This window comes from Thalassolituus sp. ST750PaO-4 (assembly GCF_020320405.1).
Lineage (GTDB): Bacteria > Pseudomonadota > Gammaproteobacteria > Pseudomonadales > Oceanobacteraceae > Venatoribacter > Venatoribacter alkanivorans.
Window position 1 is genome coordinate 307,672 of record NZ_JABVCB010000013.1, and the last position, 115,343, is coordinate 423,014.

At 52.9% G+C, this 115,343-nt stretch carries 99 protein-coding genes and 1 tRNA gene (2 of these 100 only partly in view); 53 read left to right on the forward strand and 47 right to left on the reverse strand.

The features are described 5' to 3' along the window. From HUF18_RS16895 to HUF18_RS16910, 4 genes are all read left to right on the forward strand, one after another. Nucleotides 1-105, forward strand: the 3' portion of a protein-coding gene (locus HUF18_RS16895; protein ID WP_225693027.1) for a FecR family protein. Its footprint begins 789 nt before the window's first position; the window shows 105 of its 894 coding nt (coding positions 790-894); the start codon falls outside the window, past its left edge; it ends in the stop codon at nucleotides 103-105. A gap of 57 nt (nucleotides 106-162) precedes the next feature. Then, a complete protein-coding gene (locus HUF18_RS16900; RefSeq protein WP_225693028.1) occupies nucleotides 163-2,976 on the forward strand; it encodes a TonB-dependent receptor in 2,814 nt (937 codons plus the stop codon). Nucleotides 2,977-3,088: 112 nt separating this feature from the next. Then, nucleotides 3,089-5,671: a TonB-dependent receptor gene (locus HUF18_RS16905; protein WP_225693029.1), complete on the forward strand. Its 2,583-nt coding sequence runs from the start codon at nucleotides 3,089-3,091 to the stop codon at nucleotides 5,669-5,671. An 82-nt stretch (nucleotides 5,672-5,753) separates the two neighbouring features. Continuing rightward, the gene (locus HUF18_RS16910) at nucleotides 5,754-7,643 is read left to right on the forward strand and encodes a PhoX family protein (protein ID WP_225693030.1); all 1,890 of its coding nucleotides are present in this window, start codon (nucleotides 5,754-5,756) and stop codon (nucleotides 7,641-7,643) included. Nucleotides 7,644-7,824: 181 nt separating this feature from the next. Here the strand turns inward: HUF18_RS16910 and HUF18_RS16915 are convergent, their stop codons facing one another. From HUF18_RS16915 to HUF18_RS16930, 4 genes are all read right to left on the reverse strand, one after another. Next, nucleotides 7,825-8,424, reverse strand: coding sequence for a nucleotidyltransferase family protein (locus HUF18_RS16915; protein ID WP_225693031.1), 600 nt, complete (start codon nucleotides 8,422-8,424; stop codon nucleotides 7,825-7,827). Between the two features lie 71 nt (nucleotides 8,425-8,495). Further along, complete coding sequence (locus HUF18_RS16920; protein WP_225693032.1) at nucleotides 8,496-9,467, reverse strand: XdhC family protein; 972 nt, start codon at nucleotides 9,465-9,467, stop codon at nucleotides 8,496-8,498. Between the two features lie 15 nt (nucleotides 9,468-9,482). Next, complete coding sequence (locus HUF18_RS16925) at nucleotides 9,483-11,735, reverse strand: xanthine dehydrogenase family protein molybdopterin-binding subunit (protein ID WP_225693033.1); 2,253 nt, start codon at nucleotides 11,733-11,735, stop codon at nucleotides 9,483-9,485. Next, on the reverse strand, nucleotides 11,728-12,294 hold the full coding sequence (locus HUF18_RS16930; RefSeq protein ID WP_225693034.1) for a (2Fe-2S)-binding protein: 567 nt from the start codon (nucleotides 12,292-12,294) through the stop codon (nucleotides 11,728-11,730). Before HUF18_RS16930 ends, HUF18_RS16925 begins: the two co-directional genes overlap by 8 nt. Nucleotides 12,295-12,493: 199 nt before the next feature. Between HUF18_RS16930 and HUF18_RS16935 the strand changes: the two genes are divergently transcribed. Next, nucleotides 12,494-13,195, forward strand: coding sequence for a glutathione S-transferase family protein (locus HUF18_RS16935; protein ID WP_225693035.1), 702 nt, complete (start codon nucleotides 12,494-12,496; stop codon nucleotides 13,193-13,195). Nucleotides 13,196-13,405: 210 nt separating this feature from the next. Beyond that, complete coding sequence (locus HUF18_RS16940) at nucleotides 13,406-14,620, forward strand: phosphatidylinositol-specific phospholipase C domain-containing protein (RefSeq protein ID WP_225693036.1); 1,215 nt, start codon at nucleotides 13,406-13,408, stop codon at nucleotides 14,618-14,620. Between the two features lie 177 nt (nucleotides 14,621-14,797). Here HUF18_RS16940 and HUF18_RS16945 read toward each other — a convergent pair whose 3' ends face one another. Beyond that, nucleotides 14,798-15,895: a fatty acid desaturase gene (locus HUF18_RS16945; protein ID WP_225693037.1), complete on the reverse strand. Its 1,098-nt coding sequence runs from the start codon at nucleotides 15,893-15,895 to the stop codon at nucleotides 14,798-14,800. 194 nt (nucleotides 15,896-16,089) lie between these two features. Between HUF18_RS16945 and HUF18_RS16950 the strand changes: the two genes are divergently transcribed. Further along, a complete protein-coding gene (locus HUF18_RS16950; RefSeq protein WP_225693038.1) occupies nucleotides 16,090-17,109 on the forward strand; it encodes an AraC family transcriptional regulator in 1,020 nt (339 codons plus the stop codon). Nucleotides 17,110-17,134: 25 nt separating this feature from the next. Here HUF18_RS16950 and HUF18_RS16955 read toward each other — a convergent pair whose 3' ends face one another. From HUF18_RS16955 to HUF18_RS16975, 5 genes are all read right to left on the reverse strand, one after another. Then, on the reverse strand, nucleotides 17,135-17,827 hold the full coding sequence (locus tag HUF18_RS16955; RefSeq protein WP_225693039.1) for a response regulator: 693 nt from the start codon (nucleotides 17,825-17,827) through the stop codon (nucleotides 17,135-17,137). Next, nucleotides 17,824-19,317 (reverse strand): sensor histidine kinase, encoded by a 1,494-nt coding sequence (locus HUF18_RS16960; RefSeq protein ID WP_225693040.1) that lies wholly within the window; start codon nucleotides 19,315-19,317, stop codon nucleotides 17,824-17,826. The genes HUF18_RS16955 and HUF18_RS16960 overlap by 4 nt, the downstream gene beginning before the upstream one ends. A 4-nt stretch (nucleotides 19,318-19,321) precedes the next feature. After that, nucleotides 19,322-20,779 (reverse strand): TrkH family potassium uptake protein, encoded by a 1,458-nt coding sequence (locus tag HUF18_RS16965; RefSeq protein ID WP_446751466.1) that lies wholly within the window; start codon nucleotides 20,777-20,779, stop codon nucleotides 19,322-19,324. Between the two features lie 239 nt (nucleotides 20,780-21,018). Further along, nucleotides 21,019-22,098, reverse strand: coding sequence for an ATP-binding protein (locus HUF18_RS16970; RefSeq protein WP_225693042.1), 1,080 nt, complete (start codon nucleotides 22,096-22,098; stop codon nucleotides 21,019-21,021). Beyond that, on the reverse strand, nucleotides 22,095-22,823 hold the full coding sequence (locus tag HUF18_RS16975) for a response regulator (RefSeq protein ID WP_145466438.1): 729 nt from the start codon (nucleotides 22,821-22,823) through the stop codon (nucleotides 22,095-22,097). Before HUF18_RS16975 ends, HUF18_RS16970 begins: the two co-directional genes overlap by 4 nt. 170 nt (nucleotides 22,824-22,993) lie before the next feature. On the opposite strand from HUF18_RS16975, the gene HUF18_RS16980 reads away from it, so the two are divergent. Continuing rightward, entirely contained in the window at nucleotides 22,994-24,151 is a 1,158-nt protein-coding gene (locus tag HUF18_RS16980) for an efflux RND transporter periplasmic adaptor subunit (RefSeq protein ID WP_225693043.1), read from the forward strand. Nucleotides 24,152-24,167: 16 nt separating this feature from the next. Continuing rightward, a complete protein-coding gene (locus HUF18_RS16985) occupies nucleotides 24,168-27,305 on the forward strand; it encodes a multidrug efflux RND transporter permease subunit (RefSeq protein WP_225693044.1) in 3,138 nt (1,045 codons plus the stop codon). 152 nt (nucleotides 27,306-27,457) lie between these two features. Here HUF18_RS16985 and HUF18_RS16990 read toward each other — a convergent pair. From HUF18_RS16990 to HUF18_RS17000, 3 genes are all read right to left on the reverse strand, one after another. Beyond that, nucleotides 27,458-27,534: transfer RNA gene (locus tag HUF18_RS16990), tRNA-Ile, on the reverse strand. Nucleotides 27,535-27,791: 257 nt separating this feature from the next. Continuing rightward, nucleotides 27,792-28,715, reverse strand: coding sequence for an AEC family transporter (locus HUF18_RS16995; protein WP_225693045.1), 924 nt, complete (start codon nucleotides 28,713-28,715; stop codon nucleotides 27,792-27,794). Between the two features lie 127 nt (nucleotides 28,716-28,842). Continuing rightward, on the reverse strand, nucleotides 28,843-29,730 hold the full coding sequence (locus tag HUF18_RS17000) for a LysR family transcriptional regulator (RefSeq protein WP_225693046.1): 888 nt from the start codon (nucleotides 29,728-29,730) through the stop codon (nucleotides 28,843-28,845). A 94-nt stretch (nucleotides 29,731-29,824) separates the two neighbouring features. Here HUF18_RS17000 and HUF18_RS17005 point away from each other — a divergent pair, with 94 nt between their 5' ends. Continuing rightward, on the forward strand, nucleotides 29,825-30,268 hold the full coding sequence (locus HUF18_RS17005) for a multidrug/biocide efflux PACE transporter (protein WP_225693047.1): 444 nt from the start codon (nucleotides 29,825-29,827) through the stop codon (nucleotides 30,266-30,268). A gap of 84 nt (nucleotides 30,269-30,352) precedes the next feature. Here the strand turns inward: HUF18_RS17005 and rpoD are convergent, their stop codons facing one another. The 4 genes from rpoD to rpsU all read right to left on the reverse strand — a co-directional run bounded on the left by rpoD (nucleotide 30,353) and on the right by rpsU (nucleotide 35,246). Continuing rightward, nucleotides 30,353-32,185, reverse strand: coding sequence for an RNA polymerase sigma factor RpoD (rpoD, locus tag HUF18_RS17010; protein ID WP_145466432.1), 1,833 nt, complete (start codon nucleotides 32,183-32,185; stop codon nucleotides 30,353-30,355). 411 nt (nucleotides 32,186-32,596) lie between these two features. Then, complete coding sequence (gene dnaG, locus HUF18_RS17015; RefSeq protein WP_145466431.1) at nucleotides 32,597-34,450, reverse strand: DNA primase; 1,854 nt, start codon at nucleotides 34,448-34,450, stop codon at nucleotides 32,597-32,599. 103 nt (nucleotides 34,451-34,553) lie between these two features. Further along, nucleotides 34,554-35,000, reverse strand: a complete 447-nt coding sequence (locus HUF18_RS17020; protein ID WP_145466430.1) for a GatB/YqeY domain-containing protein — start codon at nucleotides 34,998-35,000, stop codon at nucleotides 34,554-34,556. Between the two features lie 30 nt (nucleotides 35,001-35,030). Continuing rightward, nucleotides 35,031-35,246, reverse strand: a complete 216-nt coding sequence (gene rpsU / locus HUF18_RS17025) for a 30S ribosomal protein S21 (RefSeq protein ID WP_145466429.1) — start codon at nucleotides 35,244-35,246, stop codon at nucleotides 35,031-35,033. 295 nt (nucleotides 35,247-35,541) lie between these two features. Here rpsU and tsaD point away from each other — a divergent pair, with 295 nt between their 5' ends. From tsaD to folK, 3 genes are read left to right on the forward strand one after another with little or no spacing between them, the layout of a single operon-like run. Then, nucleotides 35,542-36,615 (forward strand): tRNA (adenosine(37)-N6)-threonylcarbamoyltransferase complex transferase subunit TsaD, encoded by a 1,074-nt coding sequence (gene tsaD / locus HUF18_RS17030; RefSeq protein WP_145466428.1) that lies wholly within the window; start codon nucleotides 35,542-35,544, stop codon nucleotides 36,613-36,615. Continuing rightward, nucleotides 36,608-36,979, forward strand: a complete 372-nt coding sequence (gene folB / locus HUF18_RS17035; RefSeq protein ID WP_145466427.1) for a dihydroneopterin aldolase — start codon at nucleotides 36,608-36,610, stop codon at nucleotides 36,977-36,979. The genes tsaD and folB overlap by 8 nt, the downstream gene beginning before the upstream one ends. Further along, the gene (gene folK / locus HUF18_RS17040) at nucleotides 36,979-37,479 is read left to right on the forward strand and encodes a 2-amino-4-hydroxy-6-hydroxymethyldihydropteridine diphosphokinase (RefSeq protein ID WP_225693048.1); all 501 of its coding nucleotides are present in this window, start codon (nucleotides 36,979-36,981) and stop codon (nucleotides 37,477-37,479) included. The genes folB and folK overlap by 1 nt, the downstream gene beginning before the upstream one ends. 20 nt (nucleotides 37,480-37,499) lie before the next feature. On the opposite strand, the gene HUF18_RS17045 is transcribed toward folK, so the two are convergent. Both HUF18_RS17045 and traF read right to left on the reverse strand, forming a co-directional pair. Beyond that, nucleotides 37,500-38,738 (reverse strand): multifunctional CCA addition/repair protein, encoded by a 1,239-nt coding sequence (locus HUF18_RS17045; protein ID WP_225693049.1) that lies wholly within the window; start codon nucleotides 38,736-38,738, stop codon nucleotides 37,500-37,502. Between the two features lie 107 nt (nucleotides 38,739-38,845). Further along, nucleotides 38,846-40,504, reverse strand: a complete 1,659-nt coding sequence (gene traF / locus HUF18_RS17050) for a conjugal transfer protein TraF (protein WP_225693050.1) — start codon at nucleotides 40,502-40,504, stop codon at nucleotides 38,846-38,848. A 449-nt stretch (nucleotides 40,505-40,953) separates the two neighbouring features. On the opposite strand from traF, the gene HUF18_RS17055 reads away from it, so the two are divergent. The 4 genes from HUF18_RS17055 (at nucleotide 40,954) to HUF18_RS17070 (ending at nucleotide 44,780) form a co-directional block, all read left to right on the forward strand. After that, nucleotides 40,954-41,868, forward strand: a complete 915-nt coding sequence (locus HUF18_RS17055) for a DMT family transporter (protein ID WP_225693051.1) — start codon at nucleotides 40,954-40,956, stop codon at nucleotides 41,866-41,868. A 118-nt stretch (nucleotides 41,869-41,986) separates the two neighbouring features. Beyond that, entirely contained in the window at nucleotides 41,987-42,592 is a 606-nt protein-coding gene (locus HUF18_RS17060) for an LPP20 family lipoprotein (RefSeq protein WP_145466422.1), read from the forward strand. A gap of 24 nt (nucleotides 42,593-42,616) precedes the next feature. Next, nucleotides 42,617-43,816, forward strand: coding sequence for a flagellar assembly protein FlgT (locus tag HUF18_RS17065; RefSeq protein WP_225693052.1), 1,200 nt, complete (start codon nucleotides 42,617-42,619; stop codon nucleotides 43,814-43,816). Nucleotides 43,817-43,916: 100 nt separating this feature from the next. Beyond that, nucleotides 43,917-44,780 carry a DMT family transporter gene (locus tag HUF18_RS17070; RefSeq protein WP_225693053.1) on the forward strand — a complete coding sequence of 288 codons (864 nt, stop codon included), beginning with the start codon at nucleotides 43,917-43,919 and terminating at the stop codon, nucleotides 44,778-44,780. Nucleotides 44,781-44,822: 42 nt separating this feature from the next. Here the strand turns inward: HUF18_RS17070 and HUF18_RS17075 are convergent, their stop codons facing one another. From HUF18_RS17075 to HUF18_RS17120, 10 genes are all read right to left on the reverse strand, one after another. Further along, nucleotides 44,823-46,337, reverse strand: a complete 1,515-nt coding sequence (locus tag HUF18_RS17075; protein ID WP_145466419.1) for a SpoVR family protein — start codon at nucleotides 46,335-46,337, stop codon at nucleotides 44,823-44,825. Then, entirely contained in the window at nucleotides 46,334-47,614 is a 1,281-nt protein-coding gene (locus HUF18_RS17080) for a YeaH/YhbH family protein (RefSeq protein WP_225693054.1), read from the reverse strand. Before HUF18_RS17080 ends, HUF18_RS17075 begins: the two co-directional genes overlap by 4 nt. A gap of 42 nt (nucleotides 47,615-47,656) precedes the next feature. Next, nucleotides 47,657-49,579, reverse strand: a complete 1,923-nt coding sequence (locus HUF18_RS17085; RefSeq protein WP_225693055.1) for a PrkA family serine protein kinase — start codon at nucleotides 49,577-49,579, stop codon at nucleotides 47,657-47,659. A 337-nt stretch (nucleotides 49,580-49,916) separates the two neighbouring features. Next, nucleotides 49,917-50,240, reverse strand: a complete 324-nt coding sequence (glpE, locus tag HUF18_RS17090; protein WP_225693056.1) for a thiosulfate sulfurtransferase GlpE — start codon at nucleotides 50,238-50,240, stop codon at nucleotides 49,917-49,919. Nucleotides 50,241-50,279: 39 nt separating this feature from the next. Next, nucleotides 50,280-51,095, reverse strand: coding sequence for a symmetrical bis(5'-nucleosyl)-tetraphosphatase (locus HUF18_RS17095; protein WP_225693057.1), 816 nt, complete (start codon nucleotides 51,093-51,095; stop codon nucleotides 50,280-50,282). A gap of 35 nt (nucleotides 51,096-51,130) precedes the next feature. Beyond that, nucleotides 51,131-51,508: a Co2+/Mg2+ efflux protein ApaG gene (gene apaG, locus HUF18_RS17100; protein WP_145466414.1), complete on the reverse strand. Its 378-nt coding sequence runs from the start codon at nucleotides 51,506-51,508 to the stop codon at nucleotides 51,131-51,133. Beyond that, the gene (gene rsmA / locus HUF18_RS17105) at nucleotides 51,505-52,422 is read right to left on the reverse strand and encodes a 16S rRNA (adenine(1518)-N(6)/adenine(1519)-N(6))-dimethyltransferase RsmA (RefSeq protein ID WP_225693058.1); all 918 of its coding nucleotides are present in this window, start codon (nucleotides 52,420-52,422) and stop codon (nucleotides 51,505-51,507) included. The genes apaG and rsmA overlap by 4 nt, the downstream gene beginning before the upstream one ends. A gap of 1 nt (nucleotide 52,423) precedes the next feature. Further along, entirely contained in the window at nucleotides 52,424-53,398 is a 975-nt protein-coding gene (pdxA, locus tag HUF18_RS17110) for a 4-hydroxythreonine-4-phosphate dehydrogenase PdxA (protein ID WP_225693059.1), read from the reverse strand. Then, nucleotides 53,395-54,675 (reverse strand): peptidylprolyl isomerase, encoded by a 1,281-nt coding sequence (locus HUF18_RS17115; protein WP_225693060.1) that lies wholly within the window; start codon nucleotides 54,673-54,675, stop codon nucleotides 53,395-53,397. The genes pdxA and HUF18_RS17115 overlap by 4 nt, the downstream gene beginning before the upstream one ends. Next, nucleotides 54,665-57,178: an LPS-assembly protein LptD gene (locus tag HUF18_RS17120; protein ID WP_225693061.1), complete on the reverse strand. Its 2,514-nt coding sequence runs from the start codon at nucleotides 57,176-57,178 to the stop codon at nucleotides 54,665-54,667. The genes HUF18_RS17115 and HUF18_RS17120 overlap by 11 nt, the downstream gene beginning before the upstream one ends. 117 nt (nucleotides 57,179-57,295) lie before the next feature. On the opposite strand from HUF18_RS17120, the gene HUF18_RS17125 reads away from it, so the two are divergent. From HUF18_RS17125 to djlA, 3 genes are read left to right on the forward strand one after another with little or no spacing between them, the layout of a single operon-like run. Beyond that, nucleotides 57,296-58,351: an aminoglycoside phosphotransferase family protein gene (locus tag HUF18_RS17125; protein WP_225693062.1), complete on the forward strand. Its 1,056-nt coding sequence runs from the start codon at nucleotides 57,296-57,298 to the stop codon at nucleotides 58,349-58,351. Then, entirely contained in the window at nucleotides 58,348-59,040 is a 693-nt protein-coding gene (murU, locus tag HUF18_RS17130) for an N-acetylmuramate alpha-1-phosphate uridylyltransferase MurU (protein WP_225693063.1), read from the forward strand. The genes HUF18_RS17125 and murU overlap by 4 nt, the downstream gene beginning before the upstream one ends. Beyond that, on the forward strand, nucleotides 59,037-59,861 hold the full coding sequence (djlA, locus tag HUF18_RS17135) for a co-chaperone DjlA (RefSeq protein WP_225693064.1): 825 nt from the start codon (nucleotides 59,037-59,039) through the stop codon (nucleotides 59,859-59,861). The genes murU and djlA overlap by 4 nt, the downstream gene beginning before the upstream one ends. Nucleotides 59,862-59,873: 12 nt before the next feature. On the opposite strand, the gene HUF18_RS17140 is transcribed toward djlA, so the two are convergent. The 3 genes from HUF18_RS17140 to trhA form a co-directional block, all read right to left on the reverse strand. Next, complete coding sequence (locus HUF18_RS17140; RefSeq protein ID WP_225693065.1) at nucleotides 59,874-60,119, reverse strand: hypothetical protein; 246 nt, start codon at nucleotides 60,117-60,119, stop codon at nucleotides 59,874-59,876. 9 nt (nucleotides 60,120-60,128) lie between these two features. Next, nucleotides 60,129-60,563 (reverse strand): alternative ribosome rescue aminoacyl-tRNA hydrolase ArfB, encoded by a 435-nt coding sequence (arfB, locus tag HUF18_RS17145; protein ID WP_225693066.1) that lies wholly within the window; start codon nucleotides 60,561-60,563, stop codon nucleotides 60,129-60,131. Nucleotides 60,564-60,626: 63 nt separating this feature from the next. Beyond that, a complete protein-coding gene (trhA, locus tag HUF18_RS17150; protein ID WP_145466404.1) occupies nucleotides 60,627-61,280 on the reverse strand; it encodes a PAQR family membrane homeostasis protein TrhA in 654 nt (217 codons plus the stop codon). Nucleotides 61,281-61,386: 106 nt separating this feature from the next. On the opposite strand from trhA, the gene HUF18_RS17155 reads away from it, so the two are divergent. After that, nucleotides 61,387-61,668, forward strand: coding sequence for a GIY-YIG nuclease family protein (locus HUF18_RS17155; protein WP_225693067.1), 282 nt, complete (start codon nucleotides 61,387-61,389; stop codon nucleotides 61,666-61,668). Nucleotides 61,669-61,707: 39 nt separating this feature from the next. Here the strand turns inward: HUF18_RS17155 and HUF18_RS17160 are convergent, their stop codons facing one another. Then, nucleotides 61,708-63,489 carry a hypothetical protein gene (locus HUF18_RS17160; protein ID WP_225693068.1) on the reverse strand — a complete coding sequence of 594 codons (1,782 nt, stop codon included), beginning with the start codon at nucleotides 63,487-63,489 and terminating at the stop codon, nucleotides 61,708-61,710. A 229-nt stretch (nucleotides 63,490-63,718) separates the two neighbouring features. Between HUF18_RS17160 and HUF18_RS17165 the strand changes: the two genes are divergently transcribed. From HUF18_RS17165 to gspD, 4 genes are all read left to right on the forward strand, one after another. Beyond that, on the forward strand, nucleotides 63,719-65,794 hold the full coding sequence (locus HUF18_RS17165) for a neutral/alkaline non-lysosomal ceramidase N-terminal domain-containing protein (protein ID WP_225693069.1): 2,076 nt from the start codon (nucleotides 63,719-63,721) through the stop codon (nucleotides 65,792-65,794). 183 nt (nucleotides 65,795-65,977) lie between these two features. Continuing rightward, entirely contained in the window at nucleotides 65,978-66,748 is a 771-nt protein-coding gene (gspN, locus tag HUF18_RS17170) for a type II secretion system protein N (protein ID WP_225693070.1), read from the forward strand. A 57-nt stretch (nucleotides 66,749-66,805) separates the two neighbouring features. Beyond that, nucleotides 66,806-67,651, forward strand: coding sequence for a type II secretion system protein N (locus HUF18_RS17175; RefSeq protein ID WP_145466399.1), 846 nt, complete (start codon nucleotides 66,806-66,808; stop codon nucleotides 67,649-67,651). A gap of 12 nt (nucleotides 67,652-67,663) precedes the next feature. Continuing rightward, nucleotides 67,664-69,571 carry a type II secretion system secretin GspD gene (gspD, locus tag HUF18_RS17180; protein ID WP_145466398.1) on the forward strand — a complete coding sequence of 636 codons (1,908 nt, stop codon included), beginning with the start codon at nucleotides 67,664-67,666 and terminating at the stop codon, nucleotides 69,569-69,571. Nucleotides 69,572-69,639: 68 nt separating this feature from the next. Here the strand turns inward: gspD and HUF18_RS17185 are convergent, their stop codons facing one another. Together HUF18_RS17185 and sodB are read right to left on the reverse strand one after the other, a co-directional pair. Continuing rightward, nucleotides 69,640-70,227: a Maf family protein gene (locus HUF18_RS17185; protein ID WP_225693071.1), complete on the reverse strand. Its 588-nt coding sequence runs from the start codon at nucleotides 70,225-70,227 to the stop codon at nucleotides 69,640-69,642. A 78-nt stretch (nucleotides 70,228-70,305) separates the two neighbouring features. Then, entirely contained in the window at nucleotides 70,306-70,887 is a 582-nt protein-coding gene (gene sodB / locus HUF18_RS17190; RefSeq protein WP_145466396.1) for a superoxide dismutase [Fe], read from the reverse strand. Between the two features lie 311 nt (nucleotides 70,888-71,198). Between sodB and HUF18_RS17195 the strand changes: the two genes are divergently transcribed. Both HUF18_RS17195 and HUF18_RS17200 read left to right on the forward strand, forming a co-directional pair. Beyond that, nucleotides 71,199-72,017 carry a hypothetical protein gene (locus HUF18_RS17195; protein WP_145466395.1) on the forward strand — a complete coding sequence of 273 codons (819 nt, stop codon included), beginning with the start codon at nucleotides 71,199-71,201 and terminating at the stop codon, nucleotides 72,015-72,017. Beyond that, nucleotides 72,017-72,889 (forward strand): hypothetical protein, encoded by an 873-nt coding sequence (locus tag HUF18_RS17200; protein ID WP_225693072.1) that lies wholly within the window; start codon nucleotides 72,017-72,019, stop codon nucleotides 72,887-72,889. Before HUF18_RS17195 ends, HUF18_RS17200 begins: the two co-directional genes overlap by 1 nt. Here HUF18_RS17200 and HUF18_RS17205 read toward each other — a convergent pair. After that, nucleotides 72,886-73,296 (reverse strand): hypothetical protein, encoded by a 411-nt coding sequence (locus tag HUF18_RS17205; RefSeq protein WP_225693073.1) that lies wholly within the window; start codon nucleotides 73,294-73,296, stop codon nucleotides 72,886-72,888. The two genes, HUF18_RS17200 and HUF18_RS17205, sit on opposite strands and share 4 nt — an antisense overlap. 17 nt (nucleotides 73,297-73,313) lie before the next feature. Next, entirely contained in the window at nucleotides 73,314-73,805 is a 492-nt protein-coding gene (locus HUF18_RS17210) for a hypothetical protein (protein WP_145466393.1), read from the reverse strand. Between the two features lie 193 nt (nucleotides 73,806-73,998). Between HUF18_RS17210 and HUF18_RS17215 the strand changes: the two genes are divergently transcribed. The 8 genes from HUF18_RS17215 (at nucleotide 73,999) to HUF18_RS17250 (ending at nucleotide 82,368) form a co-directional block, all read left to right on the forward strand. Then, complete coding sequence (locus tag HUF18_RS17215) at nucleotides 73,999-74,700, forward strand: DUF2846 domain-containing protein (RefSeq protein ID WP_186435766.1); 702 nt, start codon at nucleotides 73,999-74,001, stop codon at nucleotides 74,698-74,700. A 90-nt stretch (nucleotides 74,701-74,790) separates the two neighbouring features. Next, nucleotides 74,791-76,299, forward strand: coding sequence for a fumarate hydratase (locus HUF18_RS17220; protein WP_145466391.1), 1,509 nt, complete (start codon nucleotides 74,791-74,793; stop codon nucleotides 76,297-76,299). A 151-nt stretch (nucleotides 76,300-76,450) separates the two neighbouring features. Next, nucleotides 76,451-76,774, forward strand: a complete 324-nt coding sequence (locus tag HUF18_RS17225; RefSeq protein ID WP_225693074.1) for a 4a-hydroxytetrahydrobiopterin dehydratase — start codon at nucleotides 76,451-76,453, stop codon at nucleotides 76,772-76,774. A 406-nt stretch (nucleotides 76,775-77,180) separates the two neighbouring features. Then, a complete protein-coding gene (locus HUF18_RS17230) occupies nucleotides 77,181-78,251 on the forward strand; it encodes a hypothetical protein (RefSeq protein WP_225693075.1) in 1,071 nt (356 codons plus the stop codon). After that, nucleotides 78,251-78,952, forward strand: coding sequence for a tetratricopeptide repeat protein (locus HUF18_RS17235; RefSeq protein WP_225693076.1), 702 nt, complete (start codon nucleotides 78,251-78,253; stop codon nucleotides 78,950-78,952). Before HUF18_RS17230 ends, HUF18_RS17235 begins: the two co-directional genes overlap by 1 nt. Before the next feature lie 9 nt (nucleotides 78,953-78,961). Next, nucleotides 78,962-80,869 (forward strand): FliG C-terminal domain-containing protein, encoded by a 1,908-nt coding sequence (locus HUF18_RS17240; protein ID WP_225693077.1) that lies wholly within the window; start codon nucleotides 78,962-78,964, stop codon nucleotides 80,867-80,869. Continuing rightward, nucleotides 80,870-81,670 (forward strand): motility protein A, encoded by an 801-nt coding sequence (locus HUF18_RS17245; RefSeq protein WP_225693078.1) that lies wholly within the window; start codon nucleotides 80,870-80,872, stop codon nucleotides 81,668-81,670. A gap of 23 nt (nucleotides 81,671-81,693) precedes the next feature. Continuing rightward, entirely contained in the window at nucleotides 81,694-82,368 is a 675-nt protein-coding gene (locus HUF18_RS17250) for an OmpA/MotB family protein (protein ID WP_225693079.1), read from the forward strand. A gap of 90 nt (nucleotides 82,369-82,458) precedes the next feature. Here HUF18_RS17250 and HUF18_RS17255 read toward each other — a convergent pair whose 3' ends face one another. From HUF18_RS17255 to HUF18_RS17270, 4 genes are all read right to left on the reverse strand, one after another. Continuing rightward, nucleotides 82,459-84,195, reverse strand: a complete 1,737-nt coding sequence (locus HUF18_RS17255) for a PhoX family protein (RefSeq protein WP_225693080.1) — start codon at nucleotides 84,193-84,195, stop codon at nucleotides 82,459-82,461. Between the two features lie 120 nt (nucleotides 84,196-84,315). Beyond that, the gene (locus HUF18_RS17260) at nucleotides 84,316-85,980 is read right to left on the reverse strand and encodes a hypothetical protein (RefSeq protein ID WP_225693081.1); all 1,665 of its coding nucleotides are present in this window, start codon (nucleotides 85,978-85,980) and stop codon (nucleotides 84,316-84,318) included. A 105-nt stretch (nucleotides 85,981-86,085) separates the two neighbouring features. Then, the gene (gene ppnN, locus HUF18_RS17265) at nucleotides 86,086-87,450 is read right to left on the reverse strand and encodes a nucleotide 5'-monophosphate nucleosidase PpnN (protein WP_225693082.1); all 1,365 of its coding nucleotides are present in this window, start codon (nucleotides 87,448-87,450) and stop codon (nucleotides 86,086-86,088) included. Nucleotides 87,451-87,476: 26 nt separating this feature from the next. After that, complete coding sequence (locus tag HUF18_RS17270; RefSeq protein ID WP_145466385.1) at nucleotides 87,477-88,091, reverse strand: CBS domain-containing protein; 615 nt, start codon at nucleotides 88,089-88,091, stop codon at nucleotides 87,477-87,479. A 264-nt stretch (nucleotides 88,092-88,355) separates the two neighbouring features. On the opposite strand from HUF18_RS17270, the gene HUF18_RS17275 reads away from it, so the two are divergent. Beyond that, a complete protein-coding gene (locus HUF18_RS17275) occupies nucleotides 88,356-89,657 on the forward strand; it encodes an ammonium transporter (protein ID WP_225693083.1) in 1,302 nt (433 codons plus the stop codon). A gap of 16 nt (nucleotides 89,658-89,673) precedes the next feature. After that, complete coding sequence (locus tag HUF18_RS17280) at nucleotides 89,674-90,339, forward strand: hypothetical protein (RefSeq protein WP_225693084.1); 666 nt, start codon at nucleotides 89,674-89,676, stop codon at nucleotides 90,337-90,339. Between the two features lie 7 nt (nucleotides 90,340-90,346). On the opposite strand, the gene HUF18_RS17285 is transcribed toward HUF18_RS17280, so the two are convergent. After that, nucleotides 90,347-91,123, reverse strand: a complete 777-nt coding sequence (locus HUF18_RS17285; RefSeq protein WP_225693085.1) for a hypothetical protein — start codon at nucleotides 91,121-91,123, stop codon at nucleotides 90,347-90,349. 120 nt (nucleotides 91,124-91,243) lie between these two features. Between HUF18_RS17285 and purU the strand changes: the two genes are divergently transcribed. Beyond that, on the forward strand, nucleotides 91,244-92,095 hold the full coding sequence (gene purU / locus HUF18_RS17290; protein WP_145466381.1) for a formyltetrahydrofolate deformylase: 852 nt from the start codon (nucleotides 91,244-91,246) through the stop codon (nucleotides 92,093-92,095). A 230-nt stretch (nucleotides 92,096-92,325) separates the two neighbouring features. Here purU and HUF18_RS17295 read toward each other — a convergent pair whose 3' ends face one another. Next, the gene (locus HUF18_RS17295) at nucleotides 92,326-93,513 is read right to left on the reverse strand and encodes a thiolase family protein (RefSeq protein ID WP_225693086.1); all 1,188 of its coding nucleotides are present in this window, start codon (nucleotides 93,511-93,513) and stop codon (nucleotides 92,326-92,328) included. Between the two features lie 302 nt (nucleotides 93,514-93,815). On the opposite strand from HUF18_RS17295, the gene HUF18_RS17300 reads away from it, so the two are divergent. From HUF18_RS17300 to HUF18_RS17310, 3 genes are read left to right on the forward strand one after another with little or no spacing between them, the layout of a single operon-like run. Beyond that, a complete protein-coding gene (locus HUF18_RS17300) occupies nucleotides 93,816-96,872 on the forward strand; it encodes a hypothetical protein (protein WP_225693087.1) in 3,057 nt (1,018 codons plus the stop codon). A 19-nt stretch (nucleotides 96,873-96,891) separates the two neighbouring features. Further along, the gene (locus HUF18_RS17305; RefSeq protein WP_225693088.1) at nucleotides 96,892-98,808 is read left to right on the forward strand and encodes a DUF1302 domain-containing protein; all 1,917 of its coding nucleotides are present in this window, start codon (nucleotides 96,892-96,894) and stop codon (nucleotides 98,806-98,808) included. Between the two features lie 39 nt (nucleotides 98,809-98,847). Beyond that, nucleotides 98,848-100,209 carry a DUF1329 domain-containing protein gene (locus HUF18_RS17310; protein WP_145466378.1) on the forward strand — a complete coding sequence of 454 codons (1,362 nt, stop codon included), beginning with the start codon at nucleotides 98,848-98,850 and terminating at the stop codon, nucleotides 100,207-100,209. A gap of 104 nt (nucleotides 100,210-100,313) precedes the next feature. Here the strand turns inward: HUF18_RS17310 and HUF18_RS17315 are convergent, their stop codons facing one another. The 3 genes from HUF18_RS17315 to HUF18_RS17325 all read right to left on the reverse strand — a co-directional run bounded on the left by HUF18_RS17315 (nucleotide 100,314) and on the right by HUF18_RS17325 (nucleotide 102,730). Further along, the gene (locus tag HUF18_RS17315) at nucleotides 100,314-100,817 is read right to left on the reverse strand and encodes an outer membrane beta-barrel protein (protein WP_225693089.1); all 504 of its coding nucleotides are present in this window, start codon (nucleotides 100,815-100,817) and stop codon (nucleotides 100,314-100,316) included. A gap of 39 nt (nucleotides 100,818-100,856) precedes the next feature. Then, entirely contained in the window at nucleotides 100,857-101,843 is a 987-nt protein-coding gene (locus tag HUF18_RS17320; protein ID WP_225693090.1) for a serine/threonine protein kinase, read from the reverse strand. Between the two features lie 89 nt (nucleotides 101,844-101,932). Next, entirely contained in the window at nucleotides 101,933-102,730 is a 798-nt protein-coding gene (locus HUF18_RS17325; RefSeq protein ID WP_225693091.1) for a ComF family protein, read from the reverse strand. A 1-nt stretch (nucleotide 102,731) separates the two neighbouring features. Here HUF18_RS17325 and bioB point away from each other — a divergent pair, with 1 nt between their 5' ends. The 7 genes from bioB to HUF18_RS17360 all read left to right on the forward strand — a co-directional run bounded on the left by bioB (nucleotide 102,732) and on the right by HUF18_RS17360 (nucleotide 110,486). Next, nucleotides 102,732-103,790 carry a biotin synthase BioB gene (gene bioB / locus HUF18_RS17330; RefSeq protein ID WP_225693092.1) on the forward strand — a complete coding sequence of 353 codons (1,059 nt, stop codon included), beginning with the start codon at nucleotides 102,732-102,734 and terminating at the stop codon, nucleotides 103,788-103,790. A gap of 102 nt (nucleotides 103,791-103,892) precedes the next feature. Then, a complete protein-coding gene (locus HUF18_RS17335; RefSeq protein ID WP_145466373.1) occupies nucleotides 103,893-104,144 on the forward strand; it encodes a hypothetical protein in 252 nt (83 codons plus the stop codon). Between the two features lie 80 nt (nucleotides 104,145-104,224). After that, on the forward strand, nucleotides 104,225-105,094 hold the full coding sequence (locus tag HUF18_RS17340; RefSeq protein WP_225693093.1) for a putative metalloprotease CJM1_0395 family protein: 870 nt from the start codon (nucleotides 104,225-104,227) through the stop codon (nucleotides 105,092-105,094). A 231-nt stretch (nucleotides 105,095-105,325) separates the two neighbouring features. After that, nucleotides 105,326-107,131, forward strand: a complete 1,806-nt coding sequence (locus HUF18_RS17345; RefSeq protein WP_145466371.1) for an acyl-CoA dehydrogenase C-terminal domain-containing protein — start codon at nucleotides 105,326-105,328, stop codon at nucleotides 107,129-107,131. Nucleotides 107,132-107,304: 173 nt separating this feature from the next. Next, the gene (locus HUF18_RS17350) at nucleotides 107,305-109,101 is read left to right on the forward strand and encodes an acyl-CoA dehydrogenase C-terminal domain-containing protein (RefSeq protein ID WP_225693094.1); all 1,797 of its coding nucleotides are present in this window, start codon (nucleotides 107,305-107,307) and stop codon (nucleotides 109,099-109,101) included. Between the two features lie 96 nt (nucleotides 109,102-109,197). Beyond that, entirely contained in the window at nucleotides 109,198-109,791 is a 594-nt protein-coding gene (locus tag HUF18_RS17355) for a TetR/AcrR family transcriptional regulator (RefSeq protein ID WP_225693095.1), read from the forward strand. A 107-nt stretch (nucleotides 109,792-109,898) separates the two neighbouring features. Beyond that, the gene (locus tag HUF18_RS17360; RefSeq protein ID WP_145466368.1) at nucleotides 109,899-110,486 is read left to right on the forward strand and encodes a TetR/AcrR family transcriptional regulator; all 588 of its coding nucleotides are present in this window, start codon (nucleotides 109,899-109,901) and stop codon (nucleotides 110,484-110,486) included. Between the two features lie 68 nt (nucleotides 110,487-110,554). On the opposite strand, the gene HUF18_RS17365 is transcribed toward HUF18_RS17360, so the two are convergent. Further along, nucleotides 110,555-110,914, reverse strand: a complete 360-nt coding sequence (locus HUF18_RS17365; RefSeq protein ID WP_145466367.1) for an HPF/RaiA family ribosome-associated protein — start codon at nucleotides 110,912-110,914, stop codon at nucleotides 110,555-110,557. Nucleotides 110,915-111,122: 208 nt separating this feature from the next. On the opposite strand from HUF18_RS17365, the gene HUF18_RS17370 reads away from it, so the two are divergent. The 5 genes from HUF18_RS17370 to trpD form a co-directional block, all read left to right on the forward strand. Next, a complete protein-coding gene (locus HUF18_RS17370) occupies nucleotides 111,123-111,647 on the forward strand; it encodes an opioid growth factor receptor-related protein (RefSeq protein ID WP_225693096.1) in 525 nt (174 codons plus the stop codon). 42 nt (nucleotides 111,648-111,689) lie between these two features. After that, nucleotides 111,690-112,361: an HAD family hydrolase gene (locus HUF18_RS17375; RefSeq protein ID WP_145466365.1), complete on the forward strand. Its 672-nt coding sequence runs from the start codon at nucleotides 111,690-111,692 to the stop codon at nucleotides 112,359-112,361. Between the two features lie 226 nt (nucleotides 112,362-112,587). After that, a complete protein-coding gene (trpE, locus tag HUF18_RS17380; protein WP_225693097.1) occupies nucleotides 112,588-114,072 on the forward strand; it encodes an anthranilate synthase component I in 1,485 nt (494 codons plus the stop codon). 49 nt (nucleotides 114,073-114,121) lie between these two features. Further along, nucleotides 114,122-114,709 (forward strand): anthranilate synthase component II, encoded by a 588-nt coding sequence (locus HUF18_RS17385; protein ID WP_145466363.1) that lies wholly within the window; start codon nucleotides 114,122-114,124, stop codon nucleotides 114,707-114,709. A 32-nt stretch (nucleotides 114,710-114,741) separates the two neighbouring features. Continuing rightward, a protein-coding gene (trpD, locus tag HUF18_RS17390; RefSeq protein ID WP_225693098.1) for an anthranilate phosphoribosyltransferase crosses the window boundary here: on the forward strand, nucleotides 114,742-115,343 show its 5' portion. The gene runs 445 nt beyond the window's last position; only the first 602 of its 1,047 coding nucleotides appear in the window; it begins with the start codon at nucleotides 114,742-114,744; its stop codon lies beyond the right edge, outside the window.

The window sequence follows — 115,343 nt, forward strand, 5'->3', positions numbered from 1 at the left end:
TTTGAAGTAGAAAAAATAGAGCAGTCATTGAATTTACTCACTGAAATATCAGGTCTGCAATTAAGTCAGATTCAGGGTGTTTATTATTTATCGCCAATCCAATGAAACAATGGATTAACAGTAAGGGAATATACTGCGTTGTGATTGGCTGACGATGCCGATATGAAAAAAATTCTCAGTCTGATCATCTTCCTACTGTCTGCTTTTTCTGCCCTGTGTCAGGCATCCGGCGATATTACACTCAATGTACAGTTCTCTGCAGGCCCTCTGCAGCATAGTTTGCCAGAGATATCCCGCCGTTATGGCGTCAGTATTGTTGCCCGCAGTGAACTGCTGCAGACACTGAGTCACGGAAATATCCGGGGGGATTATTCTTTAACGCAATTGCTGACTGAAATTCTGCAAAACACGGGTCTCAGATACCGGGAAGTTTCCCAGGGCTATGTAATCGAGGCCATTCCTGAGGGTGATACAGCTCCGGATAATGTTGAGCAGCTGTTGGTGTTAGGTCAGCGCTTTAATCCGGCCAGCCCTTATGCACAGGGTAGTTTATATGCAGCACTGAATTATCGTTTAACGGAAGAGCAGGCCCGGCCAGAGTCTGTTTCAGTATTATCGGCCGCTGGACTGCAGGCTCTGCCATACGAAAATCTGGCTGAATCTCTGCAGTATCTGCCGGGCGTTATGCTGAACAGCGAACGGGGGGAGGGGCTGAGTCTCAGCGTGCGCGGTCTGGGGCCGCAATATCAGCGCATTTTGTTAAATGGTCATGTTATGGCTATTAACGAAAACGTGCGCAATAGCGGTCAGGGAGGGCGACAATTCCGGTTTGACGTTCTTCCGGCAGAGAATGTTGCCCAGGTCGAGGTTCTTAAATCGGCCTCCGGGCCAGGAGCCATTGGCAGTGATATAAGTATTACCGGTTATCGCCCGCTGTCTGTTTCAGAATTACCGCATTATTTCCGTACCGAGTGGGAGTACCAGCCGCTGGCAGAAAGAAGTTATCCGACTATTTCGGCAATGACCGGCTGGCGTAATCATGACGAGACAGTCGGCATTTTATTCGGACTGCAATATCGCGAGCGCTATCATTATCAGGATCAGTACCAGACCTGGAACTGGGATCTGAATAAAAACGCCTGGAATAACTCACAGCTTGACGATGACTTGCTGGTTCCCAGCAACCGGTTCGCCTTAACCAATGAGCAGGAGCAGAGACGACGCCGCAGCTTCAGTACGTCCGGACAATGGCGTCTGGAAAACCAGAACATTATTTCTTTCGACTACTTTTTATCCGATCTATCGATAGATTTTAATGAGGAACGTTTACAGGCAAGGCTGGATGCAGAGGATGCTGTGTTTTCAGATCCCGGGTTTTCCGGTAATGCACTGGTTGGCGGGTTCGCCCGGAATGTTTATCTGCAAAGCAGTCTGGACACATCAAGACAATTACACCGTAACCAGTTATGGATGACAGACTACGAATGGCAGCATGGGGCCTGGGAAGGCAGTGTCAGTCTGGCGGTTTCCTCCGCCCATAGTGGAACGGATAAACCGATCAGCCGAACGGTTATCAATTCGGTGCCGACCGATCTTAATTTTTCAGCACCGTCTGATAAACGGATACTGCGATTTCTGCCTGGTTTTGATCCTCTTCAGGCAGAAAATTTTGTGGCGCTGGATCTGCTGACCCGGCGTGATATTCAGTTGCAGCACGATGTGCAGTCGTTACAGCTGGACTGGCGAAAAAATCTGACTGTTGCGGGGCTGAGCAGCTGGAAGTCTGGCTTTTCTCAGGTACAACAACAGCGCCGCTACCGCCGTCAGGATGTTGCATTAAGCCGTACTGAACAGGTGCTGCTGGTACCCTCATTGGATATGAGCCGTAATCAGGCACAGCCTTTTCTTTCTGCGGTAAATCATCAGAGTGTAAAACATTGGCTGGTTCCGAATTCGCGCTTACAGCAGCGTTTTGATTCTGCTTTGACATTTCCTGTCGCCACAGAAGCTGACCGGAAAAACAGCTATGACAGCGGAGAAAATCTGCTGCAGTGGTATAACCAGATTGATTTTGAAATCGGCGAACACCTGACAGGTAATGCTGCTATTCGCCACAGCCGGTTGACACTATCATCCTCAGGCTATGAGGCAGACAGTGCATCCGCCGTCAGTTATCAGCGCAACTACCATTATTGGCTGCCATCTCTGAACATCCTTTATCAGGCCGGGCCGTTTTGGCAATGGCGTGCTCATCTTAGTCATTCAGTCAGCATGCCTAATTATCAGGACCTGACTCCGGGAGTCAGCTTAAACTCTACCGAGGGGGTCTTTCTGGCCAGTGCCGGAAATCCCCGGTTAAAACCCATGCCGGTTGATCAGGCGGAACTTTCAGTAAGCTTCCGGCCGGAGGAGGGCGTGCGCTATCAGTACAGCTTTTTCGTAAAAAACTTACAGGACTATATTGTCAGTGAATCACAGCCTCAGCTGATTAACGGTGAAAACTACCGGGTTACACTCCCTGTGAATAATGGCAAAGCAAGTATTCTCGGGCATGAGGTCAGTTACGATATAGGTTTTCCAGACTGGGGGATTCAGACTACGGCGACTGTTGTACACAGTGATGTTGCCCACGGCGATGAGCATTATCCTATGGTTCAGGTATCGCCTGTGTCATTAGCCGGCCAGTTTTATTGGCAGCTCGGCAATACACGCATGCAATGGGGTGTGAGCTATCGATCCGATTATCTTCTGGAAAAGGGGGCAGAAGGCGTTGCCGATGTTTACGTTGAAGGCGATATGCGTCTACAGGCTCAGCTGAGCTGGATTCTCAACAGAGAAGCAACTCTGTCTCTTACTGGTACCAATTTACTTGGCTCGGAAGATATTTCATACATTCGTTCTTCGGGCAAAAAAATCTACCACTCACTGGAATACAGTGCACCGCGTTTTCTGCTTGTTCTGAATGTCAATTTTTAATTTTTAAAAAAATAATGTCCTATTTTTAATCGGGCACCGTCTATTTGAAAAGACACAGCTGATCTTGATGCATGCAGGCTGTAGACATTCAATAATCGAGGTGAAAAAACTGATGAAGAAATATGGATTAGCTGCGGCTATTGCTGCAATCAGTGTGAGTTCTGTAACCCATGCTGACGAAAAAAATCCGGCAGTGGATGAGAACATCACGGAAGAAGTTGTCGCTTATGGCAGTTACGCCGACAGCCTTGACCGGGCAATGGATATTAAACGCCAGTCAGCTACGGTGATGGATGCCATTAATGCAGAAGATATTGGCAAGTTTCCGGCTGAAAACGTTGCGGAAGCAATGCAGATGCTGCCGGGTATTCAGGTGGCGAGAAGCCGTGGCGAAGGATTGTCGGTCAGTGTGCGTGGTCTGGGACCGCAGTTTCAGGTAACACAGCTGAACGGACGTAATCTGGCAGTAAACGAAAACGTTGAAAACAGTGGTCAGGATGGTCGTCAATTCCGCTATGACACGTTGCCATCTGAACTGATTTCCGGGCTTGAGGTTATTAAATCTCCGGAAGCACGTCTGGATGAAGGAGCGATTGGCGGTATTGTAAATATTAAAACATTCCGCCCTTTAGCCCTGGAAAATACAGGTGCGGTATCGGCTAAGTTAACTCAATCCGATCTGGCAGACAGTACCGATCCAAAGCTTTCAGGCTTATATCGCTGGACTAATACTGATAATACGTTGGGTATTCTCTTTTCCGGCGCCTATTCTGAGCGGGAAATTCGTCAGGACCGGTCAATGAACTGGAACTGGATTCGTGGTCAGCTGGATTCAGCTGACGCGGCACAGGATTTCAGTGAAGTCTTTGGTAATGGTCGTCATCGTCCAACACTGGAGCGACAAAACAAAGAGCGGATGTCGTTAGGGTCTGCATTGCAGTGGAAAAGCAGTGAACAGCATGAGATGAACGTCGATCTTCTCTGGTCGGATCTGGATGTTGAATTCGACGAAATCGGTATGGATATTGAGCTGGGTGGACCGGTAAGTAACGCTACATTGATAGGGGACAGTCTGGTCGCGGGCACGGCAGAGAATACCAACCTGCAGTTGTCACGGGAATCGTCGACATCTAATCACCAGTCGCTGTCTTTTGCGATGAATAACAGCTGGACCCTGGATAACTGGGTTATCTCTGCCGATATCAGCCGTTCTGATGCTCACAGTGAAACGGATGAACCGATTCGCCGGACTCGTCTCCGACTGGATGATGTAGCAGTAGATTTTGATTTTTCCGGTGGTCATAAAAAACCACCAAAGTTTAACTTTCCGGTCGATATCTCTGATGCTCAGCAATTTCCTGGTCGCAGGATTGAGTACAGAACCATTGAGGTAGACGATAGCGATAATTCACTGAAGCTGGATTTTGAATATCTGACCTCAGGTGTATTATCCAGTGTTCAGTTTGGTGTTGCTAAACGTGATCGTGAACGCGATTACAAACGCCGTGACATTCGTGTTACCGATGGTCTGAATGGCATAGTGTTCGATGACAGCTACTTTGAATCATTTCCGGTTAATGATTTTGGTAAAGGGATTTCCAGTAATTACCTTGATAACTGGGCGGTTCCTGACGGTGATAAATTCCATAATGAGTTTTTTGGCAGTGATTTGTTGAGTCAGCCACTGACAAATGATGACAAGAGAAACTCCTATAAAGTTGTGGAAAATATAACCTCGGTCTATGTTCAGGGTAACTTTGAATATGATCTTGGTGTTCCGGTTTTTGGTAACTTAGGTTTTCGGCATGTTCGTACTGAGCAGAATCCATCAGGAACCAGCATTGTCAATAACCAGCCGGTATCTGTTGATGTTACGCAGAAATACAACAAAACCCTGCCAAGTCTTAACCTGAACTTTGATCTTAATGATGAGTGGTTGATGCGCTTTTCGGCGGCAAAAGTTATGAGCCGGCCATCCTTGCCTGACCTGCGCCCGGGTATATCTTTCAGCACCGATGCTCCGACTGCCAGTGGTGGTAACCCGCGTCTGAAGCCATATGAAGCTATGCAGTATGATATTTCTGCAGAATATTACTTCTCTGATTCAGGGTATGCCTCGGTCACTGGTTTTTATAAAGATATAAGCACCTTTATTACCGGTCAGTCCCAGATAGTTAATGTTAACGGAACTGACGTTACGGTGAGTGCTCCGGCGAATACCGGCGAAGGTGAAATTAAAGGGGTTGAGCTTGCCTATCAGCAGGTTATGGATTTTCTGCCAGCACCGTTTGATGGTTTAGGTGTTCAGGCAAACTACACCTATGTAAAAAGTGAAGTTGAGGTGGCTGAAGATGGAGAACTGGTATCTCAGCCGGTTACCGGGTTGTCTGAAAACAGCTATAACTTAGTCGCATTTTACGAGAAGAACGGATTCAGTGCCCGCGTTGGTTATAACTGGCGTGATGATTATCTCGCCAATAATGGTGTAGGTGATGTGGCAGATGATTATATCGATGAATTCGGAACGCTCGATATGAATGTTTCTTACGAAATTGTTGCAGATACCCGGATTTCATTCGAAGCCGTGAATATCACCGATGAAAGTATTTACGGTTATCACGAAAGCAAATCCCGTCCTGGTTCGATTGATCATTATGGATCACGTTATTCCCTGGGTGTAAGCACCAAGTTCTGATTATTAGAGATAAAGACAGGCTCTGTTATCTGAGTTATTGCCTCCTGTGTTGCAGGAGGCAAATTTTTTAAAGGGTAAATTTATGAACAGACCAACTATGGCTAAGAGTTTGGCGGAACTGATTGAACATCGTTTCAGCCGTCGCCGTTTTTTGCGTAATACATTGCTGACTGGTGCTGCAGCATCGGCCACTGTCGCCTGTTCTCCGCTGGCTGGAAAATCTGCGCAGGAAGTCAGCCAGGCCAGTTTTAAATTTGATGAGATTGAACACGGATTTGGTGCTGAAATGCATGTGGCAAATGGGCATAAGGCGGATGTGCTTATTCGTTGGGGAGACCCGCTGCGGCCGGGACTTCCCGTTTTTAATCCGGAAAATATGGATGCCGATGAGCAGGAAGTACGATTCGGATACAACAATGATTATGTTGGCTATTTACCGCTGTCTGCTGATGAAGGGCAGCAGCGGGGTTTATTGTGCGTCAATCACGAATATGCACTGCCTAAGTTGATGTTTGCCGATGGCGTGGCTGACAGTGGCGAGCGCTTGCAACAGCAGGTTGCGATAGAGCAGGCCGCAGTTGGCAACTCGATAGTAGAGGTACGCCTGAATAATGGCCGCTGGCACTATGTACACGACTCACCCTATAACCGCCGTATTAATGCGCGCAGTACCAGCATCACCTTTTCCGGACCCGCTGCGGGACATGACCGGTTAAAAACACGATACGATAATACCGGGCGTCAGGTTATCGGTACTTTGATGAATTGTGCCGGTGGCATGACGCCGTGGGGAACTTATCTGACTTGCGAAGAGAATTTTGACAGCGTTTTCGGTGGCGAATTAGCGCCGGATCATCCGGAACAGCAGAATTATCAGCGCCTGGGTATTGGTGGTAAAGCCAGCCGCTGGAGTCAGACAGATAGCCGCTTTGATCTTGCCCATAATCCTAATGAGGCAAACCGGTTTGGCTGGGTCGTTGAGATTGATCCACAAGACCCGCACAGTACTCCGGTAAAGCGTACAGCCTTGGGGCGTTTCCAGCACGAAGGGGCTGAAACCATGGTTCGTGCTGATGGTCGTCTGGTGGTGTATATGGGAGACGACAACGGCTTTGAATATATTTACAAGTTCGTCAGTCGCGATGTTGTTGATCGTAACAATGCCAGTGCCAATAAAAACCTGCTGGATTATGGCACCCTGTATGTCGCACGTCTGGAAGCCAGCGGTGCATTACATTGGGCGGCCCTGCAATTTGGTATTGGCCCCCTGACCTCCGAAAATGGCTTTTATTCGCAGGCTGATGTCGTGCTGGAAGCACGGCGGGCCGCTGATTTATTACAGGCAACCCCGATGGACAGGCCTGAAGATATCGTACCGGACGAGCGCAGCGGTAAAGTGTATGTGATGTTGTCGAACAATATCAGGCGTGAAGAGACAGACGCAGCTAACCCACGTGCTAACAATCGTTTCGGTCATATTGTTGAATTAATTGAAGATGAGCAGGGAGGAGCGGCACGCTGGGAAATGCTTATCCGTGCCGGCAATCCGGATATTGCTGCGCATCAGGCAGACTTTAATCGTCACACCACCAGTAATGGCTGGTTTACCTGTCCTGATAATGGTGTGGTTGATCCGCTGGGACGTCTGTGGGTAAGTACCGATCAGGGTTTATCTGTGTCTCGCGAGACCGGCACTAATGATGGCTTGTGGGCCATGTATACAACCGGTGAAAAGCGTGGCTTAAGCCGGATGTTTTTCCGTTGTCCGGATGGCGCAGAAGTTACCGGGCCCATGTTCACGCCCGATGCCACCTCACTGTTTATTGCTATTCAGCACCCGGGAGAACCGGATTCTGAACAGGTTGATCCGTATCATCATCCACTGAACCGCTGGCCGGATTTTAATACGGCCATGCCGCCACGGCCTGCCATTGTGGTGGTGCGCCGCACAAATGGTGATGTTATTGCGTGATTAAGCTGTCCGCTGCATAGCCCTGTTCCGGGGCTGTGCAGTCCGTGCTGATTAAACAGTATCAGTGGCTGGTATTAACGGATTTTTCCGGCAGGGCGGGCAGCGTTATTTATGTGTCCGTTTTGCCCGGTTTTTATTCGGGATATTTTTTAAGGCAGCGTTCTGCCGAGGCCCGCATATTTTATGTGCTCAGATCCTGTGGCTGATCGATATCACGCACAATGCCGGGGTCATCGAGCAGCAGTTCAAACAGCTGATGGCAGTGCTTGCGCAACAGCTCGCGGGCGCCATGATCACCTTCGCAGGCCATCAGCTCACAGGCAAACTGGCGCTGAAAAGCCACCGGGTGAGCGGGCTGTTCGGGCTGGCTTTGCAGCCGTGGGCGTACAATCGCATGTTGTTTAAGGCTGTCGGCAACCTGACGGTATGTCTGGCTGTGGATAAAGGGCATATCGGCCAGCGCAATCAGCCAGCCATTCCAGTGCTGGGTGGCGTGTACGCCAAAGGCCAGACTGTGGCCCATTCCCTGTGCCGCTTCCGGGCAGATGCCCCAATCGATACTGAGCTTATCCAGAGCATCGCCCCATTGCTGATCACCGGGGCGCAGTACCACAAACAGCGGTAAACCGCTGGCGCGGATCTGCTGCAGTGTTGTGAGCAGCATCGGCTGCTGCGTCCCCTGTGGCTGGCGGATTTCGGCCAGACGCTTGTCGCCGCCAAAGCGTTCGCTCTTACCGGCGGCCAGCAGAATCACGCCAATCGGGGCATCGGTGTTGCTCATATTCAGACAGTGCTCCGCACAATCGAAGGCTGATGACAGTACCACAGCAGGCCCAAAGGGAATACGCCGTATTAGCCGCGCTGCGGACGTTCCGCCAGCAGGTGGGCAAGCACCGACAGAGCAATTTCGTATGGCGTTTTACTGCCGATATTCAGACCGATGGGCGCATGCAGGCGCTGCAGCTGTGTGCTGCTGACGCCCAGCCCGGTTAAGCGCTCACGGCGTTTGGCGGAGGTCGCCAGCGAGCCCATGGCGCCGATATAAAAGGCCTGGGTGTCGAAGGCATCGAGCATGGCCATGTCGTCGAGGCGCGGGTCGTGGGCCAGCGCGACAATAGCGCTGTGCGAATCGGCAAAGCGCTGGCTGATCAGGGTATCGGGCATGGCGCACCGCAGCTCGGCGCCGGGGGCGTCGAAGCCCTGCAGAAACTCTTCACGGTGGTCGCAGATGGTCACGGCAAAACCGGCCGGTTGTGCCAGTGCCGCCAGGTGACGGGCGACTTCGCCGGCACCGACAATCAACAGCTGATACGACGGCTGAAACGGCTGGATAAAGTATTCAGAGGTTAACCGACAGGTTTGCGGAGCATCGTGCTGCAACAGTGTCAGGCGCTGCTCTGATGCATGCAAACTCACCTCGCGCACAAAGGGCGTGCGTGAACTCAGCCAGGCCAGCATCTGCTGAATACCGGCCAGATCATCTTTACCAAGCCGCTGCAGCAATATCTGCAGATGACCACCACAGGGCAGACGATAACGCGCCTGTTCGGCGGCATTATCACCAAACAGCAGCAGCTGTGGCTGGCTGCCATCCACCTGATCGGCGCGCAGCCGGGCAATCAGATCTTCTTCCACGCAGCCACCGGACAGCGAACCTGCCATACCGAAGTCGGCCGACCAGGCCAGCAGCGAGCCCACCGGACGCGGACTGCTGCCGTAGGTGGCAACCACAGTGGCGAGCCAGACCGGGCTGCCGGCACTCAGCCATTGCGCGGCTGAGTGCAGTACATGCTGATCGGTACTGCCTGGAGCAGACGGGTGCATAAAGTGCCCTGAGCCTTACGTCAGCTGCAACGGCAGACGACGCAGACGCTGGCCGGTGGCGGCAAACAGCGCATTGGCCACCGCCGGTGCCAGTGGCGGCACGCCCGGTTCACCCACACCGGTCGGGTCGTATTGGTTGTCGGCAATATCGACCACAATCTGCGGCGCTTCCGGCATACGCAGCAGGGCGTAGTCGTGGAAGTTGCTCTGCTGTACGGCGCCGTCTTTCAGCGTGATATTGCCGTACAGTGCGGCGGTGAGGGCAAAGTTAATGCCGCCTTCCATTTGCGCGCGGATCATATCCGGGTTAACCGCCTGACCGCAGTCGACGGCGCAGACCACACGTTTAACGCTGAAGGTTTTACCCTCAACCTGCACATCGGCAATCTGTGCGACCCAGGTGTTAAAGCTTTTATGAATCGCCACGCCCTGATGGCAGCCCGGCAGTGGCCGGCCCCAGTCGGCCAGTTGCGCAACGCGGCGCAGCAGGCTTTGCGCGCGCGGATGCTGTGCCAGCAGCTCAAGGCGGAAGTTCAGCGGGTCCTGCTTCTGCTGGTGGGCCAGTTCGTCGATAAAGCTCTCGGTCACAAAGCCATTGTGCGAGAAGCCCACCGAGCGCCAGTAACCAACGGGTACTCCCGGTTCGCTGTGGATAAAGCGCACGTCGATATTGCCCAGCGCGTAAGGCACGTCGTTGGCGCCTTCGTAGCCGGAGCTGTCTTTCGGCGCCAGAATGCCTTCGCCCAGCTTGCCGGCACCGGCCAGCATCGGGAACATCAGTTTCGGCATAAAGGGATACTGCGCCGGGGCGGCATCGCCGACAAACCACTCGAATACTTTCGGGTGAGCAATGCGGTGCTGCCAGCCGCTGGCTTTGCCATCGGCGCCTATCGTTGCCTGCAGACGATGCAGGCTGGCCGGGCGATACCAGTCGTGGGCGGTGTCTTCTTCACGGTTCCAGATCAGCTTCACCGGCTGTTGCAGGCGGTCGGCAATCACCGCGCATTCGGCGACGTAATCCTGCAGGATACGGCGGCCAAAACCGCCGCCAATCCAGGTGGTGTGAATCACAATATCGTTCAGGCTGTAGCGGCTGTGTTTACCGGCCGCGACCCGCGCCATGCTGGCCGACTGGGTCGGTGCCCAGACTTCCATACCATCGGCGTCGGCCTTCACCACGCAGTTTTGTGGCTCCAGCGTGGCGTGGGCCAGATAGGGCAGCTGATACTCGGCGGTTAAGGTGCTGGCGGCCTGTTCGGCGGCGCTGTCGAAGTCGCCGTCGTCGCGTACCTGTTCGCCGTCTTCGTTATCCAGATCGCGGGCGTACTGAGCAAAAATAGCGTCGCTGCTGGGCGCGACCTCCGGCGTCTGCCACTCGATCTGCAGCAACTGCTGTGCCTTACGCGCCTGCCAGTAAGAACGGGCGACTACGGCTACTCCTGAGCGACCGGCGGCTTGCAGCGGGAATACATCAACCACACCGCTGGCGGCTTTGGCCGCGCTGCTGTCGAGGGTTTTGACCGTGCCACCAAAGGCCGGCGCGCGGCTGATGACGGCATAGAGCATGCCCGGCAGTTCAACGTCGACGCCATAGACAGCCTGGCCCGTTACTTTCTGCAGGGCATCCAGACGCTTGTTGTATTTACCGATATAGCGGTATTCATCCGGCGATTTCAGCGCGGTGTCTTCCGGTACGGCAAAGGTAGCGGCAATGCTCGCCAGTTCGCCGTAGCTGAGGGTTTTACCACTGCTGTGAATCACCTGACCGTTGTCGCAGTGCAGGGTGCTGGTGTTGTCCAGCGCCCAGACCTGAGCGGCGGCCTGCTTCAGCATTTCACGCGCGCTGGCACCGGCCAGACGGATGCGCTTAAAGCTGCTGGCCACACTGGTGGAGCCACCGGTGATCTGCAGTTTGTACAGCGGGTTATCGTAAGCGCTGCCGACGCCGGCAAACTCGACCTGTACCAGCGCCGGGTCGACTTCCAGCTCTTCGGCCAGCAGGGTGACCAGACCGGTATAGGTGCCCTGACCCATTTCTACGCGGTCGAGGATAAAGGTAATGCGGTTATCGGTGTCGATGCGCAGCCAGGCATTGCTCTGCCATTCGCCGGCGCTGACCATGCCCTGATTTTTCATGCCGATGGCGGTACAGCCGGGCAGGGCAACACTGAGCAGCAGACCACCGGATGACAGGGCGCTGGCTTTTAAGAAGGAGCGGCGGCTGAGGCCGGTGTTGGTATTGGTGCCGGTGCGTAAGGACTTATCCATGGCTCAGCTCCTCTGAATTGGTCGCTTGCGGCAGAGTGACTTCACTGAACAGCTCGCCGTTGCGCGCTGCCTGCGGATGGCTGACCGCGGCGCTCATCATGCCCGCCGCTTTATGAATGGCAGAACGGATGCGCGGATAAGTACCGCAGCGGCAGATATTGCCGCTCATGGCGTTGTCGATATCGGCATCGCTGGGATTCGGGTTGCTGGCCAGCAGGGCGGTAGCGGCCATGATCTGTCCGGACTGGCAGTAGCCACATTGCGGTACGTTCAGCTCCAGCCAGGCCTGTTGTACCGGCGTCAGCTGCTGTGGCGTGGCGTTGGCCGGGCTCAGCCCTTCGATGGTGGTGATGTTCTGCCCGGCAACCGCCGACAGCGGCATAATGCAGGTGCGGATTGGCTGACCATTCAGATGCATGGTACAGGCGCCACACAGGCCCGCACCACAGCCGAACTTGCTGCCCTTTAAGCCCAGAACATCGCGTACCACCCATAACAGTGGGGTATCGCCCTCAACATCCAGTGTGTGTTCCACACCATTTACGGTCAGCCTGATCATGGTTGCCTGCCTGTCGCTTATTTTTCTGATGGGTAAAACTCTAAGTGACCCAAGGTTACCACTGAATTAACATCAGTAAATAGCCTAAACGCAGTGTTCCGCCCAGACCGCAGAAGTCTGGTTATTCGCGGCCAGAGGCTGGCACTTTGCCGTCACTGTTGATAAGCAGTGCGCCACAATAAAAATACAGGACAATCCGATGAACAATACCGTGCTGCACCAGTACGAAATATCCCCATTCTGCGCCAAAGTCCGGCGCGTGCTGCAGCTCAAAGGGCTGGATTATCAGGTTCACAATATCGGCGCGCTGGGAACACAACTGGGTGAGGTCAGGCGTCTGAGTCCGCAGGGCAAATTACCGGTACTGGAGTTCGGTGGTGAGCGTCTGGCGGATTCGAGCCTGATAGTGCGTGAACTGGAGCGGCGTTTTCCGGCGGTTGTGCCACTGATACCAGACGATGAACAGCAGCGTGCACAGGTGCATCTGTGGGAAGACTGGGCCGATGAGAGCCTGTATTTCCTTGAGGTGTACCTGCGCTTTGCGGTGAAAGAAAACCGCGGCTACTGGGCAGGGCGTGTCTGTGCTGCTGACCCGGCCTGGTTTGCCGCCATTGCCCGGCCGATAGTGCCGGCCACCATGATGAAACAGCTGAAAGCCCAGGGCATGGGGCGTAAATCATTGGCGCAGGTACTGACGGAGCTTGATCAGCACCTGCAGATGCTGAATGCCTTGTTATATGAGCGCGACTGGCTGGTGGGGGAACAGATAACGCTGGCCGACATTGCCGTGGCCGTACAGTTACAGGCGATTGCTGCCACACCACAGGGTAAGCAGGCATTGCTGGCTTACCCTGATGTGCAGCTGTGGCTGGCGCGCAGCGGTGAAGAGCCGGAGGTATAAAACAGGGCGAATCGGGCCATGATTGGTCTGTGGTGGATCAATCCGTGCCAGTTCCGGCATCTCGGGGAAAAGAGGGCTGACAGCGGTGCAGAGCTTGTTGTAAAAACAGGCCAACGACATAGAACGATGGTTCTATATTGCTGGTAAAAATAATAATAACCTCTGACTTCTCTGAAGCTGAGGTCGCTCGTTCTCTGCACAGGTGACCCTATGAAAACAACCCTCGCATTTTCCCTTGGTATGCTGGCTTCTGCCGGTGCGCTGGCCATGAGCTCAACCCCGCCAAGCGACCCTATTACCGATTTTCAGAACAGCTGGGCAGGCAAAGCACTGGCTCATCAGCGCAGTATCGATATGAACTCGCCGCTGGCGGATAACAGCATGCTTGGCTCGCACAATACCTATAACTCTTCGGTCTACAGCGACCCGACCCGTTATCTCGATCCGCAGCAGAAGCACTCAATCTACGATCAGCTGCGTATCGGCGCACGTTTTGTTGAGCTGGATGCACACTGGACCGCGCATACCCATGGCTGGCCGTGGGAGTGGGGTACTGACCTGCTGCTGTGTCACTCCGGTATCGGCACCGAATGGGGCGATCTGCATGTGGGTTGCAGCCTGACCGACCGCCGCGTCAGCGATGGTGTGCAGGAAGTGGCCAACTGGCTGAACGACAATCCGCAGGAAGTGATCATTCTGTATTTTGAAGATCACACCGATGGTCATCATCAGGAACTGCTGAACATTCTGAACAGCAAACTGAACGGAAAAATCTACGCCAGCAATGGCTGTAAGAGCATCCCATCCAACCTGACCAAAGCTCAGGTGCGTGCCGCCGGTAAACAGGTTGTGCTGTGGAAAGACGGTGGTTGCTCGGATAACAGCGGCATGAAAAACCTCGCCTTTACCGGGCTGGGTGACATTGGCCGTACCTGGGAAGACCGCACCGCCGTGGGTGCCATTGGTGCCTTCTTTACCGGTGGTGCTGTGAGCCGTATCGAAAGTGCCGACGTGGTTCAGGCGTTTAAAAACGGCGTGAATATCGTCAACCTCGACAAGCTGACCTATAACGACAGCCGTATGGCAGCCGGTGTCTGGTCATGGGATAACGGTGAGCCAAATAACTACAACGGCAATCAGGATTGCGCCGTGCAGTGGGGTAATGGCCGCTGGGATGACGCAGACTGTAACAACAACTATCACTTCGCCTGTGAAGACAACAACGGCAACTGGGCGATCAGCGCCTGGGCTGGCCGCTGGACCGATGGTGCGCAAGCCTGTTCACAGTTAGGTGGCAGCTACCACTTTGCTGTACCGACCAACAGCAAGGCCAATGAAGCGCTGAAAGCGGTTAAAGGTGGTATGAGCCATGTGTGGCTGAATGCTTCTGACCGTGCGCAGGAAGGTAAGTGGGTGGCGAACTGAAGATTCAGACGCTGTCTCACCTGGCTCCCACGCTTTGCGTGGTAGCCCTTGCTGGCACAGTTGCATTCCCACGCAGAGCGTAGGAACGAGGAACCCGAATAAAAAAGCCCGCATTTGCGGGCTTTTTTATTATCTGGCTCCCACGCTCTGCGTGGTAGCCTGCTGGTTGCACGTTATTCAGACCCCTGCATTAACCTGCTCACCAACCACACGGCCAGCCGCTGGCTGATAACGGTTATGGCGCTTAAAGGTCGCCAGATCATTAAATGGCACGCCATTTTCTTTCATCACTTTATGCGCAGCTTTTGCCGTCAGCTGGCGGATATAAAAAGGTTCGCCAACTACAAAATGGTGAATGCCGTGGGTACTGCCGAAATTAAAACAGAATACCTGCAGCGGCCAGAACAGTGGGTTGGTTAATACCTGTGTTTGTTGCAGTACGGAATTAACGTTGCCGTAGTAGTGCATATTCGAGCTGATAAAGTTAATGCTGAACGAGCGCAGATAAAACGGCGCAATTAATACCACCACCCATTTATCCAGCAGTTCAAAGCGTGTCAGGGTTTCGGCCGACCACGCCGGAATCACACCAAAATAAGGCGCAATCAGATTAATCGCATGGTAGCCCAGTACGCTGTACCAGATGCTGGCGGTGATCCATGGCAGGGGAAAGTTCGCGGCCAGCACACGGGCAGCGTGATACAGCTTTTTACCCTTTGGCGCTTCGACCAGCGCGCGGGTGAAATTTCCAACAAAGGTATCCAGCATAATCAGCCAGCGCAGTGGTCCGAAGGTGCGGCCATTGCCGATACCGCGTTCTTCGATGTCGGCCTCGGTACCTGAGGTTTTATGATGGAGAAAATGCAGGTGGCGGCGAATCCACGGATTAATCGTACCGGGGCGGAAAATCCACACACCGGCCATCATTAAATGGTGAATCAGTTTGTTGTTTTTAAAGTATTGCCAGTGAATTAAATCGTGCTCCAGCTCATGCAGCAGCGAGGTTAAAAAAGCGACCGTCGGAATACACAGCCAGGCGCTGATCATGCCCTGCCAGTAAGCAAAGCCCGTCAGCAGAATGCCGCTGATGGCAAACAGAAAAACGCTCATACCAATAAGATTCTGATTAGCGAGAATCGGGTAGCGGCGGCGGGCATCATCACCGGCAGTACGGATAACGCTGCGGATGGTTTCAATACGCTGCGCATCGGACTGCTGCAGCGTATTTTTCCCGGACGCCGGTGAATCCGGGATATATTTTTTTATTATGCTCATAACCTGTTTCCTGTTGCGGATAATCCTGTCACTCCGGCGGCTGCGGTAAAACAGTGCAAATGGCCGCCGGTTCAGAATGCATTAGCCGCTAATCCGGTTGTTAAGGCTACCTTAAAAGCGTTAAATGGCCTTAAACCCTATTGTTTTTGTCCGAAAGACCCCGTTTATTGTCCGCACACCACTCAGGAAAGACGATGAGCCAGCTACAGCAACAGGCAATCTACCCCGGTGCAGAGTTGTTTCTGCTGAAGCAGTTTATGCGCCGCGAAGGTATTGTTCCGGCGCAGGCGCTGCTTGGTACCGGGCTGGATGAAGCACAGCTGAGCCGGGCCGGCTCGCTGGTATCGTCGGAGCAGTTCGACCGGATTTACCGCAATCTGTACCGTCTGGCGGCGCGTGCGGATTTTGGTCTGGCACTGGGGCAGGCGCTGAATCTGTCGCGCTGGGGGTTATTGTCGGCGGCGCTGTTCAGCAGCAAAACCCTGGGCGATGCACTGGCTACCGCCAATCAGCTGCGGGTGTTATTGCGCAGCCGTTTTACCCTGACGGCTGCGATGCGTGAGGGTGGTTATGATATTGAAGTGCGCAAACGCGAGGGCATGGAATATCCGCTGAATTCGGTGTTTGCCCATGAAATGCTGTTCACCAGCCTGCAGGTACAGATTGCTCAATTACTGGGCCGCGAATTTTATTTCACTGAAATTCGTCTGAATTATCCGCCACCACCTCACGCGGCAGACTATGAACGTTATTTTGCCGCTAAGGTGCAGTTTAATTCACCGGTCAGTGGTTTCCGCATCGACCGCGATACCATGCATCAGCCTCTGCCTCTGGCGAATCCGGCGGCGAAACAACAGGCCATGCTGGTGGCCGGGGCCGAACTGAAACGGGTGCTGCAGGTACAGAAGGGTGATATCGGCTGGCAGGTGCGGGCATTGATTCAGGGCAGCGAACAACGTCTGGCATTAGATGATGTTGCTGCCGGTTTAAATCTTTCGCCGCGCACATTAAGACGAAAATTACAGGAGGCGGGGCTGACCTTCCGCCAGATCAGCGATGAAGAATTACTGAAAAAATCCATGTTGCTGCTGGATGACCAGCAACAGAAAGTCAGCTCTGTGGCCAGCGCCTGTGGCTTTAAAGATCTGCTCAGTTTCCGCGAAGCCTTTAAACGCTGGAGCGGTATGACACCTCAGCAATACCGGCGGCGCTGATACGGCAGGTTCAGCGTGCAGGTATTCAGAGACTTTTTAATTCACCGATAAAACGATACCCAACCCCTGCATCGGTTTCGATATAAGCAGGTCTGGTCGGGTCGTCACCGAGCTTATTACGGATCTGGCGGATAAAAATACGCAGGTAATGGCTGTCTTCAATATGACTGTCACCCCAGTATTTGCGCAGCAGATATTGCTGCGTCAGTATTTGCCCCGGGTGCTGGATCAGCTCCAGCAATAATTCATATTCCCGCGGTGAAAAGCGGATGCGCTCACCATCAACGCTGACGGTGCGCGAGGGTAAATCCACTTTTAAATGACCGTCGTCGTAGCCCATGGGCGCCTGTTCTTTTCCACTGGTGCTGCGCAGTACCGCACGGATGCGGGCCAGTAATTCTTTTACGCCGAAGGGCTTTTCCACATAGTCGTTACAGCCGTTATCCAGTGCTTCGACTTTTTCCCGCTCGCTGTTGCGTACCGATAACACAATGACCGGCGTTTCGCAGAAAGTGCGTAATTCACGCAATACCTGCTGGCCATCGATATCGGGCAAGCCAAGATCAAGAATAATCAGATCCGGTTGCTCCAGCGCAATCTGTTCAAGCCCGCGGCGGCCGGTATCGGCTTCACTCAGCTGATAGCCCTGCGATTCCAGACTGATGGTTAAAAAGCGGCGGATCTGCGGTTCATCATCAATGATCAGAATGCGCGTCATAGCGTTCCCCGGTTGGTGTTATCCATAGGCTCAGCATTGTTTCCAGGTACGGCATTATCCACAGGCAGGCTGAGGCGGAAACAGGTGCCCTGTTCTGCGGAGCTGTAAAGAATATCGGCGCTGCCACCATGGGCGGCGAGAATTCCCTGACAGATGGTCAGGCCGAGGCCGGTGCCGCCGGTCTGTTGATCACCTTTGGCGAGGGTAAAAAACATATCAAAAATATGCGGCCAGTGTTCCGGCGGAATACCCGGCCCGGAGTCGGCAATATCAATCAGCAGACGGTTGCCGCTGGCATGGGCATTAATCTGAATATTTTTACCGGCCGGGGTGTAGCGTACGGCATTTTCCAACACATTAAAGGTGGCCTGTTCCAGCAGCGCGGCATGGACGTAGAGCAGGGGTAATTCAGGATCGATACGGGTAATAATCTGCTGGCCGTCGAGTAACGGCTGCAGGCGTTTAAGAGAAACGCTGAGTATATCGTCGATGCCGGCCCAGTCGCGCTCCAGTTTTAATTCACCCTGACCGATTTTGGTCATATCCAGTAATTTCTGAATATAACGGTCGAGGCGGCGTGCTTCCGACAGTGTATTTTTTAACAGTTCATCCTGTTGTGCTTCACTCAGGCTTGGGCGCAGATCACACAGGCTGCTGACCGATCCGATCATGGTGGCCAGTGGTGTGCGTAAATCGTGGGAAATGGATGACAACAGGGCCGAGCGTAATTGTTCGCGCTCTTTAATCACGGTTTCCTGCTGCAGATTTTCGACCAGTAATACCCGGCTCCAGGCGAGGCGCAGAATTTCGGCGGTGGCTTCAATACGGGTTTTCAGCCAGGCATTCACCGGCGCTTTCAGTGGTAACTGAATTTCGTGCAGATGCTGATCGTTGTCGCACAGTACGATATGAAAACAATGATTATCCCAGTGGCTGCTTAAACTGCCTTTCTTAACACCGTTGCGTTCGTTGCTGGCGCGGGTGTGGACAGCGGACTGAGTGTCTGGTGCCAATAAATCGGGTCGGAACAGGGCCTGTACTTCCTGCAGAAAAATATCAATCAGTTCTCCGGCCTGCACACAGGAAGCCAGTGACTGTGCCAGCATCATCTGTTGTTTGGTCCAGCGTTCGCTGCTTTGCAGGGCATCGACTTTTTCCCGTAAACCTGCGGCCAGCTGGCCGGTAACCAGCGCGACCAGAATCAGCAAAGAGGCGGTAAGAATATCTTCGCGGTGCAGAATAAACAGGGTGAAATGGGGCGCGGTAAAAAAGAAGTTGTACGACAGAAAGGAGACAACCGCGCTCAGCAATGCCGGGCGGATGGCGGTGGAGACGGCCGTGAGCAGTACCGCTGCCAGATAAAATAAAGCAAGGCTGGCGGCCGGTAAAAGATCGGAAAAAAACCAGCATACCAGCGTGGCCAGTAACGGCGCGGCCAGCGCCAGTAGCCAGTGTGACCAGCGCCACCTGCTATTATCGTTCAGCAGCATACAATCATCCCCTCCAGAATACCGGGCTCAGCAGTACCATCACGGTAAGCAGCTCCAGACGTCCCAGAATCATGGCAAAACTGAGAATCCATTTTGCGCCATCCGTTACCTGAGCAAAGTTACCGGCCGGACCAATCATATCACCTAAACCCGGGCCGACATTGCTCAGTGCGGTGGCGGCGCCGGTAAATGAGGTAACAAAATCCAGCCCGGTGGCCGCCAGCGCCAGACTGGTAATGGTCAGGGTCAGAAAGAATAAAAATGAGAACGCGACGGCCGACACCATAATATCGTCGGAGACGGTTTTCCCGTTGTAGCGGATAGAAAAGGTACCGCGCGGATGCACCAGTTTATTCATCTGATCACGCAGAAACAGCCATGACAGCTGAAAACGGAATATCTTCATGCCGCCACTGGTTGAACCAGAACAACCGCCAATAAAGGTGACAAAAAAGAACAGACAAACACTGAATACGCCCCACATGGTGTAATCCTGTGAGGCATAGCCCGTGGTGGTAATTACCGACACAATATTAAAAGCTACATGGGTGAGCGTGGTAAAAAAATCACGTTCCTGAGTCAGTGACAGCTGCAGGGTGAGCAGGAAAACCAGCGCCAGTACCACCAGTAAAAAACCATATACCTGCTGATCGCGCAGTGCGCTCAGACGCTTTTGTGACACAAAGCGGATAAACAGCGTAAACGGCATTCCCCCCAGCAACATAAACACCACCGAAATCCACAGAATGGTGCTGTTAAAGCGTCCCATGGAACTGTCATCGGTAGCGTAACCACCGGTTGAAACGGTGGTCATGGCGTGGTTAATGGCATCAAAGGGAGTCATACCCGCCAGCCAGTAGCAAAATGCACAGAGCAGGGTAAAACCACAATAGACCGACAGCAGAGCGCGGGCGAGATCGTGGAAACGCGGCAGCGATTTATCCGACCAGTCGGAGGATTCAGTCTGGAACAGACGCATACCACCGACGCGCAGAAACGGCAGAATCGACACCGCCATACCAATCACACCAAAACCCCCAATCCACTGCAGCATTGAGCGCCATAACAGAATGGAGGGCGGCAGGGTATTAAGCTGCGACAACACCGTAGAACCCGTCGTGGTAATGCCTGACACCGCCTCAAATACGGCATCGGAAAAATTCAGCGGATGGTTGGCCAGAATCAGCGGCAGGGCGCTGTAAAGTGACAGCATCAGCCAGCTCAGACTGGTCAGCAGATACAACTGGCGCGCGTTTAAGGCAAAGGGACGGTTCAGGCCCGGCACCACCAGCGTGCAGCCAATTAACGTAACGATGCAGGCCGCAAGAAAGAACGCGCGGTACTCACCGTCACCGCAGAATAAAGAATACAGGGCCGGTACCAGCAACAGGGCGGCTATCACAAAGGCCAGCAGACCACAGACAAATAAAACCGGACGAAAAAGCCTTAACACGCAGCACATCTCCCAGCGGACAGGCAACAACGCTATTGTCCGGCCGGAGGCTGTAAAAATTCGAGACAGCAAAGCGCGGGTTGCCGTAAAAATTCCGTAAGGGGAAATCAGTGAGCCAAGCCGGACCGATGATGCGACGGTAACCGGAGCAGGTTATCCGGATATTTATTTTTCAGAAGGGTTACTACCAAGCAGATGCGGTAACGCTGAGCATTTTGCTGCCCGTAATGGCAATAACTCTTTTGGAATCAATGGCTTACCGGTGCGGCACTAACCGGCCAGGCAAGAGTAAAGGTTGTTCCTCCCTGAGCTGTGCGCTGGCAGAGGGCATGGCCGTTGTGGGCTTCTGTGATGGCTTTGACGACGGCAAGGCCAAGACCGCTGCCGCCACTTTTCCGTGAGCGCGATGGTTCAACCCGGTGGAATGCTTCGAATATATGGTTTGCAGCGTCGTCGGGGATGCCCGGGCCTTCGTCTGTCACGCTCAGATAATATGTATTTTCTGCGTGATGAAGACGTATGGTCAGGGTACCGGGGTCGGCATGCTGACAGGCATTTTCCAGCAACGCCATGAGCGCCTGACGTATCCGTACGGCATCACACCAGACCTGCATTGTGCTATCGAGCAGCGGATTCAGCCTGAACCCTTTGGCGTATAACTGGGGAGCGAAAGAATCAATAACCGCATTGATTTCCTCTGCCAGCTTCACTTCGGTCTGATGTAACTCCAGATGGCCGCTATCGTTGAGGCTCAGCACACGCAAATCTTCGATCAGGCGGTTCAGCCCTTCGACTTGCCGCAGCAGTCCCTGGAACAGGTCACTGCTGGGAGTGAATACGCCTTCCGCCAAACCCTGCAGGCGACCACGCAGAATGGTAACCGGAGTGCGCAGCTCATGAGCCACGGCAGCATTCCAGAACTCGCGCTCGCGGGTCATATTCTGCAGGCGTTCGGCCATGGCATTGAAATCGCACACTAGCTGAGCGGTTTCACCCATAGAATAACGCCCCATAAAAGCGCGGGCGTCCAGCTTGCCCTCCGCCAGTTCACGCAGACTTTCCGCCACCGAGTTCAGCGGCGTAAGAATCCGCCGTGACAAACGAACAGCGACGAACAACGCCATCACCAGAGCGGCAATGATGGTGCAGACGATCCAGATCATTTCCACCCGTGAAGGTACCCAGGTTTCGGAAATACTGTCCGGCAGGTAGGCCATCGCAATGGCATAGAATACGTAAGAACCAAACACCGACAGGAAAATGATGCCCAGTGCCATCAGCGCCAGCGACTGAATGATTTGTCTGCGTAACCCGGCCACTGGCTTCATACATCATCCCCCAGACGATAACCCACACCCCAGACACTGAGGGGAACTCCCTGAATCCCTGCGGCTTCAAGCTTCTTACGCAATTTGCTGATATGGCTGTCGACCGTGCGTTCCAGGCTGTCGCCTTCAGGCAGGCAGCTGACCAGCAGTTCTTCGCGGCTGAAAACACGTTTCGGCGCCCGCATCAGGCAGGCGAGCAGCTTGAATTCCGTGAGTGTCAGATCAAGTTTCTGCTGCTGATGATTAAGGAAGATGCTTGCTTCGTAGCTGTCCAGGTCGATCTGGAACTGCCCGACGCGCAACACCTGTGCCGTGGCAGGCGTATGATTCCGCGTACGCCGCAGCACGGCCTGTACTCTGGCGACCACTTCGGCCGGGTTGAATGGCTTAACCACATAGTCGTCTGCTCCCAGACGCAGTCCCATTAACTTATCGATATCCTGATCGAGGGCGGTGAGCATAATTACCGGTGTATCGCCCCGGGAGCGGATTTCGTTCAGAACATTCCAGCCATCCAGTTGCGGCATTTGTACATCAAGAAGCATCAGATCCGGCTTACATGTCTGGTGCATGGCCAGCGCCTGATGGCCATCGGTGGCGTGTTGCGTGCGCAGTCCGCTGCGTTGCAGATAAGCAATAAGGATATCGGCAATTTCGGTTTCATCTTCGGCAATCAACACGAGTGCCGGAGTTGCCGGGCCTGCAGGAGTATTAGTGTTGGACATGGATTGCTCTGACACTGAAACGGCCGAACATTATCACTCTCTCCATAAGTTCTCCACAAAGCCTCAAGTTCATCGCAACAGTTGCCCGTCATAATTCCGTTCTGGTTCTCAGGCGCGTGATAACGCGCCATTTGGGAGAGCGCTGTTCAGCGAGGCTGAGGAGAATATTTATGTATTTCAAGCAACGGCACTTAAGCATTGTGTCGGTAGCCGTAATTGCCATGTGCGGATTGACCGGTTGTGATCCGGCGGTACCGGCTCAGGAAACGCCTCCTCCGGTGGAGGTGTCGGTGATGACTCTGGAGCCCGGAGAACTGCTGCTATCCAAAGACCTGTCCGGCCGGGTAAAGGCTGTCCGTAATGCTGAAATACGGGCGCAGGTCAGCGGTATTGTACAACGTCGTCTGTTTGAACAGGGGGCTGAGGTTAAGGCGGGAGACGTACTGTTTCAAATCAACCCGGCGGTATTTCAGGCCGATGTTGATAGCGCAGCCGCTGCTTTAGAGCGTACCCAGGTCGTTCAGAAAAGGGCTCATCATGAAGTGAATCGCCTTGCCCCGCTGATGCGTGCCGGTACGGTCAGCCGTCAGGTATATGACGATGCGGTGGCGCAACGTGATCAGGCTGTGGCTGACGTTGCCCAGGCTAAAGCAACGCTGGCACGGCATAAACTGAATTTGCAGTTTGCCCGTGTTGAAGCGCCTATCTCCGGGCGTATCGATCAGGCATTGGTCAGTGAAGGTGCTTTGGTTTCGCCGACGGACACCACCGCCATGGCAAGAATCCAGCAAATTGATCAGGTGTATGTGGACGTACGTCTGCCAGCTTCAATGCTGGAAGATATACGTCAGCAGGCTGCCTCTGACGGCCCGAAACCGGCCGTGGAAATCCTCAACAGCGATGGTAAGCCGCTTGGCATTCAGGGCCATATCCTGTTCTCCGGTATTGAAGTGGATGCCGGTACCGGCGACGTACTGCTGCGTGTGCTGGCCGAAAACCCGCAACATCGTTTACTGCCTGGTCTTTATGTCCGTGCCCGGGTTCCCCGTGCTTACTATCCTGCTGCGCTGACTGTTCCTCAGGAAGCCGTAACCCGTGCGGCGGGTGATGCCAGCGTGTGGGTGCTGGATGCTGAAGGACAGGTGCAGCCTGTCGCCATCGAGGTTGGCGAGCTGAGCGGGCGTCATTACCGCGTGGTATCCGGCTTGAATGCAGGCCAGCAGGTGGTCATCGAGGGTATCGAACGCCTGAGCCCGGCCGCGCAGGTTGTCGCGCACCCCTGGCAAAACGCCGCGGGCAGTCAGCAGCTCAGCGCTGACGCGCACTGAATTTGGAGGCGTAGTTATGTCCCGGTTTTTTATTAATCGTCCGGTGTTTGCCTGGGTAATCGCCTTATTCATCATCCTGATTGGCGTGATCGCCATCCCGCAATTACCGGTCTCCCGCTATCCCCCGGTGGCGCCGGTGTCGGTCAGTATTTATGCCTCTTATCCGGGGGCTACACCGCGGACGCTCAACGACTCGGTGGTAAGCCTGATCGAGCGCGAGCTGTCGGGGGTAAAGAATCTGCTGTACTTCGAGTCATCCACCGATGCTTCAGGCAGTGCACAGATCACGGCAACGTTTAAACCGGGCACCGACGCTGAACTGGCGCAGGTTGATGTGCAGAACCGCATCAAAGCTGTCGAGCCGCGACTGCCGCAAGCCGTGCGACAGAGTGGGCTTCAGGTCGAGTCGGCGTCTTCGGGCTTTCTGATGATGGTCGGCCTGACATCGCCCAGCGGCCAGTTCGATGAAGTCGCATTAAACGACTACATGGCGCGCAATATCGTCGAAGAGTTGCGCCGCATCGATGGTGTGGGGCGGGTACAGCTGTTCGGTGCCGAACAGGCCATGCGCGTCTGGGTCGACCCGGATAAGCTCAGCACCTATGGCCTGACCATGAACGAACTGGCTGCGGCCATTGAGCAGCAGAATGTGCAGATTGCTCCCGGACGCATTGGCGACGAACCCGCACTGCCGGGCCAGCGTCTGACCGTACCGCTGACCGTGCAGGGACAACTGACGGCCCCGGAGCAGTTCGCGGCTATTGTTCTGCGTGCCGGAAGCGATGGCTCAGCACTGCTGCTCGGCGACGTTGCACGGGTTGAGCTGGGTGCGCAGTCTTATGGGTTTTCTAACCGCGAAAACGGCGTGGTGGCGACCAGTGCGGCTATTCAGTTATCGCCAGGTGCCAATGCCGTGCGTACCGCTGCAGCCGTGCGCGAACGTCTGGCTGAGCTGGCGCCGGGCATGCCGGCAGGCATGGCTTATTCGGTACCGTTCGATACTGCGCCTTTCGTCAAGGTGTCCATCGAAAAGGTGATCTATACCCTGTTCGAGGCCATGGTGCTGGTGTTTCTGGTGATGTTCCTGTTCCTGCAGAACCTGCGCTATACGCTGATTCCGGCCATCGTCGCGCCCATTGCGCTGCTCGGCACCTTCGCCGTGATGTTGCTGGCCGGGTTCTCGATCAACTCGCTGACCATGTTCGGTATGGTGCTGGCCATCGGCATCATCGTTGACGACGCCATCGTGGTGGTGGAGAACGTCGAGCGGCTGATGGCCACTCAGGGGCTGTCGCCGAAAGAGGCGACCATGCTGGCAATGAATGAAATCACCGGGGCAATCATCGGCATTACGCTGGTACTCACCGCTGTATTTATTCCCATGGCCTTCGGCAGCGGTTCGGTCGGCGTAATTTACCAGCAGTTCACCCTGTCGATGGCGGTGTCGATTCTGTTCTCGGCCTTCCTTGCTCTGAGCCTGACACCAGCGTTATGCGCCACGCTATTGCGTCCGGTGAGCCCCGGCCACCATGAAAAACGCGGTTTCTTCGGTGCCTTTAACCGGGGATTCGGGCGTCTTACCGCAGGCTATGGTGCGCAGGTGGCGCGTCTGGTCGGGCGCAGCGGACGGATGATGGCGGCGTTCGCCGTGCTCTGTATGGTGTTGATTCTTGCCGCTCAGCAATTGCCTTCATCCTTTCTGCCGGATGAAGATCAGGGCTACTTTATGACCTCCATTCAGCTGCCCGCCGGCGCTACCAGCGAACGTACGCTGGAGGTGGTAAAGGCCTATGAGGCACACGTCGCTTCACGTCCGGCGCTCGATGCCAATATGGTGGTGCTTGGTTTCAGCTTTGCCGGTTCCGGTCCCAATGCCGCGATGGCGTTCACCATGCTCAAAGACTGGGATCAGCGAGATGGTGCTAGCGCAGCGGAAGAAGCTGAACTGGCGCAGCAGGCTATGGCCGGTAGCGTCGAAGGTACGGTGATGAGCCTGATGCCACCGGCCATCGATGAGCTGGGTACCTCTTCCGGTTTCAGTCTGTTCCTGCAGGATCGGGCTAACCGTGGCGAGGCTGCCTTGCTGGCGGCGCAGGCACAGCTGCTGGAGCTGGCTGCACAGAGCGGGATCGTCAGTGACGTTTATCCGGATGGCCTGCCGCCCGGTGAAAGTATTCATCTTGAAATTGACCGGCAGAAAGCCGCGGCCATGGGTTTGTCTTTTATTGACGTGAGCAACACGCTGTCGGCGGCGATGGGCTCGCTGTACGTTAATGATTTCCCCAATGCCGGCCGTATGCAGCAGGTCATCCTGCAGGCTGATGCCCCGGCTCGTATGCAGCTGGACGATGTACTTGATCTGCGCGTGCGCAATACCAGTGGCGGTATGGTGGCGCTGCGTGAGGTGGTAACGCCGGTGTGGAGCGAGTCGGCGCAACAGTTGCTGCGCTTCCAGGGCTTTCCGGCAATGCGTATTTCCGGAGGTGCAGCGCCCGGTGTGTCCAGCGGTGCTGCGATGGCCGAAATGGAACGTCTGGTGGCGCAGCTGCCAAAAGGCTATGCCGCAGCCTGGACGGGGGCGTCATTGCAGGAACGCCAGTCGGCGGCGCAGGCTCCGCTGCTGATGCTGTTGTCGGCGCTGGTGGTTTTTCTGGTACTGGCGGCGCTGTACGAAAGCTGGTCGATTCCGTTGTCGGTGATGCTGGTGGTGCCGCTCGGCCTGCTGGGTGCGGTGGCCGCGGTGATGCTGCGTGGTATGCCCAACGACGTGTTCTTTAAGGTGGGCATGATCACCATCATCGGCCTGTCGGCGAAGAATGCCATCCTGATCGTTGAATTCGCTCGCCAGTTGCATGCAGAGGGAACATCGCTGATCGAATCAGCGGTGACCGCCGCGCGCCTGCGCCTGCGTCCGATTCTGATGACCTCGCTGGCCTTTACCCTCGGTGTGCTGCCGCTGATGCTTGCCTCCGGCGCCAGTGCCGAAACCCAGCACGCCATCGGCACCGGAGTATTCGGTGGCATGCTCAGTAGCACTGTGCTGGCGGTGTTCTTTGTACCGGCTTTCTTTGTCTTTGTTATTGGCACGCAGGAACGCTTCAGCGCCTGGCGCGCGCAACGTAACCAACGTGCGCAGACAGGGCAAAGCCTGTGATCTGTCGGTTGCTGATCCGGCCACTGTTTCAGGAATAAGTCTGGGATTTTCTGATCAGAGGCCTGCTCAGGTTATCTGGAAATGTGCTCATCAGGAGCATCACCGCACAACAGGGTGTATTTATTTTAAGATTTTGATTTTAAAGGAAAAAATGGTGGGCCTTCCCGGGCTCGAACCGGGGACCTGGCGATTATGAGTCGCATGCTCTAACCAACTGAGCTAAAGGCCCTTGTGCGCTATCCGCTGCTTGTCTGCAGCAAATCCGGCAGTGGCTGCAGTCCTGCAGCTTTGAAAAGAGGCTGCATTATAAGCAGCTCTCAGTGTGAGTGCCACCTCTTTGATTTGCATAAGAAAAGTGTCGGGTGAGGCCACTGCTTGCCGGCTTTGGCCGGGCTGTTGTATTGATTGTTGTATCGATTGCTGTGCCGGCGGTTGTGTTGGTTGCTGTGCCGATGGTTGTGTTAGTTGCTGTAGCAGCCGTCTGGCTTACAGCCAGATCAGCAGGGCGGATAGCGTCAGCACTGACCCCAGGGTGCTGAGCAGAATGGTGCGCGAGACTACGGCGGCATCCTGCTGATAAAACTCGGCCAGCATATAGGGGCCGGTGCCCGTCGGCAGGGCGCTGAGCAATACTGCGGCACTGGCCCACAGCGGCGGCAGAGCAAACACGTAGGTGGCGAGCAGCCAGGTAAAAAGCGGATGGGCAATAAGCTTAATGCCCACCAGTGTGCCGGCGCCGCGGGTATTGCCGGGTTGTTTATGGGCGAGAAAAGCACCGAGTGAAATTAAGGCACAGGGCACAGTGGCGTCGCCGAGTAAGGTCAGCAGAGCACCGGCCACCGCCGGTACATCCAGATTCAGCAGGTTCCAGGCGATACCAATCAGTGGCGAAATTACCAGTGGGTTTTTCAGCAGGGCGATTCCTACTTTGAGCATTGCCTGACCGATTCCCCGGCCTTTCTGCAGGCTGACTTCGACACAGATAACGGCGATGGCAAACAACAGGCTGACCACTACCAGAGTGGCAATCAGGGCCGGTGCCAGGCCGTTGTCGCCGAGCACAAACAGGCATAGTGGAATACCAACGTAACCGGTGTTGGCATAGGAGGCGCCCAGAGCCTCCAGACTAGCTGCAGACAGCGGCGCACCTCGCTGGGAGCGCCACAGCAGGGTGATAACAAAGGTAGCGAGGGTGGCGAGGGTAAAGGTGAGCACAAAACCGCTGTGCCAGATATCGGCCAGCTGAGCTTTGGCGGTGAGGTTAAACAGCAGCGCCGGCAGGCACAGCCAGACCACCAGCCGGTTCAGTTCGGAAGCGGCACTTTCGCCCAGACGGTGAGTTTTGCGCAGAATAAAACCGAGCAGGATCAGGCCAAAAATAGGCGTCAGGGTATTGAGAATAAAAGACATTTTAGCGCTACGGCATTGAGTACGCTGTCAGCATAGTGGGGTGGCTCCGACGTCACAATCTGGATTTAGTCGTAGTCGTGCTGCACAGACTTGTTGTGCTGGGTTTATGTAGAGGTTGCTTTGAGGTTCAGGTTTTCCGCACCGGGTTCCGCTGCCCTTCGCGACGAACCTGCAGTTGTTCCAGCAGCCATTGCCCTGCTGGCCCAAGAGCTGTGCGGCGTGACCAGGCAACATCGATTTCCACGCCGCGCGGATAACCGGTGACAGACAGTTCCTGCAGCTGTTTGCCAAAGCGCTGCACCAGTGCTCTGGGCAATTCTGCCCAACCGAAACCGCGTTCAGCAAATTCCATTAAGGTCAGATAATCGGGGGCCGACCAGACCTGTCCATGGCTTGGCTGGCTGCCGGGAGCATAGGTACGGATCAGCAGCTGACGTTCATTTTCCAGATCCTGCCGGCGTGGGCTGGTCAGTCTGGCCAGCGGATGGTCGCGGTGCACATACAGGCTGAACTGTGCATTATCCGGCAGGCGGGCGGTGGCGACGTCGGCCGGGTACTGACTTTGCGCGGCGAGGATGCCCATATGCACCTGGCCCTTCTGAATCATATCGATGACATCGGCGCCTTCCGCCGGGCCACAGCGCAGCTCTGTGTGCGGAAAGCGTTCGGCAAAGCTGGCCATCACTTCGCCATGAAAGACGACGCTGTAGATATCGGTCATCACCAGTGACAGCAAGGGTTCAATATTAGCCGCCAGCCGCTGGGCCAGGGCATCGAGTTGTTCGCTGGCGGCGAGAATGGCTTCCACCTGCACCAGCACCTGGCGACCGGCTTCGTTCAGTTGCGGCTGACGGCCGCTGCGGTCGAACAGTGGGCAGCCAATATCCGTTTCCAGATTGGCAATGGCGATGCTGATGGTCGACTGGCTCTTGCCCAGACGCCGTGCGGCGGCGGAAAAGGAGCCGCTGGCGGCCGCCTCAACAAAGGCTTTCAGAGATTCCGGAGAGTAGCGCATGTATTGATAAAACCGATGGAAGCTATGTTTTAAGTATCTGTTTTATGAAAGATCATAGCAATTCGCTTTATTTGCCAGACAACAGACCAAGACCATGAAGACCATCCTGAACAAAGAACGAATTATTCACGCCACCGGTTTCGAGCTGATTGCCATTTTGCTGTTTACTCCGTTAATGGCCTGGGTACTGAATGCTGAGGTCGCCACGACCGGTGCTCTGACGGTAATGATGTCGTTGCTGGCGATGCTGTGGAACATGGTTTACAACGGCCTGATTGACCGTTACTGGCCAACCGACCGGCAACAGTGGCGTTTCCGCGTGCGGCTGTTACACGGTGTGGCCTTTGAAGCCGGATTGGTGGTGCTGTGTCTGCCGCTGGCGGCCTGGATGCTGGGTCTGACACTGTGGCAGGCATTCTTTGTCGAGCTGGCATTCTTCGTTTTTATTCTGCCTTACACCGTGCTCTATAACTGGGTATTTGATAAGGCGTGGGGACGCTGGCAAAGCAAAACAAAGCCGGCAGCTGTTGTTGTTTGATGTTGGCCATTGTTTGATGTTCGGTTGGCTAATAAAAGAGCATAAAAAAACCCGCACGTGGCGGGTTTTTTTATGCGCGGACGATTACTCGTCGATAAAGCTGCGCAGGTGATCGGAGCGTGAAGGGTGACGCAGTTTGCGCAGAGCCTTGGCTTCGATCTGACGGATACGCTCACGGGTTACGTCGAACTGTTTGCCGACTTCTTCCAGCGTGTGGTCGGTATTCATGTCGATACCGAAGCGCATACGCAGTACTTTGGCTTCTCTTGCGGTCAGGCCAGCCAGCACAGAGCGGGTGGCTTCGGTCAGGCCGTCAGAGGTGGCAACATCGAGAGGAGACTCGGAGTGAGTATCTTCGATGAAGTCGCCCAGATGTGAATCTTCATCGTCACCGATCGGGGTTTCCATGGAGATTGGTTCTTTGGCAATCTTCAGTACTTTGCGGATTTTGTCTTCCGGCATTTCCATTCGCTCAGCCAGTTCTTCCGGCGTTGGCTCACGACCCATCTCCTGCAGCATCTGACGGGAGATGCGGTTCAGTTTGTTGATGGTTTCGATCATGTGTACCGGAATACGGATGGTGCGCGCCTGGTCAGCGATAGAACGGGTAATCGCCTGACGAATCCACCAGGTTGCATAGGTGGAGAATTTATAACCACGACGGTATTCGAATTTATCTACCGCTTTCATCAGACCGATGTTGCCTTCCTGAATCAGATCGAGGAACTGCAGACCACGGTTGGTGTATTTTTTAGCGATGGAAATAACCAGACGCAGGTTAGCCTCAACCATTTCTTTCTTGGCGCGGCGGGCGCGGGCTTCACCGATGGATACGCGACGGTTAACTTCTTTAATTTCCGGAATGCTCAGACCAACGCGTTCTTCAACGGCGCGGATTTTCTTCTGCGAACGGAAAATTTCCAGACGGTAGGTGTCGAGTTTTTTCGAGTAGCTGTGACCGGCAGCGATCAGGCCGTCGATCCATTCGTTGCTGACTTCGTTACCCTGAAATTCTTTGATGAAGTCTTTACGGTCCATGCCGCACTTACGGGTCATCATCACCATGATCTGACGTTCCTGGGTACGGATCAGATCCAGCGCATCGCGTGCACTGTTAACCAGTGAGTCGAAGTATTTTGGCGTCAGTTTAATGGGTGCGAACAGCTCGGCCAGTTTGGCCAGGGCTTCTTCGGTTTTCTTGTGCGCACGACCATTTTTGGCCAGGGATTTTTCCATGGCGTCATGGGCTGCACGGATTTCATCGAAACGACGGGTAACTTCGGCCATGTCGATGCCGCTGTCTTCGCTGTCATCGGTGCTGTCGTCGTCATCGGTGCTGTCATCGTCGGCTTCTTCTGCGGCAGCAGCGGCTTCCGGACCGGCTTGAGGGCCTGGCTCAGGATCAACATCGGACGGATCGATAAAACCGGAGAAAATATCGCCAACGCGGTTCGGATCTTCTTCCGCTTCTCTGAATGCGTTCAGAATGGTTTCCGCAGCGCCCGGATAGTAAGCCAGGGCGGACATCACTTCGCGGATACCTTCTTCGATACGCTTGGCGATCACGATTTCGCCTTCGCGGGTCAGCAGTTCCACAGTACCCATTTCGCGCATATACATACGCACAGGGTCGGTGGTGCGGCCAACGTCGGATTCAACCAGAGCCAGGGCAGCGGCCGCTTCTTCTGCTGCGGCGTCATCGGCGGCATCAGACATAAACAGTGAGTCACCATCGGGCGCAACTTCAGATACCGGAATACCGATATCGTTGATCATGCGGATGATGTCTTCGACCTGATCCGGATTGGCAATATCGTCCGGCAGGTGGTCGTTTACCTGGGCATAAGTCAGGTAACCCTGCTCTTTGCCTTTGGCGATAAGTTCTTTAAGACGGGATTGTTGCGTGTTCGCTGACATAGAAGCCCTGTGTTCCGTTTTTTAAGGCGGAAGAAAAACGCCGAAGTATAACTTTTAACCGATCTTTAGGCCATAGGCACGACGTTAGGTTCCGCTGTTTTTGCGGATGCCGGTGCCCGTAACCGCAGGGTTCGGTTGCTTGCTTCACTATCTTCAGCAAGGTCAGTTAACGTGGGAAATCGGCCTGGCGAAAATATGCCCGGATGTGCCGATGCTGGCCTCTTGGCTCTGTCACGTTGGTTGCTGCGCTGCTGCAGTCGTTTATTGAATCCGGCAGCATTATAAAGCGGCTGTTGTCCGGATTCAGAAGTTCTTTGTATATAAGGGCTGTTGGTTAAATCTCAAGCCCCTGCGGCCGTTTTCTTTGCTGTCTTGCGGCCACTTTGTCTGTTTTTTGTTCAGTGTCTGTTTTCAGTGACGGGCGTAAATGCGCGCACGCTTTTTGTTAATGCTGTGCAGTTGCTGGTGCAGTTCGCGTTTACGGGCTTTTTCTTCGTCGCTGAGTTTCTCGCCGCGTTCAAATTTGCTGGTCAGAGTGCGCAGTTCGGCGCTGAGTTTGCGCGCGCTCATCTGTTTCAGCACCACGGCGATATCGGCCGCGGTCGGTTTCATCTGGCTGTTGGGGTTGTCGGCCAGTTGCTGCAGTTCTGCCTGATAGGGCGAACCGATCCACTGAATAAGCAGACCAACACTGCTTTGCTGCGGTGCCTGTTTCAGCTTGCGCAGCACTTCAATCAGCAGGCGTTCGTACTCACTCTCCGGCTCGGTGTCGGGGAGTTCGAGTTCGGCTGAAAGTGATGGCTGCTTGACCAGCGCGGTCAGTGCTTTATGCACCAGTGGCGCCAGGGTATCGGCGCTGTGATCCTGATGCGGTGGCTGCGGTTCGTGCCGCTCATCATCCAGATAAGAAGGCAGCTGCTCTTCGTATTGTGCCTGTTCCGCCACGGCGGCTGTTGCTGGTGGCGATGACTCAAGGCGGTCGAGGGCGACACTGTCGGCACCGAGTTCGTCGCGCAGTTTATTACGCATCAGACTGCGCAACATGCCTTTCGGCAGTTTATTAATTAACGGGGCGGCCAGCTGATCAAGGCGTGCTTTGCCGTCCAGGGTGTCGAAGTCGACCTGTTCTTTCAGGTGGTCGAACAGAAATTCCGGCAGATGCACGGCCTGATTCAGGCGCTGCTCAAAGGCATCTTTGCCTTCCTGACGAACCAGGGTGTCCGGGTCTTCGCCATCGGGCAGAAACAGAAAGCGTGCCTGCACGCCGTCTTCCAGTACCGGTAATACGGTTTCCATCGCCCGCGCTGCGGCGGTGCGTCCGGCCTGATCGCCGTCAAAGCAGAAAATGACTTCCGGCACGACTTTGAATAAGCGCCGCAGGTGGTGCTCGCTGGTGGCGGTGCCAAGGGTGGCCACGGCGTAATGAATGCCGAATTCGGCCAGCGCGACCACATCCATATAGCCTTCGACGATGACAATTCGGGTCAGCTTCTGGCGGATTTTCCGTGCTTCGTACAGGCCGTAAAGCTCGCGGCCTTTCTGGAAAATCGGGGTTTCCGGTGAGTTCAGATATTTGGGTTTTTCGTCACCCAGTACGCGGCCACCGAAGGCGATATAACGGCCGCGGGCATCGCGTATCGGAAACATAATGCGGTCGCGGAAACGGTCGTACGTGCGGCCGTCTTCTTTTTCGATCAGCATACCGCAGCTGATCAGTTGCTTAATCAGCTCGCGCTCGCCATTGGCGGCGAGAAAATTCTGCAGGTTATCCCAGCCGGGTGGGGCGTAACCGATACCGAAGAATTTGGCTGCCTTGCCGGATAAGCCACGGTTTTTTAAATAATCGACGGCTTTGCCGCGCTGTTCATGGCTGCGCAGCATTTTTTCAAAATAGTCACCGGCTTTCTGCATCAGATCGAACAGTGGCTGGTGCTGTTGTTCCTGGCGGGCTTCGAAGCTGACCTGTTCTTTCGGTACTTCCATGCCGGCCTGGGTGGCCAGTTTTTCTACCGCATCGGGAAAACTCAGGCCATCGAATTCCATCACGAATTTAAGCGCGCTGCCGGAAGCGCCGCAGCCAAAGCAGTAATAAAACTGTTTGTCCGGGCTGACGGTAAACGACGGTGACTTTTCGTTATGGAAAGGGCAACAGGCGGAGTAGTTTTTGCCGGTCTTTTTCAGTTTGACACGACTGTCCACCACATCGATTACATCGACGCGGGCGAGCAGATCATCAATAAAAGACTGGGGTATGCGGCCTGCCATAAATGCGGTGCCTGTTGCTGAGCGTATATTTGATTAAGCCGTATAAACGACAAAAGCGCTACACACCGGGATGGGTAGCGCTTCTATTGCCTGCAGAGCAGAATCAGCCCAGTTGAGACTTCACCAGTTGACTGATCTGTGCCATATCGGCACGACCTTGCACTTGTGGTTTCAGGATGCCCATGACTTTGCCCATGTCCTGCATTGAAGCAGCACCGGACTGTGCAATCGCATCAGCCACCAGTTTGGCCAACTCTTCTTCGCTCAAGGCTTCCGGCAGAAATTCGCTCAGTACATCAATTTCGTACTGCTCGACCGCTGCCAGGTCGTCGCGTCCGGCGGCAGAATACTGCGCGATGGAGTCACGACGTTGTTTGGTCATTTTGTCGAGAATAGCCAGAGCACGCTCGTCGTCGATTTCAATTCGCTCATCGACTTCAACGCGTTTGAATTCTGCCTGCGCTAAACGCAGAGCATTCAGCCGCTCTTTTTCTTTGGCGCGCATTGCCGCTTTAACAGCGTCTTTAATGGTAGCAACCAGAGTACTCATGCGGTCTCCTTCCTTCCCGTAACCCGGCTCTTAGTAGAGGCGGGTCATTTTGCGCTGTTCGCGCTGCACTTTCTTCAAGTGACGCTTAACAGCGGCAGCCGCTTTGCGCTTACGGATCCAGGTTGGCTTCTCGTAGTGCTCACGACGACGTACTTCAGACAGTACGCCTGCTTTTTCGCAAGAACGCTTGAAGCGACGCAGTGCGACGTCAAACGGTTCGTTTTCTTTAACTTTTACAGCTGGCATCCAATCACCTACGTTTTAAATCAGTCTGTTTATGGGGAAACCACAGGCCCCAGTTAGAGGGCGGGCATTCTAAATCCTTTGTCCGTGGATTGCAAAGAGTAGTTTGCAGATTGACCCCGGGCAACCGGCAGCCCGCGTATTTGCTGGGTTCTGGCCGATGAGTAGCGGAGATTATCCTGTCTTTCCTGCGTCCCCGGCGGGGCATCCCGGCCGATCGGGGAATTGCGGCTGGCGCAGGCTGGGGTGCGGCAGTATCATGCGCCCCTTCGTTAGATCGTGTGAGAAGAGATTATTTATGCGGGTTTTAGGTCTGGAAACATCCTGTGATGAAACCGGCATCGCCCTGTATGACAGCAAGCAGGGTTTGCTGGCGCACCGGGTTTACTCTCAGATTGCACTGCATGCCGAATATGGCGGCGTGGTGCCGGAACTGGCTTCCCGTGACCATGTGCGCAAAGCATTACCGCTGATCCGTGAAGTGATGGATGAAGCCGGCCTGACACTGAAAGATCTGGATGGTGTGGCCTACACCTCAGGCCCGGGTCTGGTTGGTGCTTTGCTGGTTGGTGCCTGTCTGGGCCGCAGCCTAGCCTGGGCACTCGATCTGCCGGCGATTGGTGTTCACCATATGGAAGGCCACCTGCTGGCACCCATGCTGGAAGATAATCCGCCACCATTCCCTTTTATTGCGTTGCTGGTTTCAGGTGGGCATACCCAGCTGGTGCAGGTCGATGGTATTGGTCGTTACAGCCTGCTGGGCGAATCCCTTGACGATGCGGCCGGTGAAGCCTTCGATAAAGCCGCAAAAATGATGGGGCTGCCGTATCCCGGCGGTCCGGCGCTGAGTGCTCTGGCGGCTCAGGGCGATGATAAACGCTTTAAATTCCCGCGCCCGATGACCGACCGTCCTGGTCTGGATTTCAGCTTCAGTGGCTTAAAAACCCGGGTACGTACCACCATTCTTGAATGTGCGGTCGATGGTGTACTGGCGGATCAGGATAAAGCGGATATTTCTGCCTGTTTTCAGGCGGCGGTGGTCGATACGCTGGCGATTAAATGCAAACGGGCGATGCAGCAAACCGGTATTAACCGCCTGATTATTGCTGGTGGTGTCGGTGCTAATAAACGCCTGCGCGAAAAATTACGTACCACAGCAGAAGCTCTGGGCGGCGCGGTATTTTACCCGCGGCCGGAACTCTGTACCGACAACGGCGCCATGATTGCTTATGCCGGAACCCAGCGCTTAGTGGCTGGCGAGCAGTCGGATCTGGCGGTATCGGTGGTACCGCGCTGGCCGATGACCAGTCTGACGCCGGTTGATTGTGTTGCGCCTGACGCTAACGCAGAAAGTGGTGCTGAACATGGATAAGGTGTTTATCCGCGGTTTAAAAGTCGATGCCGTTATCGGCGTTTACGACTGGGAAAAACAGGTACGTCAGCCGCTGATTTTCGATCTGGAAATGGCCTGGGATATTCGTCTGGCAGCCGCCACCGACGATTTAATGCACGCGTTAAATTATCAGGCCGTCACCGAATTTATTGAGCGTTTTGTGCGTGAACAGCATTTCCAGCTGCTGGAATCATTGCTGGAGCGTCTGGCTGAGGCGCTGCGTAAAGAGTTTGGTATGCCCTGGCTGGGCATTCAGGTAGAAAAACCGGCGGTTGTACCACAGGCACGTGCGGTTGGTCTGTATATCGAACGCGGTGACCAGCCGGCAGGAGACAAGCGCTGATGTCGCGGGTGTTCCTTGGTTTAGGTTCCAATATCGATGCTGAGCAGAATCTGGCGGCTGGTATTGCGCGCCTGAGTCTGCAGTATTCATTGCTGCGTGTGTCGCCCTGGTATCGTTCCCCGGCCATGGGGTTCGACGGCCCGGATTTTATTAATCTGGTGGTCGAAATTGAATGCGCCTGTTCTCTGGCGGAACTTGCGGCCGGTTTAAAACAGCTGGAATTTGATTTTGGCCGCAGCGCTGATGCGGTGAAATATTCATCCCGTGCGCTGGATATCGATATTTTATTGTTTGATGATCTGGCCGGTGAGTTTGCCGGGCTGCAATTACCGCGCTCTGATATTCAGCAATTTGCTTTTGTTTTACGTCCGCTGCTGGATATTTTTCCTGACGGTGTTGATCCTGCCGACGGAACACCACTGACGCATTACTGGCCGGCATTAACTGACCAGCCGTTGTATCCGGTACGCGCCAGCCAGAATACTGTTGCCCGCGGCTAGACGGGTTTTAACAGCGGTTTTTATTCAGCACTTAGTTGCTGCTGTGTTTTCCAGTGTTGCAGATGTTTATCCCGCGCTTCGTTCAGTGCGGTTCTTATTGCCGCGCCCTGATGCCCCCGGGCGATCATATCCTGAGCATTAATACTCAGCGCTTCTTTGAGTGCCGCACGCATATAACCGGCCTGTGGATAAGGCTCATTTTCCAGCCCGGTACGGCCTTTGGCATCCGCCTCGCAGACCAGTAAAAACTGTTCAAAACGCTCACTTTTGCGCCAGGCATCAAGCTGATTAAAGACTTTATTCAGTGTGCTGCCTTTCAGTTCAAACGCACGGTGTACATGGGTATGAAATTCACTGCTGAGCACGGCTAATTCGGCTGCATCCCGTGGTGCTTTCAGGCGCTGATGCAGGGCTTTTAACGGCTTTTTACCGCGCGCTTCGTGGGCAATATGGCGTGGCCATTCTTCCTCTGGTGTCAGTGCTTTACCCAGATCATGACTTAAGGCTGCCCAGCGTACAGCCATGCTGTCGCTGAGTTGTGCTGCGGCTTTTAACGACAGTAGTGCATGAATACCGCAATCAATTTCCGGATGATGTTTTTCCGGTTGCGGAATGCCGAACAGAGCATCAATTTCAGCGAACCATACCTTTAATGCACCGCAGTCGCGCAGTACCTGAAAATACACTTCTGGCTGCTTTTCGCCCAGTGCCCTTTGAGTTTCGTTCCAGACCCGTTCCGCGACCAGATGGTCCAGTTCGCCAGCGTTTACCATATTACGCATCAGGGTCATTGTTTCGTCGGCAACACGGAACCCCAGAGGAGCAAAGCGGGCGGCAAAACGGGCGACGCGCAACACCCGTAACGGGTCTTCAGCAAACGCCAGTGATACGTGGCGTAATAAGCGTTGTTGCAGATCGGACTGGCCATGGTAAGGGTCAATAATATTGCCATTATCGTCCAGCGCCATGGCATTAATGGTCAGGTCGCGGCGCAGTAAATCTTCTTCCAGCGTGATGTCCGGACTGAAGCGGCAGTCAAAACCCTGATAACCCTGACCGCTTTTCCGTTCGGTGCGGGCCAGGGCGTATTCTTCGTGGCTTTGCGGATGCAGAAATACCGGGAAGTCGGCACCGACTTGCTGAAAACCCTGAGCCAGCAGCTCGTCCGGTGTGCTGCCGACCACAACCCAGTCGCGGTCTTTCAGCGGGAGATTCAGTAACTGGTCGCGTACTGCGCCGCCGACAAGGTAAATCTGCATAACGAATATTCCATCAATAAAAAAGCCGTCACAAAACTGTGACGGCTTTTAAGTTTAGCCTTTCGGGCATCAGAGCAGAACCTTTGCCGGGTTCTGCCTGACCGGAATCAGAAATAGAAACCGGTTTCCAGAGCAACGCCTGCTTCTTTCTCAGGATCGCTTGGGTTTGCCATGGCGGCGATATCCAGATGGATACCGAATGGGGACAGGCCAAAACCAACGGATACCATATCTGCATCCGCCACGCTCATATTGGTGCGGTAACCCAGACGCAGCTGCAGAGTGCTGAAAATATCCAGCTCAGCACCGATAGCAGCGTATTGGGTTGGATTTTCGAAGGCGACAGGATCATTTTCCATTAGGTCGATGTCGGCAGCGATATTGAACCAGTCGCTGTTGTAAGAAACACCGGCGCGGTACTGTGGATCCAGGGCAATGGAGCCACCTTTCAGATAAAGAGGAGTGGCAGGGGTGGCAGGGTTATTGTCGTAATCTCTTACCGGAGAACCTTTTACTTCGGCATCAGCGTAATCAAATTCGCCACCAAGCAGGTTTTTACCCACCAGACCAATCATCCAGTTGCCTTCACTACCAAAACGATAGGATGCACCGATATCCAGGTTAACTTTGCTGTAGTCCTCGCGGGAGTCTTCGATATCGTCTGTTTCGATATCGTCTTCGTTATCCATCTCGGAGGCGTAGTGCAGGGTAGACACTTTCTGCAGTTTTGGTGTGATACCAATGGCAACGTTTTCGCCGTAAATTTCAAATTCGCGGGAGAAAGATAAGGCCAGCTCTGCAACGGCGACAGCAACAACCTGAACCTGAGAGTTAAGGTCCGCATCTTTAGCTTCTGCTGAAAGCTCACCATTGTTAAAAATCCGGATGTCCCCGGCTGCGGTTGTTACGGTATCCGGAGAGGTGTAATTGGCAACCTGATCGACACTGTTGGCAATCGCTGTAATCTGAGAGTTGTTGACCGGAGCACCATCTTCTACGTTTTGGGCAATCGTATTGATCTGATTGCTGATGTTCTCATCGAGCGCTGTCTGTACGTAGCCAGATGCTGCCTGTCCGTAAGCGTTGATCAGATTCTGATCTTCCTGGGTAAAGAAGGCCCGGCCAGAAAAAGTAACGTCACCACTCAGGCTCAATGCTGCGGCAAAAGACTTGCTTGGAATAGCCAGTGCGGCACCAATGCCAAGGCGGCCGCGTAATGGATCCCCGGAAATGCTGTTGAGTGATTTTGTCAGGTCGGAGGTTACGGTGTTTACTTCCGCAAGACGGTTGTTCACGCTGTTCAGGTTTGTGTCAAAACTGTTGGCGGCAGCGCGCAGGTCATTAGCTTTTTGCAGGGCTGTCCGTCCATCGTTTACATTGATGTTGGCGATTTGTGAGGCCAGAGCATCAGCGGCATTTGCCAGAGCTTCTACATTGTCACTGAAGTTGCCAGCCTGGCTGTCATCAAACAAATCTTCGAACCGCGGCACGATATCGTCGTTAATATCCTGAGCACTGTCGACCAGCTCTTCTTCATCGGCCAAATTCACCCCGACCTGTGGAAAAATGAGGGCAAAGTCATCGTCCTCAGATGCCTGGGACAGCAGTGATGGGTTGTAGGCCGGAGCATGTGCGCGCTTGGCGCTGGCAACACCGGTGTTACCCATTGCCAGACCGCGTGCATCCATTGGCAGAAAAGGTGCTGCCTGGACTGACTGAATGCCGAGGGTTGCGATGGCGACTGCCAATAGTGAACGTTTGGTCATGGCTGGAATTCCTGAATTATTGTTAAACAGATGATCCTGGTTGGCTGCACATAAAAAATGCATTGCCGGGAATTATTCCCGATCTGTGACTGTCTTAGCAAATTTCACATGCAAGCCTGTTGATTGTCCACCAATGATAGTCATCTTTCGCCACGCTTGCATAACGAATATGGCAAGTCTATCCTGCCGATTGTGCTAGAGCCTGTTTGACTCGTATGAGCAGGCCCTGATTCATTAACAGAATAAGCTGATCTGAATGTTAAACGTCATCTGTCCGAAACAAGCTTCCGCCATTATGGCCGCGCCGCAGCGAATCCGCCGCGCCATGGTTGTGCGTGCCCGTTTCCGACGGTCGTTTTAGTCAGTACATCTGTTCTGTATTAAAAGGCCGCTCCCGCGGCCTTTTTTGTGGGCCGCCGGCGGTGTTCTGCTTCTCCGGGGTCTGTGTTATGCCTGTTATTGTTGCTTATTTATTGGTGGTCTTTATCTGGTCCACCACACCGATCGCCATCCAGTTCAGTCAGGATGGTCTGGATTTTTTTACCGCGCTGACGCTGAGAATGTGGTTCAGCGCTCTGTTATCTTTGCCCATTCTTTTGTTGTTGCGTCAGCCTTTGCGCCTGAACCGGGCTGCATTAATGAGCTACCTGGCCGGCAGCCTTGGCGTATATGGCGCGATGATGTCGGTGTACTGGGGGTCACTCTATATTCCATCCGGGCTGATTTCTGTGCTCTACGGGCTTAGTCCGATGTTGTCCGGTGCATTAGCCTGGTTCTGGCTGAATGAGCGGGAGCTGACACCGGTTCGGGTGCTGGCTTTGCTGTTGGCTTTGCTGGGTCTGGCTTTTGTTGTGGCCGGCCGGCTGGCGCTGGATGCCGGTGCCTGGCGTGGCATTCTCGGTACGCTGGTGTCGGTACTTTGTTTCGCTGCCAGTGCGGTATGGGTAAAGCAGGTGAATGCCGGTCTGCATCCTATGGTTCAGACCAGCGGTACGCTGTGGCTGTCATCCTTTGCTTATCTGCTGACTCTGCCATTATTCGGGGTGCATTTGCCGGATGAGTGGCCGTTGGTGAGCCAGTTGGGATTGGGCTATCTGGTGGTGTTCGGTTCGCTGCTTGGGTTCATGCTGTATTACCTGGTGCTGCAGCATCTGCCGGCATCGCGGGTTACCCTGATTACGCTTATCGCACCTGTATTGGCGGTGTTCTGGGGATTCTGGCTTAAGGACGAACGACTCGCCGCCAGTTCGGTATTAGGCGCCGCGTTGTTGCTTGCAGGGCTTGCTTTGTATCAGTGGCATGTCTGGCCTGACCGTAAACTGCGTGGCTTACTGGCTTTCTCCCGGGGGATAAAAAAAGCTTAATTTTTTATTGCTGCGGCCGATAAGTGCATCAAGGGGAATCTCTGTCTGTAAACAATGCTGCTTAGCGTGGCAATGATTCAGAGCAGATTCCTGCGCCTCAGTTGTCCGGGAGATTGTTATGAAGTGGCCTTTTATTGTGGCAGGCACTGCCATTACGTCGTTGATGTTGCAGGGATGTTCCAGCGCCCTGATTGAAGACAGTAATCTGAACGAAGAACCCGAGGCTTATTTTCAGCCGGTAGAGCAGGAAATTGATCCGATTGCGCCGATGGTGCTGCGTGTAGTTGGTTATGGCGCTATGGACACGGACAAAAAGAAAAGTGACGTACAGCGCCGCCTGATGGCGATCCGCGCATCGAAGATGGATGCTTACCGCTCGATGGCTGAGCGGGTGTATGGCACCTCGATTCAGGGCAGTACCACGGTGCGCGATATGGTTGTGCTGAATGACCGTTTCCGCAGCTACGTCGAAACCTATATGCACGGTGCGCGGGTAGTGTCATCCGATGTTATGCCGGATGGCAGCGTGGAAACGGTGCTGGAAATGGTGATCGATCAGGGCTTCCGTAACTGTCTGCAGACAGCCGACAGTCAGCGTTTTAATGTTGATTGCCGCGCATCATTAGGCAGCCCTTCCGGCAGTAATAACTTTGCATCCAGCCAGCGCCAGCGTGTGCAGGGCGAAGCCAGTGTTCCGGAAACCGGCTTTTACTTTATTGAGTAACGGCCAGTCTGGCGAGGAGGCTGTATGCGTATCCTGAACATTTTAATGATGACTCTGTGTTCTCTGCCGGTTTCTGCTCTGACGGTGGAAGTAACCGGAGAAGCGCCACTGAGCGGTGCCATTTCCCACGCCCGTGAGCAGGCGCTGCAGGATGCTATGCGTCAGGCCAGTCTGCGTGCCGGTGCTCAGGTCAGCAGTACGCAGCTGATGAGTCAGGGGGTTGTGCAACAGGATGATGTGCAGGTGCGCTCGAATGCACAGCTGAAGAATATTGAAGTGCTGTGGGAAGATCAGGCTGGTGGCTTATATCAGGTCGCGATACGCGCTGATGTTACTCCGCAGGCGATGTGTCCGGCCAGCACTCAGCGTTATCGTAAAGCGGTGGCGGTGGCTGGTTTTGGTCTGGCCCGTCCACAGCAGGCAACGCTTGGGCAGTTGCAGAATATCGAACAGGATCTGCCCCGCGTGCTGGTTAATACGCTGAATAACCGCGGTGCCATTCATGCACTGGATGCGACCCGTACCAGTCTGTATCAGGACCCACGCCGTGCGCCATCAATGGAAACCGCACAGCAGCGTTTAACCACCTCTGTGGCTCTGGCTACCCAGCTGGGGGCGCAGTATGTGGTGTCCGGTGTGGTGCGTGATCTTTCGATGATGGGTGAGGCAGGGAACGACAGTCGCCGTGCATCGGGTGCGGACAGCTGGCTGGATTTGCTAGGGCTGGAAGATAACAACCGTGACCGGCAGTTTGTCATGGATGTCTTTGTGCACGATGGATTAAGCGGTGCCATGCTATTCCAGCGTAGTTATTCTGCTCATGGTGCCTGGGACCGTCCGGCACGGGAGCGGGTGCCTTTTGCCTCGCCACATTTCTGGCAGACGCCGTATGGCGCGGAAGTGCGTGAGTTACTCAGTGGCGTGGTGGATGATGTGGATGAAGTTTTGCGCTGCCAGCCGTTTATGGCCCGTATTGTAAAAGCTAAAGGTAACCGCCTGCATATTGAAGCCAGTGCAGGAGCTGGTATTCGTCCGGGTGATAAGTTTCAGGTTTATCGTACCGGTACCTTCTATAACCTCGATCTTGAACCGCGCACCGAGCTCAGCGATATGGCCACTGAAGTGGTAATCAAACAGGTGCAGCCACAGTTTGTGGTCGCGGAGATGAAGCTGACGGCAGAGCATCTGGCGATTCAGCGTGATGATATGGTCATCGCCTGGTAGTCGTTTATAAGAGCGGGGCGAATTGTATTCGCCTTTGCTCTTATTTATACCTGTGTCAGCTGTGTTACCCTGCCGCCTTTCTCCCTGAGCGGAAATCTTCATGCTGACAAATCGTCACCCAGCCTTCCTTGCTGCACTCTGGATGTCGGGTGCGCTGCTCTCTTTTATGCTGATGGCTATATCCGGGCGTGAATTGTCACACTCGCTGACCACTTATCAGATCCTGTTCTTCCGCAGTGTGATTGGCGTGTTGGTTATCTCCATTCTGCTCAGTCGCAGTGGCTGGCAACAGATCCGTACGCAGCGTCTCAAAACTCACTGGCTGAGAAATATTGCCCATTATGCTGGCCAGTACGGCTGGTTTTACGGACTGGCTTTTATTCCACTGGCAGAAGTGATCGCCATTGAATTTACCACGCCGGTCTGGACCGCGTTGCTGGCTTTTTTCCTGTTAAAAGAGCGTCTGACCGGAGCACGCCTGCAGGCGTTGGTATTGGGTATTGCCGGGCTGTTATTAATTCTTCGGCCCGGCGCCGGTGTTCTGCAGCCTGCGGCTTTTGCGGTACTGGGCGGCGCGCTGGGTTATGCCTTTTCTTATATTCAGACCAAGTCCCTGACCCGCACCGATACTCCGCTGTGCATTCTGTTTTATATGACTCTCATGCAACTGCCGTTCGGGCTGGTGCCGTCAGTGCTGAACTGGACAACGCCTGCGGCTGAGACTCTGCCCTGGATTTTACTGGTGGGTATTACTGCAATGAGTGCGCACTTCTGCATGGCGCATGCATTCCGGCTGGCGGATGCAACCGTGGTTGTGCCCATGGATTTTCTGCGTTTGCCATTAATTGCTGTGGTGGGCTATCTGTTTTATCAGGAAAGTATTGATCTGTTTGTGCTGGCAGGTGCCGTCTTAATGTTCAGCGGCAACCTGCTGAACCTGCGGGCGGAATACCGGCGTAACTGAGGTAAAAATATCTGCCAGTTACGCCGGACGGTAATCTCTGGTTTATTCTTCGATAGCTACGGATGGGCAGCTCTGGCGTTTTACCATACGTTCATCCTTGTAGGTTTCCAGATGAATATCAAAACCCCAGAGAAAATGCAGGTGTTTAAGCACTTCGTGAGTGTCGGTCGACAGCGGCGTACCATTTTGCATGGTATGACGCAGGGTAAGTGAGCGATCGCCTTCAAGATCAACCGACCAGATCTGAATATTCGGCTCACGCACCGACAGGTCATACTGGCGGGCCAGCATTTCCCGCAGAGTACGGTAGCCACGCTCATCATGGATGGCTTCAATCAGGTATTTATTTTTCTCGTCATCGTCATAAATGCTGAACAGATGAAAGTCACGCATCATTTTCGGTGACAAAAACTGCTGGATAAAACTCTCATCCTTGAAGTTGTTCATGGCGAAGTGCAGGGTCTCCAGCCAGTCGGAGCCGGCGATATCAGGGAACCACTCTCGGTCTTCATCCGTCGGATTTTCGCAAATACGCTTAATATCCTGAAACATATTGAAGCCAAGCGCGTAAGGGTTTATGCCACTGAAGTAAGGTGAGTCGAAGCCCGGCTGCAGAACAACGTTGGTATGTGAGGTGAGAAACTCCATCATAAAGCCATCGGTAACCTTGCCCTCATCATAAAGATGATTGAGCAGGGTGTAGTGCCAGAAGGTTGCCCAGCCTTCGTTCATTACCTGGGTCTGACGCTGTGGATAAAAGTACTGAGATATTTTACGTACAATACGGATAATTTCGCGCTGCCAGGGCGCGAGCAGCGGCGCATTTTTTTCCAGAAAATACAGAATGTTCTCCTGCGGCTCGCTGGGGAATTTCCGTTTCTTATTATTCTTCTCTGCTTTCAGTGAAGCTGGCAGTGTCCGCCAGAGATCATTCACCTGCTGCTGCAGGATATTCTCCCGCTCCTTCTGCCGTGTTTTTTCTTCTGCCGCAGAAATAGGTTTTGGCCGGCGATAACGGTCGACGCCGTAATTCTGCAACGCGTGGCAGGCATCCAGCACCTGTTCAACTTCTTCCTGGCCATAGCGCTCTTCGCAATGACGTACATAATTTTTTGCAAAAAGAAGGTAGTCGATAATTGAGCTGGCGTCTGTCCAGGTTCGGAATAAATAATTACCTTTAAAAAAGGAGTTATGACCGTAGCAGGCATGGGCGATGACCAGCGCCTGCATCGGCATAGTGTTTTCTTCCATCAGGTAAGCAATGCAGGGATCGGAATTAATAACGATTTCATAAGCCAGCCCCATCTGGCCGCGCTTATAACCCTTTTGTGTAGCCAGGAACTGTTTGCCATAAGACCAGTGGTTGTAGCCGATGGGCATGCCAACCGATGAGTAAGCATCCATCATCTGTTCGGCGCTGATGATTTCTATCTGATTCGGATAGGTATCCAGCTTATACAGTTTGGCGATGCGGGCGATTTCGCGGTCGTAAACTTCAAGCAGTTCGAACGTCCAGTCGGAGTCGGTCGACAGGTATTCTCTGGCCTTTTCGCTCATACAGCCTCCTGGTAACGATCCTTGGCAAACAGCTCGCGGAACACCGGATAAATATCACCGGGATTACGGATCTGAGCCATGGCAAAGCGCGAAGCAAACTGACGGCTCAGGCCGGTGTAGGCCTCCCAGAGTGCCTGATGCTGATTAGGCGTAATTTCGATATAGGCGAAGTACTGCACCATCGACAGCAGGGAGTCCCCGAGAATTTTGGCGCACAGCGGAGAGTCATCGTCCCAGTTATCGCCGTCTGAAGCCTGGGCGGCATAAATATTCCAGTCGGTGTTCTGGTAGCGTTCTTCGACAATTTGCTGCATCAGTTTCAGAGCGCTGGACACAATGGTGCCACCGGTTTCGCGCGAATAGAAAAAATCCTCTTCGCTGACTTCCCTGGCACTGGTGTGGTGGCGGATAAACACCAGTTCAATATGCTCATAGTTTTTCTGCAGGAACAGGTACAGCAGAATATAAAAGCGCTTGGCGATATCTTTAATATCCTGAGTCATAGAACCTGATACGTCCATAATGCAGAACATAACGGCCTTGCTGCTGGGAGTCGGAACTTTGACCTGACTGCGATAGCGCAGATCGAGATCGTCGAGGAAGGGGATGGTTTTCAGGCGCCGTTCCAAGTCGGCAATCTGTTCTTGCAGAGCCAGAACTTCGGCAGTATCCCCAGCGTTTTTCGCCAGGTGCTCAGCAAGTTCCGCCTGCAGTTCTTTTAATTTCTTGCGTTTGCCTACGCTCATGCCAATGCGCCGGGCATGGGCGTTACGCAGTGAGCGGACAACCGACAGGTTATTGGGCGTACCTTCGGAGACAAAACCGGCACGCCGGGTTTTGAACTCTTTGGACTGGCTCAGCGTTTTTTTGATCATGTTGGGCAGAGCCAGATCATCAAACAGATAATTCAGAAACTCGTCGCGGGTGATATAAAAGGAAAACTCATCTTCCCCCTCACCCTGATTACTGGCCTTGCCTGAGCCGCTGCCGCCCCCTCCCTGCTGGGGTTTGTCCAGCTGATCTCCGGCATGAAATTCTTTATTGCCAGGAAATACTCTGTGCTGCTTCCCCCCGGAGCCATGGCTGATGCTGGGCTCATGGGTATTACGTGTCGGAATGCTGATCTGCTCGCCGCGCTCCATATCGGTAATGGAACGGCGATTGATGGATTCCGACACGGCCTCTTTTATGTGTTGCCGGTAGCGGCGTAAAAACCGCTCCCGGTTGACCATGCTTTTGTTTTTACCGTTCAGACGACGGTCAATAATATAAGACATGGTTCACTCCTTATCAGCCGACAGGATTGCTGTTGTCGTTGCCTACTGCGATTTACGCACGCGCAGATACCACTCAGACAGCAGCCGTACTTGTTTCTCTGTGTATCCTCTCTCGGTCATACGGGCGACAAAGTCGTCGTGTTTCTTCTGGTCGTCGGATGACGATTTTGCCGAGAAGGAAATAACAGGTAACAGATCCTCGGTGTTGGAGAACATTTTTTTCTCGATAACGGAGCGCATTTTTTCGTACGACTGCCAGGACGGGTTATTGCCATTGTTATTGGCACGTGCCCGCAGTACGAAGTTGACGATCTCGTTACGGAAATCTTTAGGATTACTGATGCCGGCCGCTTTTTCGATTTTTTCGAGTTCTTCGTTAATCGAAGCGCGGTCAAGCATTTCACCGGTTTCCGGATCGCGGTATTCCTGATCTTGAATCCAGAAGTCGGCATAGGTTACGTAGCGGTCAAAAATATTCTGACCATATTCAGCATAGGATTCGAGGTATGCTGTCTGAATCTCTTTACCGATAAAGCCAACGTATTCGGTCGCCAGATATTCTTTAATAAAATTCAGGTAGCGGTTATGCACTTCTTCCGGGAATTGCTCCTGCTCTATGGCCTGCTCCAGAACGTAGAGCAGGTGAACCGGGTTAGCTGCCACTTCGGTTGAATCAAAGTTAAAGACTTTGGACAGAATTTTGAAAGCAAAGCGGGTGGAAATCCCACTCATGCCTTCATCAACGCCAGCGGCGTCACGGTATTCCTGAAGCGATTTTGCTTTCGGATCGGTGTCTTTCAGATTTTCACCGTTATAGACCCGCATTTTTGAATAAATACTGGAATTTTCCGGTACTTTTAAACGTGAAAGTACGGTGAACTGAGCCAGCATTTTCAGCGTATCGGGGGCGCAATGGGCGTTGGCTAATGAGCTGCCGGAAAGCAGTTTTTCGTAGATTTTGACTTCTTCATTAACACGCACGCAGTAAGGCACTTTGACGATATAAACCCGGTCAAGAAAAGCCTCATTGTTTTTGTTGTTTTTAAAGGTCTGCCATTCCGACTCATTGGAGTGAGCGAGAATAATTCCCTGATAAGGAATGGCGCCCATGCCTTCGGTGCCGTTGTAGTTACCTTCCTGAGTGGCGGTCAGCAGCGGATGCAGCACTTTAATCGGTGCTTTGAACATCTCAACAAATTCCATCAGGCCTTGGTTGGCGCGGTTCAGCGCTCCGGAATAGGCGTAAGCGTCCGGGTCATCCTGGGAGTAATCTTCCAGCTTGCGGATATCAACTTTACCCACCAGAGCAGAAATATCCTGGTTGTTTTCATCGCCGGGTTCGGTCTTGGCAACGGCAATCTGATCCAGAATGGATGGATAGAGTTTAACAACTTCAAATTTACTGATGTCGCCGCCCATTTCATGCAGACGTTTGACCGCCCAGGGCGACATCACATGACCGAGATAATGGCGCGGAATTCCGTAATCTTCCTGCAGAATCTGAGCGTCTTCTTCCGGGTCGAATAACCCCAGAGGTGATTCAAAAACCGGAGAGCCTTTAATGGCATAAAACGGAATATGTTCGATCAGATGCTTGAGGCGTTCGGCCAGAGAAGATTTACCGCCGCCTACGGGGCCAAGCAGGTAGAGAATCTGTTTGCGTTCTTCCAAACCCTGAGCGGCGTGGCGGAAATAAGAGACGATATTTTCCACTGCTTCTTCCATGCCGTAGAACTCGGAGAAGGCCGGATAGCGTTTGAGTACTTTGTTGGAAAATATGCGGCTTAAGCGCAGGTCTTTGGCGGTGTCGATTAATTCCGGTTCGCCGATGGCCATCAGCATGCGTTCAGCGGCTGTGGCGTATACGCTTTTGTCCTGTTTGCACAATTCGAGGTATTCCTGCAGGCTCATGACTTCTTCCTGCGTGGCGGAGTACCTGTCTTTGTATCGGCTGAATACGCTCATAGTTCACCTCTCCGGTAGCAACTGTTCGGTCTTGTAATTTTTTTCGGTTACATAAAATTCCGTTAATTAATGCCTGTTTCTCTCAGACCAGTATGGTTCAGTTTGGTTGAGTCGTGCCACTAAATAATTTTATTACACGCTTTTTTAAGGCTGGATTTCAGATCCGGGGTGACTGTTTTTTGTCGCCCTGATCAACCTGAATTTAATTATGCATTGAGCGTGCCGCTTATTACTGAACGGAATAGAAGGGACGCTTCAGTAACGCCGGGTATGGCTCAGATTCAAGGGAGGGGGAAAGAAGAGGGGGAGACCACAGCGTTTGCTGTGGCCGGTGTTATCAGCTGTGCTCGCACCATTCCGGGAATGCCAGCTTCCACATTTCGTAGCCGCCATCGAGGCTGTAGACATGGGTGTAGCCCTGCTCGCCGAAGAACTGTGCAGCACCCTGACTGGAGTTGCCATGGTAGCAGCAGACGACCAGCGGCTGATCTTTGGCTGTGGCCGCCATAAATTCTGTCAGATTCTGGTTATCGACCCGCTTTGCCGCGCGGATATGACCGGCGGAATAGCTCATGGCATCTCGGATATCGGCAATGGCAGCATTGCCCTGCTCAAACAGGGCTTTGGCATCACCGGCTGTAATATGTTTAAACGCACTCATGTATTACCTCGCTTGGCCCCGCTGTTGTATGGGGCGGTGTTATACGGTCTGAGCCGGCACCCGGAACCATTGCTGGTCGTCGAGACGCAGGGCTGATAATTCTCCGCCCCAGACACAACCGGTATCCAGAGCATAAACATTGGTGCCATTCGCTTTGCCTTCCAGCGCCGCCCAGTGACCAAACAGCAGGCGGGTGGTTGCTGCGGCGCGGTTTTCCGCTTCAAACCAGGGCAGGTAACCTGGCGGCGCCTGATCCAGACCTTCTTTACTGAGCAGGTCGAGCTGGCCGGCCGGGCTGATAAAGCGCATCCGGGTCAGATAATTGACGATCAGGCGCAGGCGCTCCATGCCCTGCAGGCCTTTTTGCCACTGGTCGGGCAGGTTGCCATACATCTGGCGGAAGAATTCAGCGCAATCTTCGCTCTGCAGCACGGCTTCGACTTCCTGTGCCCGTTTGCGTGCCTTGCGTACACTCCAGGCGGGCGGAATACCGGCGTGGCTCATGCACCAGTTACGCGCTTCATCCAGTACAACGAGCGGCTGAAAGCGCAGCCAGTCGAGCAACTCATCGCGGTCCGGGGCATTGAGCACCGGTGTCAGGGTATCGCTGCTGCGACTGCTGTGGCCGCCGTAATGCATGGCCAGCAGATGCAGATCATGATTACCCAGCACGCAGCGCACGCGGTGGCCCAGGCTTTTGGCAAAACGCAGGACTTCGAGAGATTGCGGACCCCGGTTAACCAGGTCGCCGGCCAGCCACAGCTGATCTTTGTGCGGATCAAACTGCACCAGTGCCAGCAGACGCTGCAGGGGTTCGTAACAACCTTGAATATCACCAATTGCGTATATTGCCATTTAGTAATTTCTCGTCGAGGCGTTGTGGGCGAATATCAGTTCAGGGCGTTGGGTGTCGCCAGGGTAAACACCGGAATGGTGGCGTGAAACAGAGTGCCGTCATCGGCTTCCATCACATAGTAACCGCGCATGCTGCCAACCCGGGTGGCGAGTACGGCGCCGGAGGAATAGCGATAGCTTTCATGCGGCTCGATGGTCGGCTGTTCGCCGACCACGCCTTCGCCTTTGACTTCCTGCACATCGTTGTTGCCATCGGCAATAAACCAGTGGCGTGAGCGCAGTGTCGCGGCCTGCTCACCGCGGTTATGAATATCGATATGGTAGGCGAAGACAAAGCGCTTCTCGTCCGGCACCGACTGCTGCTCGAGGTATTCACACTGCACGCTGACCACAATGCTGTCGTCGAGGCTCATGCCTGCTCTCCGCTGTCGTCCGCGTTTGCATCAGGCGCAGCCTGCAGCAGTTCGTAAACGGCATCGGCGATGCGCACGTATTCTTCCAGCGTCAGACGCTCCGGGCGCAGCGTGGTATCAATACCAATGGCTTCCAGCTGTTCGGCGCTGATCAGGTTTTTCAGGGTATTGCGCAGGGTTTTACGGCGCATGCTGAAGGCTTCGCGCACCACGCGTTCCAGTGTTTTGGTGTCTTTTGCCGGAAACGGCAGCACATCGTACGGGCTCATGCGCACGATGGCGGAATCGACCTTGGGCGGCGGATTAAACGAGCCCGGGCCAACGATAAACAGCGGCTCCACCTTGCAGTAGTACTGCGCCATGATGCCCAGGCGGCCATAGTCGGAAGTACCGGGGCCGGACGCCAGGCGATCAACCACTTCTTTCTGCAGCATAAAGTGCATGTCCTGCACGATGGTGTGATGGGAAAGGAAGTGGAAAATCAGCGGTGTGGAAATGTTGTACGGCAGGTTACCGACAATCCGCAGCTGCTGACCCGGTTGCAGCAATTGGCGGAAATCGAACTTCAGCGCGTCGCCTTCGTGGATGCGGAATTCCGGAAAGTTAAAAAATTTGGTGCGCAGAATCGGGATCAGGTCGCGGTCGAGTTCAACCACGTCGAGCTTACCGCAGGCGTCTAATAGTGGTTCGGTCAGGGCGCCCATGCCGGGGCCGATTTCGACCAGCGCATCGCTGTGCTTTGGGTTGATGGCGCGCACGATCTTATCAATCACATGATGGTCGTGCAGGAAGTTCTGACCAAAGCGCTTACGGGCTTTATGGCCCTGGGCTTTCGGAACGTGACCCTGATTTTTAGGTACGTGACCCTGAGCCTTATGGGCATTGCCCGGAGCTTTGGAGTTGTGTCTTGTCATGTCAGTTTGCCATTTGCAGTGCGACTTCGATGGCGGTCAGCAGGCTGCCGCTGTCAGCCTGTCCGGTAGCGGCAAGATCGAGCGCCGTACCATGATCGACCGAAGTCCGGATTACGGGAAGTCCCAGGGTTATATTGGCGGCGCGGCCGAAGCCGTGAAACTTGAGCACCGGCAGGCCCTGATCGTGATACATGGCCAGGGTTGCGTCCGCCTGTTGCAGATGCTTGGGAGTATAGAGGGTATCGGCGGGCAGTGGGCCAATCAGATCCATGCCTTCATCGCGCAGCTGCTCAAGGGTCGGAATAATAATATCCAGCTCTTCACGGCCAAGATGGCCATCTTCTCCGGCATGCGGATTCAGACCGGCAACCAGAATGCGCGGTTTGGCGACACCAAAGAAGGTTTGCAGATCGTGATGCAGAATACGGGTGACGCGTTTGATGCGATCCGGGGTAATGGCATCGGCGACGGCGCGCAGTGGTAAGTGAGTGGTTACCAGGGCCACGCGCAGATCGCTGGTGGCCAGCATCATCACCACTTCTTCAACGCCACAGTAGTCGCGGAAGTACTCGGTATGACCACTGAAGGCGATGCCGGCGTCATTGATAATGCCTTTGTGCACCGGGGCGGTCACCATACCGGCCCAGTGTTTATCCAGTGCGCCCTGTACGGCGACGCGTAGGGTTTCCAGCACATAGGCGCTGTTGGCTTTGTCGAGCTGTCCGGCACGTACCGGAGCACGCAGACTGACCGGACAGACGGTCAGCTCGCCGGCGGTGCTGGCAATGGCTTCAGCAGCCGGGTCAAACTCACGCAGGCGCAGTGGCAGGCCAAGCTGCTCTGCGCGCTGCATTAACAGATCCGGGTCGGCAATCACGACGCGTTCGCAGCTATGCGGCTGTTGTGCAATCTGAATACACAGATCCGGACCAATGCCTGCAGGCTCTCCGGCGGTAATGGCCAGGCGCAGCGTCATGGACGCTCCTTGATATCAACATAGGCTTCGGAGCGGATCTTACGCAGCCAGATCGGCAGCTCTTCTTCAAAGCGGCGGCCATACAGCATCTGGCGCACCTGATTGCGCTGGTTCTCGGCGCCGACATCGGTCTGGCGACGGTTTTCAACCTGCAGAATGTGCCAGCCGAACTGGCTCTCGAATGGCGCGCTGATTTTTCCGGCACCGGTCTGCTGCATGGTGGCATCGAATTCCGGCACCATGTCGCCCGGATTCACCCAGCCCAGATCACCGCCACTGGCGCCGCTGCCCGGGTCATCGCTGAATTCCTGTGCCAGAGCGGCAAAGTCTTCACCGGCCTGCAGGCGCTGGTACAGCTGATTAATCAGCTCTTCTGCCTGCTGCTGGTCGCGTACCTCGTTGGTGCGGATCAGAATATGGCGGGTTTTGGTCTGGGTAATCAGCTGGGTGTTGCCACCGCGTTTATCTTTAAGCTTGATGATGTGATAACCGCTGGCGCTTTTGATCGGCTCGGAAATGCCACCCACCTGCAGCTTAGGTGCCACCGGGGCAAAGATGCCCGGCAGCTGGGCTTCTTTACGCCAGCCCAGATCGCCGCCATCGAGGGCGGTGCGGCCACTGGATTCGGCAATGGCCATCTGGCGGAAATCGGCGCCATTACGCAGTTTCTTCACCAGCATTTCGGCTTTTTTAGCGGCGGCCTGCAGATCGGCCGGTGAGGCTTCAGAAGGCACGGCAATCAGGATGTGGCCCAGATTGTATTCCGCGGCGGAAGCCATTTTGCCCAGATCGGAGGCGAGGAAGTAATCGACATCCTGATCGGTGATCTGAATACGCTCACCGACCTGAAAGCGTTGTACGCGGGATATGCGCATTTCATTCAGAATCTGCTGGCGGGCGCTGGCAAAGGACACGCCTTCTTTTTCCATCGCTTTTTGGAATTGTGGCAGCGTCATATTGTTCTGTGCAGCAATACGCCCCAGCGCTTCGTTCAGCTGAGCATCGCTGATACGGATACCGCCGCGGTCAGCCATCTGCAGCTGAATGCTTTCCAGAATCATGCGCTCCAGCACCTGAGCACGCAGCACATCGGCCGGCGGCAGAGCGCCACCGGCATTCTGGCGTTTTACGCTGTCAATGCGTTCAGTCAGTTCACTGGCCATCAGGATGTCGTCATCGACAACGGCGACCACTTCATCAATGGGTACCGGAGCAGCCAGCGCGTGCTGACTTGCCAGGGCAAAAATACTGCTGAGCAGGAGGGTTTTAATAGTCATGGTATTGTCGTCTTGAGTATCCGGTTATGCCTTCACTGATAATTTCGTCGGTGCCACTGCCGAAGCTGCCGAGACCTTTGAGCTGAATGCTGAGCATAAAGCCGTAGCGTTTGTCGGTGCTGAATTCGGCATCAGCATCGGTATCTTTGGGCGATGTTTCGCGGTACAGCATCTGTACCCGCCAGCAGCAGTTCTGGTACTCGATACCGGCCAGGGATTCGAGTACCGGGCTGACCGGCTTTTTCTCGGTGCTGTTGCTGTCATAAGAGCGCAAATCGCGCAGCTGGCGTCCAACCAGTGCCCAGCGGTCGGTCAGCGACCAGAAGAAGCCCGCATCCAGCTGCTTGGTGCTGGTCAGCACTTTGTCGGTTGTGTTGTTGTAACTTTGCACCGTGTTGGTGGCAACGTTCAGGAAGCGGTTATTCAACCCTTCAAAGCGCACACCATAACGACGCTGACGGGCAAAGTCTTCGTAGGTGTCCCATTCCAGCGTGTGGTACAGCGACCACTTTTCATCCGGGTTCCATTCCACTTCGCCCAGCGTACTGGATGTGGCCTGAGTATCCGCGTCAGGCACGGTGCTGCCGTTCAGCTGCACCAGACGGTCCTGGTTGTACCAGATACGACCGACGCTGGCGCGGAATTGTTCCAGACCGTCATCGCGGATAAAGCGCGTGGTCAGACCGGCGCTGACCTGATCAAGGTCGGCCAGACGGTCGCCACCGGTAAAACGGTCGCCGTTAAACAGGCTGGCATAGGTGACGGTGGTTTTGGTGCTGTCGAAATTAGGAATCTGATCCTGCCCGGCCAGATACGGGCTTTTCACCCAGAACAGGCGTGGCTCCAGTGTCTGCTGATAGTCGCTGCCAAACCAGTCGAATTCGCGCTCAAAAAACAGACCGGCATCGACACTGTAGCGGCCGGTTCCCTGGCTGACGTCCAGCTCGGGGTCGGTGAGCGTGTCGTCGGCGTTGGTCAGTTTATAGCTGCGCTGGCGGAACTCGGCCTTGGTACGGAGAAAACCAAATGGCCATTCCAGCGGGTAGGCAATGCTGGTGTCGGACAGCAGGCGGTCACCGTTGAGGGCGGCAAAGCCGCTGAGGGTTTGTTCGCTGTCGTTAATAATGGCTTCGTCTTCGCGGGTAAAACGGGTGGCCTGCAGGCGTTGCTGAATCTGCAGGGCATTGATCACCAGTGGCTGATAACTCAGGTTCAGCTGTGGCAGACGGCGGTAGGGACGGTTACCGAGGGCGATGGTTTCGTCGATGGTCTGGAAACTCTCGGCGGTAATATCAAAATGCCAGCTGTTCTGATCCCAGAGAATTTCTCCGCGGCGTGGCAGGTGGGTGGTGCGGTCGATGGCTGCAGTCGGACGCATATCGCTGAGGTAATCTTTGTCGCTGATGTTGTTGTATACCCAGCGGTGCTGCCAGCCAGCGCCCAGTTCACCGGATTGCTGATAATTCACCAGCCAGCGTTCTTCGCCTTCGGTAGCGTCTTTATTGAGGTAGCCGTAGTTCAGTTCGCCGTCACCAAACCAGCGGGTTTTGTGTCTGAACTGGCTTTCCCACAGCATGCCGCGGTCGAGGATATGATGCGGCACGATGGTGGCGTCGGCATTGGCGGCAATGCTCCAGTAAAACGGCAACTGAATATCTTCCGCCTGAGCATATTCATTCAGGGTGAATTTCGGATCGAGAAAACCGGTCATGCGCTGGTCGCCGATCGGGAAGCGGTAATAAGGAATATACAGCACCGGTACTTCGGCCACGCGTACACGGGTATGCCAGGCGCTGCCGATGCCTCTATTCTGGTCGAGGTGCAGTTCACTGGCGGCCAGATCCCAGTCGTTCTGGCCGGGCTCACAGAAAGTGAAGGTGGCGTCGGTTAAATTAATCTGGCCGGCTTCTAGGGTTTCGATATGGCCGGCGGAGCCACGGAAATGACGCTCCGGTACGGAATATTCGGCTTCGTAAAAATGCACTTCACCATCACTCTGGCTGATGCTGGCCGATTCACCCTGCAGCACAATCTGAGGTGCCTGTAGTGACACATTGCCATGAAACTCGCCGTAACCCCGGCTTTGGTACCAGCTGGCACGGTCGGCACGCAGCAGACGGTCCTGCTGTTGCAGCAGCACATCACCGCTCATCTCGGTGTCGCCGTTTTTATTCAGGGTGGAGCTGTCGGCTTCCGCTTCGATCCGCTCTGAGTCCAGTGGCGTAATCGCGGGAATACGGTAATTACCACTGCAGAATTCCGGCAGAGCCTGTTGCTCTTCTGCTGTCAGTTCGGCGCGGTCGTACCAGCTCAGTGGATGCGTGCTGGTGTTAATGACCGGCGCGGCGCTGGCCTGTTCTTCTGCCTGTACGGGCATAATGGCCAGAGCACTGAGTACAGATCCTGCCAGCAGCGGAGCAGGCAGCAGAGCTTTGCTGAAGCGGACGGCGGGGCGCAGGAAAAAGGGAACCAGGCGCTGAATGTAAGGACAAATCTGAGTCATGAGCGGCTGTAGCGCCTATCCATATTGAGTATGTTATCTTAACGCGCACAGTAACTTATTAACCGGGGTGCCGCGCAAGGCGCCCAATTCTAGAACGACTAACCCTGAGAGGCCAGCATGGATCAGCGGCGGGACAATCTCGCTCAATGGGCGGTGGCGATGATTCGCCAGCATTCCGATTTTGATGTGACCGCAGAAATGGACATGGTATCCGGAGACGCAAGCTTCCGGCGCTATTTTCGTCTGCGCTGTTTGAACCACAGCTGGATTGCAGTTGATGCGCCGGCCGATAAAGAAGACAACCCGCGTTTTGTGCGTATCGCGCAGGCCTGGTACAAACATGATGTGGTCGTACCTAAGGTGCTGGCATACGATTTTGACCAGGGTTTTATGCTGCTGGAAGACTTCGGCGACCAGATGCTGTGGCCGGCGCTGCATGCTGACGGCGTCAGCAGCGCGACGGTACAGGGGCTGTATGAACAGGCCATTACCCAGTTGCTGCATATTCAGGATTTACCGGCCGATAATCTGCCAACTTACGATGCGGCACTGCTTGATCAGGAAATGGCGCTGTTCCGCGACTGGCTCTGTGTGCAGCAGCTGGGTATGACACTGAGCAGTGCTGAAGAACAGCTGCTGGCCGACACCTTTGCCTTATTAAAAGCCAATGCGCTGGCGCAACCGGTGGTGGCTGTGCACCGCGATTATCATTCACGCAATCTGATGCTGCGCGCTGACGGTTCGCTCGGTGTAATTGACTTCCAGGATGCGGTGGCTGGTCCGGCCACCTACGACCTGGTGTCTCTGCTGCGCGATTGCTATGTGCGCTGGCCGGCGGCGCTGGTTGATGAACTGGCAGCCTCTTACTGGCAACAGGCACGTCCGCGCGGTATTTATCTGGGCGAATGGAACCAGTTCCAGCGCGATTTCGATTTTATGGGAATGCAGCGTCATTTAAAGGCCGCCGGTATTTTTGCGCGCCTGAATCTGCGTGACGGTAAGAGCGGTTATCTGGCGGATATTCCTAACACCTGTCAGTACCTGCTGGAAATCAGTGGCCGTTATGAAGAATGTGCCGCCTTCCATCAGTGGCTGGCTGAGGTCTTTATCCCGCAGCTGGATAAACTGCCGGCTGCGGGTACTGACCAGCGTCGTGACAGCAGCGCTGAATGAAAGCCATGATTCTCGCCGCTGGTCGCGGCACCCGGATGGCGCCGCTGACCGATAACTGCCCCAAACCGCTGTTGCCGCTGGCGGGTAAAGCGCTGATTGTTCACCACATTGAAAAGCTGGTGGCTGCCGGTATTACCGAGCTGGTGATCAATCACGCCTGGCTTGGCCATATGCTGGAGCAGCAGCTGGGCGATGGCTCGGCCTTTGGTGCGCAGATTCAGTATTCGCCGGAGGCCAGTGCGCTGGAAACCGGGGGCGGTATTCTGCAGGCCTTGCCGTTATTAACCGCAACAGGGCAGGAGCCGTTTTTGCTGGTAAACGGTGATGTCTGGACCGACTGGGATTACCAGCAGGCGCTGCAGGTTTCACTGGCGAATGATCTGGCGCATTTATGGCTGGTGGATAACCCGGATCATAATCCCGCCGGTGATTTTGCCCTGCGTGATGGCAGGGTTCTGAGTGGCGGGAATATTCATCATGATCGTCTGACGTTCAGTGGTCTGAGTGTGTTGCGGCCGCAATTGTTTGACGCTCAGGAAGCGGGGGCTTTTCCGCTGGCACCCTTACTGCGCCGGGCAATGGACGCCGGCCGTGTGGGCGGCACTCATTTGCGTCAGCGCTGGGTGGATGTCGGTACGCCACAGCGGCTGGCAGAACTGGATGATTATCTGCGGACGACGGCTTTATGAATTTCTGGTTTGGTAAAGCCATGGGCGCGGTGATTGGTCTGTTCAGCGGCGGCCCTTTTGGTTTGCTGGTCGGCGCTTTTGCCGGGCATCTGTTTGATCAGACACTGGGGAAAGTGTTGCTCGGCCATGAGCCCGCGTCGGCTTCTGGCAGCCGCAACGAACGGGTGCAGGTGCAGCAGGTGTTCTTCCGCGCGACTTTTCGTGTGATGGGACGGCTGGCCAAGGCCGACGGCCGGGTCAGTGAGCAGGAAATTGATGCCGCCAGCCATATCATGGATCAGATGGGGCTGACCGGGCCGCAGCGTAATAATGCGATTCAGTTTTTTACCGAAGGCAAAGACCCGGATGTGGATTTAATGCCGGATCTGAACCGGCTGCGTGAGCTGTTCGCCCAGCGTGCCGGACTGGCGCAGATGTTTCTCGAAATTCAGCTCAGCGTGGCTTATGCCGATGGTCGCTTGTCGATTGAAGAGCGGCGTCTGTTTGACCGCATCTGCCGCGCGCTGGATATCGGTGCTTTTCAGTTTGAATGGATTAATGGCCGGGTGCAGGCGGCGATGCGCGGTGCCGGTCAGCGCCAGCAGCAGTCGCGGCCGGGTGCGCAGCCACAAAGTCAGTTGCGTGATGCCTACACCGTGCTGGGCGTTACCCCCGAGGCAACGGACGATGAACTGAAAAAAGCCTATCGCCGTTTAATGAGTCAGCATCATCCGGACAAGCTGGTGGCCAAAGGTTTACCCGAGGAAATGATGAAACTGGCGAAAGAAAAAACTCAGGAAATCCAGACCGCTTACGATCTGGTGCGCAAAGCGCGGGCTTAATCTTTATGCCTGCTAGCGACCAGGGCGGGTGAAGCGCTCGCTGGCTTTCTTATCCAGCCAGCGTCCGAGCCGGAGCAGCTCCAGATGGGCAATAATCAGGCTGACCAGCAGCAGGGCAAAACCGATCACCGGCCAGCGGCTGGAAAGAATCCAGGATGCTGTATAAATTGCGATAACCAAAAGCAGCACTTTGCTGACAATATTGAGCAGGAACTCCCAGGGACCTTTGCCTGGCGGCAGTTTTTTTCTGATGGGCATTTGTAATTCTCAGAAATCCTTCACCTTGCCGCGCATATTTTTAATCGCACCGCGTTTGGTTTTACTGTCGACCCGTTTCTTTTTCGCAGAACGGGTCGGACGGGTGGCGATGCGTTTGGCCTGAACTTTACTCACACTCTGAATTAATTGCTGTAAGCGGGTCAGGGCATCCAGCCGGTTCTGTTCCTGAGTGCGGTATTGCTGCGCCTTGATAATAATAACGCCGTCCTGAGTGATGCGCTGATCACGCAGGGCGAGCAGTTTTTCTTTATAAAATTCCGGCAGGTTGGATGCCTGAACGTTAAAACGCAGATGAATAGCGCTGGACACTTTATTCACGTTCTGACCGCCGGCGCCCTGGGCGCGTATCGCGGTCATATCGATGTCAGACCAAGGAATGCTGACGCTGTGGCTGATAAACAGCGGGTCGGTAATATCGTTCATGCGTTGTTTTAACGTCGCCTTTTTTTAATGGCTGGTTTTAATCCGTGCTTTTAACCGGTGCCTTTAGACAGGTACCTTGGCCAGATGAAAGGCAATGGCCCAGAAGTGACAGAAGCCACCGCCAATCACAAATAAATGCCAGATTTCGTGGAAGCCAAACCATTTCGGCCAGGGGTTTGGCCATTTGGTGGCGTAGACCACCGCACCAATGGTGTAGCTCAGGCCGCCGTACGTAATCCATTCCAGTGCGCCAGCGGGAATCTGGTCGAGCAGCGGATAAACAAACACCACCAGCCAGCCCATCAGCACATAAATGACGGTGGAGAACCAGCGTGGTGCGCTGATCCATACCAGTTTAAGAATGACACCGGTCAGTGCCAGTCCCCAGACCACGCCAAATAACCACCAGCCGCTGCTGCCGTGCAGTGGCACCAGACAAATCGGTGTGTAAGTGCCGGCAATCAGCAGAAAAATCGCCATATGATCGATGCGCTTCAGCCACTGAATGACTTCTTCTGAAGCATGGATCATGTGATACACCGTGCTGCTGGCAAACATCAGCAGCAGCGTGGCACCAAAAATCATAAAGGACACCATATGCCAGACACCGCCGTACATGGCAGCCTGAGCGGCGAGAATACAGAGGGCAACAATGGCAAAAACAGCGCCGGCGAGATGGGTCAGGCCACTGATGGGATCACGGAAAACAGCATGCATAGCGTTACAACTTATTTATGGTTTGGGTGAGAGCTGCGTATGATACGGGTTTTTATCCGGGCCTGTTAAATCAGAGTGTACAGGCTCTGTCTGTCTGAGGATTAACGTGCCCGCGGAGTCTCCCCCCTGCTGGAGCCTGTATCTGGTCCGTATGGCCAGTGGTCAGCTGTATTGTGGTATCAGTACCGATGTTGAACGGCGCTTCGCTGAACATTGCGCCAATGGCGCTAAAACCGCGCGCGCGCTGCGCGGCCGCGGCCCTCTGGCGCTGGTTTATCAGACGGCGGTAGGTGCTCATGGTGATGCATTGCGAGCGGAAATGCGGGTAAAAAAACTGCCTAAGGCGGAAAAAGAGAAGCTGGTACGCGGAGAGCGTCCCTTGCCCTAAGTCTGCCTGGGCAAGGGAGTTGTGATTTTTGGGAAATAATTAACGGCGACGACGGGCAACCGCAGTCAGTGCCAGTAGCCAGATCAGGGCGCCACCGGATGAGCCGGATTTTTTGCCTGGTTCTGTTGGATCAGGATCTGTTGGATCAGGATCTGTCGGATCAGGATCGGTCGGATCAGGATCGGTTGGATCAGGATCGGTTGGATCAGGATCGGTCGGGTCAGGATCGGTCGGGTCAGGATCGGTTGGATCAGGATCGGTCGGGTCAGGATCGGTCGGGTCAGGATCGGTCGGGTCAGGATCAATTGGATCAGGATCTGTTGGATCAGGATCGGTTGGATCAGGATCGGTTGGATCAGGATCGGTTGGATCAGGATCGGTTGGATCAGGATCGGTTGGATCAGGATCGGTCGGGATAACAATCTCCGGCCAGCTATCGGCCTGACCATCAGCATCGGCATCCATTAAAGAAGCCTGCGATAGTTTCAATCCCGGTACTTGTTCCTGAGTGCCAAACACCCACAGTGTTTCATTCTTACTGTTTTTACTGCTATCCCAATCGCTGAACTGCAGGCCGTCACAGGCATCAGCGGCGCTGGCGCACTGGATATGAGCCAGATCGAAGTTCTGGTTCGGAATCAGGGAGCCGTATCCTTTACCTTCGGCACGCTTTGCCAGATCGCGGGCTGCGTGGGTGTTTGTTACATCAGTCAGCGTCATTCCACCGCTTTCACCGGTCAGCGCGCCGATAAAGCGGGTGGTATCGCTGTCCTCTGGTAAGCGCACGGTGCTGATAATCCGTAACAGCGAGCTGTCTTCCATTGAGCCTGCAATGCCACCGGCACGGGCATAAATCTGCTCGTCGAGATTAACTGTACCGCTGACCAGAGAGTCACTGATTTCAGTTTTATTAATGGAGCCTGCAAGAGCACCGATTTGGGTCCGGCCACTGGCGGTAACGGCGACAAAGCTGCGTTTAACCGTACTGCTGATGGTCGGGTCTGTGGACGAGGTCGCTGCCATTCTTCCAACCAGGCCGCCGATATTTTTATCACCGCTGATGTTGCCCTGTACGCCTGCTTCATCAACATTGCTGTCGCTGAGATAGCCGGCCAGACCACCGCTGCTCTCTTCACCGCTGACGGTGGTTTTCAGCAGAATGCGGTTGATCATCAGCTCTTCACCTGAACCGATCAGGCCGCCGTTATCACGGGCATCGCAGAACGGCTGGCAGTTTTGTACTTCACTGGCGGTAGTCGTTACTTTTGTCTCGGCCTGAATTTTCTGGAACAGGCTGCGCCAGGCGTAGCCTGTCAATGCCCCGGAGTTACCACCACCTTTAATATCAGCGGTCAGTATCAGGTCATGAATGCTGGCGAGTTCCAGGTAGCCGAACAGTCCGGTGAAGTACTCGCCGGGACGATTAATCGTGAGATTGAGTAACGCATGGCCCTGACCGTGAAATTCCGTGGCGAACTTCAGATTGAAGTTACCAATCGGCTCAAAGCCTTTGCCTTCATTCCAGAACTGATCCCCCTCATCGAAGAGGCCATTGCTGTTGGTATCGAAATTCAGGTTGCGGGTCAGCTCGTAGCCATTACAGCCGCTGGCCGGACAACCGCCATTGGCACCGTACAGGTGGGTGCCCTGAATTTCTGCCGGGTGTTCGGCCGATGTGTTATTGCGGATCTCATTCAGATCCTGCAGGTCTTCGATTTCAATCAGACCATTGTGGTCGCTGTCATAGATATCTCGGGGTGCAGCAATGCTGAGTGCCGAGGCAAAGGCCAGCAGGGCGGGAATGAAGGGGGTTAAACGCATAACGGCTCCGGACGTCCTGTTCTCAAAAACGGAATGATAATGGATACAATTTGATACAAAAATCAAAAATGTACCGATTTCACTGTTCCTCTGATGAAACAGCTCAGGCCATGGGTTGTACCCTGCATAAGCCACCGATCGACTCTGGCGGATTTGGATAGTGACCACTTAAAGTGGGTGTGGTACAAAAGTACACAATTGCCAGACAATAACAATAAAGGTCGTTCTCATGCGTGTTCTTCTCTCGCTGTTAGTGTTCGTCTCGCTGACGGGCTGCGCAGCTACTCAGGAAATTTTTGTTCAGCAACCTTCCGCTCATAGCATCGTGGCAGAAAAAGTGCCGACGGCAGGTGCGGTATCGGTCGATATTACGCCGCCGCCGGGTATGCCGATGGGTGGCTATTCGGTGATGGCTAACCGTGGTCAGGGCTTCCGTACCCGGATCAAGGCGCGGGTGGTGTATATCAATGATGGTAAAGGGCAGTCAGTGGCGCTGGTGCAGACCGACCTGACGGCTGCTTCGCTGTTGTTGCAGCATGAAGTAGCCGCGCGGGTGGCGGAAAAAACCGGGCTCAAGCCGGGTGATATTGCCATTACGGCTTCCCACAGCCACTCGGCGCCGGTGAATTTCTTTGATAACGATTTTTATAACAAGCATATGTCCAGCGGCCAGTGGCTCGAACCGGATTTTCTGGAATTTGTCGCCAGTCGTATCAGTGCCGGCATTATTCAGGCTTATGAGTCGCGTCGTCCGGCTAAAATCGCCACCGGCAAAAAAGATATTTACGGCTACAACCGTAACCGCTCCCTTGATTCTTATGTGCTGAATAACGATGTACAGGGTGTGGAGCTTGATGATCCGCAGGCTAAGTTTGAGGCCGTTAACCCATCGCTGTATATGGTGCGGGTGGATGTGCGCGATGATGACGGAAAATATAAACCACTGGGTGCTTTCTCCAGTTTTTCAGTACACGCTACGGCGCTGAGCGTACCGGTTGAAGTGTATAACGCAGACCTGTTTGCTTACGCGCAGAAAGATCTTGAGTGGAAAATCCGCGACCGCTACAAAACCTCCTGGCCAGTCGTGCATGCGCTGAGCACCGGTACTCAGGGCGATATGGCACCGGCACTGGAAGAACATGGTGATAACTACTTCGGCCATTTCGATGTCGACTGGAAGGCCGCGAAAAAACTGGGTCAGGGCATCGGTGGTGAAGCCATCAGTCTGTTTGAAGCACTGGGCTCAGAGCTGAGCAGCGATATTCAGCTGGCCAGCGCCGCGCGCGAGCTGAATATCCGTGAGCATACCAAGGCTGGTGACGTAGAAATCTGTCATGATGCGGCGGTGGGCAATACCGTAGCGGCCGGTGCTTATGAACGCCGTACGCCGTGGCTGAGCGCGATTCCGTTCTTCCATGGTGGCAATGTGATGGCGCGTCGCTGGTGGTTCTTTAAAGATGGTTGTCAGGGTAACAAACGCCATCTGGGGTTCTCTTTCCTGCAGCCGCTGCTGGAGCCCAAAGACAGCTTCCCGAATACCGTGATGTTCCAGCTGCTGCGCATTAATGACATGGTGGTTCTGCCGCTGCCGTTTGAAACCACGACTGAATCCGGTCGCCGGATTTCGGCCGCCGTCAGTGACACTTTTGCTGCTGCCGGTGAGGATGTGAAATACGTCTGGGTGGCCAGCAACGCCAACGGTTATTTTGGCTACACCACCACGCCGGAAGAATACTCCCGCCAGAATTACGAAGGCGGTCATACCTTGTATGGCCAGTACACTACACCTTATCTGGCAGCACAGCTGGGTACGCTGGCGCAGGATTTTCTGCAGAATGGCCGCGTGCAGGAATTAAAACCGGAATGGCGTTATGAACTGAAGGTTAACCACTTCCTGCCGGAGGCTGTTGTCAGCAACGGCAAGCGCGAGTGGCTGCAGCTTCCGCATGAGGTAAGTGCTGAAGAGCCCAATGAAGAAAACTACGTAGCAGTACAGTGGCTGGATCTCGGCCCGGATCAGATAGCCTTTGATCAGCGTCTGGTGCGTGTTGAACATAAAGTCGGTGATCAGTGGCAACAGCTGGTGATCAATGGCGAACCCGTGCACGATGATGGCTACGATATCGAAGTGCGTTATCTCGATGACAGCGACAACGGTATGGCGGAATACGAAAGCCGCTGGTATAACCCGGTGGTTGGGGGAGAATACCGCTTTGTCATCGAAGCGCGGGACAATCAGCCGCAGATAACATCGGCCAGCTTTACCTACGGGAGTGGCAGTGCAGGTGTTGCCTTAGCTGAATAACGTCTGAATTGGGCTGTGGCGTGGTGGAATAACCCCGTCGCAGCGCCGGAATTGACGCCTGATGCCGGAGTTTCTGCAAGAATCTCCGGCTTTTTTACAGTAATGTCACATTGCTCCTTTAGATTTGGCGCCCCCGTTGAGTAGAATGACCCGCTGATATTTCCAGGGATAACAACAAATACCATGTTCAAAGCCATTTGGGCGGCCCGCTGGTTTGTAGTGCTGGGCGTTTTAACCTTCATTTTTGTTCTTGTCATCAATACACCGCTGCATTTTGTCTGGCGCTATGTTGAGCCACAGGCAGGACGTCTGCCGTTAAAAATTGAGCAGGTGTCCGGCACGTTATGGGATGGACGTCTGCGTTTTGCTGTTCCGCAACTGCGGGATCTGGGCAGTCTCGATGCCCGCTGGCAGCTTAGCCCTCTGGCGCTGCTGGCTGGCCGCGCTGATTTTGATTTAAGCGTGCTGGGCGATGGTGTGCGTTTAAAGAGCGCCGCCCGCATTGGCCTGGATCAGCAATTGCAGATTCTCGGTGCCGATGGTTATCTCAACGCTGATAAAATCCAGCCGCTGCTGACCCGCAACCGGGTGTCGGTTGCCGGCGAGTTTGAACTGAACCGCCTGCTGGCCAGTGTGAATCTGCAGACCCGGCAATTCTCCGATGTCTCCGGCCGACTGGTGTACAGCGGTGGAGAGGTTGGCTTCCCGGTAGATAACAAGCCTATCCGCGCAACCATGCCAATGCTGATCGGCACGCTGGGAATGGAACCGGAAAAAGCCGTGCTGAATATTGAAACAACGGAAGGCCAGGCATTAATCCAGGGCTTTATGCAGCAGGACGGCTGGGGCGGGATCGCTATCCGCCGGCGCTTTCTGGATGTGTTAGGGCAGAAGTGGCCAGCCGAAGCCACAGAAGAAACAGTAATTTTTGAAGTGTCTCATAAGGTTCTGTAACCTTGGGCGCTTCGTTTACGGAGTAAGAACGTTTTGGCAGACAAGGTGGCTGAGTTAATGAGCTGGCAGCGCTGGACGCTGGTGCTGGGGAAGACAGCCCTGACCGTCCTGTTATCCTGGCAGCTTGCGCATCTGACCTGGCTGATTGTGGCGCCGGAACCGCTGCTGCTGAAGGCGCCATCGCAGTCCCGCGGTGATGCACAGAACGGCGGGACAGTGGCAGGGACAGGCCAATATCATTTGTTCGGGGATGTTACCGCACAACCTGTTGAGGCTGTTGCCAAAGAGGTAGATGCTCCGGATACACGCCTGCGGCTGCAGTTGCTGGGTGTGACCCGCAGTACCAGCAATGAAGCATCCAGTGCCATCATTGCGCCGAAAGGTGGTCAGGGAGAGTTTTACCGCATCGGTGATGCGGTGCAGGGACGTACACGTCTGGCCGGTGTCTATGACGATAAAGTCATCCTCGACACTAACGGCAAGCTGGAAACCCTGAAATTTGACGAAGAATCCACCGCCGGCATCACGGCCAGAGCGGTTGCTGCGCCACGCCCGGAGGTTAACCGCAGTGGTTCTTTGCGCGAGCGTTTTAAGCAGGTTCGCAGTCCGTCAGAATTTATGAATATGGTTACCGAAGAGGTTGCCGGAGATGCGGAAGGTGCCATGCAGGAAATGGGGCTGGAAGCCATAGGCTCAGGTCAGGGATACCGTGTGCAGCCCGGATCGGTGCTGACAGCCTTGCAGATGCAACCCGGTGATATCGTGTTGTCAGTTAATGGCCAGGCGCTGGGTGATCCGCAAAGCGATCAGCAGTTATTGCAACAGGTAAGCAGTGAAGGCAACGCGCGCATTGAAGTGCAGCGTGGCAACAGCCGTTTTGTTGTTAATCACAAGATTAATTAAAGGATATTGAGTGTGTTAAAGCAGTGGGCATTCGTCATCATGCTGTTGGTCAGCGCCGTAACACAGGCCGCGCAGGACAGCTGGCAGATTAATCTGAAGGAAGCGGATATCGGTGCCTTTATCAGTCAGGTCGCTGATATTACCGGCAAAAGTTTTGTCATTGATCCGCGGGTTAAAGGCAAAGTAAACGTGCTTTCCAGCGAAGCGATGAACAAAGAAGGCGTTTACGAGCTGTTTTTATCGGTATTGCAGGTTCAGGGCTATGTGGCTGTACCGGCCGGCGATGTCATTCTGATTGTGCAACAGAACGACGTTAAACAGCAGGGACGTGATCTGGATGAAAGCGTCGCAGTCGACAGTCAGGAACTGCTGACCAAAGTCATCATGATTAAAAATACCCCGGCGCTGGATCTGGTGCCGATTCTGCGTCCGCTGGTGGCTAAATATGGTCATCTGGCCGGGGTGAAATCCGCAAACGCCCTGATTATTTCCGATCATGCCGCCAACATTCAGCGTATTGAGCAAATTATTGACCGCCTGGATAAATCCGGCAGTGAAGAGCTGGAAGTGATCCAGCTGAAAGAAGCCTGGGTTGGTAACGTGGTTACCATGCTGCAGAGCCTCGATCCGGCCAAGGTATCACAGGGTACAGCTGCCAATGCTAACGAAAATACCGCCGGCTCTATCCGTGTGGTGGCCGATGAGCGCAGCAATCGTCTGATTATTAAAGGTGAGAAAAGCGCCCGCGAACGTATCCGCAAACTGATTGAAGAGCTTGATCAGCCATCCTATTTCTCCGGCAGCGCCAAGGTTATCCGCCTGCAGTATGCCGATGCGAAAAAACTGTCTGAGCTGCTGAAAAATCTGCTGTCGGACGCGTCTTCTGCCGCTGATAAAGATGCCTCGCAAGCTAAAGGAAAAGCCGGTATTCATGCCGATGAAGAGCTGAACGCACTGGTGGTTCGCGCTGAGCCATCACTGATGAAAGAAATTGAAGAGCTGGTGGCAGCGCTGGATGTACGCCGTGCACAGGTGCTGATTGAATCGGCCATCGTCGAAGTTACCGGTGATATCACCGATGCGCTGGGCGTGCAGTGGGCAACCGGTAACCTGGATGCGCCGGTGGCAGGCACCAACTTCTCTAATTCCGGCCCGTCACTGAGTACGATTGCTACCGGTATTGCTACCGGCAATCCGGCTTCGGCCCTGGGCAGCGGCCTGACCATTGGTGGTTATCATGAAGTAAACGGCGAAGTGGATTTTGGTGTGATTCTGCAGGCGCTGGCCAGCAACAGCCTGACCAACCTGCTGTCGACGCCAAGCATCATGACGCTGGATAACCAGGAAGCAGAAATTATTGTCGGCCAGACCGTTCCTTTCCGTACCGGTTCTACGGCTTCAAGCAGCAACACCAACCCCTTTACCACGATTGATCGTAAAGACGTCGGTATTTCTCTTAAAGTTAAGCCGCATATTCATAATGGCGAAGCCATCCGTCTGGAAGTGGAAGCGACGGCTGAGTCGGTATCGCAGACCACTATTGATGGCAGTGCGGACCTGATTACTAACAAGCGCTCTATCAAGACCATGATTTTGTCAGAGAACGAAGAAACCATCGTACTGGGTGGTCTGATCCGTGACGATATCCGTGAAGTGGAAAGCAAAGTACCACTGCTGGGCGATATTCCACTGCTGGGCTGGTTGTTTAAATCGAAGTCGGTGACACAGGTGAAGAGCAACCTGATGGTGTTCCTGCGTCCGACCATTGTGAACAATACCGGCGTTGCGCGTAAGCTGACGGAAGATAAATACAACGGCATCTGGGAATTCAGCCTGTCGGATAAACTGGGCCGGGAAGATGTTGATGCCCAGCTGGAAAAACTGTTCCAGGGATTACCGGGTAATCGTAAGAAAGATTAACAACACCTGCAGTGTTACCGATAAAAAAGCCCCGTTTTACGGGGCTTTTTATTTATCGCTCTTTTAAATTATTGAGCAAGTTCCAGTGGGTTGATTCCGGCTTTGCGCATTAAATCAATCAGGCCGATTAATGGCAGACCGATCAGGCTGGTGCCATCACGGCCTTCCAGTTTTTCAAATAAATTAATGCCCAGCCCTTCCACTTTAAAACTGCCGGCGCAGTCATAAGGCTGCTCGAGTGCGACATAACGTTCGATCTCTGCCTCGCTGAGATTGCGGAAATACACATGGAAAGGCTCGGTCAGCGAATAATATTCGCCACTGTCACTGTTAAGCAGGCACAGACCGGTATAAAAACTGACGCGCTGGCCATTGGCGCGTTGCAGTTGTGCAACGGCGTTGTCGTGGTTGCCGGGCTTGCCGCAGATCTGGTTATTCAATACGCAGGTCTGATCACTGCCAATAACCCAGTGTTGCGGATATTGTGCGGCCAGTGCCCGGGCTTTTTCGTACGCCAGACGGGCGACGTAATCCTGCGGCGATTCGTTTGTTGATGGTGTTTCGTCAATATCCGGGCTGGCGCAGTCAAAAGGAATACGTAACCGGGCCAGTAATTCGCGGCGGTAGGGTGAACCGGAGGCGAGCAGTAGCTTCATAGTTTTACCGTTTTCACAGATATGCGGATATAAAAAAACCGGGTAAAAACCCGGTTTTCTTTTTACCACAAAGGCCGATTAAGCAGCGAAGTTCGCGTTGGCGAATTCCCAGTTAACCAGAGCCCAGAAACCTTTCAGGTAATCAGGACGTACGTTACGGTAATCGATGTAGTAAGCATGTTCCCACAGGTCAACAGTGATCAGTGGAGTCAGGCCTTCAGTGATCGGAGTGGCGGCGTTGGAAGTGTTAACAATATCCAGAGTACCGTCAGCTTTTTTCACCAGCCAGGTCCAGCTTGAACCGAAGTTGTTAACAGCCATATCGTTGAACTTGGCCTGGAAATCAGCAAAAGAACCGAATGCTGCGTTGATAGCATCTGCTACTGCGCCAGTAGGTTCGCCACCGCCGTTAGGGCTCAGGCTGTTCCAGTAGAAAGTGTGGTTCCAGATCTGGGCTGCGTTGTTGAATACGCCACCGGAAGAGGTTTTGATGATTTCTTCCAGAGTTTTGCCTTCAAACTCAGTGCCACCGATCAGACCATTCAGCTTAACCACGTAGGTGTTGTGGTGCTTACCGTGGTGGAAATCCAGGGTTTCGGCAGAAATGTGCGGTTCCAGTGCGTCTTTTGCGTACGGCAGGGCAGGTAATTCAAATGCCATGGTGTCTCTCCATTCATTACTGAGTCGGGTTGCATATCTTGCGGGATTATCAAAGCTCTGTAAGGATCGGCCATTACAATGCTAAACCGGCAGAACTTCTTTAGAGCCCGAATCATAGCACCACTGTATTTGGGGTGCTATTCATGCGGTTTGTAGGGGTATTGAACAGTCTGTCTCTGTTACATGCTATAAGCCTTTGGCAAGGCGTATGACAGCCAGAACAGAATAACAGCGTTCAGAATTTATACTGACGGCAGATGCCGTTATACTGGGCGCAATAATAATGACGACGTTTTCGTGGGGGCAAAACAATGGATAAAGAAAAAGAACCGCTGGTGCCGGATATGAAGCCATCGCAGGAAGATATTGCTCTGCGCCAGAAACAATTGCAGGCCCGCCGTATTGCCGCTCAGCGTGCTGCAGCAGCAAAAGCAGGCCCATCGGCAGCAGCGCTTGCAGCAGCTCCGGCGCAGAAACAGACGCTGGCTGTTGTGGCATTGGTGGTCGCTCTGGGAATGGGGGGGCTGGCAGGCTTTCTGTTTATGCAGCTGCAGACTCTGCAGGGACAGTTTGCCAACGCCGAAACCCTGCTGAAAAGTCAGGCTGCCAATATTAATGTGCTGAATGAAAAGCTGTCGGTTACTGGTGAGAATGCCAACCTGTCGCTGGATGCTCTGAAAGTGATTATCAAAGAGCACGATGCCGAAATCCGTAAGCTGTGGGATGTGGCGAATAAGCGCAATAAGGCTGATATCGCCAGCAATGAAAAAGCCATTACGGCGTTAAAAGGATCGCTGGCCGGTCTGGATAAAGAGCTGAAAGCCAGTAATGACAAACAGCAGAAAGCTCTGGCGGCAAACGATGCTGCGTTGCAGAAAAAACTGGATGCCAGTCTCGCCGATATGAAGAAGAAGATTGCCAAGGTCGAAGCTCAGGTTCTGGCAATGCCGGCTGAAACCGAGCTGCGGGTGGCGCAGAACACTGAGTCCATTCAGTCTCTGGAAGCGGCAATGACCAAGATGCGTCAGAGTGGCGCTGGCGGTAACCTGGCCGATATGAAGCTGGAAATTGAAGATATTCAGATCCGTCTGGATCGTATCCAGAACGCTCTGGGTGGCAGCGCACAGTAATGTCGCTGTCCGCGTTATGTCAGCGTGGTGCCACGGCACCACGTCTGTCTCTTGAGCAGGATGCGGCGCTGCTGCGTCGTGAACTTGCCACTTCTTTTCGTACCCTGACATCCGTTGAAGTCGCCTGGCAGCATGGTCAGCGTGCGGCTACGCCGGGAACGGCATTTTTCTGTGGTTATCAGGCGGCAATGCGCCAGCTCGATCCACAACTTGCAGCCGACGCCTGGGCGGCATTCTGTATTTCTGAAGCCGGGTTACGTTCTTTGCGGCAGATGCAGACCCGTTTTGATGAGCAAACTTCCTGCCTGAATGGCGAAAAATCCCATGTCATGCTGGCCCGCCGTGGGCTCGACCTGCTGTATGTGGTTGCAGCCTGCGCTGATGATCTAGTGTGTGTGCAGGTCGCGGCGGATGCGGCAGGGGTTGAACCTCTGGAGGCGCGTAAAGAGCAGCCCTTTCTGCCGGATGTTCCCCATACGCCGGTGCACTTCAGTAATGTAACTGTTACCTCTGCTTATCGTTGCCATCATGCCCATCAGCAGCTGAACAAGCCCTTCCGTTACTGGGAAGATGTGCACGTGGCACTGGCATTCAGTGGTTGGCTAATGGCTAATGCCGATGCTGACAACACGCATTCGCTGGTCGCTGCGGCGGGGCGGTTGGCAGATATCTTCTCTGCCCGGCCACGGGATTATTCTCTGGCGGCTCTGGATGCACTGGAGGATGTGCTGGTCTGTCAGGATGAGCTGCTGCCGCTGTTAGCCGATGATGTCAGAGCATTGTGGTTACGTGACCGTATTTTGCTGCAGCTTGCAGTGCCTTTACGGGGAAAGATCTGTGCGTCTCTGATGGCCGCGCAAGCCAGCATTTAACGGACGGTAATGGTCACCGATGCGGCGCCGGTGCTGACGTTGGTTGGCAGGGACAGGGGAGCGGTTTCTATTGCCGGCATCTTCTCGCTGTCGCGGGCAGTCAGTGTTTCGCTGTCCAGATTGTCAGTGTTCTGGGTATGCGGATCGACGTCAATGCTGTCAGGGGTTTTGACAATCGTTTGCGCCATCTCCTTATTCAGCAGTCGTGAAAACTGAATGCTTTGCGAGGTTGAGCGGTTATAGCGCTGTGCATGACTGTAATCGTAATGGTGGGTGCGCTGCCTGGCTTCTTCGATGGCGGTGAATATATCGTTTGAGTAGTACTCGTCATGAGGATTAACCGCCGCCGCGCAGAAACTCAGCGTGGCAGCAAGAATACCTGACAGGCCCGTCATCACTGTTTTCATGATCACCTCCGTTACGCTCAGGGCTTATAACTGGCCTTGATGGTCACGGTTGCGCGGATGTCTGTGACACGGCTGTTTTCTGAGCGGGCTTCGCGTACGTAGATTTCCTGAGAGCGTTCAACGACGGTCTCATCGTCAGGCTTGTCCTGCTTTTTCTTGGCTTCGGCCAGGGTTTCCTGCTTACTTTTGCGTCCCTGAGCGATATCGCGCACAGGTTGCTGAGCTTCCAGCGCGGCCGCTTCACCAGCAGCGGTCGGACCCATCGCACCTTCAACCACTTCAGCATCCATTTCGGTGTTGAGTAATTTAGGCAGAGGGAAGCTTTTTGATGTGGTGCGGTTATACCAGGAGCGGCCAACATACTCGCTGTTAACCGGATTGCGTTTGGCATCTGCGACCGCATCTTCCAGGTCCGTGGAATAATAGGATTCATTCACTGGTGCAGCCTGTGTGTGGGCAGCAGTCAGTGTCAGCAGAATACAGGCGGTGATGTAACAGGATCTTTCCATGAGTTGACCCCTTTTGTTTTTGTTATTTTTTGTAATTATGTCATCATAGCAAGCTGAGTTTTTTATGTACACTGGCCAGCCGGTTTTGTGGTGTAAATTTTGTCGGGCACGAGGCTCCGGCAGACAGCATTACAGAGTGGGCGCCGTATGTCGTCAGGTACTGCTTTTACCCAACACGGGCAGGAAAATAATAATGATAAGAATCGTGTCACTTGGTCTTTCTTCTGTGCTGCTTTCATTGCTGCTGGGCGGATGCACCATCCATCAATCCGTCGGCGACAGCTTCGGCTCGTATGTCTCCGAACCGGATGGCCAGAATTTTAAAGCCGTTGGTTACCGTTGGGATTACGAAAATACGGCCCTGATCTATGTTTACCGCCCGGCGACCCAATGGTCGATGGATGAACTGGAAACCCCAAGTTTCAATGTTGACGGTGAGCGTCTGTTCAATATCAAGGGCGGCGGTTACACCTGGTATGAAATGGAGCCAGGTGAGTACGATATTATTATTCGCCGTGGCCTGTTGGGCTTGGAAGGGGTTGGTGAGTTTGTTATCAAACGCGTGGCGCAGCTCAGGCTCGATGTTAAGCCAGGCAAAGTGTATTACCTGCGCTATTCCGAAATTGACCCGCCAGCGCTGAAGCCGGATCTGGAAGATATCCCTCTCGGGGATGGCCCTTTACAGCTGGTGGCGCCAAGTATTGCCCTGTCAGAGTTGCCGGTAACCAAAATGATTCACCATGGTCGTGATCGTCTGAAGCCACGTCCGGTAGCAGAAGAAGAAATGGCCGATAAGGTTTTCGATGGTTCTTCCGCTGATGATGACGGTGCCGTCGATGAATCCGGCGCCAAAGCCAAGCCTAGAACTAAAGCCGAGGAATGGTGGCCGTTCTAGACCGGCAGTAGTTGGGGTACAATAGGCCGACTGTAACGCCCACCGACGTGGGCGTTTTTACACCCGCGAGCCTATGAGAGAGAACCCGTCATGACTGTGATCAAGCAAGAAGACCTGATCCAGAGCGTCGCTGATGCACTGCAGTACATTTCGTACTATCACCCGAAAGACTTCATTGATGCCGTGCATGCGGCCTATGAGCGCGAAGAGTCCAAGGCTGCGAAAGACGCCATGGCGCAGATTCTGATCAACTCCCGTATGTGTGCCATGGGCCACCGTCCGATCTGTCAGGACACCGGTATTGTTACCGTATTCCTGACCATTGGTATGGACGTGAAATTCGAAGGCGATATGAGCGTTGAAGATATGTGTAACGAAGGCGTACGCCGTGCTTACACCCATCCTGACAACGTGCTGCGCGCCTCTGTGCTGGCGGATCCGGACGGCAAACGTGCCAACACCAAAGACAACACGCCGGCCATCATCCATATGAAACTGGTTCCGGGTAACACCGTGGACGTGCATGTGGCTGCGAAGGGCGGTGGCTCTGAAGCCAAATCCAAGTTCGCCATGCTGAACCCGTCTGACTCCATCGTTGATTGGGTACTGGAACAGGTACCTAAAATGGGTGCTGGCTGGTGTCCGCCGGGTATGCTGGGTATTGGTATCGGTGGTACCGCTGAAAAAGCCATGATGCTGGCCAAAGAAGCGCTGCTGGAGCCAATCAACATTCAGGAACTGCAGGCCCGTGGCGCACAGAACCGCGCGGAAGAACTGCGTCTGGAACTGTTCGAAAAAGTGAACAAACTGGGCATTGGTGCGCAGGGTCTGGGTGGTCTGACCACCGTACTGGACATCAAAGTGGCCGATTATCCGACTCACGCGGCGAACAAGCCGGTGGCGATTATTCCTAACTGTGCGGCAACCCGTCACACTCACTTTGTGCTGGATGGTTCCGGCCCGGCAGTTCTCAAAGCGCCGAAAGTGGAAGACTGGCCACAGATCACCTGGGAAGTGGGTGACTCTGTACGCCGTGTGAATCTGGACACCATCACTCCGGAAGACGTAAAAGACTGGAAAACCGGTGAAACCGTATTGCTGTCCGGCAAGATGCTGACCGGCCGTGATGCGGCGCATAAGCGTATGGTCGATATGATAGCTAAAGGTGAAGAGCTGCCGGTTGATCTGAAAGGCCGCTTTATTTACTACGTGGGCCCGGTTGATCCGGTACGCGAAGAAGTGGTTGGTCCGGCTGGCCCGACTACTGCGACCCGTATGGATAAGTTCACCCGTACCGTGCTGGAAAAAACCGGCCTGCTGGGCATGATCGGTAAATCTGAGCGTGGCGACATCGCTATTGAAGCCATTAAAGATAACGAAGCCGTGTATCTGATGGCCGTTGGTGGTGCTGCTTATCTGGTATCTCAGGCGATCAAAGGCGCTAAGGTTGTTGGCTTTGATGATCTGGGCATGGAAGCTATCTACGAATTTGAAGTCGAAGATATGCCGGTAACCGTAGCTGTGGATACCAAAGGTGAGTCGGTACATAAGACCGGCCCGCAAACCTGGTACGCCAAGATTAACGCAACCGAAGTCTGATGCGTTAAGCAGCGATAAATAAAAAAGGAGCTCCGGCTCCTTTTTTTTGTGCCTGTCGTAAAGCCATCGTATGAATGATGTTGGCGCAGAAAAGACTCTGCAAAGCTGGATTTTCCCGCTAATGTGAATGTTCCGCCTAAGGAGACAGATGATGAGCGATGACCGCATTGATGACGCGCGACTGCAAAGCTGGCTGGCAGAGCATCCGCACTGGACGCCTGTTATGGTTGCAGGTGTTCCGGCATTGCAGCGCAGTATAACGCTGAACAATTTCAGCGCGGCTCTGCACCTGGCTAACAGTATTGCCGTACATGCTGAACAGCAGAATCACCATCCACAGCTGACGTTAAGTTGGGGGAAGCTGGAGGTGTTGTGGTGGAGCCACGATGTGCAGGGAATTTCAGCCCGTGACCTGCGCCTGGCTGCACAGACCGACCGCGAAGTAGCCGAAGCACTGCGTCGCAGTCCGGTCTGATTACCGCATAACCCGGCCGTCGGGTTATGCAGTATGGCTGGAAACCGTTGTTCAAAAACATGGATAAGCAGACAAAAGCGCTGCTCTTCAATTTTTTCTTATATCTGTACGAACAAAAACGATCTGCTGGTTTTTCGCCGTATTTTTCTTTAATCCGTGCCGTAAAAAAGTCAGTTGGCGCAAATGTTTTTAGCTTTGACCCGCTAATGCTTAGCAACAACTGAATTTCTTATTTCATCTTCCGTCTTTACCGTAAAAAATTTGGCGCATTAACTGGACAAACGACGGGCATTTCGCTTAACAATAGTTAATTAAAAGTGCATAAGCATTGCTTACAACTTCAGTTCCTGAAATATGAACTAAGCTGGGGGAAGAAAAATCAGGATTCCTGACGCAAGGAAATTGAATGAAATTCCCGACTCCGTTCCGATCATTGCTGATTGCAGTCAGCACACTATTGTTCGCTTCTTTGGCCTGTGCGGACAATAAAAACGAAGATTCATTAAATACTCAGGCCCCCTCTTTATATACCGGCTTTGAGCAGTTGCTGGATGACGATAAAACACTGGTGATGGAAGAGCTGATCGATCTGGACAGCAATATCCGCCGCGTTGCTCTCTATCACAATGGCGATCGCCTGCATCGTCAGATTCCCAAACAGGTGCATCTGATGATTGAAAACAAGTTAATGCACCGTGTGATGGAAAGCGGTCGTTTTGAAGTCATTCAGTGCATCGAATGCCGCACCACACAGGTGGCTATGCGTGCAGATAAGCTGGAAATCTCTCACGCAGCAGAATCCAATCAGGCACTTCGTGCTCTGGCTAAAAAAGTTCGGGCAGATGCCTTTATCTTCTGGAATGCATCGGTTCACGATGAAAAGTTTACGATTAATCTGCGTATGGTTGATGGACGTAATAATCAGCTTCTGTGGCTGAAAGAGTACTCGAAGAAAACCACACGGGAGCAGGAAGAAAAAGGCTTTGATTCTGTAAATTATGAATTGACGGTAGGCGCCTGGGGAATTGATGGCAGCCGTGAAAATCAGACGACCAACAGCGCAGAAGAAGTTAACGGCGTTACCGTGTTTGGCCTGCGTCGCCGTGAAACCACCAGTATTGATGACAGTCTTGAGTACACGCTGGCGATTGAATACTTCCGTAACTTCTCCAATACCGATTTATTTGATGTATCGGGTATTAACCTCGAAGGACGGATTATTGCCGATATTCCGAGTATGGATAAGTTAATTGATACCAAGGTGTATCTGGGGATTGGGCAGGCATTCTTTAACGATGCTAATTCACTGGTTTTCCGCTTTGGTTTTGAGTTCCCGTTTTTCAGTGACGGTTTTATGGACTTCGGCGTTACTTACTTACCGGAGAGCGATGCCCGCTGGGATAAAAAGGTGGGCTATGAAGAAGTCGGAAAATTCGGTGGTTCAAGCTATGACTTGACGCTGGGGGTAAGATTCTGATGGCGGCATTTAAAGCAACAGGATACATAAACCCACTGTTCAGAATACTGACTCTGGCAACTCTGTTATTGCTGGCGGCCTGCAGCTATCAGCGTACCAATGAAGTCGTTAAAGGATACGGTAATTCCGGCTGGGTATCTGAAACGGAGGTTGTAGAAGAAGATGCTCAGAAAAAATCTGAAATCGCTGAGCAAGCCAAAAAACAGCATGGCCTGATGCATATTCACCGTTATGGTGATGGTTATGATGTACTTCTGACACTGGATGCCGGTGACAGCGATGTGAAGTTTATTATGGATCTTCCGGGTAAGGCTGTTGCATCAGAAGACGAAGCAGTATCTGAGATGGATGAGGATGCAACCGATTATCCGGATGACAATGAAGCTGAAAAAATTCATGAGAAACTGAATGATAATGCAGAGCAACAGGAAAAAACTAAAAACCAGCAGGTAGAAAATACCACCAAGCACATCCTTAATGCCCAATCTCTGTTTTATAAAAAGCAGTACTGGCAAGCACTGGATGAAACTAATTCAGCACTCGATAACTTACCGGATTCAGCTCAGGCGCATGCATTAAAAGGCAGTATTTATTACAAGATGGGCCTGTTGCCGGAAGCCCGCTCCAGCTGGGAGCAGGCGCTTAAGCTTGACCCCAGTCTTGATCAGGTCAAAGCCAGCCTTGACCGGCTGAAGCAGTAGGAGATGCCGATGAGAATTCTTACTGTATTACTGTGCTTCGTCTCGCTGCTGGTCGCTGCTGAAGAACAGGCCTATGAAGTTCCGGTTAAGAAAGATGATCTGGAAGAGGCGCGCTTTAAGAATGAAATGGAAGCGCGCCTGGCACGGGATATCAAATCTTATCTGGGTGATAACCGCTTTATTATTCAGGTTGAAGCGACACTGCAGAAAACCCGGACCATGGTGAAAAGCAATGAGCCGGCATCACCTGCCACTTCTTTGCCCAAGCCGCCTGCCCGTCAACCCATTACCGAAATCCGTCCACGTACGGTAAAAACCTTTGCTGCGGATGAACTGGAAGCATTGCCCGGTTTGCCGGTTAACGAACTTCCTCTGCTGAAAGAAAACGAGCAGGAAATTCAGGCACTGCAAAATAAAGTGCAGCAGCTGGAGCGTGAACGTACCGATGTACTCAATTATGCCGATCAGCTGAAACAGGAAGCAGAAACCAAGATTCAGACCATTCGTGAGAAAACACTGGGCTTTCGCAACAGCATCAAAAAAATGACCATTACTCTGGTTGTTGACCGTACGCTGAATGATGAACAGGTTGAGTTTCTGCGTAACCTGATTACCCGGAAATCCCAGCTGGATGAACTGCGTGGCGATACACTGAATATTGTCCGTACCGAATTTAAACGTCTGGAGAACGACAAACCTGCTGCTCTCAGCCTGTGGGAGGAATATGCGCTCTGGTTCTGGCTGGCGTCATTGCTGCTTGTCTTACTGGTCATAGCTTTAGGAATGCGCGCATTAGGCCGCCGGATGATTCCTGCCGCAGGTGCTCCTGTATCCACAAGTTCCGACAACGGATATAGCGATAGCCGTGCCGTGGTTGCACAGGAAAATGATCAGCAGGTTGAACTGAAACGTCAGGTCAATGAAACCCGCCAAGCGCTGGTGTCATCCGGATTGTCTCAGCCACAGCTTTTTCAGCAGCTGGTTCAGCAGGGACTGCAGCGACAACAGTATTCCGAAGCAACGGCAATGCTTGAAGTAATGGGTAAGCCTTTGTTGCGCAGCCTTGTTCCTGCATTAACCAGCACCGAGTGGCAGGAGCTGGAACAACAGCGCAGCGACACGGACTGGAGTAATGAGATGCTGCTGCAATCCCTCAGTGCTTTCCAGCAGCGCCTGCAGCAGGGATTAGCAGATAACTCTGCGGGCAGTTCACCGTTTTCGTTTCTGGAAAAACTCAATGATTCGCAGGTGCTGTATCTGATTAAAGATGAGGACACCCGCATTAAAGCCTTGGTTATGTCGCAGCTTCCGGCTGAACGGGCGGCGGATATTATTCAGCGCATGAAAGAAAAAGATCAGGCTTCTGTAGCCTATGAACTCGGACAATTCGATACTCTGCCGGTATCCGCTTTCCGCGACGTAGCTGATCGTCTGGCGCATGCTTCGTTATCGGTACCGACCTTTGAAAACATAAGCGCCGATGGTTTATCAGTGCTGATCCGCATGCTGGATAATATGAACAGTGCGGAAGAAACCCGCTTACTGAAAACCTTAAAAGGCGAAAAGCCGGAAACCTATTACCGTCTGCGTCAGGTGTATTTTACTTTTGCTGATATGGCCCGCGCTCCGGAGCGGGTACTGGCGAATGAGCTGCGCGATATAGATCGCGGTGTTCTGGCCGCTGCCTTATGTCATACATCAACTGAATTTAAACGCCATGTGCTGGCCGCCTTGCCTGCTAAATTGCGCGCAGCCGTTATTGCTGAACTGAAAACAACCGAAGCTGACATTGCGCAGGAAACGGTAGAAGCCGGACGCAAACAGGTTGTGCAGAAAATGCGTGATGTACTGAAAGCCGGACGTTTCTCTATGGAAGAGCTGGCGCCTATTGCTAAACAGTCACAGGGGCAGGAATAAATGATGTTTTCATTCAGCACCCTGATTGGCTTTTGCGCTGGTATCAGCCTGTTTGCATTTGCCATTATCAGCAGTACCGATCATCACCAGATTTTTATGAGCCTTTCCAGTCTGGCGCTGGTGCTTGGCAGTACGTTAGCGGCTTCACTGATCAGCTACAGCAGCGGTGATGTTCTGATTGCCATGCGCAGTATGGTGCAGACTTTTTTCCATACTCCCACATCGCAAAAGCATTTGCGCACACTGGTCAGCCGCTTTGTTGACTGGAGCAACCTGTATCGTCAGGGAGGTATCAGTGCCCTTGAGCAGAGTCTGAGCAAAGAAGAAAGCAAAGATGAGTATCTGTGTCATGCGATGGAGCTGATTGGCTCGGGTTATAAAAACCACGAAATCCGCATTATGCTCAGTGATGCCATGGATGCCACCTGGCAGCGGCATACGCTGGAATCCAAGGTGCTGAATACCATGGCAACCTATGCCCCGGGGTTTGGTATGGTCGGTACTATTATTGGTCTGATTATCATGCTGGATAACCTGAACGGCGATATGGCCGGGTTAGGGCAGGGGTTGGCACTGGCATTAATTACCACTCTGTATGGTGTGGTACTGGCGAATTTATTTTTTAAACCGGCAGCCAATCAGGTTACAGAAAAGCAGGAAGCACTTTATTACCGCCATCAGCTGATTACCGAAGGTTTCGTGATGCTGGCGGAAAAACGTGATGCTCTGTTTATTCAGGACAGGCTGAACGCCTTTCTTAAACCGTCAGTTCGTCTGCAGTTTGCCGATGAAGAACTCTGAGCTGATATACCCGGAGGCATGCCGTGGATGAGGCCGTAAAGCGCCGTGGCCTGCGCCGTCGCCGGCCTAATTTTGATGATTCTTCCAGTTCCTGGCTGATCACTTATTCCGATGCCATTACGTTGCTGTTGGCTTTCTTTGTGATGATTCTGTCGGTATCTGATATTGATCAGGGAAAAGTAGAAGCACTGCAGGAAGGATTGTCGACGGTAATGACTGACCGTCAGCAAACAACGCCCTTTACCGATATTAAAAAAGCACTGGATGATTATATCGAACAGAATGGTCTGCAGGATCAGTTGTCGGTGATTCTCGATCAGCGTGGCGTTAAAGTGGAGTTTGCTAATGTTGCACTGTATGACTCCGGATCTGCCGATTTAAAAGCCGGTGCGGTTCCTCTGTTGGAAAAAGTTTCTGCCATTATCCGCGACACCAGTCACGAAACACATATGATTGAAGTGGAAGGGCATACCGACGATATTCCTATTGCTAATAAACAGTTTCCTTCCAACTGGGAGCTGTCAGCAGCCAGAGCGACCCATGTTGTTAAATATCTGATGAGTCAGGGCGTTGCCAAGGAGCGTCTGAAGGCCTCGGGCTTTGCTGACAGCCGGCCAAAAGAAATGGATCCCGCCCAGACAATTGAACAGCAACGCGCTGCTAACCGTCGCGTTGTCGTTCAGGTACGGCGTTACTGAGTACTTCAGGCATTATGGTTGTAGCTTAATCATAAAAAAATCCCCCGTAAAACGGGGGATTTTTATTTACTCAGAGTATTTGAAACCCTGTTATTTACCCTGAGGGTTGTAAATCCACAGCATGTTGTTTTTGTGGTTGCTGGTGTCTTCACCGATTAATACACGACCATCATCCAGTACAACAATATTGTCTGGCTGCGCAATGCCATCTACAGAACACTTGTTCGTGGTTGATGTAGAATCATAAGCGCCACCAATAACAACAGGATCCATACGGGAAACGTTGTAATCAGCATGCAGACCTAAGCGGTAAACAATGCCACAACGGTTGGCTTCAATCTGAATGTCGCCTGCAGTATCAACCATCGCACCGGAGACATCGGCCATTGCAACGTACATGAATGGTACTGCACCGCTGGCTGCGCCGGCGTAGTTGATGTTAATACCTTCCATTTTGTTGAACTCAACGGTTGCGCCTTTAGCTTCAGCCGCTTTCAGTGTTTCGAGGAAAGCAACACGATCATCTGCAGCACCGCCAGCAGCCCAGGTAGTTACTTCTGCATCGGTGATGTAGCTGTTGGCTCCATCGACATAAGCGGTCTCGTCGATACCATCGTAGCTGTCAATCCAGGCTTCAATCTGGGCATTATTAGCGGTAGCCAGCTCAATCCAGGTGATGTTAAATCCTGCTTTGGTGTGATCGCGGGTTGCATCCTGAGTCACTTTGGCTGCGTACAGAGTACCGGCGCTCAGATCGCCTGCCGTAGTGGCAACAAATTTAAAAAAGCCTTTTTTAGAGCCGTCATCCGTCAGATATACCGTTTTACGGTCTGGCATGATGACTGGGTTTTCATGAGCTAAACGACCAAGAGTGAAGTGCTTTACGGGTGCAGGAGCCGCAGCCTTAGGATTGGTCAGCTCAACGATGTAACCGTAATCATATGGGTTCGGGAAAGTACCGCCCAGGTAATCCTGAATTCTTTGCACGTCGGCATAGTGCGGGTAACCAGTGCTGTAAGCTGGGTTGTTCCAGTTTTCAGTATTTTCGGCTTCGTAGTTTTCTTCCGAAGTCAGTGGTGTGCCCCAAGGAGAAACCGTACCGAAGCAGTTGATCATTGTGCCTTTAACGCTGCTGAAATCTACATTCAGAGCATCCGCGATTGACCAGCTGCCATCAGGTTGTTTGGCCAGGCTCATACGGGAAACTGCACCAGGACGGTCTTCCCAGGCGGTAAACAGATAGCCTTCACTGCCGTCAGCATTCGATGGGATAAAGGCGTTAAAGTCAGGATTATTTGATTGTTTAACGGATGCGGTACCTGCTGCATTTACAATCGCACCAAGGCCGAATGACAGGGCGCCAGTGAAGGTGTCACCTTCGCGCCCGAGAACCTGGTAAGAGCCAGACACAACGCGGGTGGTCTGGGCATCAGCGGAAGCCGGATCGGGTACAGTAATGGATTCCATCTGAGGATCAAGGTTGTCAATATCAACGCCAACCCAGGCGCCAACAGCCGCTTTGTTTTCATCGCCAGGTAATGAGCTTGAAGGGTGTTGGATATTGAAGAAAAACTCACCGTTATCTGTATGGTACATGCCGGTCAGTTCTGAGCCCAGTGGCGTTGTTGCCAGACGGATCAGTTTTGGTGCAGCAGTCAGATCCTGACCGTTTGAACCATTTGTACCGTTGGTGCCGTCAGTGCCATTGGTCCCATTGGTGCCGTCAGTGCCATTGGTACCGGCAACACCATCTTTACCATCTTCGCCGCCACAGGCGGTGATCAGGAAAGCAGAAGCAATTGCTGCCGCGAGTAATTTCTTATTCATGAATGTATCCTTGCTAATCAGATTGTTAGTGACTAGCAAACTAATCAATAAATATTAATTTTTGATTTACGTTTTATTACAGTTTATGTATTTGTTTTTATTGGCTTTATTTACTGAAAATTAATTCCAGTTAAGACGAATATCCCAGCCATAGTGTCTTTTTTCTGAATGCAGTGGAGGAATGCTCTCGTCCACCTCTGTGTATACGTTTTTAGCCGGAATCCAGGTTGCATCGCGACCATAAATAAAGCTCTGATGACGTACGATCTCGGTATAAGCCTTATTCAGCTTGAGAGCGCGTTTTCTGCTTGGCGCGAGTAATGTGTAGACGTCGCTGTTGTTGATTTTTTCATGGTCAACTTCCCCGGCCGTGGTATACCAGCGCTCAACCATTTCAGGGTTTTCGCGAAACTCACTGCCACCGCCGGCTCTTTTGAGATAGTTAAGAATTTCACCACCTGGTTCGCTGACAGATGGAGCATCTTTCATTCCTTTCAAATTGATGTAGCCCCAGCCTTCTGCTCCCGTAATTTTCCGGGCATAAGAGAAGGTGCTGTCTATTGTTGTGCCAATAGCTGCGTGACAACCCATGCAGAACATACCTTCTTCATAGCTTTGTGGACGCAGCTCACCATCGTAGTTTTCGATAAAGCCTTGAATGAACCATCCTTGTCCATTATCAAATCCGAGATCACCACGGTTAATAAAGTTGGGGAGAAGGCCGATAAGTTTCTCTTTACGTTCATTATCATAACGGCTGGTTATTGTACTTCTTGGAAGTACGGAGATCTTTTTCATGTACCGTAATTCTTTCATTCTCTGAGGTACGAAAATACTGTCATCTTCTGCAATGCCAACGTAGCGGACAGAATGCATCAGCTCTGTTCCCTGTGGGAATTGCTGATATTCAACAGGTGTGTTTTGTGCATCTCCGATATAGTTTTCCGATTTTACGACGGTTTCCGTTGTTGACAGGATTCCGTTCTGGTCAATATCGAAACCAATACGATTCTCATCGACAGGCCAGATTGATGCACTTTCAATGTCTTTTATATTCAACTCGGCAATGGTCAGGTTGATAAAGTATATATCCTTATCAAACATGCCTTCTTTTTCGCGAAATTCTTTGGCCAGCCTGACGATGACATCATCGGTTGATCCGTTGGTTGGCCAGAATGTACCTGGGAAAGGTTTGTAATTAAACGCAACCCAGTAGCTACCGTCCAAAGCCAGCCCTTGCTCATCAAAAGCGCTGGATCCCAAATAAAAATCCTTGAGATCAGGAATAAATCCTTTCCAGCCTGAACGGTTAAGATTTTCGGCCAGATTTGAATAATTATTTTCGTTGATGTATTTGATAATGGCTTCGTCACTGACCATTTCAAGCCATTCCTGACGATCTTTAAACAGGTTTTTCCAATGATTGGTAACGCCTACGTCAGAAAATATATAGGCTCCCTGAAGAGCTCCATCATCCAGTTTATTTAACCGGTTGTCTTTTCGCCGGTCATACATCTGGTGGCATGTATAGCAGGGATTGTGTTCGCTTTCAGTGTCGGTATAGCACTGTGAAGGGATGCTGGCCTCATTGTTAAGAATTTTATCGCTTGTAACTTCGGTCTGTTCGCTGAAAGCGACAGCCGGTAACAGCGATACACTTTTCTCTGTTCCGGCTTGGTTTCCTGTATCAGCTTGCTTATCTGAATCATTATTGCCATAACAGGCATAAAGTGATGTTGCCGATATAATAACTAATCCAGACAAGGCAATCAGATAGCGGGGCATTACGAAGAACCTGCTTGTAAAAATATCAAAGCAAGATAATAAGCTGCTTCTGTTGCAGAAAAGTGACAAGCCTCAGTGGTGCTGAGGCCTTTGATAGTACAGATTTTAACCGGTTTTTACGATGTCATAGCAAGGCGTATAGTCGCCGCTGATCTTCATTCGACCATGTTTTACCATCGCGGTTAACAGCACATCCATGCCTTCCAGAATACTTTTATCTCCCTGTATCTGATACGGCCCATGCTCCTGTACGCGGGTTATCCCCACTTCCTTCACATTGCCGGCAACAATACCGGAAAAGGCCCGGCGCAGATTAGCAGCCAGCTCATGGCCAGGCAGTGATTTACTCAGGCACAGGTTGCTCATGGCTTCATGGGTCGGATCGAACGGTAGCTGAAAATCTTCGGCAATGGTCAGAGCCCAGTTGAAGAAATAAGCATCGTTGCTGGACTGACGATACTGTTCAACCTCGGCGATCCCAGCTTTCATAGCCCGCGCAACCGCTTCTGCATCCTGGATAATAATCTGATAACGCTGCTGGGCTGTGGCTCCAAGCGCTGTGCCAATAAAACGATCAATGGCGCGCAGATAATCCTCTGTTTCGCTTGGGCCGGTAATCACAATCGGAAACGGAATTTGCTGATTGTCCGGGTGTGACAGTACGCCGAGTAAATACAGAAGTTCTTCGGCCGTACCAGGCCCTCCCGGAAAAATTACAATGCCATGGGCAAGACGGATAAAAGCTTCAAGACGTTTTTCAATGTCCGGCAGAATCACCAGTTCATTCACAATCGGGTTCGGGGCTTCGGTCGCAATAATGCCCGGTTCAGTAATACCGATATAGCGGCCATCGCGGTTATGCTGTTTGGCATGGCCAATAGCGCAACCTTTCATTGGACCTTTCATTGCACCCGGGCCGCAGCCTGTGCCGACATCTAAGCCGCGTAGTCCGAGCTGATAACCAACATCTTTTGTGTATTGGTATTCATTGCGCGGAATCGAATGGCCTCCCCAGCAGATCGCCAGGTTCGGTAACCGATCCGGTTTCAGTACGTTGGCGTTACGCAGTAAGTGAAACACTGCATTGGTAATGTCGTCGCCATTATTCAGATCAAAACGATGCGCCTTAAGAATCGATTCCTGTGCATAGAGTACATCACGCAGAACAGAGAATAATTGCTCCCGCACACCACGGATAATTTCGCCATCGACAAATGCACTCTGTGGAGGGTTTTTCAGACTGAGAACAATACCGCGGTCTTCCTGCTGAACCTGAATATTAAAGTTGCGGAATTCTTCCTTTAGTTCGAGATAGTTATCTGACTGACTGCCAGCGCTGAGTACGGCATAGCAGCAACGCCGTACCAGTTCATGAATTTCACTTCCGACTTCCCGTAATTGCTGTATTTCATAACGTGATAAAACGCGCAGATGGGTTTTAGGGTGAATCAGCTCATAGTGTTTTGTCATGGTTTCTCCTTACCTCCGTATGATATCTACGCCCAGAGTTCCATTGGGCCGTAATGCCGGAGTAGTTTCAGAATATCGGTGCGGGTAATAATGCCGCAAAGGATTTGATTGTCATCGATAACGGGCAGGGCACCGATGTTGTATTCAAAAAGAATGTTACTGGTCTGTCGGATGTCGGCATTTTTCATCACGCAAATTACCGGGTGAATAGCGTAATTCAGGATATTATTTTCCCATATATCTTCACTGTTCCCCGGCCGGATGTTTTGTTGCATTAAAGCATGCATCAGATCGCGATCAGAGATGATCGCCAGAACTTTATTTTCTTGGTCAACGACAGGCAGGTGGTGATAGCCACTCTCTGCCAGCTTATTCCAGCCATCCTGAACGGTATCGTCCGGTGTCAGGGTGAGAACCGGTGTATGCATAATATCGGCTGCAAAGGCGATTGAATCCGGTGTTTTTTGCGGATGCGCATAATGCTCCAGTACCTGCTGAGCCTGTCGCTCCGCTGGAGACTGAGAATCTCCGGGCCTGACCTTTTGCACTGCAGACGATGCTGCGGTGGCTTTTATCCGGTTTTTATCTGGCCGCAAAGGGGTTTCAACCCGGATGCCCATGTCGAACACGATTAATGACATTGCTTTTGACCATTGCCTGAAGTTCCTTCTCTGCAATATAGCAGTGCGCTTGTTGTTCTGTCAGCCTGAAGCTGGTGCGCTTCAGGATGGATATGCACTTTCGTGGTGCCGGGAGTGCTTCTGTTGTGATGGCCTGTTCCGGATCTGGGGCGAATCGCATCTGTTTTTATCTGGCACAGCCTTTGCTGATAACTAATTCAGGTGAGAACGTGCGAAGCAGTAGAGCGTTTTTAAACTCCGTCCCGGCAGTTAACAGGTAATGTTATGAAATGGATTATGTGGACAGTATTAAGCACTCTGAGTGTTCCTGTTATGGCAGGAGAAACATCGGTTGAGCTGAGTATCAACACATTGTGGGTAGTCATGGCTGCTGCTCTCGTGTTCTTTATGCAGGCGGGTTTTGCTTTATTGGAAAGTGGCATGTCACGGGCAAAAAATGCCGTTAACGTGATGATGAAAAACTATATGGACGTGTGTCTTGGCAGCCTTATTTTCTGGCTGGTTGGTTATGGCCTGATGTTTGGTGAAAATTTTACCGGCTTTTTTGGTGCCAGTCATTTTGCGCTTTTTAATACTTCAGCAGAAAGCCAATCCTGGGATTATACCGTGCTGTTATTCCAGATTATGTTTGCCGCAACAGCCGTAACTATCTGCAGCGGAGCTATGGCGGAACGGACAAAATACGATGCCTACCTGATCGCCACCTGTGTAATTACTGCATTTATTTATCCGGTATTTGGCAGCTGGGTATGGGGTGGTATGTACGGTGGTTCAGGCTGGCTGGCTAAGCTGGGTTTTATCGATTTTGCCGGTTCGACCGTTGTTCATTCCGTGGGGGCCTGGTGCGCATTGGCTGGCATTATCGTTCTGGGGGCACGTACCGGACGTTTTGATCGCACCACCGGTGCTGCGCGGAGTATTCCGGGCCATAATCTTTCGCTGGTCGCTTTGGGTGGTTTTATTCTGTGGCTGGGTTGGTTTGGTTTTAACGGTGGCAGTACGCTGGCGGCCAGTCCGGAAATCGGTCTGATTGTACTCAATACTCAGTTGGCCGCGGCGGCTGGTGCAACGGGAGCCTTGCTGTTCAGCCGTATAACCAGACGTCCGGTGCTGTTAACTTCAACAATTAACGGCAGCATTGCCGGTTTGGTCGGAATTACGGCAGGTTGTGCATCAATGGCACCTGAGTTCGCTGCACTTACTGGTCTTATTGCCGGAGCGATATCGGTTTATGGGGCAGCCTGGCTTGAACGCCGTCGTCTGGATGATGTGGTGGGTGCTATTCCTGTGCATGGCTTTGCCGGGGCATGGGGGACGCTGGCTGCAGGGCTTTTCCTGAAAGATAATATGTTTGATTTATCGCAGATTGCGGTGCAGCTAGTGGGCATTTTCTCGGCGTTTTTCTGGGCCTTTCCGTTATCGCTTATTCTGTTTTTCCTGATTGATCGCGTGATCGGTTTGCGCGCTAGTACCCAGCATGAACAACAGGGTCTTGATTTTACCGAGCATGATGAAGTGGGTTATCCGGAGTTTCATCAGAACGTTACTTATCATCGTGAATTATGAGTAGCCGATAATGACAATGACGATCGAAGCAAAAAGACGGGCGGTATTTACGGTTCTGCAGGAAACCCTGCAAGGAGATGGTTTATGGCGTGCTATGTGGCGCTGGCAGAATCATTATGCGCAGAAATCACAGTTTGAATTGAATGGTTTTCTGTCTGACTGTAAAGATATCCCGGAAGTCGCAAATAACCGTTCTCAGTTATACCGGCAATTAATCGGTATTCTGATGGATGACGGGGCCCGGTTAAAGCCAGATCCTATGGAAGAAATGCTGAAATATCAGTCTGCTCAGCAGCGCAGTGGCAGTCTGGATGAAATGGAGTTGTTTCCGGCGCAGGATTGGACGGATGTTTATGAGGTGGTACTGACGACATTGTTCGGTCAGCTACGCTCGGATACGGCAAGGGTTGTTAAGCGCTATGCAATGGAGCAATCCTTGCGTCACAGTATTTCGCAGGAACTGGCTTACTCATTTAATCTGTGGGGGGATGACAAACATCCTCTGGTGCTTGGTGATTCAGCTCTTGTTGATTTAAAACGCTTGCTGAATTTTATTTATATCGGCGTTTGTGAATGTCTGGGACCGGTGGATGCCGACCGGATTTTAAGCCTGAGTATACGGTCGGCAGCAGAGGTTAACCGGAATGCTGCCACAGACCCGCGCCAGCTTCTGGAAAAATAAACCAGAGTTAGCTGGCGGCAATGCGGCTCAGCTGGTCAACCATGGTGCTGGTGTAACGCATTACCAGAAAGGGGACCAGTTTGGCTTCGACATTTGTGGCGGATTTTTCTATAAACAACCATTGGCTGCGTATGCGCTGCAGTGAGGCGAGGGCTGAGGCATTCAGATCGGCACTGTTCAGACTGTTAAGCCCGGCAGAGAATTCCTGGCAGAGCTGGTTGATATCCTGACCATTGCTGAGGGGGGCACCCATTGAGGATGCAGCACGTTCCAGATAGCGTTCCGTAATACCCAGCAGCAGCCGCTTCTGGCTGCGGGTCCAGTCTTCTATAGCGGAAACGGAGAACTCGCCATTCTGGCGTAATTCATCGCCGATTTTTTCCAGCTCGCTGATCATGGCACTGGATGCATCACGCATCATGGCCACGACCTGAAGTTCAGGAAAGTCATTCACTTCAATTTCATGAATGTTCTGCTGCATCAGTGAGCGGAACTTTTGCCAGTGGCTGTCGACGCTCTGCTGAGGGTTGTTGTCATTATTGAGCTTGAGGTTGCGTAACTCATTACTGACGTTCTGCTGTTGCTCGCCGACGACAAGCAGATAACGGTTCAGCTCGTTCAGAAGTTGCTGATTACCTTCATCGGCCTGCAGGTGGTAGTAACGCAGCAACAGTGTTTTGACCCCGACACTGAGGTCGAAAACATTCTGTTCCAGAGAATTGCTGCTCGCCTGGGCTGAAAAGCCGACAAACAGGGTGAGAATCAGGGATCTAAGGAGTAACATAGGCGTCTCTCCGATACTTATTATTGTTTTTTAGTTGGCTTCAGTTGATCACTTCCCCCGCGCAGGTGCAATAGCCTTTCGGGCCAGAGTAGCAGCTGTATGAGCCAGTAGTGGATTTCTATGGAACGAGTATACCGATTAACGATTTCCTGCCCGGACCGGGTGGGCATTGTAGCGAAAGTTGGCCAGTTCTTTTCCGGACATGGTGGCTGGATTGTTGAGGCAAACCATTATTCTGACCCGGTTACCGGGCGCTTTTTTATGCGTCACTGCATTCGTGCGGATTCACTGCCCTTTGATCTGGCAACGCTGAAAGCAGAGTTTGCGCCGATTGCCGAAGAGTTCGATATGGACTGGCAGGTGAACGACTCGGGCGTGCCGAAGAAAGTGATCCTGATGGCGAGCAAAGAAAGCCACTGTCTGGTGGATCTGCTGCATCGCTGGCACAGCAAAGAACTGGTCTGTGATATCCCCTGCGTTATTTCCAACCACGATACCCTGCGTTCGCTGGTTGAGTGGCACGGGATTCCGTTCTTCCATGTGCCGGTTGATCCGGCGAATAAGGCTGAGCACTTTGCCCGCGTTAACGCCATTGTCGAAGAACACAAAGCCGATACCATTGTGCTTGCGCGCTATATGCAGATTATTCCGCCGGAACTCTGTGAGCGTTACCACGGCCAGGTAATCAATATTCACCACAGCTTCCTGCCATCTTTTGTTGGTGCCAAACCGTACCATCAGGCGGCAGAGCGTGGGGTGAAACTGATTGGTGCGACCTGTCACTATGTAACCTCTGAGCTGGATGCCGGCCCTATTATCGATCAGGACGTGATCCGCATCAGCCATAACGATACCGTGGAAGATATGGTGCGTCTGGGTAAAGACGTTGAGAAGATGGTGCTGGCGCGCGGTGTGCGCAGCCATCTGGAAGACAGGGTGCTTCTACACGGCAATAAAACCATTGTTTTTTAAGCAGGACGCTTAACGGGAGGCGGGAGAGGTTGGTAGGAGCAGCATTTTTGCCGCGATGGAACTTCAGAGGCTGGAATTTTTCAGCATGGTATAAGCGGGCCTTGCGGCCCGAATCGGGACAAAAATGTCCCTTCTGCAACCCCGCTGAATTACCGGCTCAAAAAAAGGGAGATACCTCGCGGTATCTCCCTTTTTTATTGCGTCAGGCGCAAGCCATAACGCTATGGTGATTACACCAGTTCGATAGCAACCGCTGTCGCTTCACCACCACCGATACACAGTGCGGCAACACCTTTTTTGCCGCCGGTGTTTTTCAGCGCGTTCATCAGAGTAACGATCAGACGTGATCCGGTAGAGCCAACCGGGTGGCCCTGAGCACAGGCGCCGCCGTAGATGTTCACTTTGTTGATATCCAGCTTCAGTTCATCGATTGGCATCATGGCAACCATGGCGAAAGCTTCGTTGATCTCAAACAGATCCACGTCGTCTTTATTCCAGCCGGCTTTGGCCAGAACTTTCTCAATCGCACCAACCGGAGCGATGGTGAACTCAGATGGATGCTGAGACTGGGTGCTGTGTGCAACGATGCGCGCCAGCGGAGTTACGCCTTTGGCTGCGGCTGCAGATTCGCTCATCAGAACCAGAGCAGAGGCACCGTCTGAAATGGAAGAGGCGTTAGCGGCGGTGATGGTACCGTCTTTGGCGAAAGCCGGACGCAGGCTAGGGATCTTCTCGATGTTGGCATTGAATGGCTGCTCGTCCTGCTCAACAACGGTTTCACCTTTACGGCTGGTAACGGTAACCGGCACGATTTCAGCGCTGTTCAGGCCTTTTTCAATCGCGTCTTTGGCACGGGTCAGAGACATAATGGCGTACTCATCCATCTGCTCACGGGTGTAACCTTTCTGGTTGGCGACATCCTGTGCAAAAGAACCCATCAGACGGCCTGTTTCGGCATCCTGCAGACCATCCAGGAACATATGATCCTGTGGTGCACTGCCTGCACCCATGCGGAACCCGGTGCGCACGCCTTCCAGAACGTAAGGTGCGTTAGACATGGATTCCATGCCACCGGCAACGGCAATCTCAACGGAACCTGCTTTGATGGCATCGTGCGCCATCATGGTGGCTTTCATGCCGGAACCACAAAGTTTGTTGACGGTGGTCGCGCCAGTAGCATCAGCCAGACCAGCCTTACGCATCGCCTGGCGGGCCGGACCCTGTTTCAGGCCGGCTGGCAGCACGTTACCCATTATGACTTCCTGCACGTCGGCGGCATCGATACCAGCACGCTTCACGGCTTCAGCGATGGCCAGTGCGCCCAGATCGGTTGCGCTGACGCTGGCCAGGCTGCCCTGAAAACCACCCATCGGGGTGCGGGCGCCGGCGACGATAACCACGGAATCTTGATTTGACATGTGCTGCTCCTGAGTCAGATATCTTGAAATCGGCCGCCATTCTAGAGGAATAGGGCGCTTTTTAACAATTGCCAAGCGATTGGGGAGCTGCTCGCGACAAAGTTGCAGCAACCACACGCCTGCTACGAAGGTAGTGTTACGTACAGATACAAAATGAGAGGGGGATTAGCAAGGAATCATACTTTTGAGTGATGAGGGTGCGTGACGGCCAGATTATAGTCATGGGCATCTCTTTGGGGGTATGGATACACGCACGCCCCAAAAGTGCACCAATAACCATAAAAAAACAGACAGGTAGCAATATGGTGAAGAAGACCCTTCTCAGTCTGGCCATCGCAGCCACGACCGCAGGCCTCGCCGGCTGTAATATCAGTAGTGTTGAAAAACACAATAACGAAGTCGATTCCACACCGGTTGATGCCGGTAAGCCGGGGGTAGCCCCAGCACGTGTGGCGCCGGTTTTTTCTGCGGGTAACAAAGACCTGCCGCTTTTTAATGATTTATTGTTTGCTGATGCCGCCGTTACAGATGGTACTGCCAGTGCAGACGATACGCAGGCTCCGGTGACTACCGCACTTAACTCTATTGATGGTGCGCCAGTTTCAACCCCGATTGACATTGAATTTAATGCACCTGTTGATGCGGATAGCCTGAGCAAGCCTTTTACTGCCGTTCTGATCAAACTGCGTAACTCCTCGAATGATCCTGCAATTGATGCGCTGGATATCAAGAGTATTGCTGCAAACTCTCCGCTTGTTGGTGATCAGCCTAATGTGCTTGATGGTGTCGATCAGCCAGTATTCGGTGTCGACTATACCGTTTCCTTCCTTGATCTTGATGATGGTAATACACCAACCCTGCGTATTAACTTACTTAAACCACTCGAAGAGCGGACTAAGTACGTTGTCGCTCTGACATCTCATATCACAGCAGGTGGAGAGGCTATTGGTGCTTCTGCGGAGTATGAACTCCTTAGCGGCAATGCCGGCCTCCCATCTTCAGCGTTGCTTAAAGTGCGGGAAGCTATTCAGGCATGGGAAGGTGTGGCTAAAGCTTATCTTGCAGGTGCAGCGGCAAGACTTCAGCAGGATGCAGCAACTGCCGCCGAAAACGATATGCCAGAAGCCGCTGCACAGGCAACCGCCGCAGCTCAGCTGGCCAGCAGTGCTGACGTTGTGCTGAGCTATGCCTTCACTACCGGTGGTACCACATCCACGCTGAAAATGATTGCAGCGCCTGAAATGTATGTGCGTGCGCTGGCGGCCAAACCGGATACCGCCAAGAAGCTTTATCAGGCTGTTCTGCTGCAGCAGAATGCAGGTGATGAGGCGGCTACAGCGGCTGCTTATGTTGCTACCGCTATCGTACCTGCTGCAACTACAGAATCTATTGCACTGGATAATCCTCCAACGGAAGCCCAGATTGCTGAAGTAGAAGCAACTGCAACTTTTAAAGCCAATATCGTAGCCACTGCCAGCTCAGCTCCTGTTGTTGGTGGGGTAACGGCGAGCCTTTATACACCTGAAGCTCAGGCTTATGAGGCTATTCCTGGCGTTGCTTTAACACCAGCGCAAGTTTTTGCTGGTACCCCTCTGGCTGCTGACTCAGTTACTCAATACGTTCAGGGTTCATTAACATTGCCTGTTGGTCTGAGTGCACCGGTTAAAACCAATGCTCAGGCTCTGGCCTCTAGCGATCCTGTATTGCAGGCCAATGCTGTGAAGCTGAGCATGGCGTCTGATGCACCCTGGTCTGCAGATCCTGCGCTGAATCCACCTTCCGATAATAAGGTATTTAATCCTGCTACCGGTACGTTAACAGCAACAGGTGTGACTGCCGTTAAAGATGAAGAAGGAAATGTGACAGGTTACACGGGTGGCATGACCAACGTTACCTATCGTTATCCTCTGGTGAATCTGGATAAAACAGAAAATGTACCAGTGTTGGTGACTTTGCCGGGTGATTATTCTGGATTAGGTGAAGCTGACTGTACTGCGCTGCAGGCAGGTGCTGGCTATCCTGTAATTGTTTACCTGCATGGTATTACGTCGGATCGTACGTCCAGCTTGGGAATGGCGCAGGCTGCTGCATTTAAAGGTTGCTACGCTACTGTGGCCATGGATATGCCGCTACACGGTGTTGCACCGCTGGCATCAGATCGTGATGGTAAATCGATACTGAACAGTGCGATTACATTTAACGTTGAGCAGGCAACAACACCGTTTGGTAATGCCGCTAGCGTAGGTAATGTCGAAGTGGCTGAGCGTCACTACAATATTGCCTCTGCCAGCAATGCCCGCGTTGATATGGTGTTTGGTAATTCGGTTGAAACCTCTCTGGGTAAATCCGGTGAGCAGTTCATTAACCTTGCGAACATGAATCGTCTGCGTGACAACCTGCGTCAGGCAGTTGTTGATAATGTACACCTGCTGGCATCGCTGGATAATATTGCAGCAGCTCATGGTGTAACTTTTGATACTGATAAAGTTTATGTAGCTGGTTTATCTCTTGGCGCGATTGTTGGTACTACGCTGACAACGGTTGTTAATGATCCGAATGTACAGAATCTGAATGCTGCTTTGCCTGAGATTAAAGGTACGTTACTGGCAAGCCCTGGTGCTTCTTTGCCGAAAATGCTGGAAAACTCGCCTGCCTTTGCTCCTACCGTTTTGTCTGGTCTGAATCTGGCGCAAGACAGTTCATCCTTGCAAAAGTACGAAGGTATGCTGCAGGCAGCACTGAATAGTGTAGACCCTATTGGCTTTGCCGCTGAGTTGGGCGCGCAGACTACGCCGGTACTGATGTACAACGTTGTTGGTGGTGGTGCATGTCCTAATTTCACTCCTTTCGATCAGAATGGTGCGCCGACTGCAAATGCGTCTGAAATGGTGGGTGCAGATTGTTCTGATGGTCCTACTCAGCGTCTGCCAAGCAAAATTGCTCTGGCATTCCAGGGTAAGTATCCGTCAGACCATGTTGTTCCTAACTTCGACTACTTTGGCGATGCAGACAGCAACCCGTTCTCTTCGATTATGTCAGGCTTGACCTTCGAACTTGGCGATATGGGCTCCAAAGTGACCACTCCGATAGAAGCAATGCCATCATCTGCTTCTGCTCTGGTCGGTACTAATCCGCTTGCTGAGCTGGCTGGTTTGAAGGAACTGGATGAAACACTGGATATGACTAATTCTGGTGGTCAGGCAGTAATTCCTTTCGACAAGGCGACTCACGTCACTTTTGCTGCAGCGGATGATACTAACACCTTTACCACCATGATCACCCAGATGCTGACTTTCTTCGGCTCTAATGGTGCAGCATTGAATCCGGCCGTCAATGCCGGTGTGAAACCAGCGGAATAACAGGGCGGAGTAAATAACTATGAAAATAACAAACAAAGGTTTGCGCTCAATGAAAAAATTACCTTTGGCTCTGGCGGTGTCGGCATTAGCCGCCACCACTTCCCATGCCGTTGAATTTAACTTCGGGGATTTAGGTGTTCAGGTTGATAACACCGTAAGTTACGGTGTTGCATGGCGTACCTCGGATCGTGACGCCGATCAGATCATGCCTGCAAACGGTCCTGCTGCTGGCATGACCGCTGGTACCGGTTCGTCATACAACTACGACGACGGTACCCTGAACTACAGCAAAGGTGATATTTACACCAATGCGGTTAAGTGGAGTGGCGACCTGGAAATTAACTACCACAACTTTGGTGGTTTCTTCCGTGCCCGTGCTTACTACGATACAGCGCTGATGGATGAAGAAACTGATTTCAAACCATTGAACGACGCCACCAAGGATGCTGCCGGTAAAGGCGCAGAATTGCTGGACGCCTACGTTTGGGCCGATATGGAGCTGGGTTCAACACCGGTTAACCTGCGCGTCGGTCGCCAGGTAATCAGCTGGGGTGAAAGTACCTTTATCCAGGGGGGGATTAACAGTATCAACCCGGTGGATGCCTCTGCTTTCCGTAAGCCTGGTGCAGAAGTAAAAGAAGGTCTGCTGCCGGTTAATATGGTGTACACCTCCATTGGTCTGAGCGCGGATGTTACGCTGGAAGCGTTCTACCAGCTTGAGTGGGAAAAAACCCGTACAGACCCATGTGGTACGTTCTTCTCTACCGTAGACTTTGTTGCTGACGGTTGTGGTCCGGTGATTCTCGGTGGTGAGGCGGACGAACGTGACATTCTGGAATTCCGTCAGTCTGAAATTGATGCGGGTGTGCCTCTGGCTGATCGTGTTGCTCCGGTGACAGAGCGTTTACCTGATGATCAGCCGAAAGACTCAGGCCAGTATGGTCTGGCGTTACGCTGGTACTCTGAAGCTCTGGGTGATACCGAATTCGGCTTCTATCACATGAACATTCACAGCCGTGTGCCATACATTAATGGTGCGGTAACCAACCAGGATCGCTCAGGCGTTCTGGCTGGTACACCGAACATGCAGGTGAATCCGAATGCGACATACGACACCTATCGTCCGCTGTATCAGATTGCCTACCCGGAAGATATCCAGATCTCTGGTATCAGTTTCGCGACCAGTACCGAAGGTGGAGCCTCGATCTCCGGTGAAATCAGCTACAAGCCGGATATGCCACTGCAGTGGAACGCGTTTGAACTGATTCTGGCGGGTAACGGCGCGCCATACAGCCGTCTGTATCAGCAGCGTGCTGAGGAAGCTGGTAACGCGTCCGCGTTGTACGGTGAGATTGCAGAAGGCTACGATCATTTTGATATGTGGCAAGCGCAAATGACCTTTATCAAGTTCTATGACCGTGTACTGGGGGCTGACCGTCTGGCGCTGGTTTCTGAAATCGGTATGACCTATGTCGACGGCTTGCCGAGCCTTGATAAAGCCCGTTATGGCCGTTCCGGTGCTTATGGTATCGGTAATAACGATGGCGTATGGGCTAACCCGGCAGACCCTCAGGCTGCAGTTAATTACTGTACCGATGGTGGCTCTGCAGCTAACGTTTCGACCAAAAACTGTACCGATGATGGCTACGTAACCGAGCTCTCTGGTGGTATCCGTCTGCGTGCCTCGATGGACTTCAATAACGCGTTTGCGGGTGTGAACGTAACACCAACGTTGTCTGTTGCGTATGACAAAGGCAATGGTCCTGAGCCAGGTGCTCAGTTCCTGGATGATCGCCTGACTACTGGCCTGGGTGTGTCCTTTGTTTACCTGAACAAAACATCGGTTGATCTTTCGTACACCAACTTCTCTGGTGGTGACTACAATCAGATGGTTGATCGTGACAACGTCAGTCTGTCTGCAAAATATTCATTCTAATTTACTGGCTCAGACAAGAATTACAGAGGTCTATGAACCATGTTGAAAAAACATTATAAAACCTGGGGCGGCGCAATTGCGCTGTCCCTGATGGTAAGCGCAGCAAATGCGGCTGTTTCTCCTGCAGAAGCGGCGAAAATTGGTAAAGAACTGACGCCAATGGGCGCGGAAATGGCTGGCAAAGGCGAGATTCCTGCCTGGACCGGTGGTATTACCACGCCTCCTGCTGGTTACGTTGCTGGCGGCAAGCCGGTTGATCCATATGCCGCCGATAAGGTGAAATTTGTAATTACAGGTGCTAACTACAAGCAGTACGCAGAAAACCTGACCGAAGGTCAGAAAGCGATGTTTGAGAAGTATCCTGATACTTATAAAATGCCGGTTTATCAGACCCGTCGTTCATCTGCCTACCCTCAGGCTATTTACGACAAGACCAAAGAAAATGCTACCAAGACCAAGCTTTTGGAAGGTGGCAACGGTCTGGAAAATTATGTAGAAGGCGCGCCTTTCCCTGTGCCACAAAATGGCATGGAAGCGATCTGGAACCATATCGTCCGTTATCGTGGCGGTAGTGTACGTCGCGTGGTTGGTCAGGTAACTCCACAGGTGAATGGTGACTTTACTCTGGTTCGTTTCCAGGACGAGTTCACCTTCCGTGACAAACTGAAAGACTATGATCCTAACGCGGATAAGAACGTATTGTTCTACTTCAAGCAGGATGTACTGTCTCCGGCGCGTCTGGCGGGTAACGTACTGCTGGTTCACGAAACTCTGGATCAGGTAAAAGAACCGCGTAAGGCCTGGGTATATAACGCTGGTCAGCGTCGTGTGCGCCGTGCGCCACAGGTTGCCTACGATGGTCCGGGCACTGCAGCAGATGGTCTGCGTACATCTGACAACTTCGACATGTTCAACGGTGCACCTGACCGTTACGACTGGAAGCTGGAAGGTAAGAAGGAAATCTATATTCCTTACAACTCTTACAAACTGAAAAGTGCTGATCTGAAGTACGCTGATATCGTCAAGCCTGGCCATATCAACCAGGATCTGGCCCGCTACGAGTTGCATCGTGTATGGAAAGTGACTGCGACCCTGAAAGAAGGTAAACGCCATATCTATGCCAAGCGTGTGTTCTATATCGATGAAGATACCTGGCAAGCAACTGAAATCGACCACTATGACGGTCGTGGTGAACTGTGGCGCGTTGCTGAAGCACATAACCTGATGTACTACGATACACTGGTACCTTGGTATGCTATCGAAACGCTGTACGATCTGAACTCTGGCCGTTACCTGGCTCTGGGTCTGGATAACGAAGAGCAGGGCTCTTACGAGTTCGGTTTCGAGCGCAGCCAGCAGGATTACACTCCGGCCGCTCTGCGTCGTGAAGGTAAGCGTTGATCTGAGTTAGATCTGCGTAATAAAAAAGGGGCTTCGGCCCCTTTTTTTATTACGTTTTTTTAAATATTGCCGGTAAGTCTGGTGGCAATACCCGCTGCGGATGATCAGAAATTCAGCACGAAACTCGCCTGATACACCGAAGAAGCATCTTTATTGATGTACTCACCGCGAATATCGACTTTCGGCGTCAGGTGAAAGCCAGCACCTGCACCAAGCAGAATGCCGTCATCATCACCGAGGTCCAGGCCCAGGCGGGCAAGTGCGAACAGGTTCGGATTAATTTCCGGCAGCTGTTTCTCTACAACACCTGCGACCCATAAACCAGAGATATCATTGTGCGGGCCTTTAAAAAAGTCATCGGTCTGGCTGTAGCCGATTTCGACCGTTGTTTTTACCTGATCGATGTCGTTATCAAGTTCGTAGCCAGCAAAAATACTCATCCCCATCGCGTCAACGTTACCACCGCCAAAAGGGCTGTCGACAACGTTGTGCGACAGGCTGGCGCCCAGTTGCAGACGCTCAGGCTGAAAGCCCTGACCATGATTGTCGGCTTGCGCCATCAGTGGCAGTGAGCTTAAGGCGAGTAACAAAGGAATGTGTTTTTTCATTGTAATCATCCTGTTGGTTATAGAATCGTGATATCAGACTCAGAATTGTGGCAGAACCAGGGGGCCTTCCTGCAGGGCAGCCAGCTGCTCACGCAGCAGAATAATGTGCTCTGACCAGAAACGGTGACTGTCGAGCCACGGAAAAGCTGCAGGAAAGGCAGGGTCATCCCAGCGAGAACAAAGCCATGCGGCGTATTTCATTACCCTCAGACTGCGCAGAACTTCCATCAGTGCCAGCTCATGCTGCGGGAAGGGGCGAAACATCTCGTAGCCTTCCTTAATGACCAGTAATTGCTGGCGTTGTTCCTGTTCTGAACCGCTGAGCAGCATCCAGATATCCTGCATTGCCGGGCCTTGCACGCAATCGTCGAAATCTACCATGTACAGTGTTTCATCACGCAGCAGCAGATTGCCGGGATGCAGATCGCCGTGCAGGCGCAACGTCCGGATGTCTTCCGCGCGATAGAGCTTCTGCGCCCAATCGGTCAGGGCAGCGGCCAGACTTTCATAGCTGGCGTGGTAATCGGCAGGCATCAGTCCTGAGCGTAAAACCTGTTCGCTGGCCAGAACCATATCATCGGCCCCACGAATCAGCGGGCGGTGTTCGAATGCACAGTTGGCGCTGACCTGATGCAGCCGCCCCAGCCAACGACCCAGTAATTCAAGATCGTCATCGCTGCTGAGTTCCGGCGCCTGACCGCCACGACGTGGAAACAGGGCAAAGAAAAACGGGTCGCTGAAAAACAGCGTCTGGCCGTTGACGGCGATAGGAGCAACGACCGGCAAATCTTCGCGCTGCAGTTCAAGCAGAAAATCGTGCTCTTCCTGAATGGCTTCGCGACTCCATCGCCCGGGGCGGTAGAACTTAGCAATCAGAGGTTGCTGATCTTCAATCCCAACCTGATAAACCCGGTTTTCATAGCTGTTGAGAGGGAATATCCGTGCGTCGCAGACAAACCCCTGAGCTTCAATCGCGTCCATTACGCGCTCCGGGGTCAGCTGGGTATATGGGTGTGTGGATATCATGGCCGCTCTCCTGAAAGTGGCGGCATTATGCCCGTATCGCTGTCATCAACCAATGACTCTGGCGCGGATCAGGGTTTGTTGTGCGGTCGTTATGTGCGCTGCCACTGCGGTGGCGGTGTGCGTGCCAGGGCCCAGATACCGACAATGCCGGCTCCCTGTTGCTTGAGCGCTGAGGCTGCAGCATTCGCTGTGGCTCCGGTAGTCATCACGTCTTCAATAATCACAATATGTTTACCGCGCAAATCCTGCTTTCCTGGCTGCAGCGAGTTGCGCAGATTTCTATGCCGCTGGCTTGCGCTTAAACCACGCTGGTCGTTACCTGATGTCTTACATAATGCATTTGGGATGAGTGGAATGCCCAGCCGCTTTGCCAGTCTGCGGGCGATGATTTCAGTAACATTAAATCCACGATTAAAGAGTTTCCGCCGGCTACTGGGAATAAACGTAATAGCATCCGCCTGTGGCAGGTTGCCGGGCTGGTTTCGTTCCATCAGCCCGGTAAGGCGTGACAGCCAGATTAACTGATGACTGTCTTTGCAGGATTTTATCCAAAGACTGATGGGCTGCTGATAGAGAAAAGGACAATAGCTGTAATCAAATGCGGGTGGCTTCTGCTGGCATCGCCCGCAGCGTCCCGGGCTGGTCATCGGTTCTGAGCACTGGGAGCAGGCAAATACAGTATGTGGCAGTTCCTGCAGGCAGTGGTTACAAAGGAAAAATAATCCCCCGGCGTTCTGCAGACAAAGCTCGCATTCCCCTGGTGGGGTTAACCTTCGTATTGATTTTGACCAGTAGTCTACTGTTTTTTTAGCAATGGTTGACCACATGGCGCCGCCTTCTATGATCGCCTCTGTTGCATTGATGTTATCAATATTCAGGAATACCACTATGAGTCTGTCGGCTGAAAAAGCGCAGGATATCCGTCACAACTGGACGGTAGATGAAGCTCAGGCATTGCTGAGCCTGCCTTTTAATGAGCTGTTATTTCGTGCGCAGACGATTCACCGGCGCCATTTCAATCCCAATGAGGTTCAGGTCAGCACTTTATTGTCGATTAAAACCGGCGCCTGCCCGGAAGATTGTGCTTATTGTCCGCAAAGCGCACGCTATGATACCGGTCTTGAAAAAGAGAAACTGCTGGAGGTTCAGGCGGTTATTGAAAAGGCCAAAGCCGCAAAGGCTGCCGGCTCCGATCGTTTTTGTATGGGAGCTGCCTGGCGTTCGCCGCGCAAGAAGGATATGCCCTATGTGTTGGCGATGGTTAAGGGGGTCAAAGAACTTGGGTTGGAAACCTGCATGACTCTGGGCATGCTGGATGAAGAGCAATCACAGCAACTGGCGGCTGCAGGGCTCGATTACTACAACCATAACCTGGATACCTCGCCGGAGTACTATGGCGAAATTATCACTACCCGTACCTACAGCGATCGTCTCGGTACACTCGCGAACGTGCGTAATGCCGGAATGAAAGTCTGCTCCGGCGGAATTTTGGGGATGGGGGAGAGTACTCAGGATCGTGCAGGATTGCTGGTGCAGCTGGCGAATCTGCCAACGCAGCCGGATTCAGTGCCCATCAACCAGCTGGTGAAAGTTGCCGGTACACCGCTTGAAAGTGAGCAGGATCTCGATCCGCTGGACTTTGTCCGGGTGATCGCCGCAGCACGGATTATGATGCCAGCCTCCCACGTACGCCTCAGTGCGGGCCGCGAACAGATGAGTGAAGAAATGCAGGCAATGTGCTTCTTTGCCGGTGCCAATTCTATATTTTACGGTGAGTGTTTACTTACTACCCCTAATCCGGCGGCAAATAAAGATCAGGCTCTGTTCCGTAAGCTGGGTATCAACAGCGAGCACCGGGTGACTCGTGAACCAGAGTCGCTGGAAGCCTTACTGGTGACGCCCAATTCTGATGAACAAGTGTTATTTTATAATGCCGTTCAGGTTTGAATATAACGAATCCGTCTAATGGTCTGGTGCCATGGTGCTGGTAAAAAATGTGGATATTGGTTAAATTGTGATCAATAGCCCTAAAACCATCGCGAGGTGCTTATGAACATAGGATCAACTACAGGCTCGGCATTTACTTCGGGGGCATATGCCGTCGATCAGGGTAATGCTCAGGTCAAACGTGCCGCTCAGGATGTCGTGGATGCGACCACCAGCCGCCCGGTTGAGGGTGTTGGCAATCTTTCCTCCGCGATGACTGATCTGAAGCAGGGTGAAGAAACGGTTGCTGCTGGCAGCAAAGTACTTGAAGCTGCGGATAAGCAGCTTGGCACCCTGATTGATACTCAGGCCTGAGAGCTGAGAACCTAATCATGCAAGTTTCTCCTACTTCATCGCCCACTCTGAGCAGCGCGCTTCCCAGCGGAAGTGCGGCTGTGCAGATATTGGCAAAAGAAGGAGAAAATGCAGCTTCCACCGTTTTTGCTCCGGTTGAAGAGGTGTCCCTTAGTGCAGCTGCTACCGATGCAGGGATGCGTAAGTCGCAAACGTCCGCTGAGATATATTCCCGTCCGCGCCGTAACGCAGATACCACTACTCCTCCGTTAAATCAGGACTCCGCAGAGGAAGCAGAACCACAGGCGGAGGATGCACAACAGCGCCGTTCGGCGGAAGAACAGGTTATCGCCAGCAGAGCGCTGCGCAACGAACAGGATCAGGCATTGGCCGATGCTGAGTTACAGCAGATTCGTGAACTGAAGCAGCGTGATCAGGAAGTACGTGCCCACGAGCAGGCTCATGCCAGTACCGGCGGCAGTTATGCAGGCAGCGCTAACTTCACCTATCAGCAGGGACCGGATGGCGTACGCTATGCCGTTGGCGGCGAGGTACCGGTTGATGTGAGTAAAGTAGCTAACGATCCGGCTGCAACCCTTACCAAAATGGAGCAAGTGCAGCGTGCCGCGCTGGCTCCGGCTGAACCTTCCTCTCAGGACCGGCAAGTTGCTGCCCAGGCTGGTCAGATTGCCGCTCAGGCACTGAATGAATTATCAGAGCAGCAGCGGGAGGTTCGGGCCGCGGAACTTGAAAAGGTGAAGAGCGAGCAGGAAAAATCCCGCGCTGAAATGGATGAAGCTCATAAGAAGCAGGAAAAGGCGGACAAAAAACTGAAGGACGAAGAGCAGATTTCAGCAGCTGAGCGCTTTGCTGAGCATAATGCCCGGCTGCGGAAGATTAACGAAGTGCTGCTGCAGATAAGCCTGCCTCAGCCTGTCAGTGCCGGCCAATTGCTGAACGATGTGGTCTGAAGCCTGTTTTTATGGTCAAACCGGCGGTTGCCGGTTTTTTTTCGCCTCCAATATGGCCTGAGGGACTAAGCTTTTACCTGCCATTTCTGGGGGAAGCGTGCCCATGGGGTTGACATTAACCGGTGGCGAACGTATGTTTCAAACACTTGTTTGAATTGGTAGTGTCATACTACCCTAAACTCAACAGCAGCTTATTGCTGCAAGAACATAACAGGCTACGAGGTCTTTCCTATGCCAGATTACAAGGCTCCCCTGCGTGAAATTAAGTTCGTCATGGACGAACTGTTGGATATGCCAAGCCACTATGCCAGCCTGCCGGCTTACGCTGAAGTTGCTACTCCTGACATGGTTGATGCCATCATCAGCGAAGGCGCTAAATTCTGCGAACAGGAACTGGCTCCGCTGAACCGCGTTGGTGACCTCGAAGGCTGTACCCGTCATGACGACGGTTCTGTTACTACTCCGACCGGCTTCAAAGAAGCTTATGCCAAGTACGTTGAAGGCGGCTGGCCTTCATTGGCTCATGAAGAAAATCATGGCGGCCAGGGCCTGCCAGAGTCTCTGGGCATTGTTATGTCTGAGATGGTTGGTTCTTCTAACTGGTCATGGGGTATGTACCCAGGTCTGTCTCATGGTGCGATGAACACCATCGAACTGCACGGTACTCCTGAGCAGAAAGAAACTTACCTGACCAAGCTGGTTTCAGGTGAGTGGACCGGTACCATGTGTCTGACCGAATCCCACTGTGGTTCTGACCTGGGTATCCTGAAAACCAAAGCTGAGCCAAACGCTGACGGTTCTTACGCCATCACTGGTAGCAAAATCTTTATCTCTGCCGGTGAGCACGACATGGCGGGCAACATTGTCCACATCGTTCTGGCTCGTCTGCCAGGCGCACCAGAAGGTACCAAAGGTATCTCTCTGTTCATCGTTCCTAAGTTCCTGCCAAACGCTGACGGTACTCCGGGCGAGCGCAACAGCCTGATCTGTGGTTCTATCGAACACAAAATGGGTATCCACGGCAACGCGACCTGTGTGATGAACTTCGACGGCGCCAAAGGCTGGCTGATCGGACCTGAGAACAAAGGTCTGAACTGCATGTTCACCTTCATGAACACTGCCCGTATCGGTACTGCTCTGCAGGGTTCTACCGCTGCTGAAGCTTCTTTCCAGGGCGCTCTGGCTTATGCCAAAGACCGTCTGGCAATGCGTTCCCTGACTGGTCCTAAAGCTCCTGAAAAAGCGGCTGACCCGATCATCGTTCACCCTGACGTTCGCCGTATGCTGCTGACTCAGAAAGCCTTCGCTGAAGGTGGCCGTGCGCTGGTATACCTGACTGCACAGCAGAACGACATCGTTAAGAAAGGCGAGAGTGAAGAAGCACGTAAAGCCGCTGATGAGCTGCTGGGCTTCCTGACTCCTATCGCTAAAGCTTTCCTGACTGAAGCGGGTTCTGAAGCTGCTAACCTGGGTATGCAGGTATTCGGTGGCCACGGTTTCATCGCTGAGTGGGGCATGGAGCAGATTGTTCGTGATACCCGTATCTCTACCATCTATGAAGGTACTACCGGTATTCAGGCTCTGGACCTGCTGGGCCGTAAAGTTCTGATGACTCAGGGTGCTTCTCTGCGTAACTTCACCAAGCAGATCCACAAGTTCTGCCAGGCTGAAGAAGGCAACGCTGAACTGGCTCCGATGGTTGCCGCTCTGACTGAAGTCAACAAAGAGTGGGGCGATCTGACCATGAAGATCGGTATGTCTGCGATGAAGAACCGCGACGAAGTTGGTGCTGCATCCGTTGATTACCTGATGTACTCAGGTTACGCAGTACTGGGCTTCCTGTGGGCCCGTATGGCGAAAATCGCTCAGGATGCTCTGGCTAACGGCACTTCTGAAGAAGAGTTCTACAAAGCCAAGCTGACTACTGCGCGCTTCTACTTCGCTCGCATTCTGCCACGCACCAAAGCTCACGCAGCTACCATGGTTGCTGGTGCAGACACTCTGATGGATCTGGCTGAAGAACACTTCGCGTTCTGAGTCTGAGCGCCTGTTCGCAAAAGGCACATCAGTAAAAACCGCGCCTCGGCGCGGTTTTTTCGTATTCTGGGCTGGGCAAGCGGGTCAGAGTAAGTACAATAGCGGCATTTTGTTATCCGGTGGCTGGTTGTAAGCGTGGGTAACAGTAAGCCACAGCTAACATGAGGTGAAACATGGCTGATTACAAAGCACCATTGCGCGATATGCGCTTTGTTCTGAATGAAGTTTTTGAAGCAGACAAACTGTGGGCTTCTCTGGCTGGTCTGCAGGGCGCGGTTGATGCGGAAACGGCAGATGCCATTCTGCAGGAGTGCGGCAAGATTGCCAGCGAAGTGCTGGCGCCGCTGAACCGCAACGGTGACGAAGTCGGTTCTACCTGGAAAGACGGTGCTGTGACTGCGGCTCCTGGTTTTAAAGAAGCTTACCAGACTTACGTTGATGCCGGCCTGAACGGTCTGGGTGGTAACCCGGATTTCGGCGGCATGGGTATGCCAAAAACTCTGGTTGGTCAGGTTGAAGAAATGGTGCAGGGCGCGAACATGTCGTTCGGTTTGGCACCAATGCTGACTGCCGGCGCCTGTTTGTCTCTGAACGCCCACGGTTCTCTGGAACTGAAAGAAAAATATCTGCCTAATATGTACTCCGGCGTTTGGGCCGGTGCCATGGATCTGACCGAGCCTCACGCCGGTACCGATCTGGGCATCATCCGCACCAAAGCTGAGCCACAGGCTGACGGTTCTTATGCTGTTTCCGGCACCAAGATCTTCATCACCTGGGGTGAGCATGATATGGCCGAAAACATTATCCACCTGGTGCTGGCCAAGCTGCCTGACGCGCCGGCCGGTCCTAAAGGTATCTCCCTGTTCCTGGTGCCTAAGTTCCTGGTGAACGAAGATGGTTCTCTGGGTGAGGCTAATACTCTGTCTTGTGGTTCTATCGAGCACAAAATGGGTATTAAAGGTTCTGCCACCTGTGTGATGAACTTCGACGGCGCCAAAGGCTGGCTGGTCGGTGAAGAGAACAAAGGTCTGGCCTGTATGTTCACCATGATGAACTACGAGCGTCTGGGTGTGGGTATCCAGGGCATCGGTGCGGCTGAAGCCTCTTATCAGAGCGCTGTTGAATACGCCCGTGACCGTATCCAGAGCCGTGCTCCGACTGGTGCTGTTGCTAAAGACAAAGCCGCTGACCCGATCATCGTTCATCCGGACGTACGCCGTATGCTGATGACCATGCGTGCTTTCAATGAAGGTGGTCGTGCATTCTCTACCTACGTTGCCAAGTGGCTGGATATTGCCAAGTTCTCTGATAATGCCGAAGAGAAGCAGCATGCTGATGCGATGCTGGCTCTGCTGACTCCGGTTGCCAAAGCTTTCCTGACCGACAACGCTCTGGAATCTGCTATTGCTGGTCAGCAGGTATTCGGTGGTCACGGCTTTATCCGTGAATGGGGTCAGGAGCAGTATGTGCGTGATATCCGTATCACTCAGATCTACGAAGGCACCAACGGTATTCAGTCTCTGGATCTGATCGGCCGTAAGATCGCTGCCAACAACGGCGCTTTCTACAAACTGTTCGAAGCCGACATCAATGAGTTCATCGCCTCTCAGGCCGATAACGAAGCGATGGCTGAGTTCATCGAGCCACTGAAAGCGGCTCTGGAAAACCTGAACGACCTGACCCAGTGGGTTATGGATGCAGCGGCTAACAACCCGAACGAAATCGGTGCGGCTTCTGTTGAATACCTGCACGTGTTTGGTTACACCGCACTGGCTTACATGTGGGCCAAGATGTCTGCTGTGTCTCTGCCAAAAGCAGATGACGCTTCCGGCTTCTACAAAGCCAAACTGGCAACTTCACGTTTCTACATGAAGCGTCTGCTGCCACGTTACATTGGCCTGAGTGCTGCAGTTAAAGGTGGTTCTGAGCCACTGTTCGAACTGGACGAAGAACTGTTCGCGACTGCGTAAGTTCTGCTCTCCGCAAAAAGCCGCCTCCGGGCGGCTTTTTCGTTTTTGCGGTCAGGCCCGGGCGCTGTTAGCATGATCCGCCCCCGGGAGTTGTTTATGACCTTATCCGTTTCTGCTGTTGCTGCTGAATCTCCTACCCGTGCTCAACTGCTGAAAGCATTGTTGACGCTGATGGCTGACCAGCCTTTCTCTTCTATTACCGTTCAGCAGATAAGCCGTCATGCGGGGCTGGCACGGCAGACCTTCTATCAGCATTACCGCAGCCGCGAGGAGCTGCTGCTGGACTATGTCGATACGGTATTTGCTGAATTCTATGACGATATTGCCGGCATGGTGGGGGAATCGCCGGAACTTAACCGTGATATCAGCCAGCGCCTGTTTGCCCAATGGGACCGCCATCGTGACTTCAGTCGTCTGATCTTTAATGCGGGGCTTGAGTCTTTATTGATCAAACGCTTTCAGAACTACATTGCCCGGGTTTTGGGTCTGTATGTACGCCAACACCAGATTGCTGTCAGTGATGCCGAGCAGCTGGGGTTTATGATCGATTATCTGGCTGGCGCTTCCTGGATGATGCTGGACCGCTGGGTGCGTAATGACTTCCGTTATCCACCAGATAAGCTGGCAGATTTGTTCAGTGAGTTGAGCCGGCCCGGATTTCTGAATGTGATGCTGCAGCGTCAGTCGTGACCGGTTCTGGCACAGATAGACGATTGTCTATAACATTCAACGGCGTATGCTGAAGCATAAATACAATAATAAATCCGGGTAACGGCCTTACCCGTGGCGACCATACTATGAGTAAAGATCTCGATAAGCGCGTTGAACGCTCGCGGCGGCTACTGATGAATACACTGCTGGAGCTGATGGCGGAAGAACCTTATGGCAAAATTTCAGTTGCCCATATCTGTGAACGTTCAGGGGTTGCCCGTCCGACGTTTTACCTTCATTACCGTTCCAAGGATGACCTGCTTAAAGGGTATATCGAAAGCATGTTCATGCAGTTTTATGAACAGATTGATACCTATCTGACGCAGTCTCCGAATGCCGATCCGATTATTGCAGAGATTATGTTCCGGCAATGGTCTGATAATGCCACGTTCGCCCGGTTGCTGATTGAGGCAGATATTGAAGCTCTGATGTTGAGCGAATTTAAGCGTTATGTCGGACGCATAATGGAGCGCTATATCGGCGCTCACTCTTTGCCGATAAAAGATACCAGCCTGATGAATTATGTGATCGACTTTCTTGCCGGGGCATCCTTTATGGTCATTGTGCGCTGGGTTAAAGATGGTTTTCCGGTGGATGCCAAAGAAATCGGTGCGCTTTATGCCAACCTTGTGCGGCCAGGACTGTTGCAGGTTTTACTCAGTGGCAAGCTGTAACGCTTAAACCTGAAAGAGAAGGAATAAAAAAAGAGCCCATTGGGCTCTTTTTTTATTCCTTCCTGCGTTTACTCCGCCGGAGCCATGGTGGTGACGCGACGGTTTTTATCACTGCGCTTGTCGTGAATCTTTTTCACCTTACGCTGTGCTTTCTCAAATGCATCGCTGACCGCCAGATACATGTCTTCATGCTCCGGGTTGTCGTGGTGATCGCGGGTAATGGCAACGGTCTGACCGGGCAGGCCAACCTCCAGAGAAACGTGGGCAAGTTTACCTTTGCTGCTGTGATTATGGGGCATGGCAACGACAGCGCGAATGCCAATAATATCGTCAAATGTGGAGGTTAATTTTCCGGCTTTTTCGCGGATATGCTGTTCGATGGCGTCAGAATGACCGATGTCGCGGAAGCTGATTTCCAAACCTTTCATAGTCGCTCCTTTTGTTGATTGACTCAGGAACTTCGGACGCTTTTCCGTCGGGAAGTTCCTTCAGGATGGTTAACTCAGACTACATCAGCGGCAGGTAACGTCAAACGATTTCGAACAAATTTCGTAACCTTGAGTTGCGATCACGCCGGATCCTGACTTAGGGCTATACTGAGGTGTATCGCTATTGTTTTTCGTAACAGGCAGGTGTATGCACCCCATTATTGCGTTCTACTCAGGCCAGGGAACAGACCATCGCGGACGCACGCTCAGTGGCATTCTGGCGTTCTCCAATAATGAGCTGGAAAGCTGCCATGATTACATTCAATGGTTGTTTCCTTTGCGCGATCCCAGTCCCTACAACCCTGAAGCGCCTGTGGTGAATACGGTCGTTATCGAAGCCTTTCACTCTTCCCATGATCTGCAGAGCCGCCTGCACCAATCCTTATTACGGATGCTGCAATTTTATGGAATCGTTATGCGTGAAACGCCGCAGGGATTTGAATTACTGATTCCCGCCGATGTGGACAATTATCACTGGATGACACCCGATAATCACAATCACCGCCGCATCAGCCGCATGCTGGCATCCCTGAAAATACTGGGGCTGGACGCCCATGTAACAGCATTCTGGCAGGGGCTGCAGAAACTGGCGGTGGCGCATCCGCAGGCCATTTCCTCGGCGACCGTTACTCACTGGCGGTTGGCGGCTATGGGGCTGGACAGCCCCTTGTGATAGTCTGGGTAACTTGTTTTTACCGCTGAAACGGATGCACCAATGCAGGTCTATGATGTTCCTGTTGTCTTTTTCGATCTTGACGATTCCCTGATCAACAAGGATGCCAACAGTCTGTGGATTAAGTGGCGCTTCCGTCGTGAGCGTTGGGCTGTTGTTGAGGCGATGTTGGCGCTGGCTTCCCTTTATCGGGCTTACAAAAAAGGCCGGGTTACCCACTGGCGCCTGTCTAATTATTATCGTACCCGGACCCGTGGAATGAGCCTGGCAGAGTATCAGAGCCGGGTGGAGCGCTTTTTTAATGAGCGTGGCCAGCTGCACATCTATCCGCAGGCCGCATCACTGCTGTTTGCTTATCAGCAGCGGGGCGCTCAACTGGTGATGATTACCGGTTCTGATGATGTGATTGCCCGTGCTTATGGTCAGGCTCTGGGTTTTGCTCATGTGATCAGCAATCGTTTAAGTACCGACGGGCAACGCATTACCGGACTGGAGCGGCCCATGTGCTATGGCCCGGGAAAAGTCGAACTGGCACGGCGTTTTCTTACGGAACGAGGCCTGAGTTTCACCGATGCTGCGTTTTATACCGACAGCCATTCCGATATGCCGCTGCTGGAAATGGTTGCGCAACCGGTGGTGCTGAATCCTAATCCTCAGTTACGTCTGGCCGCACAGCAGCGCGGCTGGCCCTGTCTGGACTGGCGGGCGGAATAGTCCGCCAGCGATGGGCATCTGCTTCTTGCTGCCCGTCCAGCATGCCGTTATAGTTCAGTCTTATCTCTTCCCTGATTATTCAACGGAGCCCCGCGGTGTTTTTTCAATATAACCGCCCCCTGCAACAGGGTCAGCATCTGACCTGTCGATGGTGTTAAGCGCAGCTGCCAACCTTTCCGGCCGCATGGCCATGTATTTTTGCGCTTATTAATCTTGAAGGTTCTTTATGACTCCGCACCAATTTGCTGCTCTGGCTGAGCAGGGTTTTAACCGTATCCCGGTATCGCGTCAGGTATTGGCTGACCTCGACACTCCTCTGAGTACTTATCTGAAACTGGCTGCTGCGCCTTATACCTATCTGCTGGAATCTGTACAGGGCGGTGAGAAATGGGGTCGCTATTCTATGATTGGCCTGCCTTGCCGTGATGTACTGATCGTGCGCGGACAGCAGGTTGTGCTGCAGCGTGATGGCGAGGTGATCGAAGAGCATGAAGTGGCTGATCCGCTGGAATATATCAGCCAGTTTCAGCAGCGTTTCCGGGTTCCTCAGATTGATGGCCTGCCTAAGTTTGATGGTGGGCTGGTTGGTTATTTCGGGTATGACACAGTGCGCTATATTGAACCGCGCCTGCAGAAATCCTGTCCTGCCGATGAGCTGAATACACCGGATATTCTGCTGATGATTTCCGAAGAAGTGGTGGTATTCGATAACCTCAGCGGTAAATTGCACCTTATTGTGATGGCAGATCCGGCGGAGACCGATGCTTTTGACAAAGCGGAAGCGCGTCTGGATGAGTTGCGTCAGCAACTGCGTCAGCCGTACAGCGGTACGGTTGGCCGGCCACTGGAAAATACTGTTGAAGTACAAGAAGAAGATTTCCGTTCATTATTCGGCGAACAGGCCTTTATGGATGCGGTTGAAAATATCCGCGAGTACATCCTGGCCGGCGACATTATGCAGTGCGTTATTTCTCAGCGTATGCAGGTTCCTTATAGTGGTGATCCTGTGAATATATACCGTGCGCTGCGCACGCTGAATCCATCGCCTTATATGTATTGTATGAATCTGGGCGATTTTCATGTGGTCGGTTCATCACCGGAAATTCTGGCGCGTCTCGAAGATGGTGAAGTAACGGTGCGTCCGATTGCCGGTACCCGTTACCGTGGCGAAACCGTTGAAGAAGATCAGGCGCTGGAGCGGGAATTATTATCCGATCCTAAAGAAATTGCCGAGCATTTAATGCTGATTGACCTGGGCCGTAACGATGTTGGCCGGGTTGCCAAAACCGGTGAAGTTAAGGTTACCGATCAGATGGTGGTCGAGCGTTATTCCCACGTGATGCATATCGTTTCCAACGTGACCGGCCAGGTAAAAGATGGCGTAACCGCTATGGATGTTCTGCGTGCGGTGCATCCTGCCGGAACACTGAGCGGCGCACCCAAAATCCGTGCGATGGAAATTATTGACGAATACGAATCGACCAAACGCGGTGTCTATGGCGGAGCCGTGGGTTACTTAAGCTGGAATGGCAATATGGACACGGCAATTGCCATCCGTACTGCAGTGATTAAAGACGGCATGCTGAATATTCAGGCAGGTGCCGGGGTGGTAGCGGACTCTGTGCCGCGACTGGAATGGAAAGAAACCATGAATAAAGGCCGGGCGATGTTCCGTGCCGTTGCCATGGCAGAAGCCGGACTGGACCAGTAACCACAGCATCATTACGGCGCGTACAGAATGCGTCGCAGGAGTCACAGCAATGTTAGTCATGATTGATAATTACGATTCGTTTACCTACAACGTCGTACAGTATTTTGCCGAGCTCGGTGCCGATGTGCGCGTGTTCCGCAACGATGAAATTACCATTGAAGAAATTGAAGCATTAAAACCGGATCATCTGGTGATTTCTCCAGGGCCGTGTACACCAAACGAAGCCGGTATCTCCATGGAAGCTATCCGCTACTTCGCGGGTAAATTACCGATTCTGGGAATTTGTTTAGGTCATCAGAGTATTGGTCAGGTTTTCGGTGGCAATATCATCCGCGCCGGTCAGGTGATGCACGGAAAAATTTCTCAGATTCATCACGCTGACAGCGGCGTTTTCCGTGGCCTGAGTAATCCCTACAATGCCACCCGTTACCATTCACTGGTGATTGATAAGCACAACCTGCCTGAGTGTCTGGAAATTACCGCCTGGACAGAAAATCCGGACGGCAGCATGGAAGAAATTATGGGTGTGCGTCACCGCGAATTACCGATTGAAGGTGTGCAGTTCCATCCAGAATCTATTCTTACTGAGCACGGGCATGATCTGCTGAAAAATTTCCTGCAGATGACCCTGAACTGACAACGGCAAGCGCCACTGACTGGAGATAAATAATGGATATCCGTACCGCCCTGGCCCGTGTTGTTGAACGTCAGGATTTAACCACCGGTGAGATGACCGATGTTATGCGCCAGATTATGACCGGCCAGTGTGATGAAGCACAGATTGGTGGTTTTCTGGTTGCTTTACGCATGAAGAGCGAAAGCATTGATGAAATTGTCGGTGCAGTTACCGTGATGCGTGAGCTGGCCAGCGGTGTGAAAATCAACGCCATACACGCGGTTGATATTGTCGGCACCGGTGGTGATGGCGCTAACTTATTTAACGTTTCAACGGCCTCGTCTTTTATTGTCGCGGCGGCAGGTGGTACCGTTGCCAAACATGGTAATCGTGGCGTGTCGTCCAAATCCGGCAGCGCTGATTTACTGGAAGCCGCTGGCGTTAATCTTAATTTGACCGCGGCGCAGGTTGCGCGCTGTATTGATGAGCTGGGGGTGGGCTTTATGTTTGCACCATCTCATCACAGTGCGATGAAACATGCGATTGGGCCGCGTAAATCATTGGGAATGCGCACCATCTTTAATATCCTCGGACCAATGACCAATCCGGCTGGTGTTACCAATCAGGTTATTGGCGTGTTTTCCAAAGCACTGGT

What these genes read in the sequence shown, in the direction of transcription:
- HUF18_RS17275 (WP_225693083.1), top strand. Translation starts at nt 88,356, where the DNA reads ATGAAATGGATTATGTGGACAGTATTAAGCACTCTGAGTGTTCCTGTT.
- HUF18_RS17020 (WP_145466430.1), bottom strand. Translation starts at nt 35,000, where the DNA reads ATGAGTACTCTGGTTGCTACCATTAAAGACGCTGTTAAAGCGGCAATG.
- HUF18_RS16995 (WP_225693045.1), bottom strand. Translation starts at nt 28,715, where the DNA reads ATGTCTTTTATTCTCAATACCCTGACGCCTATTTTTGGCCTGATCCTG.
- HUF18_RS17055 (WP_225693051.1), top strand. Translation starts at nt 40,954, where the DNA reads ATGCCTGTTATTGTTGCTTATTTATTGGTGGTCTTTATCTGGTCCACC.
- HUF18_RS17075 (WP_145466419.1), bottom strand. Translation starts at nt 46,337, where the DNA reads ATGAGCGAAAAGGCCAGAGAATACCTGTCGACCGACTCCGACTGGACG.
- HUF18_RS17120 (WP_225693061.1), bottom strand. Translation starts at nt 57,178, where the DNA reads ATGACTCAGATTTGTCCTTACATTCAGCGCCTGGTTCCCTTTTTCCTG.
- HUF18_RS16925 (WP_225693033.1), bottom strand. Translation starts at nt 11,735, where the DNA reads ATGGATAAGTCCTTACGCACCGGCACCAATACCAACACCGGCCTCAGC.
- glpE (WP_225693056.1), bottom strand. Translation starts at nt 50,240, where the DNA reads ATGAGTGCGTTTAAACATATTACAGCCGGTGATGCCAAAGCCCTGTTT.
- rpsU (WP_145466429.1), bottom strand. Translation starts at nt 35,246, where the DNA reads ATGCCAGCTGTAAAAGTTAAAGAAAACGAACCGTTTGACGTCGCACTG.
- traF (WP_225693050.1), bottom strand. Translation starts at nt 40,504, where the DNA reads ATGACCAAACGTTCACTATTGGCAGTCGCCATCGCAACCCTCGGCATT.
- folK (WP_225693048.1), top strand. Translation starts at nt 36,979, where the DNA reads ATGTCGCGGGTGTTCCTTGGTTTAGGTTCCAATATCGATGCTGAGCAG.
- HUF18_RS16920 (WP_225693032.1), bottom strand. Translation starts at nt 9,467, where the DNA reads ATGCACCCGTCTGCTCCAGGCAGTACCGATCAGCATGTACTGCACTCA.
- ppnN (WP_225693082.1), bottom strand. Translation starts at nt 87,450, where the DNA reads ATGACAAAACACTATGAGCTGATTCACCCTAAAACCCATCTGCGCGTT.
- HUF18_RS17000 (WP_225693046.1), bottom strand. Translation starts at nt 29,730, where the DNA reads ATGCGCTACTCTCCGGAATCTCTGAAAGCCTTTGTTGAGGCGGCCGCC.
- HUF18_RS17335 (WP_145466373.1), top strand. Translation starts at nt 103,893, where the DNA reads ATGAACATAGGATCAACTACAGGCTCGGCATTTACTTCGGGGGCATAT.
- HUF18_RS17215 (WP_186435766.1), top strand. Translation starts at nt 73,999, where the DNA reads ATGATAAGAATCGTGTCACTTGGTCTTTCTTCTGTGCTGCTTTCATTG.
- trpE (WP_225693097.1), top strand. Translation starts at nt 112,588, where the DNA reads ATGACTCCGCACCAATTTGCTGCTCTGGCTGAGCAGGGTTTTAACCGT.
- murU (WP_225693063.1), top strand. Translation starts at nt 58,348, where the DNA reads ATGAAAGCCATGATTCTCGCCGCTGGTCGCGGCACCCGGATGGCGCCG.
- HUF18_RS17205 (WP_225693073.1), bottom strand. Translation starts at nt 73,296, where the DNA reads ATGAAAACAGTGATGACGGGCCTGTCAGGTATTCTTGCTGCCACGCTG.
- purU (WP_145466381.1), top strand. Translation starts at nt 91,244, where the DNA reads ATGGAACGAGTATACCGATTAACGATTTCCTGCCCGGACCGGGTGGGC.
- HUF18_RS17210 (WP_145466393.1), bottom strand. Translation starts at nt 73,805, where the DNA reads ATGGAAAGATCCTGTTACATCACCGCCTGTATTCTGCTGACACTGACT.
- HUF18_RS17285 (WP_225693085.1), bottom strand. Translation starts at nt 91,123, where the DNA reads ATGTTACTCCTTAGATCCCTGATTCTCACCCTGTTTGTCGGCTTTTCA.
- HUF18_RS17070 (WP_225693053.1), top strand. Translation starts at nt 43,917, where the DNA reads ATGCTGACAAATCGTCACCCAGCCTTCCTTGCTGCACTCTGGATGTCG.
- HUF18_RS16985 (WP_225693044.1), top strand. Translation starts at nt 24,168, where the DNA reads ATGTCCCGGTTTTTTATTAATCGTCCGGTGTTTGCCTGGGTAATCGCC.
- arfB (WP_225693066.1), bottom strand. Translation starts at nt 60,563, where the DNA reads ATGAACGATATTACCGACCCGCTGTTTATCAGCCACAGCGTCAGCATT.
- HUF18_RS17305 (WP_225693088.1), top strand. Translation starts at nt 96,892, where the DNA reads ATGAAAATAACAAACAAAGGTTTGCGCTCAATGAAAAAATTACCTTTG.
- HUF18_RS16900 (WP_225693028.1), top strand. Translation starts at nt 163, where the DNA reads ATGAAAAAAATTCTCAGTCTGATCATCTTCCTACTGTCTGCTTTTTCT.
- HUF18_RS17095 (WP_225693057.1), bottom strand. Translation starts at nt 51,095, where the DNA reads ATGGCAATATACGCAATTGGTGATATTCAAGGTTGTTACGAACCCCTG.
- HUF18_RS17200 (WP_225693072.1), top strand. Translation starts at nt 72,017, where the DNA reads ATGTCGCTGTCCGCGTTATGTCAGCGTGGTGCCACGGCACCACGTCTG.
- HUF18_RS17310 (WP_145466378.1), top strand. Translation starts at nt 98,848, where the DNA reads ATGTTGAAAAAACATTATAAAACCTGGGGCGGCGCAATTGCGCTGTCC.
- HUF18_RS17255 (WP_225693080.1), bottom strand. Translation starts at nt 84,195, where the DNA reads ATGAATAAGAAATTACTCGCGGCAGCAATTGCTTCTGCTTTCCTGATC.
- HUF18_RS17370 (WP_225693096.1), top strand. Translation starts at nt 111,123, where the DNA reads ATGCACCCCATTATTGCGTTCTACTCAGGCCAGGGAACAGACCATCGC.
- HUF18_RS17315 (WP_225693089.1), bottom strand. Translation starts at nt 100,817, where the DNA reads ATGAAAAAACACATTCCTTTGTTACTCGCCTTAAGCTCACTGCCACTG.
- HUF18_RS17085 (WP_225693055.1), bottom strand. Translation starts at nt 49,579, where the DNA reads ATGAGCGTATTCAGCCGATACAAAGACAGGTACTCCGCCACGCAGGAA.
- folB (WP_145466427.1), top strand. Translation starts at nt 36,608, where the DNA reads ATGGATAAGGTGTTTATCCGCGGTTTAAAAGTCGATGCCGTTATCGGC.
- HUF18_RS17295 (WP_225693086.1), bottom strand. Translation starts at nt 93,513, where the DNA reads ATGTCAAATCAAGATTCCGTGGTTATCGTCGCCGGCGCCCGCACCCCG.
- HUF18_RS16945 (WP_225693037.1), bottom strand. Translation starts at nt 15,895, where the DNA reads ATGAGCATAATAAAAAAATATATCCCGGATTCACCGGCGTCCGGGAAA.
- HUF18_RS17320 (WP_225693090.1), bottom strand. Translation starts at nt 101,843, where the DNA reads ATGATATCCACACACCCATATACCCAGCTGACCCCGGAGCGCGTAATG.
- HUF18_RS17355 (WP_225693095.1), top strand. Translation starts at nt 109,198, where the DNA reads ATGACCTTATCCGTTTCTGCTGTTGCTGCTGAATCTCCTACCCGTGCT.
- HUF18_RS17045 (WP_225693049.1), bottom strand. Translation starts at nt 38,738, where the DNA reads ATGCAGATTTACCTTGTCGGCGGCGCAGTACGCGACCAGTTACTGAAT.
- HUF18_RS17175 (WP_145466399.1), top strand. Translation starts at nt 66,806, where the DNA reads ATGAGCTGGCAGCGCTGGACGCTGGTGCTGGGGAAGACAGCCCTGACC.
- HUF18_RS17235 (WP_225693076.1), top strand. Translation starts at nt 78,251, where the DNA reads ATGGCGGCATTTAAAGCAACAGGATACATAAACCCACTGTTCAGAATA.
- trhA (WP_145466404.1), bottom strand. Translation starts at nt 61,280, where the DNA reads ATGCATGCTGTTTTCCGTGATCCCATCAGTGGCCTGACCCATCTCGCC.
- dnaG (WP_145466431.1), bottom strand. Translation starts at nt 34,450, where the DNA reads ATGGCAGGCCGCATACCCCAGTCTTTTATTGATGATCTGCTCGCCCGC.
- HUF18_RS17225 (WP_225693074.1), top strand. Translation starts at nt 76,451, where the DNA reads ATGAGCGATGACCGCATTGATGACGCGCGACTGCAAAGCTGGCTGGCA.
- HUF18_RS17165 (WP_225693069.1), top strand. Translation starts at nt 63,719, where the DNA reads ATGCGTGTTCTTCTCTCGCTGTTAGTGTTCGTCTCGCTGACGGGCTGC.
- HUF18_RS17360 (WP_145466368.1), top strand. Translation starts at nt 109,899, where the DNA reads ATGAGTAAAGATCTCGATAAGCGCGTTGAACGCTCGCGGCGGCTACTG.
- rsmA (WP_225693058.1), bottom strand. Translation starts at nt 52,422, where the DNA reads ATGACAAGACACAACTCCAAAGCTCCGGGCAATGCCCATAAGGCTCAG.
- HUF18_RS16950 (WP_225693038.1), top strand. Translation starts at nt 16,090, where the DNA reads ATGAGCCAGCTACAGCAACAGGCAATCTACCCCGGTGCAGAGTTGTTT.
- HUF18_RS17195 (WP_145466395.1), top strand. Translation starts at nt 71,199, where the DNA reads ATGGATAAAGAAAAAGAACCGCTGGTGCCGGATATGAAGCCATCGCAG.
- HUF18_RS17125 (WP_225693062.1), top strand. Translation starts at nt 57,296, where the DNA reads ATGGATCAGCGGCGGGACAATCTCGCTCAATGGGCGGTGGCGATGATT.
- HUF18_RS17245 (WP_225693078.1), top strand. Translation starts at nt 80,870, where the DNA reads ATGATGTTTTCATTCAGCACCCTGATTGGCTTTTGCGCTGGTATCAGC.
- HUF18_RS17280 (WP_225693084.1), top strand. Translation starts at nt 89,674, where the DNA reads ATGACGATCGAAGCAAAAAGACGGGCGGTATTTACGGTTCTGCAGGAA.
- tsaD (WP_145466428.1), top strand. Translation starts at nt 35,542, where the DNA reads ATGCGGGTTTTAGGTCTGGAAACATCCTGTGATGAAACCGGCATCGCC.
- rpoD (WP_145466432.1), bottom strand. Translation starts at nt 32,185, where the DNA reads ATGTCAGCGAACACGCAACAATCCCGTCTTAAAGAACTTATCGCCAAA.
- HUF18_RS17185 (WP_225693071.1), bottom strand. Translation starts at nt 70,227, where the DNA reads ATGAAGCTACTGCTCGCCTCCGGTTCACCCTACCGCCGCGAATTACTG.
- HUF18_RS17385 (WP_145466363.1), top strand. Translation starts at nt 114,122, where the DNA reads ATGTTAGTCATGATTGATAATTACGATTCGTTTACCTACAACGTCGTA.
- HUF18_RS17345 (WP_145466371.1), top strand. Translation starts at nt 105,326, where the DNA reads ATGCCAGATTACAAGGCTCCCCTGCGTGAAATTAAGTTCGTCATGGAC.
- gspN (WP_225693070.1), top strand. Translation starts at nt 65,978, where the DNA reads ATGTTCAAAGCCATTTGGGCGGCCCGCTGGTTTGTAGTGCTGGGCGTT.
- sodB (WP_145466396.1), bottom strand. Translation starts at nt 70,887, where the DNA reads ATGGCATTTGAATTACCTGCCCTGCCGTACGCAAAAGACGCACTGGAA.
- HUF18_RS16970 (WP_225693042.1), bottom strand. Translation starts at nt 22,098, where the DNA reads ATGAAGCCAGTGGCCGGGTTACGCAGACAAATCATTCAGTCGCTGGCG.
- HUF18_RS16930 (WP_225693034.1), bottom strand. Translation starts at nt 12,294, where the DNA reads ATGATCAGGCTGACCGTAAATGGTGTGGAACACACACTGGATGTTGAG.
- HUF18_RS16935 (WP_225693035.1), top strand. Translation starts at nt 12,494, where the DNA reads ATGAACAATACCGTGCTGCACCAGTACGAAATATCCCCATTCTGCGCC.
- HUF18_RS17115 (WP_225693060.1), bottom strand. Translation starts at nt 54,675, where the DNA reads ATGACTATTAAAACCCTCCTGCTCAGCAGTATTTTTGCCCTGGCAAGT.
- HUF18_RS17160 (WP_225693068.1), bottom strand. Translation starts at nt 63,489, where the DNA reads ATGCGTTTAACCCCCTTCATTCCCGCCCTGCTGGCCTTTGCCTCGGCA.
- djlA (WP_225693064.1), top strand. Translation starts at nt 59,037, where the DNA reads ATGAATTTCTGGTTTGGTAAAGCCATGGGCGCGGTGATTGGTCTGTTC.
- HUF18_RS17240 (WP_225693077.1), top strand. Translation starts at nt 78,962, where the DNA reads ATGAGAATTCTTACTGTATTACTGTGCTTCGTCTCGCTGCTGGTCGCT.
- HUF18_RS16915 (WP_225693031.1), bottom strand. Translation starts at nt 8,424, where the DNA reads ATGAGCAACACCGATGCCCCGATTGGCGTGATTCTGCTGGCCGCCGGT.
- HUF18_RS17350 (WP_225693094.1), top strand. Translation starts at nt 107,305, where the DNA reads ATGGCTGATTACAAAGCACCATTGCGCGATATGCGCTTTGTTCTGAAT.
- pdxA (WP_225693059.1), bottom strand. Translation starts at nt 53,398, where the DNA reads ATGACGCTGCGCCTGGCCATTACCGCCGGAGAGCCTGCAGGCATTGGT.
- bioB (WP_225693092.1), top strand. Translation starts at nt 102,732, where the DNA reads ATGAGTCTGTCGGCTGAAAAAGCGCAGGATATCCGTCACAACTGGACG.
- HUF18_RS16980 (WP_225693043.1), top strand. Translation starts at nt 22,994, where the DNA reads ATGTATTTCAAGCAACGGCACTTAAGCATTGTGTCGGTAGCCGTAATT.
- HUF18_RS16910 (WP_225693030.1), top strand. Translation starts at nt 5,754, where the DNA reads ATGAACAGACCAACTATGGCTAAGAGTTTGGCGGAACTGATTGAACAT.
- HUF18_RS17220 (WP_145466391.1), top strand. Translation starts at nt 74,791, where the DNA reads ATGACTGTGATCAAGCAAGAAGACCTGATCCAGAGCGTCGCTGATGCA.
- HUF18_RS16975 (WP_145466438.1), bottom strand. Translation starts at nt 22,823, where the DNA reads ATGTCCAACACTAATACTCCTGCAGGCCCGGCAACTCCGGCACTCGTG.
- HUF18_RS17365 (WP_145466367.1), bottom strand. Translation starts at nt 110,914, where the DNA reads ATGAAAGGTTTGGAAATCAGCTTCCGCGACATCGGTCATTCTGACGCC.
- HUF18_RS17140 (WP_225693065.1), bottom strand. Translation starts at nt 60,119, where the DNA reads ATGCCCATCAGAAAAAAACTGCCGCCAGGCAAAGGTCCCTGGGAGTTC.
- HUF18_RS17080 (WP_225693054.1), bottom strand. Translation starts at nt 47,614, where the DNA reads ATGTCTTATATTATTGACCGTCGTCTGAACGGTAAAAACAAAAGCATG.
- HUF18_RS17065 (WP_225693052.1), top strand. Translation starts at nt 42,617, where the DNA reads ATGCGTATCCTGAACATTTTAATGATGACTCTGTGTTCTCTGCCGGTT.
- HUF18_RS17005 (WP_225693047.1), top strand. Translation starts at nt 29,825, where the DNA reads ATGAAGACCATCCTGAACAAAGAACGAATTATTCACGCCACCGGTTTC.
- HUF18_RS17260 (WP_225693081.1), bottom strand. Translation starts at nt 85,980, where the DNA reads ATGCCCCGCTATCTGATTGCCTTGTCTGGATTAGTTATTATATCGGCA.
- HUF18_RS17300 (WP_225693087.1), top strand. Translation starts at nt 93,816, where the DNA reads ATGGTGAAGAAGACCCTTCTCAGTCTGGCCATCGCAGCCACGACCGCA.
- HUF18_RS17270 (WP_145466385.1), bottom strand. Translation starts at nt 88,091, where the DNA reads ATGTCATTAATCGTGTTCGACATGGGCATCCGGGTTGAAACCCCTTTG.
- HUF18_RS17375 (WP_145466365.1), top strand. Translation starts at nt 111,690, where the DNA reads ATGCAGGTCTATGATGTTCCTGTTGTCTTTTTCGATCTTGACGATTCC.
- HUF18_RS16960 (WP_225693040.1), bottom strand. Translation starts at nt 19,317, where the DNA reads ATGCTGCTGAACGATAATAGCAGGTGGCGCTGGTCACACTGGCTACTG.
- apaG (WP_145466414.1), bottom strand. Translation starts at nt 51,508, where the DNA reads ATGAGCCTCGACGACAGCATTGTGGTCAGCGTGCAGTGTGAATACCTC.
- HUF18_RS17230 (WP_225693075.1), top strand. Translation starts at nt 77,181, where the DNA reads ATGAAATTCCCGACTCCGTTCCGATCATTGCTGATTGCAGTCAGCACA.
- HUF18_RS16940 (WP_225693036.1), top strand. Translation starts at nt 13,406, where the DNA reads ATGAAAACAACCCTCGCATTTTCCCTTGGTATGCTGGCTTCTGCCGGT.
- HUF18_RS16905 (WP_225693029.1), top strand. Translation starts at nt 3,089, where the DNA reads ATGAAGAAATATGGATTAGCTGCGGCTATTGCTGCAATCAGTGTGAGT.
- HUF18_RS17060 (WP_145466422.1), top strand. Translation starts at nt 41,987, where the DNA reads ATGAAGTGGCCTTTTATTGTGGCAGGCACTGCCATTACGTCGTTGATG.
- HUF18_RS16955 (WP_225693039.1), bottom strand. Translation starts at nt 17,827, where the DNA reads ATGACGCGCATTCTGATCATTGATGATGAACCGCAGATCCGCCGCTTT.
- HUF18_RS16965 (WP_446751466.1), bottom strand. Translation starts at nt 20,779, where the DNA reads ATGTGCTGCGTGTTAAGGCTTTTTCGTCCGGTTTTATTTGTCTGTGGT.